The sequence below is a fragment of the Alkalisalibacterium limincola genome (assembly GCF_008017755.1).
Lineage (GTDB): Bacteria > Pseudomonadota > Gammaproteobacteria > Xanthomonadales > Xanthomonadaceae > Alkalisalibacterium > Alkalisalibacterium limincola.
The window spans coordinates 1-113,735 of record NZ_VRTS01000010.1 but is presented as its reverse complement, the minus strand read 5'-3'; the positions used below and the strand labels follow the sequence as shown (position 1 = coordinate 113,735).

The window sequence follows — 113,735 nt, the reverse complement described above, 5'->3', positions numbered from 1 at the left end:
GGCTGGATCGATGGCGCGCAGCTCACCCGCCTGGCCGAACCGCTGGCCAAGAACGGCTACGGCCAGTACCTGCTGTCGCTGCTCGATCACGGGCCGGTGCGATGAAGGTCCACGACACGCCGCTGCCGGAGTGCAAGCTGATCGAGCCGACCGTGTTCGGCGACGCGCGCGGCTGCTTCTACGAGTCCTGGAACCGCGAACGCTTCGCCGCCGAGGGCATGGACTTCCAGGTCGTGCAGTCCAACGTCTCGGTGTCCTCGCGCGGCGTGCTGCGTGGCCTGCACTACCAGTGGCCCAATCCACAGGGCAAGCTGGTCTCCGTGCTGGAGGGCGAAGTGTTCGATGTGGCCGTCGACATCCGCCGTGGCTCGCCGCGGTTCGGGCAGTGGACCGGCGTGACGCTGACAGCCGACAGTCGCCACCACTTCTGGATCCCGGAGGGCTTCGCGCACGGTTTCCTCGTACTCAGCGAGCGCGCGGTGTTCACCTACCTGTGCACCGCCGGCTACGACCGCGAAGCCGATGCGGCGATCCGCTTCGATGATCCGGACATCGGCATCGAGTGGCCCGGGCAGGCCCCGTCGCTTTCCGACAAAGATGCCGCTGCTCCGCTCCTGTCCGAGGTGCCCGAAGCGCGCCTGCCGGTGATGCCGGAATGAAGGTCCTGGTGTTCGGCGCCAACGGCCAGGTCGGGCACGAACTTCTGCGCTCGCTCTCGCCGCTGGGGCAGGTGTCGCCATGCACCCGGGATGGGCGTGGGGCCGGCGGCGGCAAGGCGCTGGGCTGCGACCTGGCAAAGCCTGGCGAGGCACAGGCCCTGGTCCGCGGCCTCGCCCCAGACCTGGTCGTCAATGCCAGCGCGTATACGGCGGTCGACCGGGCGGAGGAGGAGGCCGGGCTGGCGTCGCGGATCAATTCAGGGGCGGTTGCGGAGATTGCCGAGGCCTGTGCCGAACAGGGCTCGCGCCTGATCCATTTTTCGACCGACTACGTATTCGACGGCTCGGCCTCCCGCCCCTACCGTGAGAGCGACCCGGTCGCCCCGGTGTCGGCCTACGGTCGCTCCAAGCTTGCCGGCGAGCAGGCGATTGCCGACAGTGGCGTACGCCACGCGATCTTCCGCCTGGCCTGGGTGTACGCGGCGCGCGGGCGGAATTTCGCGCTGACGATGTTGCGCCTGGCCGGCGAGCGCGATGAGCTGGGTGTCGTCGACGACCAGGTCGGTGCCCCGACGCCGGCGCGCTGGATCGCCGACGCGACCGCACAGGTGGCCCATGCCCATGGCGACCTGGAAGGCGTCTACCACCTGGCCCCCGCGGGCGAAACCAGCTGGTTCGGGTACTGCCGGACCCTGCTTGAATCCGCGCGCGCCGCTGGCGTGCTGCAGCGACTTCCCGAGTTGCGCGCGTTGACCACGGCCGACTATCCCACGCCGGCGCGGCGTCCGGCCTATTCCTGCCTGGACTCGGGAAAGCTTTTCTCGGACACCGGCCTGTCGCTTCCCCACTGGCAGCAGGGAGTCGACCAGCTGGTGGGCGACCTGGCCCGGAATCGCTGAGCCGCCACGATGTCCCGGATGCGGATCGCCATCGTCACCGCAATCAGCGCGTTCGGCAGCGACCGCGACACCGGTCCGCTGTGCGAAGCCCTCGCCGCGATCGGAATCGCCACCGATCATGTGGCCTGGGACGATCCGACCGTCTCCTGGGGCCGGTTCGACGCCGCGCTGTTGCGCTCGCCCTGGAACTACAGCGAGCAGCGTCCCGCCTTCATCGGCTGGACACAGCGCGTGGCACGGGCGACACGATTGCTCAACCCGGCCCATGTGGTGGCGTGGAACACCGACAAGCGCTACCTGGCGGAACTCGGTGCCAGCGGCCTTGCCGTGGTCGAGAGCCACTTCATCGCACCCGAGCAGGTCATCGACGCACTGCCGGACTGGGATGAGTTCGTCGTCAAGCCGAGCGTGGGCGCGGGTTCGAAGGGCGCGGCCCGCTTCAGGCGCAGCGACCACGAGGCCGCGCTCGTACATGCCCGCCAGTTGCAGGCACAAGGCGCACATGTGCTGGTCCAGCCCTACCTGGCCGACGTCGACCACGTGGGGGAGACGGCGCTGGTGTACTTCGATGGGCGCTTCTCGCACGCCGTGCGCAAGGCGGCCCTGCTCGGGGACGACGGCAGCCGTCGCTGCAGCCAGTCCGCTCCCGGGGTCATCAGCCCCTGCGAGGCAGACGCGGGGCAGCGTGGGCTGGCCGAAGCCGTCCTGAGGGAGGCCGGGCAACTGCTCGCGCTCCAGCGACCCCTGGCCTACGCGCGCGTGGACCTCCTGCCCTCTCCTTCCGGCCCGCAGCTGCTCGAGCTGGAGCTCACCGAACCGTCCGTGTTCCTCGGCAGCGGCGACGGGGCCGCCGCACGCTTCGCCGAGGCCATCGAGGCCCACCTGCAGGCTGGCTGAGCAGCGTCGTCCGGCGCCGAGGTAGGCCCAACCGGTCGCGAACGGTACAATGCCGGATTCACATCCGACCCACCGTACCCATGCGTACAGTGCGGTCGAACCGGTCAAAAACAGGAAACCAACGACGATGAAGATCCTGGTCGGATTCAAGCGGGTCGTGGACTACAACGTCCGCATCCAGGTCAAGCCCGACGCAGCGGTGTCGTCACCGACGGCGTCAAGCTCTCGGCCAATCCGTTCGACGAGATCGCGCTGGAGGAGGCGCTGCGGCTGCGCGAGAAGGGCGTGGCCGAGGAAGTGATCGTCGCCACGATCGGCCCCGCCGATGCCCAGGCGCACCTGCGCAACGGGCTGGCGATGGGCGCCAACCGCGCGATCCACGTCGTGAGCGACCAGCCGGTCCAGCCGCTGACCGCCGCGCGGGTGTTCCTCAAGCTGGTCGAGGAGGAAGAGCCCGGCCTGGTGATCCTGGGCAAGCAGGCGATCGACGACGACGCGAACCAGACCGGCCAGATGCTGGCGACCCTGTGGGGCCGGCCGCAGGCCACGTTCGCCAGCGAGGTGCAGGTGGCCGACGGTCGCGCGACGGTGACGCGCGAGGTCGACGCGGGCCTGGAAGTCATCGACGTGGAGCTGCCGGCGGTCATCACCACCGACCTGCGCCTGAACGAGCCGCGCTTCATCAAGCTCCCCGACATCATGAAGGCGAAATCCAAGCCGATCCGCAGCGTCGCGCTCGAGGAACTGGGCGTGGATTCGGGCGACCACCTCAAGACAACCACGTTCGCCCCGCCGCCCAAGCGCAGCAAGGGCGTCATGGTGAAGGACGCCGCCGAGCTGGTCTCGGCGCTCAAGTCCAAGGGCCTGCTGTAAGGAGATCGACATGTCCAAGATCCTGATCATTGCCGACCACCAGGACGGCCGCCTCAACCCCGCCGTCGCGAAGTGTGTCGCCGCCGCCGCCGCGATCGATGGTGCCCAGATCGACATTGCCGTGCTTGCCGAGGACCCTGCATCGGTCGCCGGGGAGGCCGCCAAGCTCGAGGGCGTGGCGCGGGTGCTCGCCGTGTCCAATCCGGCCAACGCGCAGCCCATCGCCCAGGTGCAGGCACCGCAGATCGCCAAGCTGGCCGACGGCTACAGCCACGTCTTCGGCCCCTCCACCACCTTCGGCAAGGACCTCATGCCCTGCGTTGCCGCACTGCTGGGCGTGGCCCAGGTCAGCGACGTGATGAGCGTGGAATCCAGCCACGTGTTCACCCGCCCGATCTATGCCGGCAACGCGATCGTCACCGTCGAGGCGCCAGCCGGCCAGACCGTGGTGGCGACGATCCGGGCGGCCTCCTGGCAGGCCGTCGGCAACGGCGGCAGTGCCGCGGTGGAGACGGCGAGCGTCGACGCCGAACTGCCAACGCACACCCGCTACGTCGAACTGCGGCAGGGCAAGAGCGACCGTCCGGACCTGGCCAGCGCCCCGCGCGTGGTGTCCGGTGGGCGTGGCGTCGGCTCGAAGGAGAACTTCGAGGTCATCTACAAGCTGGCCGACCGGCTCAACGCCGCCGTCGGTGCCTCGCGTGCGGCCGTGGATGCCGGCTACGTGCCCAACGAACTGCAGGTGGGCCAGACCGGCAAGATCATCGCCCCCGAGCTCTACGTGGCGGTGGGCATCTCCGGCGCGATCCAGCACCTGACCGGCATCAAGGACGCCGGCACGATCGTCGCGATCAACAAGGACGCCGACGCGGCGATCTTCGAGGTGGCCGATATCGGACTGGTCGGTGACCTGTTCAAGATCCTGCCCGAACTCGAGGCGGCGCTCGACTGAGGGCTGCCTGCGCGTTGCAGACGCGTTGCGGAAAACAAAAAAGCCGGCAAATGCCGGCTTCTTTGTTTCATCGCGGCGGGTTTCCCCGCCACGATGACCCGGAGGGTTGAACCCCCGGATGTGGCTCGCTTCTTACTCGGCCGATTCCGGCTGCACGCGACAGCAGGCAACGTCGACCCACGCGGTGGCATCGGTACCCGCCTCGTTGTCGAACACGCAGATGTGCGCGCCGAAGTCGCTGAACGTACCCGCGCCCAGCATCGGCATCGTGGAGTTCTGGTCGCACGCACCACCAACGGCGGAGTAGCCGGCGTCACAGAAGGTGAAGCCGACGAAGATCTCGCCAGCCTCGGCCAGCTGCCCGGCGTTTTCCGTCGTGAAGCAGTCGAGCTCGTTCGCGGCCAGGTCGGCGAAGTAGCCGGTCACGTCGACCACCACGTCGCCGGCACGGTGCATGTACACGTCGACGCCGTCACCCATGGCCATGATGGCGCCATTGGCAATGATCTGGTTCGCGGCGAAGTTCACCGTCGAGGAGGCCGGACGGTCGGTGCCACCCGGGAACGCGGTCAGGAAGCCATCGGCGGCCGGACGAACGGCGACGATGTTGAGGGCGACCGAGCTCGCGTCGGCCGGGATGTCGCAACCCTCGGGGTTGCCACCCTGGAACGACAGGTCGGAGGTGTCGATGACGATGTTGCGGGTTTCAGCAGCGGCGTAGGCGCCATCGAGCGAGAAACGCGAATCGGCAACGCGGCACGGCTCAATCGGGTTGAAACCCGTATCAAGGTCGCCGATCGCCTGCGGCGAGACACCACCACGCGCTTCGAATTCCGCGGCAACGGCGCTACGAATTTCCTGGATGTGGCCGACAGCGCGCTCGGCGTTGGCATTGCCGCTCATCATCGCGCCAGCGGCGATGATCGAAGTGGCTGCGATCAAATTGAGTTTCATCCGTACTTTACTCCCTGCATTGTGGGTTGACCTAGGCTCAAGGCCGCTCTGGAATCGTCCATTTCGATCCAGTCGCCCCAGAGTATCAAAACACGAGCCAAAAGCGACTCCGATACTCCGTGAACCCAAGATTAAGATTTCGTTTCGTCAAACCCAAACTGTGACGCCGGTTTGCCGTTCCTATCCAATAACACAGTCGATCATAAAGCCAGCGTGAAACCGCACCCCGTCTTCTCGCGCAACTCCTGCTCATCGACGCCCTCGGCCATTTCCCGCACGACCAGTCCCTCCGGGGTGACGTCCATCACCGCCAGGTCGGAAATGATGCGATCCACCACGCCCACGCCGGTCAGCGGGAGGCTGCATTCGGGCAGGATCTTGTGCGACCCGTCCTTCGCCACGTGCTCCATCAGCACCACGACCCGCTTGACTCCGGCGACGAGATCCATCGCCCCGCCCATGCCCTTGACCATCTTCCCGGGGATCATCCAGTTCGCCAGGTCGCCCGAACCGGTCACCTGCATGGCGCCCAGGATGGCGAGGTCGATATGGCCTCCCCGGATCATCGCGAACGATTCGTCGCTGCCAAAGAAGCTGGCGCCGACACGCGCGGTGACGGTCTGCTTGCCGGCGTTGATGAGGTCGGCATCGACTTCCCCCTCGGTGGGGAAGGGACCGATGCCCAGCAGTCCATTTTCAGATTGCAGCCAAACATCGATTCCCTCGGGGATGAAGTTGGCCACCAGCGTCGGCAAGCCGATGCCAAGGTTCACGTAGGCGCCATCGGTCAACTCGGCAGCTGCTCGACGTGCCATTTCTTCGCGGGTCCAGCCCATTGCGGTTCTCCTGGTTGATCCAGCGCAGCTCAAGCGCGCACGGTGCGCTGCTCGATGCGCTTCTCGGGGTTGGCGTTGACCACGATCCGGTCCACGTAGATGCCTGGCAGGTGCACCGAGTCGGGATCAAGTGCACCCACTTCGACGAGTTCCTCGACCTCGGCCACGCAGAACTTCCCGGCCATCGCGCACGCCGGATTGAAGTTGCGCGCCGTCTTGCGGAAGACCAGGTTGCCGGCGCTGTCGGCCTTCCATGCCTTCACCAGGGAGAGGTCGGCGCGCAGCGCGGTCTCCATGATGTAGGGCTGGCCATCGAACTCCCGCGTTTCCTTGCCTTCCGCCACCACCGTGCCGTAGCCGGTGCGGGTGAAGAAGGCGGGAATCCCGGCGCCACCGGCCCTGAGGCGTTCGGCCAGGGTGCCCTGCGGGTTGAACTCCAGCTCCAGCTCCCCGGCAAGGAACTGGCGCTCGAACTCCTTGTTCTCGCCCACGTAGGACGAGACCATCCGGCGGATCTGCCGAGTCGCCAGGAGCAGGCCGAGGCCGAAGCCGTCGACGCCGGCATTGTTCGAGATGACGGTGAGTCCGGACACGCCGGAGTCACGCAATGCCCCGATGAGTGCCTCGGGAATCCCGCATAGGCCGAATCCCCCCACGGCCAGGGTCTGTCCGTCGCGGACGATGTCCGACAGGGCGGAGGCCGCGTCGGGAAACACCTTCGCTTCGCGCCGATGTGTTGCCGGGTCGCTGTGTGGGCTCATCTGGGAAATCTCCATGGTCTTCTGGTGAGGCTATCGGGACTGCGCCGGCGACGCGACGGACCTTCGGCCAATGGACATGCCGGCCTCGCCCGCCGCCAGGCCCCGGGGAGGAAACGCGAAGCCGAAGTCGCTGGCGTCCAGGGTGAGGTTGGGATTGTAGGCAGGGTCATGACCGATCTCGAACTCCCACCGCGTCTCCATCAACCTCACCTCGCCCAGGAAGCGGGCCGCCTTCTCCGGCGCGACGTCCGACCCGCGGGTCGCCGACTCGTGATGGTACAGGGTGGCAAACGGCGACCACTGGTTGACGAACCCCGATGCCCGCAGCCGAAGGCAGAAATCGATGTCGTTGAACGCCACGGCCAGCGCTTCGTCCAGTCCGCCCACGGCGAGGTACCGCTCGCGCGTGACCACCAGGCAGGCGCCGGTGACGGCGGAGTAGCACTGCGCCACCCGGGCCCGCCCGCCATGCCCCGGGTAGTCGCGGGAGAAGCCTGTGAACGCATGGTTAGCCACGCCCATGACGCCCAGCACCACGCCGGCGTGCTGGATCGTGTCGTCCGGGTACAACAGCTTCGCACCCACCGCCCCGACCCCGGGCCGCACCGCCCGCGCGACCAGCTCCGCCAGCCACCCGGCCTCGATGACTTCTATGTCGTTGTTGAGCAGGCACACCACATCGGCATCGGTGGTGGAGACCGCGTGGTTGTTGATCGCCGAGTAGTTGAACGCCTGGTCATGCTCGAGCACGCGCACCCGAGCATCCCCCACCACCTCGTCCAGGTAGGCCAGGGTTTCCGGCTCGCGGCTCTGGTTGTCGACGATGATCACTTCGAATGCAGGGTAGTCGGTGCGCTCGAGCACGCTTTCGACGCAGGTCCTGAGCAGGTCGACCCGATCCCGGGTCGGGATGATGATCGCCACCCGGGGTGGCGGCGCGGGAAGCGGCCTGAGCACGCGGTAGTGCCCGTGGCTGAGCGACTCGACCTGCGCACCGGGCTCGTTGTGCTCGAGGTAGGAGGCCACCGCGCGCCTGCCGGCCTCCGACGCATAGTCCTTCTCGCCGCGACCCAGCGCGGTGGATCCGGGAATGGCGCGCCAGTGGTAGAGCACCTTGGGGACGTGGAGGATCTGGCCATCGGCCAGGCGCGCCGTGCATCGCAGGAAGAGGTCATGGTCCTGGCTTCCCTCGAAACCCGGCCGGAACCCCCCCACCTCGCGGACCAGCGCGGTGTCGACCACGCTCAGGTGGCACAGGTAGTTCTGGCCAAGCACGAGCTCCCGGTCCCAGGCCGGCTTGAAGTAGGGATCGAACCTGTTGCCTTCGGCATCGATCTTGTCCTCGTCGGAGTACGCGAAGCGTGCCCCCGGGGCGTCGACCAGGGCCGACACCATCGTCTGCAGGGCGTGCGGGCGCAGTTCATCGTCGTGGTCGAGCAGGGCCACGAACTCGCCGGTGGCCAGTTCCAGCGCCGAGTTCGAGGCGCGCGAGATGTGACCGTTCTCTTCCCTGGAGACCACCTTGATGCGTGCATCGCGCCGGGCGTAATCCTCGAGCACCCGGGCCACGTGAGCCTGCGGGGAGGCATCGTCGCAGATGCACAGCTCCCAGCGCGGGTAGGTCTGGGCCAGCACGCTGTCGATGCAGCTGCGCAACCACGCCTCCGGAGTGTCGTAGACCGGCAGGAGGATGGAAACCAGCGGACCCCTGGCGGCCAGGGCTTCCGCTTGCGCGGCGAGGATCTGGAGATCCGTTCCGGACAGCGTGTCGTAGTAGCGCACCCAGGCCGAGTAGCCCCGGTCGACAGCGACGAACTGCTCGCGATAGGCGCGGTACAGCGCAGTCGTGGCTGGGCCGAGCCCCTGCGATCGCAGGGCCGACAGGAAGCCCAGCGACGCACGCACGCTCCAGCGTGGGCGGTCCGGCCACCCCTTCCCCGACAGGCCCAGCAGCATGCTCGCCAATGCCCTGCCCTTGCCGAGCCTGGACAGGCCCAGGCCCTGGATTCGGTACCTGCCCCGCTGGACCGAGGGCACGAGGCGCAACTCGTGGACCTCGTAGGGAAACATCAGCAGGCAACCGATCCGTCCTTCCTCGTCCGGCTCCGGCAGCAGGAAGGACTCGCCCGGCACCTGTCCCGAGCGCATCGACACCGAGAGGGTTGCGCCGACGGCGGTGGCGTCCTCGGACTGGATCGTGAAACCCAGCCAGTACCAGCCACCGGGCAGCGCCCTGGTCGGCAACGGCCCATCCAGCGCCAGCACGAGCGAAGCCGCGCGACGCGAGGCGAGGATCCGGCCATCCGACTCGATGCGCGCCCCATCCCCGGGGACAAGCGCCATGTCCACGGGAGTGCCGGCCACGCCCCGAAGTTTCCAGCCAAGCGACTCGTTCACGGCGCCCCGGGGTCCACTCACCCTGGGAGATCCCTCGACGCTGCGGCCAGCCACTGCGCGAGTCCCGCGTAGGCCTGCGGCTCCTCGCACCGCGGGCTCCCGTCGCTGCGCTTGCGGGTCGGCGTGCCGCCATGCAGGCGCATTCCGCAGCGAACCATCGCGAATGCCAATGCCGCCAAGCGGACACGACGGGCGTCGACGCCTGCAGCGTCGGCGTAGGCCTGGACGATCGCGTCGAACGGGGCCCGGAACGCATCGGACTCCATGACCATGCGGGCGAACTGGTGGAACTCCGCCCCCATCAGGTTGGGGCCAAGCAGCTCGAGATCGAACATGCGCACGCGCAACGCACCGTCCTCGCGACGCTCCAGACCCAGGTTGTTCCAGTAGAAATCGTTGTGGCTGGCCACGACGGGCAGCGTCTGCAGGCAGGGCATCGCGGACTCCAGCGCTTCGCCTGCCTGGGCCCCGAGTCGCTCGTCGGTTTGCTTGAGCCGGGTGATCGCCTCACGGAACAAGCGGACCACGTCGGGCCTGCAAGCCTCGCCGGCCAGGTCGCCGAACACGCGGTCCACCGTGCGCACGGCCGACACCAGCGCATCCACATGGGGGCTTGGATCCAGGTACATGTCCAGTTGCGGCTCGACGAAGCCGGTGATGAACCAGGCCTCTTCCTTCGCGGCGTCGGCCACGGCCAGCACCGGGGCGAAGTCCTCGGCCGGGGTGCGCAACAGCCGACGCGCGAGGGCCAGCTCGTGACGGCTCGCATCGCGCTTCTCGACCAGCCGGACCTTGCGCCGCGCATCGCCCTGGACCAGGTCGATCTCGTGGATGTGCACCCTGCCCTTGCGGCTGTCGGCAGGTTCCCGGGAGCCCACCAGCTCGGCGCTTCCGGGGCCATGGTGCCGCTCCGCGCACCACAGCAGCCGATCGAGGCCTGCGCCGCCGTCCACGCCGTCCCCGTCCATGCCCGCCGCCGCGGCATCGACTGGCGGCACGCTGCAGCGGCGCACCCAGGCCACGTCCCCGTCGCGCTCGAAACCGAGGTCGAAACCCTCGTTGCCGGGAACATCGAGTTCGAATCCACACCAGGGCTCGCCCGGCATCGGCGACTGGCCGACCCGGAACTTGTCGGCGACGTCCATGCGCGCCACGTTGGGGAGGCCGCTGCTCAACTTTCCCGCCTGACCGACGATGACATGGACGGCTGGGCCGGCTTCGGCCGCCACCAGCCAGCCAAACACCCTGAAGCGCTTCGAGCGCGGATTGAACTCGACCCTGTCCAGGTGCCAGCGCGCCACCCCGACGGCCGGAGCGCGGCCACCCAGCGCGGTGCACTCGACCGGCAGCCACTGCTGATGCGAACTACCTGACCCCGGATTCACAGCCATCCTTCCTCTACTCCCTCTATGCCACGCCACTGAACAAGACCCTTCCCACCCGCAAACCGGCACTTCACCGTGTCACCCGGCCTCCTCCAGCGCCGCCTCCCAAAGCTGCCGCACCCCCCCCTCCAGTGCCACGGCGGGCTTCCATCCCGTGGCCCGGGAAAAGCGGGTGCTGTCGAGGACGATTTCCGGAACATCGTAGTTGCGCGCCTGCGTATGCCGGACATCGAGCGGGCGCCCGGTGATCGCCGAGAGGAGGTCGACGACTTCGTTGAGCGAGGTCCCTCGCCCGGTCCCGATGTTGTAGGGGCCCGGTGCGAGATCGGTTCGCGTCACCGCAAGACGGAACGCGGCGGCGACGTCCTCCACGGCGATGTAGTCACGCACCACCGTACCGTCGCCCCAGATCTCGACCGGCACCTGGCGCAGCGAGCACTGGACGAAGTGCGCTATCGCGCCCACCGGCGTGCCGATCAACTGGCCGCGGCCGTAGGGATTGGCCACGCGCAGGCTGATGCCCTGCAGCGTTGGGAACAGGTCCAGGTAGTGCTCGATGGACAGCTTCGAGATGCCATAGGCACTCAGCGGCTGGGTCGAATGGCTTTCCTCCACCGGGATCTCGTCGATGCGGCCGTAGACCGTCCCGCCGCTCGATGCGAAGACAACCCGTTCGACCCCCGACTGCACGGCGGCCTGGAACAGGCGGATCGAGGACACGACGTTCGCCGCGACATCGCCCGCCGGGTCCGCCATCGATGCCGCCGGGTGACTGGTGCAGCCAAGGTGCAGCAAGCGATCGCCGGCCCGGGCATGGCGAACGAGGTCGAGCGGGCTGGCACTGAAGTCGAACTCCGTCCTGCCGCAGTCGGGCAACCCCTCGAGCCGTCCGGGCAGGTCGAGCACGACGACGGGGATGCCCGCCGCCAGCAATTCCCCGAGGATGGCCCGGCCAAGGAACCCACCTCCCCCGGTGATCAATACACGCATTGGTCGGATTCCGTCTTGCGCAGCACCCACAGGGTACGCGGATCGTAGCGAACCACTTCGCTGCGGAAGTCGACGCGCAGTGGCTCGGGCCGCCCATCCTGCCAGCCAGCTCGGCCACGGCCGCCTCCTCGTGAGCGGCCGTGGGATGACCGTGGCCGAAGCGGACCGCGAGCACGCCGCGCGCAGAGAGCAGGCGCACGGCGGCGTCGAACACCCCGGCAAGCGCCGTCGGTGCGACCGCCTCGGCGTCGATGTAGACGACATCCAGTCGGCCGTCGAGGCGGCCCGGCGCGAGCTCGGCCAGCGCAGCTTCATCGAGCTGCCCGGCGGCCGCCACGTCGCCTCGAAATTGCGTCCGCCAGATCGCGTCCACCGCCTGGCCGACGCCGATGCCCAGGGCGAGCAGGCGCCGGTACACCAGCGTGGACTCTGCCAGGAACCGGTACAGGGTCCGGTCCCGTGGCCGGGACTGGCAGCCGGGGCATTCCAGCCCGGCGTCGAACTGCGGCCCATGCCAACCGCACACGTTGCAAAAGCGCGTCTTCCGGCTCGCGATCGCATCAAGCAGCGGGAGCTGCTCCAGGGTGGGGGGATGGATGGCCAGCATCGACTCGTCGATCCGGGAAAAGATGTCGGGCCGTGTCTTGTTGTACAGCGCCAGCATTCCCGGCGCCTGGCCCAGGCGCCAGCCGCTGGCTTCGACGTGGACGCTGAACTCCACGTCCGTGTAGTCGTGCGGGACCGCATCGCTGAAGCCGCCCGCCGTATCGATCATGCTGCGCCGGAGAATGAAGAAGCCGCCCTGCACGTGGCCGAAGCGGCGGTCGGGCTGGCCCTCCACGAATTCGTGGTGGCGGAAGTTCGGGTACTCCCGGACCCCCTCCGGATAGTCGCGCCCGAACAGGTAGCTCGGCGAGCAGGCAAGCGTGCCGGCCTGCCCGACTTCGGGATGGCGCTCCATGTAGTCGACCAGCGGGCGTTCCCAGCCCTGCTCCATGGTGAAGCCCTCCTTCCCGCACACGTAAACCGCCAGGTCCGACGCGCTGGCCTCCAGGCACACGTTCGTCCCCGGGCCCACGAAGACATTGTCCCGGTTGTGGACGACGGTGAGGTTCGGGTACGCCGCATGGGCCGCAGCAAGCCACGCAGCGACGTCCGTGCCACTGCCGTTGTCGCAGATGACCAGATGCCACGGCAGCGTCGTGTTCGCCTGCAGGCGCCTCACCACCTCCGCGAGCTCCGGCAGGTTGTTCCAGCTCACCACCAGCACGTCCAGTGTCTGGTTGCGCCACAAGCGCACCAGGCCAGCCACCAGCCTGGGGGTGCTGAAAGCCTCCTCCACGGTGTCCCGCGCCGCCCGCGCCAGGGACGTGCGTTCCGCCTCCGGCATGTCGAAGAACCGCCCCACCACGTCCACGATCGAGCTCGCGGTCGGCTCGCAGTACAGGCCGTTGACCCCGTCGCTGACCAGCTCGGGGATCCCCGAAAGGGGTGTCACCATGACCGGGAGTCCCGCGGCCATCGCTTCCATGACCACGGTCGGTATGCCATCCATGTCGCCATCCGCAGCGCGTACGGAGGGGCAGGCGAACAGGTCGTGCGAGGCGAACACCTCGAGCAGGGCCTCGCGACCCTCCACCGGTCCGTGCAGGTGCACGTTGCGCGCGTCCAGCGACGCGATCAGCCTGCGGTACTCGGGCTCCAGGTCGCCGTATCCGTAGATGTGCACGTCGACCCCGATGCGGGCCAGTCCCGGCGCGGCGCGGATCAGGTGCTCGAGCCCCTTCTTGGGGGCAAAGCGGTGCACCGCGCAGACCGAACGGCGCGACCCGTTGCGGCGGGTCGGCGCGATGGCCTGCGCTGAATACAGCTCGGGGTCCATGCCATTGGGGTTGATGAAGAGCTTGCGGCGGGGAACGCCCCGCTCGAGCAGGTAGTCACGGTGGAAGCGCGAGGGCACGACGACCCGCCGGCACCGCGGGGAATGCGCGATCTCGCCGATCCTGTTCCTGGCGTCGTTGGTGTAGCGGAAGATGTCCTGCGCGTGGGCGATGAAGGTGAAATCCACGCCGATCTGCTCGCAGGCCGGCCACACCATGTCGGTGACCGTCGGGTAGACGAAGTGGCTGTGGACGATCTCGCGCCGGCTCGACTGCAGCTTTTCGGCCAGGTCCCGCGCATCGACCACCTGGGTCCACTGGATGTCGAAGTCCGGGACGAAGTCGGGAAAGGGCGACTGGCGGCAGAAGACTTCCACGTCGTGTCCGCAACGCACGAGCTCGCGCAGCTCGTTGAGGACGAAGGTTTCCGAAGGCGCGGGGAACCACCAGATGAAGTAGGCGATGCGCAGCGGCCGGTCGGTGCCGGTCGGCTCCGGAAGTGCGCGTGCAACGCGCGTCAGCTTGCGGGGGGTGAAGTCCCTCCAGATTTCCTCGTAGGCCTCCACGAGCGCACGCGATGACCGCTCGCTGCCGAATTCCTCCCCGGCGCGGCGTCGACCGGCCGCACCCAGCGCACGCAGGAGCTCGCGATCGGAAACCAGCCTGGCGATCCGCTCGGCCACCGCGGCGGTATCCCGATAGGCGGTCACGAAGCCGGTCTCGCCGTCGGCGACCAGCTCCGGCAGCGCGCCCCAGTCATACACCACCACCGGTCGCGCGGCGGCCATCGCCTCGAGGATCGTCCGCCCGAACGACTCCTGGCACTCGGAGAGGTTGACCACGACATCCAGTTCGGCGATCGCCTCCCAGGCGTGTTCCCGGTAGCCGGCGAACTCCAGGTTCGAAGGGAGGCCCGGCAGGCCACGCAGCTCCTCGGTCGCCGTGGTCTCCGGGCCCACCAGGACCATGTCCGCGGGCACCCCCAGGTCCTGAAGCCTCCGCGCGACCGAAGCGAAGTCGGAGACGCCCTTCTTGGCCAGGTTGCTGCTGATCATTCCCACCCGGACCCGCTCGCCGCGCCCGGGCTCGGACATGATGAAGCGGTCGGCCTCGACCATGTTGGGTACGACGAACGTCCGCCCGCCCGATTCGTATACAGCGGCCGTGGCCCGCGAGTTGGCGATGATCGCATCGCAACGCGCGAGGACCTCGGACACGACCTGGTCGGCCCCGTGCCCGATCACCCGGCACAAGGCCTCGTCGGAGGTGATGAGTTCCCGTGCGTGCACGACGGCCGGAACACCCATGAGGCGCCCGGCCTCCAGGGGTTCGCGCAGCATGATCGTATTGACATGGACCGCATCGATGCCCTCGCGGTGGATCAGTGCCGCGAAGCGTGCCACCACCTGCTCGTCGATGGGTTCGCCATCGCGCCACCACGACTGCGGCACCCGATAGACCGCCGAGGTCCGTGCGAGAAGCGCCTCCAGGTAGTGCGCCGACGGCTGGCCCGGCACGGAAACCACCGAATCCAGTCCATTGGCCTGCAGGACGTCGAGCATGTCGAGCAGGCTGCGCTCGCCTCCAAAGATCTTCTCGCCGGCCACATGGGCGCATACCAGGAGGGTCCGCGTCCCGGGTCGCCGGGTCGCGCTGCCGCGGCCAAGGAGCTCGAGCCCGGCGATATCGACCGCTTCGCACGGCGCCCCCTGCTCAGGGTCCGCACGAAACGAGGCGCCGCCCCTCGGTCGCGGTGGGCGCCCCTCCAGACGTCCGAAACGCAGGTAGTGCAGGAGCGGATTGTCACCGCTGGCGGCGACATCGGGGTTGGACTCCAGGTAGAACGCGGTATCGAACCCGGGGCCCGGACGCCGGCCCATGGCGGCACCGATGCGCAGGAAGTGCTCGGCGGGATCCATGCCCAGCAGGGCCACGTCGCGATAGGTGCTCGCGTACCACTGCGCGTCGAACAGGCCGGACTGCCTCAGTTCCAGGATGTCCTCGCCCGGGATCCACATCAACGGCCGGCCTCCACGGGTGTCGTGTTCCTTCCCTCGCCCTTCCCGTGAAGCAGGTAGTGCGCCAACGGGTTGAGGCCTCCCTCGCGCACGTCGGGATAGCGCTCGAGGTAGCCACGGGTGCTGAAGTCGGCGCTCGGGTCGCGGCCCTCGTCGGCACCGAACATCACGTAATGCACGACCGGATCCACGCCGCCCGCCGCCACGTCGGGGTAGGCCCCCGCATACCATTGCGCATCAAGCGCGGCAGCGGCTCGAATGACCTCGATGTCTTCCTCCCTGGGGTCGCGCCTCAGGGCCAACGGCTTGCGCCGGAGGAGGCGCCGGATCCTGTTCAACATCCTGACGCCGCCATCCAGCTCCAACCGTTCCAGATGGGCTTCGCGGCGTTTCGACACCGAATCGGCCTTTGCCAGCCCCTGCTCCGCATCCAGGAGCCTGCGCGTCAACAAGGCGATCTCTTCGAAGCGGGCATCGATTTCTCCCTGCAGCTGCGCGACCCGCTCGGCGCGCACCTGGTTCGATTCGACCTCCTGCATCAATTCTCGAACCTGGGACTGGGCCTTCTCGAGCTCCTCGAGGCGGGCATTGGCCGACGCCAGCTGCTCGAGGAGCCGCCCACGTTCGGCGGCCGCGATACTGGCGACATCCTTCACCCGCTCCCGATGCAGGTCCGACATATTCGCAGCGCGCTCCACCTGCCCCATCCTGTGACGGGTCTGCTCTAGTGCCGCGTGCGATGTCTTGAGTTGCGACTGGGCGTCGAGCAGCTTGGTGCGCACATCACCCCGCTCGAACGCGTCCGCACAGGCGCGACCCAGCCGCGCGAAGATCTCCCTGACCGAGGTGAGCGTCCGGCCATCGCCATCACCGAGCGCGTAGAGCCTCCGGAGCGATTCGCTCTGGTTCGGCCCCACCCCGAGCACACCCAGGCCGTGACCGTGCACGAACCAGAACGCCGGGTACTGCTCGCGCAGCTGCTCGAACAGTTTGAACACGCCGAACCCGCGTTCACGGACATTGATGTCGTGGAACAGGACCACGGCGCGATCGGAGAGCTTGGGCTTCCACGACTCGAAGTCGTGGGTCACCGCCTCGAGCGTGTGCAGGCCATCGATATGCAGCAGGTCGACGGATCCGTCGGAAAAATGACTCGCGGCCTCGTCGAACGTGCTGCGTACCAGTCTCGAGAAGCCCGAATAGTTCGCATCGTTGTACGAGCGGACCTTCTCGTAGACATCCTGGCCATAGAAGCCCGCATGCTCGTCGCCCTGCCAGGTGTCCACGGCATAGCAGCTGGTGTCGAGGCCCAGTTCGGCGACCGCCTGGCAGAAGCCGAAGTAGGACGGGCCATGGTGGGTACCCAGTTCCACCAGCGTTGCCGGCCGGTGGGCGTCGACCACCCACATCGCGAAGGGCAGGTGCTCCAGCCAGGCGGAAGGCTGCAGGTAGCCGGGGCGCCTGAACATGATCGGACGGGCGAACGGCAACCATTCCATCCCCGGCTGCCCCTGCGCGGATTGCGTCTCACCCATGTCGCCGCTCCTCCTGTGAAAGTGTTCCACGTTCATCGTCCCAGGCCCCGAACCGACGCCCTCCATCGCCAACGGCGTCAGCCCGAGCGGTGCAGCGGCCCGTGCCATTCGCCATGTTCGTCCGCCACCCGCACCGAGACGGCGGAAAGCCGGCGCAACTTGCGACTCCCGGGTCCGACCAGCAGGCGGAAACCGATCCGGCCGTGGGGCAGGTCGAGATGATCACGCACGTCGGGGCGATCTTCGACTTCGGCCCTGATGACCTCGAGGACCTCGCGCCCGTGCCTGACCTCGAACCTGCTCGGCCGGTGACCCGTGGCGGTGACCGCCCAACCCCGGAGCGTAACGCCCTTGGGTCCGACGATCATCGCGTCGACGTTGCCGGCTACGGTGCCGGGGGTCATCGCGGCGAGCGATGCGGGCCCTGCGCCCGCCGCGAGCGCCTGCTCGAACCCGCGCAACTCGCCCTCCGCCCGCTCCACGTCCATCGGCGCGGGATGCTGGCGGTCCCAATCCATCCTCACGGGCAGGAAGCCGCGCTCACGGAACGCGTCCTGCAGCTCACCCTGGCTGTCGGAAGGAACGAAGCCCTCCAGAACGAAATCCTGCTCGCCGGCCGCCTCGACGACGGCATCGACCCAGGCCTCGACCTGGCCCCGCGCCATGATCCGGAATACCGCCTGATCGATCTGCAGCGGCGAGAAGTCCTGCTGGATCGCCTCGCGCAGCGCATCGTCGACGGCGACCTGGTCACGCGCGATCCGGTGGATCAGCGAGTCCGCCGCGATCACCGGCAGCGAAGGGGCATCCCCCCCGAAGATCTGCCTTGCCAGCGACGACTTGCCCCATCCGGGCGGCGCCATCATCAGGCACACCACCGGCCTGCGGATGGCGACGTGGTGCACCACCAGGCTGAAGCCCTGCTCCAGAAACGGGTGCTCGTGCGGTGCTCCGACCTGCTTGATGGCGTACCCCGCCAGGCCTGCATCGAGCGCCTCGCGCGTCAGGATGGCACTGGCCGGCGTCGGGTCGGCATCCAGCGGCAATGCCGGGGCAGTCGCCAACGTGCTCTCGAGCACCAGCAGGCCCTGCCGCGTCAACAGCGACATCACGCGCGCCAGCCGGCCCTCGGCGAGCAGGCACTCGGACGACCCGTCCAGCCAGACCACGATGTCGAAGGACCCGGTCACCAGGTCGCACGGGTCGATGGTCGGGGTCGCGATGGCCTCCGACGCGCGCTGGAACGCGGCGAAGCTGGCGAGCCGGTCGGACTCCGGCCCCACCAGGAGGACGTTCAAGCCACCCAGGTGGGGCAGGCCAAGGCGGCAGATCCGGAGTCCAAACCCCTGGTCCTCGGCGAGGCTCAAGACCCCTCCTCCAGGCGGGGCGATGCGCCGCCACCTGCCGGAATGCCCAGATCCTGCGCCCGCGCCCTCACCTTGCGGCCGTGGCGCAGCGACTGCCCATCAGTGGACTTGATCACCAGCGTGGCCAGCACATCGCGTTCCGCGGCGGAGGTCCCGACCTCGAGCTGGATACGGTATCCACAGCCCGGGTCGAGGAGACCGAAGAACTCCTGGACATCCGGTCGAGCGATGCGTTCGAAGCGCTCCACCAGGATCCTGTCGCCGAGGAACTCGGCCACCAGCGCCTCGACGGGCCGCGAGTCGTCGCTCAGGGCCCAGCCCGATATCTCCAGCACCCCCTCGGCGAGCCGCACTTCATCGACCAGGCCCGACACGTTGCCCGCGACGCCGTCGTGGACGGCCGCCTGGCCGACGCCGTCCTCCGAAGGGGCTGCCATCGCCCGCTGGTAGTGCTTGAGGGCCCGGCCGATCTCGCCGTCGTAGGTCACGCGGCCACGCTCGATCACCACGCCGCGGTTGCACACCTCCCGGACCAGTCCGAGGCTGTGGCTGGCCAGGACGACGATCTTGCTGCCGCCGAGGCGGTCCTGCATGCGCTCCTTGGCACGGCGCATGAAATCGACATCGCCGGTGCCGACCCATTCGTCCATCAGCATGATGTCGGTCTGCACGCTGGTGGAAATGGCGAACCCCAGCCTCACCTTCTGCCCGGAGGACAGCGTGCGCAGTCGGTGGTTGGCCTTCTCTTCCAGGCCGGCGAAATCCAGGATCGCATTCGACTGCGCCTTCAGGTACGACGCGCGCAGGCCCATGGCCACGCCCCTGAGGATGATGTTCTCGCGCACCGTCGCATCGGGCGTGAAGCCCAGCGAGATGTTGAGCAGGGCCTGGCAGCTGCCCGCCCGGTGGAGGCTTCCGCTGGTCGGGCGGTAGACGTTGTTGAGCAGGCGCAGCAGGGTCGACTTCCCGGCGCCGTTTCGGCCGAGCAAGGCAACGCGATCACCCGGCGAGAAGCGGAAGCTCACGTCCTCGAGCAGCCTGACGACTTCCCGGGAAGGCGTGTCGAAGGCAGCGCCCAGCAACATGCCCGCCCAGCCCCTGACCACGCGTTCGCGCTGCACGAACAGGGGCACGTCCAGGGTCACGCGGTCGGCAACGATCTCTACGTCCATGCCTAGATCCACAACGGAACGAAACGCGTGTACCGACGGTAGAGCAGACCCGCCACCAGGAACCCGACGACCGTCATGACCCCCACATAGACCAGGGAGTGGGGCTCGACGGGCTGGCCCAGGATCGGCGCCCGGAAGATCTCCACGAAATGGTAGAACGGATTGAGCCGCATCAACTGGCCCCGGATGCTGTCTGCAGGCGCTTCGTTGGCCGTCCAGATGATGGGCGTGAGCAGGAACACGAAGATGGAGAGGTTGGCGAGCACCTGCCCGACGTCCGCGAACCGGGCACCGACCAGCGACAGCACCACGGCGGCCCAGAGCGCGTTGAGGTAGACCAGGACCACGGCCAGCGGCGCCAGCACGATGCCCAGCCAATGGAAGTCCGGCGCGATGGCGAACGCCACCACGACGACGGGGAGATACATGCACATGTCGAAGAACGCGCGCGCCAACGACTGCAGCAGGTAGTCGGTGAGGCGCACATGTCCGTCCAGGATGAACGCCGCGTTGCCCGGATAGACGTTCGCACTGGCGACGATGGCCGACATCAGCGTGCGGAAGATCATCGCGCCCAGGGCCACGTGGATCGCGAAGGCCTGGATGCTCTCCCCGCGCATGGCCGCGAAGAACGAACCCAGGCCGAATACGTAGACCACCGAGGGCGCGAGCAGCCAGACGAACCCCAGGCGTGAGCGACGGGCCCGGGTGATGATGTCGAGCCAGCTCGAGAGCGCCCAGAACTCCGGGTTGCGCACGCTGATCCAGAGCTCGGTCCAGAACCGTCCATGCGCCGTTGCCCGCCCGACCCCGAAAGGCTGCAGCGCAGGGTCACGGCTCACGAAATCCCTCCGGCCGCTCGCGGCAACTCATCCCAGGCAATCCGCCAACTCCGCCTGCAGGTCCGCCACGTCCTCGACCCCCACGCTCAGGCGCACCAGGTTGTCGTGGATGCCAAGCGCGGCCCGGCGCTCGGCCGGCACCGAGGCATGGGTCATGATCGCCGGATGGTTGACCAGGCTCTCCACGCCACCGAGTGATTCGGCCAGGGCGAACAGCGTGCAGCGCTCCATCATGCGCCGTGCGGAATCCAGCCCACCCTTGACGTAGATGCTCACCATGCCACCGAAGCCCGACATCTGGCGCTTCGCCAGTGCGTGCTGGGGGTGGGACTCCAGGCCCGGGTAGACCACCTTCTCGATCGCCTCGTGGCCCTCGAGCCACTGCGCCAGCTGCAGCGCGTTCTCGCAGTGGGCCTTCATCCGCAGGTGCAGCGTCTTGAGCCCGCGCAGCGCCAGGAAGCTGTCGAACGGACCCTGCACGCCGCCCACGGCGTTCTGCAGGTAGCCCATGCGCTCGCCGAGCTCGTCCTTGTCGCCGGTCACCACCATGCCGCCGACGACGTCGGAGTGCCCGTTGAGGTACTTGGTGGCCGAGTGCACGACGATGTCGGCACCCAGCGAAAGCGGCCGCTGCAGGATGGGCGAGCAAAACGTGTTGTCGACCACGACGATCAGGCCGCGCTTGCGCGCCAGCGCGGCCACGCGCTCGATGTCGACCAGTTTCAGCAGGGGGTTGGTCGGGGTTTCGATCCAGACCATGCGCGTCCTGGGGCCGATGGCGGCTTCCAGGGCCTGCTCGTCGTTGAGGTCGACCCAGCTGAAGTCGAGGCCGGCGCTGCGACGGCGCACTCCCTCGAACAGCCGGTAGGTGCCCCCGTAGACGTCGTCCATGACCACCACGTGGTCGCCCGAGTCGAGCAATTCGAGCACGGTCGACGTGGCCGCCAGGCCCGAGGCGAACGCAAAGCCACGACGCCCGCCTTCGAGCCCGGCCACGCAGCGCTCGTAGGCGAAGCGCGTGGGATTGTGGCTGCGCGAGTATTCGAATCCCTGGTGTACGCCCGGGCTGGACTGCACATAGGTGGAGGTCTGGTAGATCGGCACCATCACCGCGCCGGTGCTGGGGTCGGGCGATTGGCCGGCGTGGATCGCCAGCGTGCCGAGGCCGTGGCCGGAGGTCGCGTCGCTCATGTCGGAATCCTTGTTCATTGCTGGTGTCACTGCACCCGGCGGCGCAGGTAATTGAGCAGGTCGATCCGCGTGATCAGGCCCAGGAAACGCTCGCCGTCCATGACGATGGCGACCTGGCCGCGCTCGAACACCGGCAGCAGCGCCTCCACCGGTGCACGCACGTCGAGCACGTCGAGCTTGGTCACCATCGCGGTGGAGACGGGGTCGCGGAAGTGGTCCTCGTCGCCGTACACATGCATCAGCACGTCGGACTCGTCGAGGATGCCGACGATGCGCTCGCCCTCCATGACCGGCAGCTGCGAGATCTCGTAGAGCTTCATGCGCTGGTAGGCCGTCACCAGCAGGTCGGTGGGGGCGATCACCACCGTGTCGCGGTGCTGGAAGGGGCGCAGGATCAGGTCGCGCAGGTCGCCGGTCGGTTCGCGCTCCAGGAAGCCGTTGTCCAGCATCCAGTAGTCGTTGTACATCTTGGAGAGGTACTTGTTGCCGGTGTCGCACACGAACACCAGCACCTTCTTCGGCGTGGTCTGCTCGCGGCAGTACTTCAGCGCCGCCGCCAGCAGCGTGCCCGAGGACGAGCCGCCCAGCACGCCTTCCTTCTTGAGCAGTTCGCGTCCGGCATGGAAGCTTTCCGCATCGGAAATCGCGTAGGCCTTCTTCACCCGGGTGAAGTCGGAGATCGACGGCAGGAAATCCTCGCCGATGCCCTCGACCATCCAGCTGCCGGACTTCTCGCTGAGCGTGCCCTCGTTGATGTACTCGGTCAGGATCGAACCGACCGGGTCGGCCAGGACCAGCTCGAGGTCGGGTGCTACGCGGGCGAAGTACCGGCTCAGGCCCGTCATCGTGCCGGAGCTGCCGCAGCCGAAGACGATCGCATCGAGCTCCCCGCCCATCTGCTCCCAGATCTCCGGCGCGGTGCCGTGCTCGTGCGCGTCGGGGTTGTCGGGGTTGCCGAACTGGTTGATGAAATACGCGCCGGGGGTCTCGTCGCGATGCGCTTGGCGAGGTCCTGGTAGTAGTCCGGATGTCCCTTGGCGACGTCCGAGCGGGTCAGGATCACCTCCGCGCCCATCGCCTTGAGGTTGAAGATCTTTCCCGGCTCATCTTGTCGGGGACCACGAGGATGAGCTTGTAGCCCTTCTGCTGGGCGACCAGCGCCAGCCCGATGCCGGTATTGCCCGCGGTGCCCTCGACCAGCGTCGCACCCGGCTTGAGATCACCCCGGGCCTCGGCCGCCTCGATCATGCGCAGGCCGATGCGGTCCTTGATCGACCCACCCGGGTTCTGGCTTTCCAGCTTCAGGTAGAGCTCGCAGTCGCCGCTGTCCAGGTGCCGGGCACGGACGATGGGGGTGTTGCCGATCAGCTCGAGGACGGACTCGTGGGGCATGGGCCGTGGGTTCTTCGAAGGGGCGCGCGATTGTATCAGGCGCGGCCACGCAAGCCCGAAGCCGACATGAAGACGCGCCCCGGGGGCGCCGTCCTCGATCCGTTCCCGGGGAGCCCTCCCCGGAACGACGCAGCAGGGCTAGTGCAGCAGTTCCCTGCTCTGGACCATGCGCTGCAGGCGATCCTTGGCGAGGAGCTTTTCCTTCTTCATCTGCATCAGCGTGATGTCGTCGATGGGCAGCACGCCGAGCTCGGCGTCCATGACCTTGTCGTTGAGTTCGCGGTGATGGTGGTAAAGCTTGCGGAATTCGGGGTTGCGCTTGAGGATCTGCTCCACTTCTTCCTGGGAATGCCCTTCGAACACGGCGGACCTCCTTACTTGGCTCCTGAAACGAGAAACGCCCCGAAGCCGTCAGGCTTGGAGCGTCGGGGGTTGGGAAGGCCACTGCCCTTGCGCACGACCACCCGGACCACGTCGACCCCGGCCTTGGGGTGCGGACGCGGCGTGGCGGCGGTGAAGGAGTGCATCGGCCTGACCTCGGTTCCACGGGCATCGGTGCACCATGGACAATCGACCCTACGCCGGCCTTTCGGGCCCTGCAAGCACGCGTCCAGATGCCTGATTACACGATGGATTCCTCAGCGGAACGTCGCCTTCACAAGCCTGAAAACAACGGCGGCGCCGTTCAGGCGCCGCCGCATAACGCTTTGTTTACAAAGAAGTTAATCGGCGAGGATCACGTCCACGCGGCGGTTGCGCGAGCGCCCCTGCTCGGTGGCGTTGTCGGCGACGGGGCGGGTCTGGCCGTAGCCGGTCGCCTGGATCCGGGACGCGTCCACGCCCTGGTCGATCAGGGCCCGCCGGACGGATTCGGCGCGCTGCTGCGACAGGCTCTGGTTGAGGTTCGCGCTGCCGGTGGCGTCGGTATGGCCCTCGACCAGGATCCGGCTGCCGGGCCGGCCCTGCACGAACTCGACGACGCGGTCGAGGTTGGCCACGGCCTCGGCGCGAAGCTGGGCCTGGCCCGGGGCGAAGACCTCGCCCGAAAGCGTCATCACCTCGCCGCGCGCATCGCTGCGCGAGTCGAGGTTCTCCAGCTGCCGGCGCAGGCTGTCCGCCGCCGCGGAGGCCAGGTCCGCCTCCTGCCGGGCCAGCGAGGCCTCGCGACCACGCGCGTCGGCCAGGCGGCGCGACTGCTCGGCCTGTTCCATGGCCGCCTCGGCCTCCTGCAACGAGAGCTCGCGCTCCTGCAGCGCCCGCAACGCCTCCTCCTGGCGCGTCAGGCTCTGCATGCGGAGCCGCTCGGCCTCGCGCCGCGCCAGCTCCGCATCGCGGCGCGCGGCATCGAGCACGATGCGGTCGCGCTCGCGCTCGAGCTCCTGGACCCGGTCGCGGGCCTGCTCGGCCTGCGCCGCGGCACGCGCGGTCTCGATGCGCCGATCGGCGATGTAGATGCGGTGCTCGCGATCGCTTGCGCGTGCCTCGCGCACGGCCTGGATCGCCTGCCGGGCCTGGAGGCGCTCGACCGCGCCGAGTCGCGACAGGGCCTGGTCGTCGTCCAGGCGTCGCAGGTCGCGCTCGAGTCGCTCGACGTCCTGGTCGACCCGGTCACGGGTCTGTGCCTGCAGCGGGGCGTTCGCCAGCAACGCGATCGCAAGGATCATCAGGATCGCTTTCATCGCCGCCCCTCCGTGTCCAGTGATTGCCGCAACGCCGCGTTCTCGGCGGCCTTTTCATCAACCTGCTCCTGCCAGGCGCGGGCGCGCGCCCGAGCCCGGGACAGGTCGGCATTGACCTCGGCGAGTTCGGCGAGTTCGACCGCCCGCACCCGGTCGCGGGCCTGCTCGGCCTCCCGGGCCGCCTGCAGCTGGCGCTCGGCGCGGCGGAACTCCTCCTCCGACAGCTGGTGCGCACGGACCTCGCGCGCGGAATCCAGCGCCCGCTGCGCCCGGTCGATCCGCTCGGTCGGCGGCGGCAGGCTGGCGCAGCCCCCCAGCACCACGGCGAGGGTCAGGATCGCGAAAAGCAGGCCTGGTCGATAGATTTTTCTCGGCGATGGTGTCATAACGGCTCTTCGAAGCAGGCGATGTGGCCTGTCGCTATTGTTGTTGCACCGCTCGCGCACATGCAACCGTGGCGGTGCAGGGGATACCGGGGGTTTCGCGCATGGACATCGGCTACTTCCTGAAGCTGATGACGGAAAAGAACGCATCGGACATGTTCCTGACCACGGGGGCACCGGTGCACATCAAGGTCGAGGGCAAGCTCTACCCCCTCGGCAGCACCGGCCTTCCGGCCGGCATGGTCAAGAAGATCGCCTACTCGCTGATGGACGAGGGCCAGGTGCCCCAGTTCGAGCGCGACCTCGAGTTCAACATGGCGATCGCCGTGAAGGACGCCGGGCGTTTCCGCGTGAACGTGTTCAAGCAGCGCGGCGAAGTGGGCATGGTGATCCGCGCGATCAAGAGCGACATCCCGACCATCGAGATGCTCAAGCTGCCGCAGATCCTCAAGGACATCATCTCCGAGCCGCGCGGCCTGGTGCTGGTGGTCGGCTCGACCGGCTCGGGCAAGTCGACCTCGCTGGCGGCGATGATCGACCATCGCAACACCACCCAGACCGGCCACATCCTCACCATCGAGGATCCGATCGAGTTCCTGCACCGGCACAAGAAGTCGCTGGTCAACCAGCGCGAGGTCGGCATGGACACCCATGCCTTCCACAATGCGCTCAAGAACGCGATGCGCGAGGCGCCCGACGTCATCCTGATCGGCGAGATCCTCGACGCCACGACGATGGAGGCCGCGATCTCGTTCGCCGAGACCGGCCACCTGTGCCTTGCCACGCTGCACTCCAACAACGCCGACCAGACGCTGGAGCGCATCCTGAACTTCTTCCCGGAATCGGCGCACAAGAACGTGCTGATGAACCTGTCGCTCAACCTCAAGGCGGTGATCAGCCAGCGCCTGGTGGTCGGCAAGGACGGCAAGCGCCTGCCGGCGGTGGAAGTGCTGATCAACACGCCGATGATCCGCGACCTGATGCGTCGCGGCCAGGTGCACGAGATCAAGGAAGCGATGGACAAGTCGCTCCAGGACGGCATGCAGACCTTCGACCAGGCGCTGTACAAGCTCTACAAGGACGGCAAGATCGAGCTGGAGGAGGCGCTGCGCAAGGCCGATTCACGCGATGGCCTGGCGCTCAAGATCCGCCTGACCGAGGGTTCGGGCAGCGACAGCCACGACCCCTACGCCGACGTGTTCAGCGGCGACGAGCAAAACAGCTACTGAGTCGGCACCGGCATCGCGCCCGCGGGCGCGATGCATCTCAATCGCGATCGGGCGCGTCGGGCTGGTTGTCCGGCCGGGCGGCCTCGAACGCAGGCAAGGCCATGCAGGCCTCCTCGATGCGCTGGATGGTCGGATACGGGTCCATCGACACGCCGAAGCGACGCGCGTTGTAGATCTGCGGCACCAGGCAGCAATCGGCCAGGCCGGCGCTCTCGCCCTCGCAGTAGGTCCCGGTCGAGGGACTCTCCTTGAGCAGGATCTCCAGCGCGGCGAAACCCTGCTCTATCCAGTGCCTCACCCACAGCTCGCGCTCGGCCTGCGGGACGTTCCAGGTGCGCTCGAAGAACTGCAGCACGCGCAGGTTGTTGAGCGGATGGATCTCGCAACCGACCAGCTGCGCCATCGCCCGCACCCGCGCGCGGTCGCGCGCGGTCGCCGGCAGCAGCGGCCGGTCGGGCCAGGTTTCGTCGACATACTCGATGATCGCCATCGACTGGCGCAGCACGCGCTGGCCATGCTCCAGGCTGGGCACCAGCTCCTGCGGATTGATCGCGCTGTAGGCGTCGCCGTGCTGCTCGCCCCCTTCGCGCACCAGGTGCACCGGAGTGATCGTGTACTCCAGCCCCTTGAGGTTCAACGCCGCGCGGACGCGGTAGGCGGCGCTGGAGCGCCAGTAGCTGTATAGCGTCAGCTTTTCGGACATGACCCGTGATTCCCCGCAGGCACGTGGAAGATGCCGGTGAATGGGCGGCCCCCTGCCACCCCGAACTGCAGGCTACGCCGCCCGGCTGCGTGATGAAAGCAGGGCCGGCCGCCTTCCGACGACCGGCCGCTGCACGCGACAGGCGTACTCAACCGCGGTCGATGCGCTGCTCGATCGCGCCAAAGATGCTGTGGCCGTCCTTGTCCAGCATCTCGATGCGCACACGATCGCCGAACTTCATGAACGGCGTCGACGGCTTGCCGTGCTCCAGCGTCTCGACGGTGCGCTTCTCGGCAAAGCACGACGCGCCCAGCGACGTGTCCTCGTTGGCCACCGTGCCGGAACCGACGATCGTGCCGGCCGTGAGCGGTCGCGTCTTCGCGGCGTGCGCGACCAGCTGGCCGAAGTTGAACTGCATGTCCACGCCCGCCTCGGGCGCACCGAACCACTCGCCGTTGTAGTGCGTCAGCAGCGGCAGGTGACCTTGGCGTCGCGCCAGGCATCACCCAGCTCATCGGGGGTGACGAAGACCGGGCTGAGCGCCGAGCGCGGCTTGGACTGCAGGAAACCGAAGCCCTTGGCCAGCTCTCCCGGGATCAGGCCGCGAAGCGACACGTCGTTGACCAGGCCGACCAGCTGGATGTGCCCGGCCGCCTGTTCGGCCGAGGCGCCCATCGGCACGTCGTCGGTGACCACGACGATCTCGGCCTCCAGGTCGATCCCATGTGCCTCGTCGGGGACCACGACCGGGTCCAGCGGGCCGTAGAAACCGGCGCTGACCGCCTGGTACATCAGCGGATCGGTATAGAAGCTCTCCGGCACCTCGGCACCGCGGGCGCGACGCACGCGCGCCACGTGCGGCAGGTAGGCCGATCCGTCGACGAACTCGTAGGCGCGCGGCAGCGGCGCGGCGAGAGCGGCATGGTCGAGGTCGAAGGCGCCCTCGGCCTCGCCGGACTCGAGCTTGCCGGCCAGCGCATTCAGGCGCGGGGCGGTGTTCGACCAGTCCTCCAGCGCGCGCTGCATCGTGTCGGCGATGCCGGTGGCGCGCACGGCGCGGGTCAGGTCGCGCGATACGACGATCAGCGTGCCGTCGCGGCCGCCTTCCTTCAGCGATCCAAGCTTCATGGTGTTCTCCTCAAGACAAGTGTGTTCAAAGGCCCGGGGTGGCGAAGCGCCGCTCAAGCCCCTGCCAGCAATCGGTGTAGTCGGCCTGCCGGAATCCGGCCTCGAGCGCCTGCGCGACCGGACGGATGACGTGGCGCGACTCGAACATGAAGGCCATCGTTTCGCTGATCACGTCGGGCCTGGACAGGTCGGCATTCGACGCCTTGTCGAACGTCGCCGCGTCGGGGCCGTGGCCGCTCATGCAGTTGTGCAGGCTGGAGCCGCCGGGCACGAAGCCCTCGGCCTTGGCGTCGTAGGCGCCATGCACCAGGCCCATGAACTCGCTGGCCACGTTGCGGTGGAACCACGGCGGCCGGAACGTGTCCTGCGCCACCAGCCAGCGGGGCGGGAAGATCACGAAGTCGATGTTGCTCACGCCCTCGGAATCGGTGGGTGAGTGAAGCACCAGGAAGATGCTCGGGTCCGGGTGGTCGAAGCTGATCGAGCCGATCGTGTTGAAGCGGCGCAGGTCGTAGCGGTACGGCGCGTAGTTGCCATGCCAGCCGACCACGTCCAGCGGCGAGTGGCCGATGTCGGCCCGCCACAGCCCGCCCTGGAACTTCGCCACCAGCTCGAACTCGCCCTCGGCGTCCTCGAAGGCCGCGTGCGGCGTCTCGAAGTCGCGCGGGTTGGCCAGCCCATTGGAACCGATCGGCCCCAGGTCGGGCAGCTTCAGCAGCGCGCCGAAGTTCTCGCACACGTAGCCGCGTGCCTCGCCATCGGGCAGCACCACGCGGAAGCGCACGCCGCGCGGGATCACCGCGATCTGCTGCGGCTCCACGTCCAGGACGCCGAACTCGGTGTCGAACTTCAGCCGCCCGTGCTGCGGCACGATGAGCATTTCCGCATCGGCGTTGTAGAAGAAGCGCCCCTGCATGCCGCGGTTGGCCGCATACAGGTGGATGCCCAGTCCGTTGCCGCCCGCCGCACCGCCGTTGCCGGCCATCGTGTACAGGCCCTCGATGAAGTCGGTCGCCTCTTCCGGCATCGGCAGCGGGCTCCAGCGCAGCTGCTCGGGCGTGACCGGGCCGGTGCCGAAGTCGTTGTGGAAGCGCGGCTGCGGGAGCGGCGAGAACGCGCCGTGCACCGCCGCGGGGCGGATGCGGTACAGCCAGCTGCGCCGGTTGGCATGGCGCGGCGCGGTGAATGCCGTGCCCGAGAGCTGTTCGGCATACAGGCCGTGTGCGACGCGCTGCGGGGAATTGCGGCCTTCCGGCAGCGTGCCCGGCACCGCCTGCGTGGCGAATTCGTTGCCGAAGCCGGTCTGGTAACCCGTGGACTTCATCAGCATCACTCCAGTGGCGGCGACCCGGCCACCGGGGCCGGGTCGCGGGCTTCAACGGGGAAGTCGCGGCGGGCTCAGAGCACGCCGCGCTTGATCTGGTCGCGTTCGATGGATTCGAACAGGGCCTGGAAGTTGCCCTCGCCGAAGCCCTCGTTGCCCTTGCGCTGGATGATCTCGAAGAAGATCGGCCCGATCGCGTTGGTGGTGAAGATCTGCAGCAGTTTGCGCTGCTTGGTCTCCGGGTCGGCGTCGATGAGGATCTTGTTCTTCGCCAGGCGCTCGACATCCTCGCCATGGTTCGGGATGCGCTCGGGGATCAGCTCGAAGTAGGTGTCGGGCGTGTCGAGGAACTCCACGCCCTGCGCGCGCATCGCCTCGACGGTGCCGTAGATGTCGTCGGTGAAGCAGGCGATGTGCTGGATGCCCTCGCCCTTGTAGGCGTCGAGGTACTCGTTGATCTGGCTCTTCGGGTCCGACGACTCATTGAGCGGGATGCGCACGATGCCGTCGGGTGCGGTCATCGCCTTGGACACCAGGCCGGTCTTGGCGCCCTTGATGTCGAAGTAGCGGATCTCGCGGAAGTTGAACAGGCGCTCGTAGTAGTCCGACCACTTCTGCATGTTGCCGAAGAACAGGTTGTGGGTGAGGTGGTCGATGAAGGTCAGCCCGAAGCCCTTCGGGTTGAGGTCGGCGCCCTCGATCGGCGCATAGTCCGCCGCGAACACGTCGCCCGAGCTCGGCACCAGGTACAGCATGCAGTCGCCGATGCCCTTGATGACCGGGGCGTCGATCACCTTGGTGTCGGCCTTGTGGTCGATCGCCTCGCCGCCGTTGGACACGACGGTGTCGAACACCTCGGCCACCGGCTTGTCGAAGCGGATCGCGAAGCCCGAGGCGCACGGACCATGCTTGGCGGCGAAGTCGGCGGCGAACGCCTCCGGGTCCTCGTTGACGAGGAAGTTCACCCCGCCCTGGCGGTAGACGGTGATGTCGCGCGAGCGGTGCTTGAGGACGGCCGAGAAGCCCATCGCGCGGAACAGCGCGTGCAGGTCGACGTCGCTGCCCGCCGGCACGGCGAACTCGACGAACTCGAAGCCGTTGATCCCCATCGGGTTCTCGAAGGTGGTCGGCTGCATGCCGAGGTTGGGCTGGGCGCTCATGGGCTATCTCCTCAAGGGGTCGTCGTGGGGGCGCGACTTGCGCTGATCGTACCGACGTTATAGTTTCACATGTAACTAATTGCAAGTGGCGGCGCAGCATGGGTTCATCCTCCACCCCCCTGGCACCCGAGGCGGCACAGCTCGATCTCGAGCACTTCCTGCCCTACCGCCTGAGCGTGCTGTCGAACCGGCTCAGCAACGCGATCGCGCGCAGCTACCAGCAGCGCTTCGGGCTCTCGGTCACCGAATGGCGGGTGCTGGCGGTGATCGGGCGCTACCCGGGCGTCTCGGCCAGCGAGGTGGCCGAGCGCACCGCGATGGACAAGGTCGCGGTCAGCCGCGCCGTCGGCTCGCTGCTGGCTGCCGGCCGCATCGCCCGCGACACCCATGGCGAGGACCGCCGCCGCTCCGTGCTTCACCTCACCGATGCGGGCGAAGCAATCCATGCCGAGGTCGTGCCGATGGCCCTGGGCTATGAGCGCGCCCTGCTGTCGGTGCTCGACGCCGGCGAGCGGCGCACGCTCGGGCGCCTGCTGGACAAGCTCGACGGCAACGGGGATCGTGCGGCGCAGGCCCTCTGAGCACGGAACACGCCATGTCCTTCGTACGCTGCCTGCGCGGCCTGGGCTCGGGAACCGAGTACCCGGCCGATGTGCCGATGAACCTCGATCCGGTCGACGGCCGCCCGGTGGAGATGGTGCTGGACCTCGAGGCACTGGCCCGCCGGTGGCCCGATGCCGGCTGGTACACGCCCGCACGCCGCGACATGTGGCGCTTCGGGGGGCTGATGGCGATGGACATCAACGCGCCCGGGGATGCCCGCTGCATCACCGCCCTCGGAGAGGGGGCCACGCCACTGCTGGACTACAGCGACCATCCGGCCGCACGCGAGGGCGGCTTCCGGCTCGCGGTCAAGGACGAAGGCCAGGCCCACCCGGGCTACGGCGCCAACCCGACCGGCAGCTTCAAGGACCGCGGCATGGCGATGGTCGTCGCCCAGGCGCGCCGCCTGGGCCTCAAGCGCCTCGCCGTGCCGACCCAGGGCAACGCCGGCGACTCGCTGGTGCGCTACGCCCTCGCCGCCGGCCTGGAGGTCGTGGTCGCGATGCCCGACGACACGCCGATGCCGATCATGGGCAGCGTCGCCGCCGCCGCGCACCGGCATCCCGACCGGGTCCGGCTGGAACTGGTCGGCGGCACGATCCGCGAGGCCTTCGCCTTGCTCAAGGAGCGCTACCTGCCCGAGGGCTGGTTCAACGTAGCCACGTTCCAGGAACCCGGCTGGCGCATCGAAGGCAAGAAGTCGCTGGGCCTGGAACTGGCCGAGCCGGCCGGACCGGGCGAGCCGTGGCGCCTCCCCGACGTCGTCGTGTATCCGACCGGCGGTGGCACCGGGGTGCTGGGCATGTGGAAGGCCTGGCACGAACTCGAGGCACTGGGCCTGATCGATTCTCGCCGCCCGCGCCTGGTGTGCGTGCAGAGCGAGGCCACAGCGCCGCTGGTGCGCGCCTTCGACGACGGAGCCGACGACACCACGCCTGTCGCCGCGGGCGCGACCCTGTGCACCGGACTCAACGTCCCCGGCGGCGTCGGCCACTTCAAGGTGTTGCGCATCATCCGCGAAAGCGGCGGCGCGGCGCTGGCGGTACCCGAAGCCCAGACGGCGGCGGCCCTGGCGAGGACCTGGCGCGAACGCCGCTGGTGGATCAGCCCCGAGGGCGCGGCCTGCCTGGCCGCGCTCGATCAGCTGCGTCCACGTGGTCTGGTCGCGGATGGCGAGCAGGTCGTCGTGGTGAACACCGGCTCGCTGGAAAAATACCTGCCCGACCTGCGGCACCTGCTGTAGCCGGGCGCGCCGCCCACCCGACGGTGGCACACGACCGGCCCGCGGCGCGCTAAAGTGCGAGCCGGCACGACCAAGGGGACCACACGCCGATGAGCACTCCGACCGCGGGCAGCCTGCCCCGCCCGACTCCGCTGCAGCGCTGGCTGGTCCTGCTGTTCATCAGCCTGGCGATGTTCGGCAACTACTACGTCTACGACTCGCTCGGGCCGGTCATCGACCTGATGCGCGAGCAGCTGGACTTCAGCTACCAGCAGATCGGCTGGCTCTCCACCGCCTACAACATCGCCGCGCTGCTGGTGCTGCTGGCCGGTGGCTACATCATCGACCGTTGGGGCACCAAGAAGGCGATCACCTTCTTCGCGATCGTCTGCCTCATCGCCGCCGCGCTCACCGCCGTGAGTGCGCGCTACGAGGTCATCCTGGCAGGCCGCTTCATGCTCGGCCTGGGCGCGGAGCCGTTGATCGTCGCGGCCACGACCGTGCTGGCGAAGTGGTTCAAGGGCAAGGAGCTCAGCTTCGCCTTCGGCATGAACCTCTCGATTTCGCGCCTGGGCTCGGCCTCGGCGGACTGGTCGACCGGCTTCGCCAGCCCGCTGTACAGCAACTGGCAGGACCCGCTGTGGCTGGCCACCGGCGTGGCGGCCATCTCGGTGACTGCCGCGATGCTGTACTGGGTGCTGGAGAAGCGCGCCGAGGGGCGCTTCGACCTGGGTGCGGCCGACGCGACCGAGAAACTCGACTTCCGGCGCATGTACTCCTTCAGCGCCTCGTACTGGTACATCGTGGCGCTGTGCGTGGTGTTCTATTCCACCGTGTTCCCGTTCCGCACCTTCGCCATCGACTACTTCCAGCAGGCCCATGGCCTGGATCGCGAGGCCGCCGGCATCCTCAGCAGCCTGCTGCCGCTGGCGGCGATCTTCGCCACGCCGCTGTTCGGGCTGTGGGTGGACCGGGTCGGCCGGCGCTCGATGTTCATGGCGATCGGCTCGCTGGTGATGCTGCCGCTGTTCCTCATGGTCACCTACCTGCCGCCCGGGCCGGGCATCAACGTGGTCATCCCCTTCGTCGGCAGCGCCGTGATCCCGCTGACCCTGCTGCTGGTCATGCTGGTGCTGGGCGGGGTGTTCTCGCTGATCCCGGCGGTGATGTGGCCGTCGGTGGCCTACATCGTGTCGGGCAACAGACTGGGCTCGGCGTATGCGCTGATGACCTTCTGCCAGCAACTGGGCTGGGCCGTCGTGCCACCCATCGTCGGCCTGCTCAACGACAGGTTCCTGGCCAGCCCCGAGAACCCGGGGGGCTATGCGCCGGGCATGTGGTTCTACACCGGCCTCGCCGCCACCGGCCTGTACTTCTCGTATCGCTTGTGGCGGACCGAGCGCGGCCCGGGCAGCCACGGGCTCGACAGCATCACCACCCGCAGCACCGCGGAGGCCGAGGCGCTCAAGCAGCAGATCTAGCGCTCACCGCAGCGCCGCACCCGGGACGGGCGAGCGGGCTGGCACGGGCCCGGGCTGCGAGACGTCGCGGCAGGGCCTGGCGGAGCTTGGGTACACTTGCACCATGAACAAGCCAGTAGATCCAGACCGCTCGCTCGCCCGGACCCTGTGGCCGGTGGCGCTGGTCGCGCCGGCCATCGCACTGATCTTCGCCGGCTACGCCAGCACCCGCGAGGCCGGCGCCTTCGACTGGACCTTGGTGCTGGTCGGCGTGATCGTCGGCGTGGTCATGTTCGGCCTGTTGCTGGCCTACGACACCTGGCGCCGGGGCCGTAGCAAGGAGGACACCCACACCGCGCCGATGAAGCTGGTCGAAAGCCCGGTGGTGTGGATCCCGCCGATCGTGCTCATCGCGGTCGTGCTGACCTTCGTGTTCGCCCAGCAGTAGGCCAACCGGCCGGCGGGGCAACGGAAACGGGGCCCGAAGGCCCCGTTTCGTTTCGCGCGGTGCGGACCGCTCAGCCCACCGGGTAGGTGTAGCTGGAGCCGATGCCCAGCGGGATGCCCAGGGCCCAGAAGCCCAGCAGGAACAGCGTCCAGACCACGATCAGGGTGATCGAGAACGGCAGCATCAGCGCGATCAGCGTGCCGATGCCGCTGGACTTCACGTAGCGCTGGCAGAACACCACGATCAGCGGGAAGTAAGGCAGCAGTGGCGTGATGATGTTGGTGCTGGAATCACCGACGCGGTAGGCGGCCTGGGTCAGGTCGGGCGAGATGCCGATGCAACTCGGTACAGCTTGTTCCACGCACATCAGCATCGGCACCATGATCGCGCCGATCAGGGCCCACTTCGCCGAGGCGGAGCCGACCAGCAGGTTGACGAAGCCCGAAAGCATCACAATCCCGACCAGGGTCAGCGACAGGGGAAGCCCCATCGCCTGCAGCGCGTTCGCGCCCTTGATCGCCAGCAGCACGCCGAGGTTGGACTGGGCGAAGGCGTAGATGAACTGCGAGGCGAAGAAGGCGAGCACGATGTAGTAGCCCATGCCGCTCATCGCCTTGCTCATGCCGGCGACGACGTCGCGATGGGTCTTCACCGAGCCCGACATCATCCCGTAGACCACGCCCGGCACCAGGAAGAACACGAAGATCAGCGCGACGATCGACTGCATCAGCGGCGCGGTGAAGGTCAGCAGGCGGTGAGCGTTGGCGGCCTCGGCCCCGACCGGATCGCCCCAGGGCGAGGTTTCGGGAATCAGCGACAGCGCGAACAGCGCGATCATCACGACCATCGCCAGCACCGCCGTGATCAGGCCGCGCTTCTCGCGGGCATCCAGCGGGTCGGTTGTCGGCATTTCGGACACGTCGCCATCGACGACCGTGTTCTTCAGGCGCGGCTCGATGACCTTGTCGGTCAGGAACCAGCCCACCGCGATGACCAGGAAGGTCGAGGCGGTGGTGAAGAAGTAATTGTTGAGCGGGCTGATCTCGGCGGCCGGGTTGATCAGCCGGGCCGCCTCCTGGGTCAGGCCGGCCAGCAGCGGATCGAGCGCGGAGGGCACGAACATCGTGGCCGAGAAGCCGCCGGAGACACCGGCGAACGCCGCCGCGATGCCGGCCAGCGGGTGGCGCCCCGCGGCATAGAAGATCACCGCCCCCAACGGGATCACCAGCACGTAGCCGGCGTCCACCGCCACGTGGCTGAGCACGCCCACGCCGATCAGCGCCGGGGTCAGCAACTGCTTCGGCGTGAACGAGAGGATGGCGCGCAGGGCGGCGTTGATGAAGCCGGTGTGCTCGGCCACGCCCAGGCCCAGCATCGCCACCAGCACCACGCCCAGCGGGGCGAAGCTGGTGAAGGTGCGGACCATGTCGGCCATGAACTGGGTCAGCGAGGTCCCGCTGAGCAGGCTGTTGACCACCACCGGATTGCCGCTTCGCGGATCGATCTCGGTGAAGCTCATGTTGGCCATGATCGCCGACAGCGCCCAGACCACGAACATCAGCAGCAGGAATAGGACGGCGGGATCGGGCAGCTTGTTGCCGACGCGTTCGATGGCGTCGAGCGAACGGGTCACCCAGGTCTTCGGGGCCGGTACGGCGTGGGTCGGTTCCGACATGCGGGATCCTCGTGTGGTGGTTCGGCCCATGGCTGCGGGCACGTCTTCGGTCCGGGCCCGCCAGGGGCCACGCGGCATCCTAGCAGGCGATTTGCCTGCGGTTCAGCCCTAAAGTTCGGTGCGCACGTCCAGCAGCTCGGGGAAGAAGGTCAGTTCCAGGGCCTGCTTGAGGAAACCCACGCCCGACGAGCCGCCGGTCCCGCGGCGGAAGCCGATGATCCGCTCCACCGTCTTCATGTGGCGGAAGCGCCACAGCTGGAAGCTCTGCTCGATGTCGACCAGCTGCTCGCACAGCGCGTAGGCCGACCAATGGGTTTCGTGCTCGCGGTAGATGCGCTTGAACACCGGCACCAGCGCCGGCGTGCGCCGGTGGGGCTGGCTGAAGTCGCGCTCCAGCAGCTCGCCGGGCACCGCATGCCCCTGGCGGTGCAGGTGGCGCAGGAACTCGTCGTACAGGCTGGGGGCGTTCAGTGCCTCGCTGAGTTCCGCGTGGGCGGCCTCGTCGTGCTCGAACACCTTGAGCATCGCGGCGTTCTTGTTGCCCAGCAGGAACTCGACCAACCGGTACTGCAGGGACTGGAAGCCGGAGGACTGGCCCAGGGTGTCGCGGAACTGCAGGTACTCGCTCGGCGTGAGCGTCTCCAGGACCGCCCATTGCTCGAACAGCTGCCGCTGGACCTGCTTGACCCTCGCCAGCACCTTCTGCACGACGCCGAGGTCGTCGTTGCGCAGCGCCACCAGCGCTTCGCGCAGCTCATGGATGATCAGCTTCATCCACAGTTCGCTGACCTGGTGCTGGACGATGAACAGCATTTCATCGTGATGCGGCGGCTGGCTGAGCGGTGACTGTGCCGAGAGCAGCACGTCGAGCTTGAGGTAGCCGCCGTAGCTCATGCGCTCCCGAAGGTCGATGGTGATGTCGGATTCGAGTTCGCGCTGGTTGTCGTCCTGGCCCATGGCTTGCCGTGAATTCCCGGTGAAAGACACATGGTAGATCAATCCCCCCTCGCACTCCGGCCCTGTCATCGCAGTGACGCCAAACCGGGATATTCTTCGGCGTTGTCGAGGATGGACCCCGACCATCGCCAGCGGGCGGGCCCAAGGGCCCGGGCGATCCAAGCAGCGGCTCTGGCTGCGCCTTCATGAACTTTTCGGGGACAAATTCATGCGTTGGACGCAATGGGGAGCGCTGGCTCTCGCAATTTCCGGCCTGGCCGTCGGCCAGGCCCAGGCCCAGGTGGTCATCAGCCAGGTTTACGGCGGCGGCGGCAACAGCGGCGCCGTGTACAGCAACGACTTCGTGGAGCTGTTCAACCGTGGCGACGCCCCGGTGGCGCTCAACGGCCTTTCGGTACAGTACGCCTCGACCACCGGCAACTTCGGTTCCGGCCCGGCCCTGATCACCGCCCTGCCGACGCCAGCCTCGCGCCCGGCCAGTACTTCCTGGTCGAGCTGGCTGCCGGCAGCAACACCACGCTTCCCGCCCTGCCCACCCCCGACCTGGTCGGCGAGACCAATGCCTCCGGAACCGGCGGCAAGTTCGCACTGGTCACCGGCACCACGGGACTGGGTTGCAGCAACAACTGCGACGCCGGCCAACTCGCCCGCATCGTCGACCTGCTCGGCTGGGGCAGCGCGAACTTCTGGGAGGGCGACGCGCGTGCCGGCGCCACCCAGAACTCCACTGCGGCGATCCGCCGCGAAGCCGGCTGCCAGGACACCGACCAGAACGCCGACGACTTCGTCATCGCGACGCCGGCGCCGCGCAACTCCCAGTCCCCGCTCAATCCGTGCGGCGGGGACCCGGGCAATCCCGTGGTCAGCATCAACGACGTGACGCTGCCCGAAGGCGATGCCGGCGTCACGCCGTTCGAGTTCACCGTGACGTTGTTCCCGGCCCTGGCCGATGACCTGAGCTTCGACATCGCCACCGCCGACGGCACCGCCGTCGCCGGGACCGACTATGTCGCCCGCAGCCTCTCCGACCAGCTGATCCCTGCCGGAGAAACCAGCTACAGCTTCAGCGTCGACGTGATCGGCAACCTCGAGCCGGAGCCGGACAAGACGTTCCTGGTCAACCTGACCAATGTGAGCGCCGGAACGATCGCGCTCGAGGACGTCCAGGCCGTCGGCACGATCGTCAACGACGACTTCGACCTGACCCCGATCAGCGCCATCCAGGGCGAAGGCATCAGCTCGCCGCTGCTGGGCCAGCAGGTCGCCACGCGCGGCATCGTCACCGCCCGCAAGTCCAACGGCTTCTTCATCCAGACGCCCGACGGCGAGGACGACGGCAACCCCGCGACCTCCGAGGGGCTGTTCATCTTCACCACGGCCGGCGGGTGCCCGCGGTGGCGCAGCCGGGCAACCGCGTGCAGGTGTTCGGCACCGTGGCGCAGTTCGTCCCGGGCGGCACCCCGGAGCAGCTTCCGCTGGTCCAGCTCACCGGCACCGAGACGACGCTGCTGGAAACCGGGTTGGCGCTGCCGGTACCGGTCCAGCTGACGCTCGAGGACCTGTCGCCGGACAACGCGGTCGACCATCTCGAGCGCTACATCGGCATGCGCGTGAGCGTGCCGGAACTGCGCGTGATCTCCCCGTCGCTGGGCAGTGCGAATGCCTCGGCCGGTACCGCCAGCAACAACGGCGTGTTCCAGGCGGTGCTGGCGGAACTCGACCGCCCGTTCCGCGAGCCCGGCATCAGCGTGCTCGACCTGACCCCGATCCCGGTCGGCATCGATCCGCCGATGTTCGACACCAACCCCGAGCGCCTGCGCATCGACAGCGGTGCCCAGCCGGGCGCCACCCCGCTGGTCGCCAACGCCGGTGACCGGGTGCTCGGCGTGACCGGTGTCATGGACTACGCCTTCCTGACCTACTCGATCCTGCCCGACCCGGGTGCGATCACCGTCGAGCCGCAGGCCGAGGTCCGCTTCGTGTCCGGCGCCGGGGACCGCGATGTCACGGTCGGCACCTACAACCTGCTCAACCTGCCGGCGGCGCCGAACAACACGCGCCTGGTCAAGACCAGCCGCGTGATCTGCGAGGCGATGGGCGCGCCGGCCCTGGTCGGCCTGCAGGAAGTCCAGGCCACCAGCGGCGTTGCCGCCCTGGTGGAGGCGATCAACTCCAACTTGTCGGGCGCCTGCCCGGCCGGCATCCACTACGAGTACCTGGCCCCGGCCAACCCGAACGGATCGATCCAGCTCGGCCTGCTCTACGACACCAGCCTGACCGACGCCGGCCTGCCGCGGGTCGAGGTGCAGGAATGGACCCTGGTCGGCACCGAGGAGCGCATTCCCAACCCCAACGGAAGCGAGTCGGTGCTCAACGACCGGCCGCCGCTCGTGGTCGAGGCCACCGTGGCCACCGACAGTGGCGAGAGCATCGCCCTGACCCTGGTGAACGTGCACCAGCGCTCGCTGATCGGCGTGAACTCGATCGCGCCGGGCCCCAGCGGCTGGGACACCGAGGGCGAGCGGGTGCGTGACAAGCGCCTGAAGTCGGCGGTGTGGCTGGCGGGCTTCCTGCAGCAGCGCCAGCAAGCCGATGCGGAGCGTCCGATCATCGTGGTCGGCGACTTCAACGCCTACGAGTTCAGCGACGGCTATGTCGACGTGCTGGGCCTCGCCACCGGCCTTCCGGCCGCCGAGGGCGAGGTGCTGCTGCATGCGCCGTCGCCGCTGGAGGTGCCGCTGCTCAACCTGGTCCTCACCCTGCCGCAGGACGAGCGCTACTCCTATGTCTTCGATGGCAGCGCGCAGGCGCTCGACCACATCGTCGTCAACGGCGCGGCACTGGAGCAGTTCGAGGCCATGGCGTTCGAGTTCGCCCGGGTCAATGCCGACTTCGCGGTCGTGCTGTTCGGCGACGTCGACTCGCCGGCACGCGCATCCGACCACGACCCGGCCGTCGCCCGGCTGACCCTGCCCGAGCCGGCGCCGGCCGAGGCCGATGCACAGCTGACCAGCCCGGGCCCGAACGTTCGCCGCGGCACGTCGGGCCAGCCGGTACGCTTCGAGTCGCAGTTGCTCAATGCCGGGCCTGCGGCCCTGGTCGATCCGGTCGTGAGCTTCACGCTTTCGGGCACGACCGACCCGGTCAGCGTCGAGGCCGGCGCGGACTGGACCTGCGACCCGCCGGTCCGCACCGCGGACGTGCTGCAGGCGGAATGCCGTTTCCAGGGCGAGTTCGCGGCCGCCGCCGCGACACCCTGGCGCTGGTCATGGACGCCCTGGCCTCCAGCGGTATCCAGACGGTGGTCCACACCGGCGAGGTCGAGGCGGCCAACGACGATCCGCTGCCGGCCAACAACCGCTTCCGCACCCAGACCCTGGTCGGCGCACGCGGTCGCTGAGTTCCAGCCTGGCGAAACGTGGGGGCGTGGCCGCGAGGCTGCGCCCCCTTTTCGTTGCTCCGGAGATAAATCAAGTCGCAGCGCAGCTTGCCAACGCCCGGAGGGCTTGTTATCAGTCGGGGTCGGCACCGAGGAGCGTCCCGTGACGAGTACCAAATTCGAAATCGAATACCTGCAGTACCTGGGCCCCGACGGCAAGCTGGTCCGCAAGGACCTGCCCGCCTTCGCCAAGGACACCAAGCAACTGGTCGAGCTGTACAAGCAGATGCTGCTGGTGCGCACCTTCGACACCAAGTCGGTGGCGCTGCAGCGCACCGGCAAGCTGGGCACCTACGCCAGTTGCCTTGGCCATGAGGCCGCCCACGTCGGCATCGGCGCGTCGATGCGCCCGGAAGACGTGTTCGCGCCGAGCTACCGCGAGTACGGCGCGCAGTTCATGCGTGGCGTCCGCCCGCGCGAGGTGCTGATGTACTGGGGCGGCGACGAGCGCGGCAACGATTTCGAGGGGCCGAAGAACGACTACCCCTGGTGCGTGCCGATCGGCACCCAGTGCCTGCACGCGGCCGGCGCCGCGCTGGCCTTCAAGCTGCGCGGCGAGAAGCGTGTCGCGGTGGCCTGCGTCGGCGACGGCGGCAGCTCCAAGACAGACACCTACGCCGCGATCAACTCGGCCGGCGCCTACACCGCGCCGTTCGTGCTGTGCATCATCAACAACCAGTGGGCGATCTCGGTGCCGCGCAGCGCCCAGACCGGCGCCAAGACGCTGGCCCAGAAGGGACTGGCCGGTGGCCTGTTCTGCCTGCAGGTGGACGGCAACGACATCATCGCGGTGCGCGCGGCGATGGACCAGGCCTGCGAACGCGCCCGCAACGGCGACGGCGGCACGGTGCTGGAACTCATCACCTACCGGCTCTCCGACCACACCACGGCCGACGACGCCCGCCGCTACCGTGGCGAGGAAGAGGTCAAGGCCGGCTGGGAGCGGGAACCGATGATCCGCCTGAAGGCCTACCTGGTCGGCAAGAAGGCCTGGAACGACAAGATGGAAACCGCCTGGAAGGAGGAGTGCGGCGCGCGCATCGACGAGGAGGTCAACGCCTACCTGGCCAGCAAGTCGCAGCCGATCGAATCGATCTTCGACCACCTCTACGCCGACATGCCCGAGGACCTGGTGCGCCAGCGCCAGCAGGCCATGGATTGGGAGGCACGCAAGTAATGGCCGCCATCACCCTGATCGAAGCGATCACCCAGGCCCTGGCCCACGAAATGAAGCACGACGACACCGTGCTGGTGCTGGGCGAGGACGTCGGCGTCAACGGCGGCGTGTTCCGCGCCACGGCCGGCCTGCAGCAGACCTTTGGCGACAAGCGCGTGCTCGACACGCCGCTGGACGAGACCACGATCGCCGGCCTGACCGTGGGCCTGGCATCCCAAGGCATGAAGCCGGTGGCCGAGGTGCAGTTCGACGGCTTCGTCTATCCGATGCTCGACCACATCATCTGCCACGCCGCGCGCTTCCGCACCCGCACCCGCGGCCGGCTGACCTGTCCGATGGTGCTGCGCGTGCCCTGGGGTGGCGGCATCCGTGCCCCGGAGCACCACTCCGAAGCCAACGAGGCGATGTTCACCAACGTTCCCGGCCTGCGCGTGGTGCTGCCCAGTTCGCCGGCGCGCGCCTACGGCCTGCTGCTGGCCGCGATCCGCGACCCGGACCCGGTCATCTACATGGAGCCCAAGCGCATCTACCGCCAGTACAAGGAGGAGGTGCCCGACGACGGCGAAGCGCTGCCGCTGGACGTGTGCTTCACGCTGCGCGACGCGACGACGTGACCCTGGTGACCTGGGGCTCGCAGGTCAAGGAGTGCCTGGAAGCCGCGGATGCGCTGGCCGAGGACGGCATCTCGGCCGAGGTCATCGACGTCGCCACGCTCAAGCCGCTGGATTTCGACACGATCGCCGAATCGGTGTCGCGCACCGGGCGTGTCGTCATCGTCCACGAGGCCGCGCGCACCGGTGGCTTCGGCGGCGAGATCGCCGCCCGCCTGGCCGAGCACTCGATGTACGACCTGCTCGCGCCGATCGAGCGCGTGACCGGCTACGACACGCCGATCCCGCTGTTCCGCCTGGAGATGAAGTACCTGCCCAGCGTCGAGAAGATCGTCGCCGCCGCCAAGCGCACGCTGGCGGCCAGCTAGGCACCCCACCCACCGCGCGGGCCCCTGCCCGCCGTTCACTGGAAGCACCCCGATGGCCGAAACCAAGAAATTCCACCTGCCCGACCTCGGCGAGGGCCTGCCCGACGCGACGATCGTCGACTGGGCGGTCAAGGTTGGCGACGTCATCCGCCTCGACGAGCCGCTGGTGTCGATGGAGACCGCCAAGGCGGTGGTCGAGGTGCCCTCCCCGTTCTCCGGCAAGGTGACCCGGCTGGCCGGTGCCGCCGGCGACGTGATCGAGACCGGCGCGGTGCTGGTCGAGGTCGAGCTCGACCCGAAGCTGCCGCAGCGCGCCGATGCCGAGGACACCGGGCATTCCCATGGCAGCGGCCACAAGGGCGCTGGCAAGCCGACCCCGGCACCCGACGACGGCGATACCGTGATCGCCTCCGATGACGGCGGTGAGCTCGAGACCGGCGGCGACAAGCCGGCCGAGCGCGCCGATGCCGGCACCGTGGTCGGGGCGATGGAGTCCAGCGACCGCGTTCACAGCGAGCAGGTCAGCGGCGCCGGCGGCGTCAAGGCGGTACCGGCGGTGCGGGCCCTGGCGCGCAAGCTCAAGGTCGACCTCGCGCGGGTGAAGCCCAGCGGCGAGGGCGGCGTCATCACGATGAACGACGTCAAGCAGGCGGCCGCCGACGGCAGCGCCGCAGCGGGTTCGCGGCCGGCTGCGGCTGCGGACGCACCCGAACGCGCGCCGGCGCCCGCGGTTGCCCGCGAGGCGGCGCAGCGCACGCCGGTGTCGGCCAGCGGCAAGCCCCTGGCCACCCGTCCGCCGTCGGCCCAGACGGCCAGCGGCCAGCCCGAACAGCTCAAGGGCGTGCGCCGGAACATGGCCCGGGTCATGGCCGCAGCGCACGCGCAGGTGGTGCCGACGATGCTGGCCGACGACGCCGACATCCACGCCTGGACGCCCGGCAACGACATCACCGGGCGCCTGGTGCGCGCGATCGTCGTGGCCTGCAGGAAGGTGCCGGCGCTCAATGCCTGGTTCGACGGCGACAAGCTCACCCGCACGCTGCACCCGCACGTCGACATCGGCATCGCCGTCGACACCGACGACGGCCTGTTCGTGCCGGCGCTGCGCAACGCCGACGTGCTCGACGCGCGCGGCGTGCGCGAGGCGGTGAACCGGCTGCGCCAGCAGGTCGAGGACCGCTCGATCCCGTCGAGCGAGCTGTCCGGCTACACGATCAGCCTGTCCAACTTCGGCATGTTCGCCGGCCGCTACGCGACCCCGGTCGTGGTGCCGCCGTGCGTGGCGATCGTGGCCGCCGGGCGTGGCCGCCACCAGGTGGTGCCGGTCATGGGCGGCATCGAGACCCACAAGGTGATCCCGCTGTCGGTCACCTTCGACCACCGTGCCTGCACCGGCGGCGAGGCGGCGCGTTTCCTGCGCGCGATGCTCGACGACCTGGCGCTGCCCCAGTAGTTGCCGGATGCGGTGACATGGAAAAGGCGGGCCCTGGCCCGCCTTTTTCGTTGGCCATCCCGCCAACCACGCGACAGGACAACGATCAGCCTACTGCTATAACCCGACAGCACGGCTCACGCCCGGGCGTTCTTCTCCGCCTCGTGCTCTGCCAGCGCCTTGAGCGCTGTGGCGACGTCGGCCACGGTGACGTCCTCGCCGAGTTCGACGGCTTCGTCCGTGCCCTGGAAGCCACCGGCCCGAATCGCGGCGATGCGCTGTCCGGCTTCACGCGGGGCGTCGAAGCCGGCGCTCTGCAGCAGCAGGCGGCCCTCGCCGTCGATCAGCTTGAAGTGGAAGCGCCCATCGGATTCGCGGTACTGCTTGAACACCGGCAATGCCGGCTTCACCCTGGCGTCGCTCGCGGCAGTGGTCGATGCAGCCGGGGCATTGTGCATCCGGCGCAGGCCAACAGCCTCGCGCAGTCCGCCCAGCAGCGGCGTCGCGACGGCCCGCGCCTTGGCGGCACCCGCCTGCAACACGTCCTCGATGTCACCCGGCCGGCGACCAGGTCCTCGTAGCGCTCGCGCATCGGGGCCAGCACGCCGTCCACGCGCTCGAACAGGCGCTTCTTCGCCTCGCCCCAGCCCAGCCCACCACGCAGGTCGTCGGCGAACGCGGCACTGTCCTCGCGGCTGGAAAAGGCCTCGAACAGGGTCAGCAGCGCGTTCGACGAGGGATCCTTCGGCTGGCCGGGCTCCAGCGAGTCGGTGACGATGCGGGCGATCGCGTCCTTGAGCCCCTTCGCCCCGCCCTCGAACAGCGGGATCGTGTTGTCGTAGCTCTTCGACATCTTGCGGCCGTCCAGGCCCGGCAGCGTCGCGACCGCCTCGTCGACGACCGCCTCGGGCAGCACGAAGAACTCCCGGCCCTTCCCGAAGAGGTGGTTGAAGCGCTGCGCGACATCGCGCGCCATCTCGATGTGCTGCACCTGGTCGCGACCCACCGGCACGCGGTGCGCGTTGAACATCAGGATGTCGGCCGCCATCAGGATCGGGTAGCTGTACAGGCCCATCGTCACCGCGGTGTCGGGGTCTTCCCCCGCCGCCACGTTCGCATCGACCGCCGCCTTGTAGGCGTGCGCCCGGTTCATCAGGCCCTTGGCCGTCACGCAGGTCAGCAGCCAGGTCAGCTCGGTGATCTCGGGAATGTCGGACTGGCGGTAGAAGGTCACCCGCTCCACGTCCAAGCCAGCCGCCAGCCAGGTCGCGGCGATCTCGAGCCGCGAGCGCTCGATGCGCGCCGGGTCGTCGCACTTGATCAGCGCGTGGTAGTCGGCGAGGAAGAAGAAGCTGTCCGCGCCCTCCGCCCGGCTGGCCTGGATCGCGGGGCGGATCGCGCCGACGTAGTTGCCCAGGTGCGGGGTGCCGGTCGTGGTGATGCCGGTGAGGACGCGGGTTTTCTGGCTCATCGGGTCAGGGGTCTCGGCTCGTACTCAGGCGCGCATCAACGTGGACTTTCCGAACAGGCTTTCCACCAGGTCCACCGCCACCAGGCCGGTGCGGTTCTTCTCGTCCAGGGCCGGATTGAGCTCGACGATGTCGAGCGAGCCCATCAGGCCGGTGTCGGCGATCATTTCCATGACCAGCTGCGCCTCGCGGTAGGTCGGGCCGCCCTGGACCGTGGTGCCCACGCCCGGGGCGAAGGACGGGTCGAGGAAGTCGACGTCGAAGCTGACGTGGATGTGGGTGTCCTCGTCGACATCCTTGAGCACCTCCTCCATCGCCCGGCGCATGCCGTGTTCGTCGATGTAGCGCATGTCGTAGATGTCCAGGCCGGCCTCGTGCACGAGGCGGCGCTCGCCCTCGTCCACCGAGCGTATGCCGACCTGCCGGACCATGTCCGGCGTGATCGCCGGCGAGCTGCCGCCCAGGTTCACCATCGGCTCCGGACCATGGCCGCACAGGCAGGCCACCGGCATGCCGTGGACGTTGCCCGACGGGGTGAGGTCGGAGGTGTTGAAGTCGGCATGCGCGTCGAGCCAGATGATCCGCAGCTTCTTGCCGACCTTGCGGCAGTGCGCTGCCACCGCGACGATGCTGCCGACGGCCAGGCAGTGGTCGCCACCCAGCACGATCGGCAGGCGGCCATGCTCTAGCTCGGCCGCCACCGCGTCCATCGTGGCCCGGTTCCAGGCGACCACTTCCTCCAGGTGCCGGTAGCCCTCGGTCGGAGGCAGCCACGGGTTGGCCGGACCACTGACATTGCCTCGGTCGACGACATCCAGGCCGCGTCCGGAAAGGGCCTCGCCCAGGCCGGCGACGCGCAACGCCTCCGGACCCATCGACGCACCGCGGTGGCCGGCACCGATGTCGGTCGGCACGCCGATCAGGCTGATACTCGTGTTTCGTGGACTCATCGCTTCAGGCTCCCTGTTGCAGGCGTGCCCGGAAGCCCGGACGCCACACGGGGTGACCGGACGCATCGGGCAGGGCCACCGGGGTGGTGGCGCGAATGGTGCCGGCAGTCAGAGTCGAACTGACGACCTACCGCTTACAAGGCGGTTGCTCTACCAGCTGAGCTATACCGGCGATTCAGCCCGGCATTGTAGCGCGCCCACCGGACCGGCTTCACGGGCATTCGATTTCGCTCGCCTCGACGCCGGAGTAGCCGCCGAGGATCTCCCGCCAGTCCTGGCCCTCGGCCACGGCGATGTCGAGGAACCACTGCGAAACGTCTTCGGTGCGCGGGTCCAGCCTGGGTTCGAAACCGAGCGCGCGGACCTCCTCGCGACGCGCCTCGGCATTGCGCAGCTCGCGGAACATGCCCAGCGACACGGTGTTCTCCTCGGCACCCGCCGTCACCACGTAGTAGTCGCGCATGCCGCGTGCGGCCAGCTCGCGTGCCGCGGCCAGCGCTTCGTCGCGCCCGGGTAGCGCCGGCAGGTAGACGCGGTAGCCCCGCAGCTGGGTGGCCCGCGCCTCGCGCGGCTGTACCCGGCCGACGTGCGGCTGCAGGACGCCGGCCGCGCGACGCAGGTCGGCCGGGGTCTGGAAGGGGCCCAGTTGCAGGCACACCGGGGTCGAGGCCAGCGGCGTGGCGGCATCGGGCTGCTCGGCATAGCGCGGCGGCCCGGGGAGTTCCTCGACTTCGCTGAGCAGCACCAGGGCCGGCGCCTCCGGTGGCTGGGGTCGCGGCGGTTCGCCCGCGTCGGGACGCCACCAGCCCCAGGCGGCCAGGGCGAGGTTGATGCAGATCAGCAGGGACAACAGCAGGCGCATGCCGGGCATTCTATTCGCACGCCAGCGCGGCCAGGCCATCCAGGACCAGGTCGGGCACGAAATCATGCGGCAGCGGGAGCGCAGCGAGCAGCCCGGGCGCCCCCCCGCCGGACACCAGCAGCCGCGGCGGCTGCCGAGCCGGCGCGCGGCCAGATGGTGTGCGTGGGTGATCATGCCGATCGCAGCGACGTCGCAGCCGGTGACCAGCGCATCGGCCGTGTCCGCGGCGAAGTCGCGCGCTCGCCCTCGCCGACATCGAGCTGGGGCGCGCGCCGGGCCAATGCTTCGCGCATCAGCGTCGGCGACGGCGCGATCATTCCGCCCAGGTGCAGCCCGTCCATCGCCAGCAGGTCGATGGTCAGTGCCGTCCCGACCCCGGCCACCAGCCAGGGCCCGTCGCCGCGACGCCAGGCACCCAGCAGCGACAGGTAGCGATCGACGCCCAAACGCGCCGGTTCGGCATAGGCGATGCGAATGCCCGCGGCCTCGGCCTGCGTCCGCACGCGTTCGCACACGACCCCGTGGGTTGCCGTGATCGCGGCGACCCGCGCCGCGAGATCCTCGCCAGCCACCGACGCGAGCAGCGCGCGCGACGGATGCGGCAGCGCCTCGAGGCGATCTGCCAACGCGCGCTCGAAATTTCCCTCCGCGTGGGCCAGCGCACCCCGCTCCACGATGCGTCCGGCATCGAGCACGGCCCATTTGAGACGTGTATTCCCCAGGTCGAACAACCACTCCATCACCACCTCCCTCAGGATCTGCGCAGGCTGGCCTCGCCGGCATGGAACCGCCGCTCGCCACCGGAGGCCAACGCCACGCGCAGGGCGCCGTCCCCGGCCACCCCGAGCGCGCGGCCCTGCACCCGCCCGGTCGGCAGCACCACGTCGATCGGCACGCCGGCCAGCGCGTCGAGCTGGCCGAAGCGATCCAGGAAGGCATCCAGGCCATGGTCGTCGAACTGCTCCAGGGCCGGGATCAGTGCGCCGAGTGCCCCGGCAGCGACGCGATTGCGATCGGTTTCCCCACCCTCGCCGGCCATGTCCGCCCACGCTTGATCGATGCCGTGGTCCCAGTCGGCAGGCATCTGGACGTTGAGGCCCACGCCGATGACCGCGTCCACCGGCCCGCCCAGTTCGCCCCCGGTTTCGATCAACACGCCGGCCAGCTTTCGTCCGTCCACCCAGACGTCGTTGGGCCACTTCACCCGCGCCCGTCCAACCCCCAGCCCAGCCACCGCCTCGGCCAGTGCCACACCCACGGCCAGGCTCAGCCCCCCCCATGCGCGCCAGCGGAGTGTGGAACCGGCGCGACACGCTGAAGTAGAGGTTGGCAGCCAGTGGCGAGGCCCAGGCGCGTCCGCGCCGACCGCGTCCGGCGGACTGCCGCTCGGCGATCAGCACCGAGCACCCGCGCTGCGGCGCGGGTGCCGCAAGCAGGCGGGCGTTGGTGGAATCCGTCTCCCAGACCACCTGCAGCGAGGACAGTCCGCTCCGGGCGGGGGCCGGCAAGGCGGCTTCGATGACGTTGGCATCGAGCAGCACCAGGGGCCGGGCCAGGCGATACCCGCGCCCACGTTCGGCCACGATGTCGACGCCGCACTCGCGCAGGGCCTGGACGCGCTTCCAGATCCCGGCGCGGGTCAGGCCGAACTCGCGCGCCAGTGCATCCCCACTGCAGGGGCCGCGGGCCAGGCGGGCCAGCATCACGGCGTCCTCCGCAGGCACCGGATCAGGCCTGGCGCCGGCGCAACAGGCGGTGCAGCACCCGCGCGCGCTCGAAGCGGTTCTCGCAGCCGTGCACCAGCCGCCTGACGTTGTCGCGGTGGTTGAACACAATGAACACCAGGGCCGCCAGGGCAAAGGCCAGACGCATCGGATCGGCGCCGCCGAACCACGCCAACGGCACCAGAACGCCCGCGGCCAGCATCGTGGCCAGGCCGACGTAGCCGGTCAGCACGATGCACGCCAGCCACACCAGCAACAGCACCGGCAGCGCACCCGGCCAGACCACCGCCAGGCCGCCGACGAGGGTGGCGGCACCCTTGCCTCCACGGAACCCGTAAAACAGCGGCCAGGTGTGGCCGGCCACCGCCAGCACGATCGCGCCGTAGGCCAGCACCAGCGGCGCGACCGCCCCTTCTGCGGGAGCTAATGCCAGTGCCAGCCCGGCGGCAAGCGCGCCCTTGCCGACGTCGATCGCGACCACGCCCAGCGCGAAGCGCCACCCCAGCGCACGAAACGCATTGGTGCCGCCGGCGTTGCCACTGCCCTGGCGGCGCACGTCGACGCCGCGCAAACCACCCAGCAGCAGGCTGCCGGAGACGGATCCCAGCAGGTAGGCCAGCACCAGCAACAGAGCACTCGACAGCATCGATCGATCCACTTCCTCGCCCGCGCCGAGGCTAGCACGGAGCGCGGTGCGGCCTCGCGGCCTCAGGAGGCCGGCTGCACCGACACCACCAGCGTGCCCGGCCCGGCATGCGCACCGACCGCCGGGCCGGTGTCGACCAGCCACGAGCCGGCACAGTCCAGCCGGGCGCGCAGGGCTTCGAGCAGGGCCTCGCCATCCTCCCGGCAGTCACCATGGCCCACCACGACGCGCCAGCGTGTCCCGGCATCGATCCGGCGGACCACGTAGCGCGCCAAGCGCTCCGGAATCCGCCGCGTACCGAAGAACGCCCCCTTCAACTTGAGACGGCCTGCGGGAACGACATGGGCGATGGGAGCCAGGCCGAACAGCTCCGCCGGGGCACGCGCCCAGGCTGGCACGCGTCCGCCGCGCACGGCATGACTGATGTCCCGGGCCACGGCCCAGGTCCGGGTCAGCGGACGCAGCCGCTCCACCTCGGCCACCACCGCATCGACGCCGGCATCGCTGGCGGCCAGCTCGGCCGCGGCCATCACCAGCAGGGCATGGCCCGCGGCAGCGTTCGCTGTGTCGACCACCCGCACGCGCTCGCCATCCACCTGCGCGGCCGCAGTCTCACCGGACTGCAGGGTGCCCGACACGCCCGCGACAAGCCGACGTACACCACCGAGGGGTGATGGGAAAGCAGGAACTCGAATTGCCGGCGGAAATCCCCGGGCGGCGGTTGGCTGGTGCGTGGCAGTGCCAGTTCGCTGCGCAGTCGGCCGTAGAACTCCGCGGGACTCAACCCGATCTTGTCGAGGTAATCGCGCTCGCCGAAGTTCACCCGCAAGGGCACCACGTGGATACCCAGCCGGGCCGCTTCGCCGTCGGGCAGGTCGGCCGAGGAATCGGTGACGATGGCCACGCGCTGCGCCGAGCGCGTCGCGGCCTGCTGCGCGAACATGTCGTCGGCCTTGCTGCCCTCGACGTTGCCGAAGCGGGCGCAGGTGTCGAACAAGGCCCCCGGGGCATCGACATGTGCATGCAGCCGCACGCGCTGGCGCGAGCCGGCAACCACCACGCTGGAAGCACCCAGTGCCGCCACCGCGACCCGCAGGCCCTCGCGATCGATGTCCTCGCCCACCACCAGGCACTCGCTGCAGAAGCGGTGCTCGGGATCGTCCTCGTCGCCATGGCCGAAGCAGGCGGGCACGCCTGCGCCGGCATCGGCCTCGTGCAGGGCCGGGCCCCTTCCGCAAGCGCGCCCCAGGCGCATGAACTCACCGATGCCCTCGAGCAGGTCGACGAATCCCTTGGCCCCGGCATCCACGACACCGGCGCGCTCGAGCACCGCCAATTGCCGCGGGGTGTGGGCCAGCGCCTGCCGCGCACGCGACAAACCCCGCTCGAACCAGGTCCGCAGCGCTTCGAAATCTTCCCCCCCGGTTCGAGCCGCGGACATCCAGGGCATCGGCGAAGGCCTGGATCACGCTCAGGATCGTTCCTTCCTGCGGCTGGCTCAGTGCGGCGCGCGCTGCGCGCGACCCGGCCCCGACGGCCTCGGCCAGCCGGGCCGGTGCCAGCCGGGACTCACCCGACACGGTTTCCGCCACGCCCTGGAGGAACTGCGCCAGGATCGCCCCGGAATTCCCGCGCGCGCCGTCGAGCGCGTGCTCGCCCACGGCCAGCATGAGGCTGCCGGCATGGGGTTGCGGCCGGGCGAGCGGGCCGCCCAGCACGGTGTTGAGGGTGAACGCCAGGTTGCTGCCGGTGTCGCCGTCGGCCACCGGGAAGACGTTGATCCGGTTCAGGCCCTCGCGGTCGGCGATGACCTTGCGGGCGCCGGACACGAGGGCGCGCCGCATCGCCGCGGCCGAGATGGTGCGGGTCGTGCGCACCGGACCGCTGTTGGCGTGGATGGTCAGGCTCATACCGGCAGTCTGCCCGAGGGCCGGAACCAGCTCATGCTGCACTGCAACCAAAGTGGATCTGCTGCATGCGGCCCAACCGGTTACAATCGTGGGTCTCCTGCCACGGACTCCGCCCGATGCGCGCACTGTTCCTGCTCTTTGCCCTGGTTGCCACCGGCACGCTGCACGCGGCCGAGCTCGACGCGGGCGAGCTGCGCGAGGGCCGCTGTGAATCCCGCCAGGCCGATGACAACCGCCACCCCGGCGAGTCCGCCGCCACGCCCGAAACACCGGCGGCGGTGGGCGCCCAGCGGGGCAGCGCCGACGGGATCGGCGATCGCAACCGCATGAGCCCGCGCTGGCACAGCCTGCTGCCGGGCATGTTCCGCTAGGATCGGCGTCCCCGCCGCCCGGCGATGTCCCGACTGTTCGACGCGCTTCGCGCCCTCTTCCAGCCGCGTCCGACCCGCCTCACCCAATCCCAGTGGCAGGAGCTGCTGGGGTCGGTGGCGCTGGTTCGTGGCCTGGACATTCCGCGCCAGGAGCGGCTGCGCGCCCTGGTGGAGCGCTTCCTCGGCGAGAAGACCCTCACGCCGGTGGCGGGCCTGGAACTGGATCCGTCGATGGTCCACGCGATCGCTGCGCTGTGTTGCCTGCCCCTCTTGGAGGTGGGCCCGCGTGGCCTGTCCGGGTGGTCGCAGCTGATCGTGTACCCGGGCAGCTTTCGCGCACGGCGCCACCTGGTCGACGACGAGACGGGCGTGGTGATCGAAGGCGAAGAGGACCTGGCCGGCGAGGCGTGGGAAGCCGGGCCGATCGTGTTGTCGTGGGAGGACATCGCCGCCGACCTGGAGGACCCGACGCCCGGCTTCAATGTCGCGATCCACGAGATGGCGCACAAACTCGACCTGCTCGACGGCGTGCTCGACGGCACGCCGCCACTCCCGGCCGACGCGCGGGCGGACTGGGCACGGGACTTCCAGCAGGCCTACGACGCGCTGCTGGCAGACCTGGAAGGCGGCCGCGAACCGGTGATCGACGAATACGCGGCCAGCGCACCGGAGGAGTTCTTCGCGGTGGTCAGCGAGTACCACTTCACCGCACCGGAACACCTGGCACGGGTCATGCCACGGGTCGCCGCCCACCTTTGCCGGGTCTACGGCCCGCCCCCGCGTCCTACAGCGCCGGCGGAAAGCGCACGCTGAAGCGCGAACCGCCCAGGTCGGGCGACGCGTCCACCTTCAGCTCGCCGCGGTAGGCGCGCACGATGTCCTGCACGATCGACAGGCCGATCCCGTGGCCCTGGACGCGCTCGTCGCCGCGTACGCCGCGCTGCAGCAGCCGCTCGACACGCTCGGCAGGAATGCCGGGGCCATCGTCCTCGACGCTGATCAGGAGCCCCGGGCGGCGGTTGCCCGCTTCCTCCTGGACCCTCACCGTCAGCAGCACGCGCCGTTGCGCCCACTTGAACGCGTTCTCCAGCAGGTTGCCCAACAGCTCCAGCAGGTCGCCCTCCTCGCCGTGGAACTGGGCGCCTTCGGCGACGTCGAACTCGCACAGCACGCCCTTGCCGGCATAGACCTTTTCCAGGCTCAACACGATCTCCTCGGCCTTGGGGCCGAGGTCGAGCGGCGCGGCGAACAACTGGTGGCCGGTCGCGGCGGCGCGCGAGAGCTGGTAGGAGACGATGTCGCTCATGCGCTGCACCTGCACCTTCACCTCATCGCGCAACTCATCGCTGGTGCCGCTCTCCAGCCGCGAACGCATGACCGCGAGCGGCGTCTTCAGGCTGTGGGCCAGGTCCGAGAGCGTGTTGCGATAGCGCTCCAGGTGCTCGCGTTCGCTTTCGACCAGCGCATTGATGCTGCCGGTCAATGGCGTGAGCTCACGCGGATAGTTGCCTTCCAGCAGTTCGCTCCGGCCCTGCTCGACCTCGCGCAGGTCACGGGCCACCCGACGCACCGGCAACAGGCTCCAGCGCAGCACCAGCACCTGGACACCCAGCAACAGCAGGGCGGCGGCACCCAGGTAGGCCCACAGCGCGCGCCGGAACACCTGCACCTGGCGCCCGACCGCGGCGGAGTCCTGGAAAACGTCGAAGGTCAGCAGGATGTCGCGGGCGTCCTCGCCCGAGCCCACTTCCCATTGCAGGCCGATCGCGTAGCGGTAGACCTCCATCGGCGACTGGCGCTGCTCGTCCTCCACCACGAACGGGCCATCGAAGCGTTCCTGCATCGGGCTCAGGTCGAGCGAGGGGGGCAGGTTGCGGCCGAGCGCGGAAGGGGTCTCCCAGGCCAGGCAGTCGCCCCGCGCTGCGGCGTACAGGCCGCTTCCGGGACGGTTGAAGTCAGGATCGGGAGGCGCTTCCGGGGGCGATACCGCGCAGCTGCGCGTGATCTCGATGCCGCCGATGTAGGCCAGGGCGTAACTCTTCAGGCGCTCGCGCTGCGCGGACTCGGCGGTCTGCTGGAAAGCCTGGTCGAGCGAATAGCCGGTGAGTCCCAGAAAGGCGATCAGGCCGAGGCTGGCAGCCAACAGCTGCCGGGCCTGAAGCGATAGCGAGCGCCACAAGGGCATCGGCAATCACCTTCCTCTGCTGGGGCCGGCGTCACGGCGCAAGGGGCCGGGGCAGGTCATCCTGCCCGTTCCCTGCATCGCCACTTCCGGCTTACTCGTTGCGCGGGATCGCGAAACGGTAGCCGCGACCGCGCACCGTCTCGATCGGCTTGAGCTCGCCCTCGGGGTCGAGCTTCTTGCGCAGGCGACCGATGAAGACCTCCAGGACGTTGGAGTCCCGGTCGAAGTCCTGCTGGTAGATGTGCTCGGTCAGATCGGCCTTGGAGACCAGCTCGCCGGCGTGCAGCATCAGGTACTCGAGCACCTTGTACTCGTAGCTGGTCAGGTCGACGTTGCTGTCGGCCACCGACACGGTCTGCGCTGCGAGGTCGAGCGTGATCGGACCGCATTCAAGCGTCGGCTTGCTCCATCCCGCGGCGCGGCGCAGCAGCGCGTTGAGACGCGCGAGCAATTCCTCGACGTGGAACGGCTTGACCAGATAGTCGTCGGCGCCCGACTTCAGGCCCTCGACCTTGTCCTGCCAGCTCGAACGCGCGGTCAGGATGAGGATCGGAAACTTCTTCTGCTCCTCGCGCAGCGCCTTGACCAGGTCCATGCCCGACAGCTTGGGCAGGCCCAGGTCGATGATCGCGACGTCGAACGGGACTTCCTTGCCCAGGTACAGGCCTTCCTCGCCATCCTGGGCTGCATCGACAGCAAAGCCTTCGCGCTTGAGGCGAGCGGCCAACGTTTCACGCAGAGGCGCTTCGTCCTCGACCAGCAGGATGCGCATTCGGTGCTCCTTTCCGTGCATTCAGGGCCACTTTAACCGCAGCCCGCCAGTTGGGTAACTCTTCGGGTCAATCGTCCCGCGCACGCGGATTGCGGCGCGGACCGCGCTCCACTTCGCGTGATCGTTCGTTGTTGTTGTTCTCATGTACCACACGCACCCGCCCTTCCGGCGTGAGCACCTTGACTCGGTTCACCTCGCGGCCATGCACGCGCTCGGCGCGAAGCACCGAGCCCCCCGTATCGCGCTCGACGCGGCGCACCGAATCGCGAAGCTCGCGCGACTCGCGGAAATCGCGCGCCTCGCGCGGATTCGATGCCGGTGGATCGCTGGCCAGCGCAACGCCCGAAAGGGACAGCGCGCAAGCCAGGCAGAGGATTTGGCGAAGAGTCGCGGCCATGACGTGTTCTCAACCTCGAAGGTCGGGATGGTAGCGAGCCCTGCTCCACAGGGGAAGCAGGCTGGATTGGAGGCAAGTGTGTTTGAAAAGCAGTGAATCAGCGCTTAAATGTCCCCAAACCCACGCGGGCCGTGCAGGCGTCGTACAGCTTGGGGGAGTCGCCGGGGTCAATAGATCTCGCCAATGCAGCAGCGCAGGCTGCCACCGGCCTTCTCGATCTCGTCGAGGTCCACGCTGCCGATCTCGAAGCCGGCGCGGGCCAACTGCGCGCGCTGGGCCGCGTTGAGCGACTGCGCCGCCCGCGTGCTGAACCATGCCCGCCGCTCGTCCACGGCAATGCAGTTGCCCGCGAACGCGGCCTTGGCTTCCGGCTCGAGGCTGACGACGTCGCGGTAGATCGTGCCGATCGCCGCGGCCACCGATCGATCCGCGAAGCCCTGCGGCGCCAGCACCAGTGCGCGCCCTGCCAGCACGCTCATCACCACGTTGGCGTGGTATTCGCCGGACGCCAGGTCGAACATGAGCACCCCGCGAAGCCCGAAGGCCTCCATCATCGCCCGGGCGCCGGTCTCGTCACAGCGCTCCGACAGGCCGCAAAACCCGATCCCGCGGGCGCGGTCGATGACCAGCGAGCCGGTGAGTTCGCAAATGCCCGGCTGCGTGGACAGGTCCACCAGTGCGTGGCCCAGCACCCCGGTGAAGAACTCCCGGATGTCCGCGCGCCCGGCTTCGCGGCGGCGGCCGGCATGGCGCATGTGGCCGATGACCACGCGCCCCTGCCCGGCGACGCGGGCGGTCGCGAACACGTTGTTGGGGAACACCGCATCGGGCGTGGCTGTCGACCCCGGGAAGACGATCGCCGGCCGGTCCGCGGACACCGCCGCATGCAGTGCTCGATGCTGGGCCAGCGCCCGACCCGGATCGGCCTCACCGAGGGCCATGTAGGCATTGTCGCTGGCCGACTCCTCGTCCACCCGGAACCCGTCGGGAGCCACCAGGAAGACGGCCCGCGGGCAGGCTGCGTCGATGTCGGGCTGGATGCACCGGGCGAGTTCGGCGAACGCACTGGCGTCGCGCGTGATCACGCCGCTTCCCGGGGCTGCCGACGCGTCGGCTCCAGTGCCTGCTCGATGACCTCCCAGCCGGCACCTTCGCGATACGCGTTCTGGCTGAGCACCTGGCGGAATGCGCGGCCACCGAACTCGCCGTGGAAGAGGCCGAGCAGGTGGCGCGCCACGTGCTTGAGCGCGCCTCCGGCGGCGAGGTGGGCCTCGATGTATGGGCGCATGTCGCCCAGCAGGGCCTCGCGCGGGCGCAGGGGCTGCTCCGGGGCGAACAGCGCCTGCTGCAGCCGGTGCAGCACGTAGGGGTCGTGGTAGGCGGCGCGACCGATCATGACGCCATCGCAGTGCGGCAGGTGCGCCTGGGCGTCCGCGGGCGTGGTCAGCCCGCCATTGAGCACGACCTGCAGCTCCGGCCGCTCGCGCTTCAGGCGCCAGACCCAGTCGTGGCGCAGCGGTGGGATCTCCCGGTTCTGCTTCGGGCTCAGCCCGCTCAGCCATGCCTTGCGCGCATGCACGATGAACACGCGGCAGCCCGCCTGCGCCACCGTGTCGATGAAGCCAAGGAAGTAGTCGTAGTCCTCGAGTTCGTCGACGCCCAGCCGGCACTTCACCGTCACCGGAACCGGGGTGGCGCTGGCCATCGCCGCCACGCAATCGGCGACCAGTCCCGGCTCGCGCATCAGGCAGGCGCCGAAGCGCCCGGCCTGGACGCGGTCGGACGGGCAGCCGACATTGAGGTTGATCTCGTCGTAGCCAAGCCCGGTCGCAACGACGCAGGCGCGGGCGAGGTCGGACGGATCGCTACCGCCCAGCTGCAGCGCGAGCGGATGCTCGACCGGATCGAAGCCGAGCAGGCGCTGGCGGTCCCCGTGGATGACGGCCTGCGCGTGCACCATCTCGGTGTACAGCCGGGCACCCGGGGCGAGGATGCGGTGGAAGACCCGGCAATGGCGGTCGGTCCACTCCATCATCGGGGCGACGCACAGGCGCAGGGCGTTGGCAGGCAAGGTCACCATCGGCGCGCATTGTAGCGGCCACCGCCCTGATCGACGCCTGCCTTGCTGAACGAACGCCGGCCAGCCGGCATCCGAACCGCACCGGCAGGCTTGCATCGCCGCGCCGGGTCGGAGCACTCTGGCCCTGCAGCACCCTACGGCTGCGTATGTCGCGAGGTCCACGTCCTCGCCGTCGCCCCACCCTGGCAATGGAGGTTGGACAGATGGCACAGGCAATCACCTTCAACGGATTCCACGACACCGTCGAATCGAAGCATCCGGACCCGGCACGCATCGGTGCCCTGGGCGCCACGATGGCGCTCAACCTGGGCGCGCTGCTGGTCCTGGCCATGCCGATGCAGGCCAACCTCGGCCCGCAGATGCTCGCTCCGCCGCCGACGAACCCGATCGTCGACATCGTCCCCAGGCCGGCGCCACCGCCACCGCCGCCCATGCCGACCCGGCCCGTGAGCGCACAGCCGGCCCAGGCCACCCCGGCCCCGCCCCCGGAAGCCCCGGTGCTGGTCCGCGGGGAGGCCGGCCCGCTGGACATTCCGGCGCCACCGCTTGCGGCAAACCCCGGGCCCGTCATCGAAACGGGAGGCGACGTGGGTGCCGGCGCCGGAGCCGCAGGTCCGGCGGCCCTGCGCTACATCGCAGCCTCCGCCCCGCCCTACCCCCGGCCCGCGGTTCGGGCGGGACTGACCGGCACGGTCTGGCTGCGGGTGCTGGTCGACGAAGCCGGGCGACCCGCCTCGGTGGAAGTCGACCAGAGCAGTGGGCACCGCGTCCTCGATGACGCCGCTCGCCGCCACGTGCTGGCGCACTGGCAATTCCAGCCCGCGCTGCACGACGGCCAGCCGACCAGGCCTGGGGACGGGTCCCGATCGAGTTCAAGCTCGACCACTGAGCCCGTGGCATGAAACGCGGGAACGCCGGACTCGCCGGCGGTTCCCGGGCACCATCGATCGTGGAATTCCCGACGGGCCATGCCCGTCGGAACTCAGTGGCGGCCGCGACCCCGGCCGCGATCCCGGCCACGATCGCGCCCGCGATCCCAGCCTCCGCGACGGTCGTGCTTGTGCCCGCGGTGGTGGCGCGGCAGCCCGTAGCCGTACCCCGGCGGGTAGTGGTAGACGTGGCGCACGCGCGGCGGCGGCGCGTAGTGGTGGACTACACGCACTGGCGGGCCGTAGTGGTAATAGCGCGGGCCGTAGTCGTAGTGCACGACATGCAGCGGTGCCCGCGAATGGCGATGGTAGGGGCGGCCAGCGGTGAAGAACACATCGCCGAGGTCGACGTAGATGCGGGGCGAGGCCTGGGCCTCGGAAACGGGCAACGCCGTGAGGGCGAGCACGCCGGCGGCGGCAAGGCTGAGACTGATGACGAACTTGCGCATGGTGGCACTCCTGCAATGGTGCACCCGCAGGGTGTCCAGAGCGCGATTAATCCCCTTTGAACGGACTCGTCACGCGTTGCACACGTTCAGCCGGCGCTGTCGATTCGTTCAGCGAATGCAGCGCCTGGCGCCATCGGGGCTCAAGGCGCCAGCGAACGGGCCATCAAGGCCGCGGACAGACGCTCGAGCGCCACCACGTAGGCCGCCTCGCGCAGTCCGCAACCGTGCTCGAGCGCCGCGTCGGACACCTTGCGCGAGGCGCGCTTGATCACCTCCTCCAACCGCGCCTGCACCTTTTCCTCGGGCCAGTAGTCGCTGCTGAGGTTCTGCAGCCACTCGAAATAGGACACGACCACGCCGCCGGCGTTGGCCAGGATGTCCGGGATCACCTCGATGCCGCGGTCGGCGAGTACCGCATCGGCATCGGGCCATACCGGGCCATTGGCCAATTCCAGGATCGTGCGCGCCTTGATCCGCCGGGCCACCGCCGCGTCGATCTGGCCGCCCGTGGCCGCAGGTACCAGCAGGTCGCAGTCCACCGTCAACAGCTCGTCGGACTCGAGCCGCTCGAGCTTGCTCCCGCCGCGCCGCCAGGCCCCGACGCGACCCTTTTCCTGCTTCACCTGGGCCACCTCGACGGGATTGAAGCCATCCGGATGGTGGATCGCCCCGCTGGAATCGGACAGCGCAACGATCGTGTAGCCGGCTTCGTGCAGCAGGCGCGCGATGCGCTGGCCGGCATTGCCGAAGCCGGCCACGGCCACGCGTGTGTCGGCCGGCTCGATGCCCAGGCGCTGGCGCAGCTCGCACAGGGCGATGAAGGCACCCATGCCGGTCGCACCCTCGCGGCCCTGCGAGCCCCCCACCGCCACCGGCTTGCCGGTGATGAAGGCCGGTTCCGGCGACCCAGGCTGCGCGCATGCTCGTCGGCCATCCAGGCCATCACCCGGGCATTGGTGTACATGTCCGGCGCGGCGATGTCCCGGCGCGCGCCCATGAAGCCGTTGAACGACTGCACATAGGCGCGCGAGAGGCGCTCGAGCTCGGTCCGGCTGAGGTCGTGGGCATCGACGCAAACCGCGCCCTTGCCTCCACCAAAGGGGACATCGACCAGCGCGCACTTGCAGGTCATCCAGAATGCGAGCGTCATGACCTCGCGCAGGGAAGTGGCCGGATGGAACCGGATGCCGCCCTTGGTCGGCCCCAATGCATCGTTGTAGCGGCAACGCCACGCCTTGAAGCTCTCCAGCCGGCCATCGTCGCGGCGCATCTGCAGGCTGACCGCCAGCGTTTCCTTGGGATAATGCAGGTGTGCGAGCACCTCGGGGTCGACGTCGATGCGCCGGGCCGCGTGGCACAGGCGCCCGTATGCGCCCTCGAAGATGTCGGGCTTGTTCTTGCTCCCCCGTGCATCGCTCATCGCGTCACCTCCTGTGTCCGGACGTTCGCCCAACCCTGAACGGCAGCCTGGAAGATTCATGTGAAAAGGGAACCCGGGGCTTGCGGCCAGCTGAACAGGCGCGGCGGTCGGATTTGCCGTCGCCATCGCGTGGGTCTAGCCTGCGCACACCCATACCCAAGGATTACCCATGCGCCTGATCAAAAGCTCGCTCCCCATCGCCCTCGCCCTGGCCGTCAGCTTCGGCATGGGCGTGGCCCACGCTGCGGATCCCGCGAAGGCCGAGCAGCTCATGATGCCACCGGCATCGAGCAAAGCGTGATCGGCATGCAGCAGCAGCTGATGCAGGCGGCCGCGCAGCGCTACATGATGGCCGCGCAGCAGCGTGGGCTCGACGAGGGCCAGGCCGCTTCGGCCCGGCCGGCCATGGAAGCCCTGTTCCAGGACATCCAGAACACGCTCTCCTGGGACGCGATGAAGCCCGATGTCGTGCGCGTGCACGCCGAGGTGTTCACCGACGCCGAGATCGATGCGGCCCTCGCGTTCTACACAAGCGCGGAAGGCCGCTCGTTCATGGACAAGCAGGAGCGGCTGATGGAGCGCACCGGCGAAGTGGCCGAGCGACGCGTCAGCGAGTCGATGCCGCGCTTCGAGGCAGCCATCGAGGCGGCGGTGGAAACTGCGGCCCAGACGCCGGCAGGCCAGCAGCCCCCGGGCAACTGACCCCCGGATACGCGCGGGCCGGAAGCCCTGTCCCGCGCGTATCCTCCTGCACCTGCCCGCTAGGCCCGCTGCACCGGGAGGTGCTCGCGCCCGTGCGCGGAATCAAGATCCATCAGCGGGCCAAGCGGCACCACGCCGGTCGGATTGATCATGTGGTGGCTCTCGTAGTAGTGCCCCTTGATGTGCTGGAAGTCGACCGTGTCGGCGACCCGGGGCATCTGGTAGAGCTCGCGGAGGAAACCCGACAGGTTCGGATAGTCCGCGATGCGGCGCAGGTTGCACTTGAAGTGGCCCACGTACACCGGGTCGAAGCGCACCAGCGTGGTGAACAACCGCCAGTCCGCTTCGGTCAGGCGATCCCCACACAGGTAGCGGCGCGTCGCCAATCGTTCCTCAAGCCAGTCCAACGCGTCGAACAGCGGAGCGACCGCTGATTCGTAGGCTTTCTGCGTGGTGGCGAAGCCCGCCTTGTAGACCCCGTTGTTGACCTCGTCGTAGACGCGCTCGTTGACCCGGTCGATCTCCTCGCGCAAGCCCTCGGGATAGAAGTCGGCCTTCGCCGCACCGACGTCGTCGAAGGCGGTATTGAACATCCGGATGATGTCCGCGGACTCGTTGCTGACGATGGTGCCCTGCTGCTTGTCCCACAACACCGGGACCGTTACCCGGCCGGAGTATTGCGGATCGGCGGCGAGGTAGACCTCGTACATGCGCTGCGCGCCATGGACCGGGTCGGGCACGACGCCGGGTCCATCCTCGAACGTCCAACCCTGCTTTCCCATCAGCCAATTGACCACCGACACGTCGATCATGGCCTCCAGGCCCTTGAGCCGCCGGAAGATGAGGGTCCGGTGCGCCCAGGGGCAGGCCAGGGACACGTAAAGGTGGTAGCGCCCGGGCTCGGCCCGGAAACCCCCGTCGCCGGTGGGCCCCGGCGATCCGTCGGCCGTCACCCAGTGGCGGAACTGGCTCTCGGAGCGCTTGAAGCGGCCTTCGTTGCCGTCCGTGTCGTACCAGCGGTCGTGCCATTCACCGTCGATCAGCAATCCCATCGCGTTTTTCCTTTGCTCGTGGAAACTCCAAGCCCCTGCGCCGCCGCGCGGAGGCGTGACAGGCCCTGGGACGGCTCAACCACCGTCGAGGTCCTCCGGATCGGGATCCTCCAGCGGATCCTCCTCGCGCTCCGGCAGGGGCAATATCGGGGCCTCGGGCCGGCCTCGCGCGTCCAGGTCGCGCGGATCCTCGAACTGGCGCTGCATCGGGTCGGCGGGGTCGGCGTAGTTGGGCTCCATCGGCTGGTAGAGCGCATTGCGGTCGTGGCCGGCGCAGCCGCTGGCCAGCAGCAGGCCGACGCATGCGGGCGCCAGGATCCCTTTCATGGCTTTCATCTCACTGCTCCCTTGCGATGTCCCATCCACGGTACGGGTCCGCCCGTTAAGACCCTGACAGGGCCCTCGCATGCGATCGGCACCCAGGTCATCGTGTTAATATCCGGTGAAATCAGCCGCTTCCGCGGCAGTCCCCCAGCGCCGCCTCCTGCCGCGCGACATCGAGCGCCATGACCCTTCTCGCCTGCATCGACGGTTCGACCTACACCCCCAGCGTTCGCGACCATGCCATCTGGGCCGCCCAGCGGCTGGGCGTGGGCATCGACTTCCTGCACGTCATCGACAAGCGCCCCGAGCCCGCCCCGGTGGCCGAGCCGGCCGGCGACGTGCTTGATGCACGCACTTCCCTGCTTCGGGAGCTGGCCACGATCGACGCACGCCGCAGCCAGGTGGCCCACGAGCACGGACGGCTCGTGCTGGCGGAGGCACGCGCCGTGGCCGAGGCCGCGGGCGTGGCGCCGCTGGAGTGTCGCCTGCGCCACGGGCACCTGGTGGAGACGGTGGAGGAGTTCGAGGACCGCAGCGCGTTGATCGTCATCGGCAAGCGTGGCGAGCACGCGGACTTCGCCAAGCTCCACCTCGGCAGCAACCTCGAGCGGGTCGTGCGGGCCACGACCACGCCCTTGCTGGTGGCCGCACGCGCCTTCCGACCGATCCGCCAGGCGGTGATCGCCTTCGATGGCGGCGCGAGTTCCAGGAAAGCCGTCGAGCTCGCCAGTGGCGGCAAGCTGCTGGCCGGCGTGCGCACCCACCTGGTCTGCGCCGGCGGCGAGACCGCCGAGCTGCGCGCCCACCTGAACTGGGCGGCCACCCTGCTGGAGGCCCGCGAGGTCGAACATGTCATCGAGCAGGTCGATGGCCATCCCGACCAGGTGATCGCGGAGTACGTGCGCCGCAACGAGATCGACCTGCTGATGATGGGCGCCTGGGGCCATGGCCGGGTCAGGGAGTTCATGGTCGGGGCAACCACCACGTCGATGATCCGGACCTGCCTCATCCCGGTGCTGCTGGTCCGCTAGCCGCCTGGCGCTGGCGCCGGCATCGGCTACTGCATCGGCAACGAAGAAGGGGCGACCAATGGCCGCCCCTTCGTCATCCCGGGCTCCGGACATGCCGGAGCGGGGGTCGATCAGTCGATCAGTAGTCGGAGCGACGGTCGTCGCGGTCCTTCTTCTGGGACTTCCACGCCTGGTACTCCGAGCGGGAGATCGTGCCGTCTCCATCGGTATCGATGTCGTCGAACTTCTCGAGCATGCGCGGATGACCGGACAGGTCGGCCCGGGTCACCCGGCCGTCTCCACGGACGTTGAGCTCTTCATAACTCGGCTTCTTGTCGTAGTCGCGCTTGTCGTGGTCGCGATCCTGCATCCCGGTGCGGGCGCGGGGTTGGGCCGGCTGGGTCTGCGGCGGCATCTCCTGCGTCTGCGGCGGGCTGGTCGGCGGCGGCGAGGTGGGCTGCTGCGCGAAGGCGGAACCGGCGGCCATCGCGGCGGCCAGGGTGGTCAGGGCAAGGGTGTGAATCGTCTTCATGAATGTCCCTCCTTGGGCTTTGGATGAAGTGCCACCGGGAAAACTGGGGGGCCCGGTGCGGGATCAAGGACATCACAGACGATCTTCGCTGCACGTGGTGGGGCGCAGCCGCCAGCCTCACGCCGGCTTTACGAACGCGGGCGCAGATGGGCCCGACGCCGCAATTCCACGAGGATGCAGCGATCCTGAACGACGTCGATACCGGCGCCCGCGAGTTGCCGCGCGAAGTCATCCTCGCGGATTCCCGACTGCAGCCACACCGCGCCGGGCCTGGCGGCAAGCAGGTCGTCCAGGTGTGGGGCGAGGTCCCCCGGGCGCCGGAACACGTTGACCAGATCGACCCGGCCCCCGATGGCGGACACCTCCCGGAACACCTTTTGCCCGAGGATTTCGGTGACGTCCGGGTAGTACACCGGTACCGGAATCACATCGAATCCGCGCTTCTGGGCGTAGGCGGGCACGTAGTGCGCGGGCTGGTCAGCGCGTGACTCGGGCTTGATGCCCAGCACCGCGATGCGCGCGGTACGCGCCAGCAACGCACCGATGCCGGCCTCGTCCTCGATCAGGCGCAGCCGCCAATCCGGGCTGTTCATGCCACGGCTCCCCGTTCGCCCGCGTTCTCCCTGGCCAATGCATCCAGCCGGGCTACCGCCGCGGGAATTTCCTCCGCTGCGCCGACACTGAGCATCCGTGGTTCGTCCTCGCCGATGTCGGCGTCCATCTCGTGTGCCCAGGTGACGTGGTAGGGCACGTGGACCGCCCACCCGCCCAGGCGCAGCACGGGCTCGACGTCGGAGCGCAGCGAGTTGCCCACCATCGCGAAACGCCCGGGCGACGTCGAACTCGGCCAGCACGCGCCCGTAGGTGCCGGGGTTTTTTTCCGAGACGATCTCGATGCGCTGGAACAGGTCGGCCAGGCCGGAGCTTGCGACCTTCTTCTCCTGGTGGAACAGGTCGCCCTTGGTGATCAGCACGACCTCGTGATCGGCCGCGACCGCCGCGACCGCGTCGCGGATGCCCGGCAGCAGCGCCACCGGGTGCTGCAGCACCGCCTTGCCGAGCTCGACCACGCGGTGCAGGTCGGCCGCGGAAATGCGCGCCCCGGTCACCGCGATCGCGGTTTCGATCATCGACAGCGTCATGCCCTTGGCACCGTAGCCGAACAGGGCCAGGTTGCGTCGCTCGGTGGCCAGGATGTGCTCGTGCAGCCGGGCATCGGCCAGGTCGACGTAGCCACCAATGATCTCCTCGAACGCCGCCTGGGCATCGCGGTAATAACCCTCGCTGTGCCAGAGGGTGTCGTCGCCGTCGAATCCGATCAGTTCAATCATCACACCAGTGTATCCGCCATTCCCCGGCCATCGCCGGCTGGCACGCGCCCGGGCGCGTTATCCTCGGGGACCGAGCCAGGCAGCTGCAGTGCACATGACGATACGCAACGTGCTTTCCTCCGTCCTCTCCGCCGCGCTGCTGTGCGCATGCGCGCAATCAGCCCCTCCGGAGGCCGCCCCGGCCCTGACCGTGGACGCGTGGTCGCTGCCCGCGCCCGAGGGCAGCGCCCAGCCGGACCTCGTGCAGGCGGCCGACGGCGCGCTGCTGCTGGGCTGGATTCGGCGGCTCGAACAGGGCCATGCGCTGGAAATGGCCCGGCTGTCGCAGGGCGCCTGGGGCGACGTCCGGCGCATCGCCGAGGGGCAGCGCTGGTTCGTCAACTGGGCCGACACGCCGCACCTGGTGTCGCTTCCTGACGGCTCCCTGTGGGCCCACTGGCTGCAGCGCAGTGGCGATGGACCCTACGACTACGGCATCGCCCTGGTGCGCTCCGCCGACGACGGTGCCACATGGGACGCCTTGCCCAGCGTCCACCCCACCGACCGGCCGCTGGACTTCGGTTTCGTCAGCCTGTGGGCCGCCGCCGACGACCGGCTCGGTATCGCGTGGCTGGACAGCCGCAACAAATCCGTAGAGGCCGGACACGACCACCACGGCGGCCATGGCGACGACGACGGGGCGATGGCGCTGTTCGCGACCGAGGTCTCCGCTGAGGGGTTGGTGGCCCGGTCCCGCGAGCTGGACGCTTCGACCTGCGACTGCTGCCAGACCGCGGTCGCCCGCAGCGGCGAGGTGACGCTGCTGGCATACCGGTCGCGGCGCGAGGGGGAGATCCGGGACATCGAAGTGGTGCGGGAGACCGGCGCCGGCTGGGAAGAGCCGCGCCTCGTCCATGCCGACGGCTGGCGGATCCCCGGCTGCCCGGTCAACGGCCCCGCGATCGCGGCACACGGGGACCACGCCTGGGTCGCGTGGTACAGCGAGGACCAGGGGGAGCCGGTCGTTCGCCTGGCCCGCTCCGAGGACGCAGGGCGCACCTTCCACACCCCACTGGAGTGGCGGCGCGGTACGACCCAACTGGGCCGGGTGGCAGTGGCCGCCGACGCCGATGCCGTCTGGTGGGCGTGGATGGAGGAGGCCTCCGGACAGCAGTCGGTGTGGGTCGCACGGGGTGGGTACGGTCTGGCGACGGACCACATCCAGGCCGTGCGCGTGGCGCCGGTCACGGCCAGCGGCCGCGCCTCCGGCTTCCCCCGCCTGCAACTCGTGGACGGTATCGCCCACCTGGTGTGGACCGACGTGGTCGACGGCCGTCCCCGGCTGAGCGGCGCGCGCATCCAGGCGCAGTGAATGCGCCCGGTCCGGGCTTGACGCATATCAAGGTTGGCTGGCGCGGATTGTCGCAAAGTGCCTGCCATGAACGCGATTCCTCCCTTCGATGCCGACCTGCTGCGACGCTACGACCGGCCCGGCCCGCGCTACACCTCCTACCCGACCGCGCCGCAGTTCGGGCCGGGGTTCGGCGAGGCCGAGTTCCGCGCAGTGGCCCACCGCAGCAACGAGGACCCGATCCCGCGCCCGCTGTCGCTCTACCTGCACGTGCCGTACTGCTTCAGCCCGTGCTTCTACTGCGGTTGCAACCGGGTCATCACCCGGGACCTGGCGAAGGGCGGCATATACGTGGAGCGGCTGCTGCGCGAGATCGAGCTGGTGGCCCCACTGTTCGACCGCGACCGCGAAGTGATCCAGCTGCATTTCGGTGGCGGCACGCCGAATTTCCTGAGCCCCGGGCAGCTGCACGACGTGATGCAGGCGCTGAGCTTCCAGTTCAGCTTCAGCACCAGCCCGAAGCGGGACTTCTCGATCGAACTCGATCCCCGCTTCATCTCCCCGGCCGGCATCGGCAAGCTGGCAGAACTCGGATTCAACCGGGCCAGCCTCGGCGTGCAGGACTTCGACCTGGTCGTGCAGCAGGCCGTCAACCGCATCCAGAGTGTCGAGGACACGCTGGAGGTCGTGCAGGCCTGCCGTGACCACGGCTTCCGCTCGGTCAACATCGACCTGATCTACGGCCTGCCCAAGCAGAACCTGGAGGGTTTCGGGAAGACGCTCGACACCGTGCTGGAGGTGCGGCCGGACCGTCTCGCGGTTTACGGCTACGCCCACCTGCCCAGCCTGTTCAAACCCCAGCGCCAGATCCGCGACTCCGACCTGCCCAGCCCCGAACTGAAGCTCGCGCTGCTGCAGCTGGCGATCGAGAAGCTCTCCGCCGCCGGCTACGTCTACATCGGCATGGACCACTTCGCGCTGCCCGACGAGGACCTGGCCGTCGCCCAACGCCAGGGCGGCCTGCACCGAAACTTCATGGGCTACACCACCCATGCCGAAAGCGACCTCGTCGGCCTTGGCGTCAGTTCGATCAGCCACATCGGCGACAGCTTCAGCCAGAACCCGCGCGACCTGCCCAGCTGGGAGGCCGCGATCGATGCCGGCCGGCTGCCGGTCTGGCGCGGCATGCAGCTCAACGCGGACGACGTGCTGCGCGGCGACGTGATCCAGTCGCTGATGTGCCAGGGCGAGATCGACATCGAGCAGATCGAGGACCGCCATGACGTCGTGTTCCGCGAGGTCTTCGCCGAGGACATCGGGCGCCTGCAACCGCTCATCGACGACGGCCTGGTCGTTCGCACGCTTCACGGGTATCGCGCCACCGCGCGCGGCCGACTGTTGATGCGTATCATCGCGATGTGTTTCGACCGTTACCTGCATTCAACCGCCACCGAGCAGGCGCCGAGGTTCTCCAAGGCGATCTGAGCGGAAGCGAAGGCGCCTCTCGATGACCCTCAACGAAACGACACCGCGCACTGCTGCGATCGCCGACGATGGCGACACGTTGCGTTTCTGCTCGACCTGCGCGTTTTCATCGGCCTGCCTCTCGCAGGGCTACGACAAGTCGGCGCTGGGCGAGCTGCACTGCCTGGTCGAGCACACCGGACCCTACCGGGCCGGCGACGTCATCTTCCGCGAGGGCGAACCGTTCAATGCGATCGCCGCGGTCCGGGCCGGCACCGTCAAGACCTACGTCAGCGATGCCGAGGGCCGCGAACAGGTCCTGGGCTTCTTCCTCCCGGGGGAAGTCATCGGGCTCAACGCGATCCACTCCGAGCACTACCCGTGCAATGCAGTGGCCCTCGACACGGTCATGCTGTGCCGCTTCTCGTTCCCGATGATGGCCACGCTGGCCCAGCGCATGCCCGGCCTGCAGGGCCAGTTGTTCAAGCTGCTCAGCCAGGACATCGGCAAGGCGCACCTGCTGGCGGGCGACTACACCGCCGACGAGCGCATGGCGGCGTTCCTGGTGACACTGTCGCGGCGCTATGCGCAGCGCGGCTTCTCACCGCGCCGATTTGCCCTGACGATGGCACGCACCGATATCGCCAACTACCTGCGCCTGGCCTCGGAGACCGTCAGCCGCGTGCTGCGACGCTTCCAGGACGAGGGCCTGGTCCGGGTCGAGCGCCGCGACGTCGAGATCCTCGACCTCGAGCGATTGGTGCACCTCGCCCACGGCGTGCTGCGCGCCTGAGCCCGCGCCCCTCCGGGGCCTGCCACGTCATCCCGGCTTGACCTGCATCAGGGCGCTTGCAGCCCCTGCAGGCGGAGCATTCTCGCGACCATCCAAACGAGGAATGACGTCGTGAGTGCCACGAAGAAACTATGGGTCGGCCTGGGCATCCTGCTCGCCGCATCCTTCGCCGTCCTGCTCTGGGTCGGCACCGAGATCCACCGGGTCATGCCACCGATCCCGGAAGCCGTCGTCACCACCCAAGGCGACGTCGTCTATACCCGTTCCGACATCGAGACCGGCCGCCAGGTGTGGCAGTCGATCGGTGGCCACCAGCTGGGCTCGATCTGGGGCCACGGCAGCTACGTGGCACCGGACTGGACGGCCGATTGGCTGCACAAGGAAGCCGTCGCCTGGCTCGACATCCGGTCGCGCGCGGTGGCCGGCGTGGACTACGCCGACCTCGAGGTCGGCCTGCAGGCGGCCGAGGCGGCGCGCCTGAAGCCGGTGATTCGCGAGAACACCTTCGACGAAGCGGCCGGCGTCATCACGATCGCGCCCGAACGGGCCGAAGCGATCGCGGTGGTCACCGACCACTACGTGCGCCTGTTCACCGACGATCCCGACTTCGAGGAACTGCGCAAAGCCTACGCGATGAAGAACGGCACCATCGCCGACCCCGAACATGCAAGGCAGCTCACCGCCTTCGTGTGGTGGACGGCGTGGTCGGCGGTGACCGAGCGACCGGGCCAGGCCATCAGCTATACGGCAAACTGGCCGCACGACCCGCTGGTGGGCAACACGCCGGCGGCGAACCTGATGCTGTGGTCGGTGTTCAGCGTGCTGTTCCTGATCGCCGGCATCGGCCTGCTGGGCTGGTGGTACGCCACCCAGCGCGAGGAATCCCCGGACACGCTACCGGCCATCGATCCGCTGTCTCAGATCAAGGTCACCCCGTCGATGCGCGCCACCGCCAAGTACTTCTGGGTGGTCATGGCCCTGTTCCTGCTGCAGATACTGCTGGGCGCCCTGACCGCGCACTACCAGGTCGAGGGACACGACTTCTACGGCATCGCGCTCTCGGAGATCCTGCCCTACTCGCTCACACGCAGCTGGCACACGCAGCTGGCGATCCTGTGGATAGCGACCGCGTGGCTGGGCATGGGCCTCTACATCGGCCCGGCGATCTCCGGCATCGAGCCGAAGTTCCAGCGCCTGGGTGTCAACGCGCTGTGGGTGTGCCTGATCATCATCGTGGTCGGCGCCTTCACCGGGCAGTGGTTCGCGGTGATGCAGAAGATGGGCCTGGAGCACAACTTCTGGTTCGGCCACCAGGGCTGGGAATACGTCGACATCGGCCGCTTCTGGCAGTGGTTCCTGTTCATCGGCCTGGGCCTGTGGCTGTTCCTGGTCGGCCGCACGCTGGTGCCGGCGATCAGGATGGGTGGCGAGCACAAGTCGATCACCGCGTTGCTGTTCCTCTCCACCGTCGCGATCGGCCTGTTCTACGGTGCCGGCCTGATGTACGGCGAGCACACCCACCTGTCGATGGTCGAGTACTGGCGCTGGTGGGTCGTGCACCTGTGGGTGGAGGGCTTCTTCGAGGTGTTCGCCACCGCGGTCATCGCCTTCCTGTTCACCAAGCTTGGCCTGCTGCGCGCGTCGACGGCCACGGTGGCGGTGCTGTTCGCCACCATCGTGTTCATGGCCGGCGGCGTGCTGGGTACGCTGCACCACCTGTACTTCACCGGCACGCCGACGGCGGTCATCGCGATCGGCGCCAGCTTCTCGGCACTGGAAGTGGTGCCACTGGCCTTCATCGGTGCCGAGGCGTACCACACCTGGCGCCATGCCGGCGCGACACCGTGGATGGCCCGCTACAAGTGGCCGATCCTGTTCTTCGTCGCGGTGGCGTTCTGGAACCTCGTCGGTGCCGGCCTGTTCGGCTTCCTGATCAACCCGCCGCTGCCGCTGTACTACATGCAGGGCCTCAACCTGACCCCGCTGCACGGCCACACCGCGCTGTTCGGTGTCTACGGCTTCCTCGGCATCGGCCTGATGCTGTTCTGCCTGCGCGGCATCAAGCCGCACGTGGTGTGGAACGAGAAGCTTCTGAGCACCGCGTTCTGGGCGCTCAACATCGGCCTGGTGGGCATGGCGGTCATGACCCTGCTGCCGATGGGCATCATCCAGCTGGTCAACGCGATCGAGCACGGCTACTGGTACGCCCGCTCCGAGCACCTGATGCAGTCGCCGCTGATCCAGATGCTGGTGTGGATGCGGGTACCGGGCGACACGATCTTCAGTGTCGGCGCCGTGACCCTGGCCTGGTTCGTGATGCGGCTGTGGATTGCACCGAAGTCCATCCAGGCGCCGGTGGAGGGAGGCGCAACCGAACAGGCCTGACCAGGCTCCGGAACAAGGCGACACAAGGGGCGGCCTCCGGGCCGCCCCTTCTTGTTACCCGGCGCTCGCCGCGCAGTCCTCGATGCGACTGACTTGCGTCAAGGCCGCCGCGGCCCGGCCTCGGCACACTGGATTGCATGCCGAGGACACCCTGATGCAAACCATTTCAACCGCCCCGCCCTGGCCCTCCATACCGGCACTCGCCGCCGCGCCGCATCGCATGCTGTTCCTTGCCGGCGCCTTCAACGTCCTGGCGGCGATGACGTGGTGGATGCTGTCGCTGCGCTGGCAGCTGGTGGCCCTGCCCACGCCACCGGTGCCGGCAGGCTGGGCGCACGCCTTCATCATGACCTTCCAGGTGTTCACCCCGTTCATCTTCGGCTTCGCGCTGACCGTCTTCCCGCGCTGGATGGGGCAACCGGAGCTCGGCCGTTGGCACTACCTCCCGGTGGGGCTGGGGCTGCTTGGTGGCCAGGTGCTGGTGCTGGCCGGGCTTTGGGGTTTCCCGCACCTGCTGCACCTGGGCGTGGTGTTCACGGTCGTGGGCTGGGCCTCGGGCCTGTGTTCGCTGGGCAGCGTGTTGTGGCGCGACGGACTCCGCCTGTGGCATGGCCTCAGCGTGTTCTTCGCACTGGCCTTCGGCTGGTTCGCGTTGCTGCTCTTCGCGCTGTGGCTGCACCGTCCCGACGACGCCATGCTCGTGTTCGCAGCGTTCAAGATCGCACCCTTCGCGTTCCTGCTTCCGGTCTACCTCAGCGTCGTGCACCGGATGCTGCCGTTCTTCGCCGGCAACGTGGTGCCGGGCTACGTGATGTGGCGACCGCAGTGGGTGTTGCCGACGATGTGGCTCCTGGTCATGGTGCACGTCGTGCTGGAACTGATGCACGGCTACGCCTGGCTTTGGCTGGCCGACCTGCCGCTGCTGGCGCTGGGCAGCCTGATGGTGTGGAGGATGTGGCCGCGCGGTGCGATGCCGGGCCTGTTGCGCGTGCTGTTCATCGCCTTGGCGTGGTTCCCCGTGGCGATGGCGCTGTTCGTCGGGCAAAGCCTGTGGTTCGCCTGGAGCGGCGAGTTCGCGCTCGGCCGTGCACCGATGCATGCACTGGCCATCGGCTTCTTCGGATCGATGCTGGTGGCGATGGTCACGCGCGTCACCCAGGGGCATTCCGGGCGCCTGCTGGTCATGCCGGTGGTGGCCTGGGTGGCGTTCTGGGGCGTGCAGCTGGCCGCGCTCACCCGCGTGGCCGCGGAGCTGCGTCCGGACTTCTGGGCCTGGCAGGCACTGGCCGGCGGCCTGTGGCTGGCGGCCTTTGTTCCCTGGGCCCTGCGCTCGGCCTGGATCTACCTGACCCCGCGCGCCGACGGGCGCCCGGGCTGAACACTACGGACCCTGACCCGATGATCGAGTTCTATCCCCAGATCAAACAGGCCCACGTCGGCTTCGTGCTGCTCAGCGGCGGGCTGTTCGCCCTGCGTGGGCTGCTGTTGCTGGCCGGGCAGCGCTGGGCCAATGCCCGCCCGATCCGTTGGCTGAGCTACACGATCGACACCGGCCTGCTGACCGCCGCGCTGATGCTGCTGGTGGCCCTCAAGCTCAATCCGTTCGTGGTGCCGTGGTTGGCGGTGAAACTGGTGCTGCTGGTGGTCTACGTGGTGCTGGGCTACATCGCCCTCAAGCGCGCCCGGGGCTGGCCGCGGGTGGCCTGGTACGCGGCTGCGCTTGCCTGCTTCGGCTTCATGTACACCGTGGCCCGCGCCCACCATCCGCTGGGCCTGTTCGCGGAGTGGCTGGCATGAGCGACCCGAACCTGCATCCGCTGTTCCTGGGCCCCTACGGCGAGAACGACGCACTGCTGGAAAAGCTGGTCGTGGAGTTCCTGCGCGACCACGTCTACTGGCGGCGCAACTTCCACCCCGAGGATCCGCCGGCGATCCCGACCCGCGCCGCGCAGACCCCGGAGTTCCAGGCCTTCGAGGCACGGCTGCGGCGCGAACTGCACCAGCTCTCGGCATCGCTGAAGCGTTCGGTGCCCTTCCACAGCCCACGCTACATCGGCCACATGGTGTCCGACGTGCTGCTGCCGGGCCTTGCCGCGCAATTCCTCGCCCTGCCCTACAACCCCAACAACGTCAGCGCCGACGCGGCACCCGTGACGATCGACATGGAGCTCAAGGCCGGCCTGCAGCTGGCGCGGATGCTGGGCTTCCCCCACGACCCCGCGCGTGAGGACTGCGCCTTCGGACACCTCACCTCCGGCGGCACCGTCGCCAACTACCAGGCCCTGCGACTGGCCCTGGCGCTGAAGGCCTTCCCTGTCGCACTGCGTGCGATCGCCCCGCCCGGCATGACGCTGCCATGCGACGACTGGGCCGCCTTCAACCTCGGCGCCACGGCCGCGACCGACCTGTTCGACCAGTGGCGATGCTGGGTGTCACGCCAGCCGGGATCCCAGCGGCGCCATTGGCAGGCTCGGCTGGAGGCCGAACGCATCGAACAATTGGGGCTGTCGGGCTTCTTCGCCCGCCACCCGGAGCTGCGTACACCGATCGTGCTGGCACCGGTCACCGCGCACTACTCGTGGTCGAAGGGCATGAAGCTGCTCGGGCTCGGGGCCGGCCAGCTCGAACTGGTGCCCGAGCACGGCATGCGCATGGACCCGGCCGCCCTGGAAGCGACCTGCGAACGCGCGCTCGCCGAGCGGCAGCCGGTACTGGCCTGCGTGGCGGTCCTGGGCAGCACCGAATTCGGTACGATCGACCCGGTCGACCGGGTGCTGCAGGTGCGCGATCGGATGCTGGCACGCGGACTGGGCATGAGCGTGCATGTCGACGCGGCCTGGGGCGGCTACCTGGCGACCTTGTTCCGCACGCCCGAGGGCGGCCTGCGGCCGCTGGCCGACATGCGCCAGGTGCATGCGGACTTCCCTTCGCGCGAGGTGCACGACGCATTCGCGGCCCTGGGCGGGGTGGACTCGGTGACGGTCGACCCGCACAAGCTCGGCCACCTGCCCTACGGTGCCGGCGCCTTCGTGTGCCGCGACCAGCGCGCGGCCGAGCTGCTGTCGGAGTCGGCCGACTACGTCTTCGCTCCGGCCGGCGCGGACGACTTCTTTTCGCGCTTCCGCCAGCTCGGGCGCTTCGTCCCGGAAGGCTCGAAGTCCGGCGCCGCGGCCGCGGCGGTCTACGTCACCCACAAGGTGCTGCCGCTCGACCACGCCAACTTCGGGACCATCGTGGCCGAAAGCATCCGCGGTGCCGAGGCGTTCCGGCAGGCGGCCACGCGCTTCAAGCTGCGCATGGCCGGTCGCCTGCGCGTGGACGTGCCGTTCGAGCCCGACTGCAACCTGGTCTGCCTCGCCCTCAACCCAGCCGGGAACCGCGACGTGGCGGTGATGAACGGATTCGTTCGCCGCGTGTTCGATACGCTGCGCGCCGACCCCCGGCTGCCGCTGCAGTCACGCGAGTTCTTCGGCTCGATCACCACGCTCAAGCCCGCGGCACTCGGCGAGGCGGACACGGCGCGGGTCATGCGCGCGCTCGAACTGGATCCGGACCTGCTCGATGGTGATCGCGAGGGCGAGTCCGACCGGCTGGTGATCCTGCGCCACACGCTGATGAATCCGTTCCTGCTCGACGAGGAGAACGGCATCAGCTACATCGACGGCTATTTCGATTTCCTCGAGCGCGAGTGCGACCGGCTGCTCTGGACGCAGCCCGAGCACCGGATCCCCGATGACCAGGACGTGGCCTGATGGACACGACCAGCGCCGCCTTGGCCATCTGCACCGGCGTCGGTGCCGGCCGCTCCTGGGTCAATGCAGCCGTCGAGTGCTCGCGCGCGAGGCGCAGGGCGCAAGGGATACGCCGCTGCGGACCCTCGCCCTGCCCGGCTTTCCCGGTATCGAACTGTTCTTGAAGGATGAGTCCGCACACCCGACCGGCAGCCTCAAGCATCGCCTGGCGCGTTCGCTTTTCCTGTACGCGCTGTGCAACGGACGCCTGGTGCGTGGCCAGGGCGCGATCGATGCGTCTTCGGGCAGTACGGCGATCTCCGAGGCCTGGTTCGCGCGCATGCTGCGCGTCCCCTTCACCGCGGTGATGCCCGAAACCACTGCGCCGGGGAAGATCCGCGAACTGCGCAAGCTCGGGGCGCGCTGCGAGCTGGTTGGCAGCGACGTGGACTGCACCGCCATGGCGCGGGCGATCGCCGCGCGCGACCACCTGTGCTTCCTCGACCAGTTCGGCTTGGCCGAGCGCGCCACCGACTGGCGCGGCAACAACAACATCGCCGAGTCGATCATCGGACAGATGGCCGCGCATGGGCACCCCGACCCTGCCTGGATCGTGTGTGGCGCCGGCACCGGCGGGACCTCCGCCACGATCGGCCGCTACCTGCGCTACCGGCGCATGTCCACCTCGTTGTGCGTGGCCGAACCCACGGCTTCCGCCTTCGTGCACGGCTGGAACGCACGGCGTGCCGGGCGATGCTGGGACGGCGCACCCGTGGCCGAGGCCACGGTGATCGAGGGCATCGGCCGTCAACGTATCGAGCCGGGCTTCGTGTTCGACGTGGTCGATGCGATCGTCGAGGTCGACGACGCTGCATCGATCGCCCACATGCGTGCGCTGGAACTGCGACTCGGCCGCCGCTACGGCGGCTCCTCGGGCACCAACCTGGCCGCCTGCCTGGTGCTGGCGCGACGCATGCGCGAGCGCGGAGAGCGCGGCAGCATCGTCAGCCTGCTGTGCGACCGGGGCGAGCGCTACGCGGAGACCTTGTTCGATGGCCGGTGGCTGAGCGCGCAGGGACTGGCCACGCCGAATCCCGCGCCCGCCGGACTGCCGGATGCCGAGCTGCCCGACCCGGCGTGACGGATCGGAAAGTCGACCGCTCCCGGGCGGGAAGCGTGGACCCGGTCAGGGCTTTGTGCTTCCGGGCGAAGGCATGCCCGGATCTTCGAACTGCCGCGCATAGTCCCCGAGCGCGCTACGCATCGAGGCCACCGGCGCGGAGTCGGACGGGTTCGCATGCAACGCCCGCGAACCGACCATCAACTGCGCCAGGATCAAGTGCAGGGCGTGGTCGGGCTCCGGCTCTAGCTCGCAGTTGGCGAACATGAAGGCCACCGCCTCATCGACCGCGGTGGCCAATTCATGCACCTGGGCTTCGGCAAGCCCATCCGACTCATGCCGCGACAAACCCTCCATGGCATCCCGCGTGCGCCGCATGCCCTCGCGCAGTGGCGCATCGGAAGCCCAACGATCACCATCGACGGGAACCGACCCTGGCTGATCCTTGTCGGCGCCGTGCTGCGGGTGCTGCTGCTGATGATGATGATGATGATGATGATGATCCGCGCCGGAGTGGCACGGCTCGCTGGCGAAGGCAGGGCCGGCAGCCAGGGTGAGGGCCAGCAGGGTGAGCGGGAATCGTCGTGTCATGTCGGGGGTCTCGCAGGAGGCTCGGGTTCGGGCTTGGAATCGGCTGTGGTTCGCCGATGTCCCCATGCCCGGCGCCGGATCTTCGGCCCCGGGCATGCGGCAGTGGTGTCCTCAGCCTCCGTCGGTGACATGGAACTGGCCCTTCATGAGCGCGAAGTGGCCGGGAAAGGAGCAGAAGAAGGTGTACTTGCCGCCCACCTCGAGCTGGTCGAGGCTGAACGTGATCGTGGTGCTTTCGCCACCGCCGATGACGGGCGTATAGGCGATGACGCGCGTGTCGCCGGGCTTGACGTATTCGTTGTCGATGCCGGCCTGCATGCCGTCCTGGTAGGCCGCCTGGGCATCGGCGTCGGTGGCCAGGACCCAGTTGTGACCCATGGCATTGCGCGGGAGGGTCCCCGAATGCGTCAAGGTCAGCTCGACCTCGCTGCACGACGCGTCCACGGTCAGTGCATCGGTGGAAAACTGCATCGCATCGTTGCTGTCGATGGTCAGCGAGCAGTTCGCGGCAAACGCGAACTGGCTGGCCAAAAGGCCTGCTGCAAGGATTGAAAGCTTGGCTGCGAGTTTCATTTTTGACTCCATTTGATTCGAAAGATGGTGGGTGGATTGGAATTGCGTCTGACCGGGTGCCGGCGCTGATCGGATCGATCGCGGCGCCCCGGAGGATCGCCATGGCCTGGCGACCCTCCGGTTGCATCAGCGTTCGCGGACGATGATGCGACCCTTCATGTACGGGTGCGGGGTGCATATGTAGTCGTACTCACCGGATTCGTCGAACACGACGCTGCCGGTTTCGCCGTGGCCCAGCAGCGGCGTGGCGAAGCGCTTCGGCCCCCGCATGCCGACGGCGTTGTGCACGCCGGAGAACTCGCCGGCCAGGTAGGTGAATACATCCTCGTTGACCCAGGTCACCGTGGTGCCCGGCTCGATCTCGATGACCTTGGGGTGGTAGGAGTTGCCGATGATCTCGACGACCACTTCCTTGACCTCCGGCCCGTAGGACACGACACGGTCGGCAGCCGCAGCCATGCCCTTGCCCGCGGTGCCGGGCGCGAACGGGGAGATCGTCCGGGTCGCGTTGGCGGCCTTCTCGGTCATTTCCTCCTCGGTCCATTGCGGACCGTCGGCGAGCACCGTCTTCGGGGTGTCCGCGTTCCTGTCGGCGACCAGCAGGCCGATCGCACCGCGGCTCGTCGGACCGACCGAGTGGCTGAGCATCGTGTAGGCGCCTTCATCGGGCGGCACGCGGAACTCGATCACCCAGGAGTCGGAGGGGCCCGAGGTCACGGTCTGTCCGCCGGGCATCCATGCATCGGGATGACCCTGCCAGTAGACGTAGTCCCAGATGATGCCGACCAGGTGGAACGTCGAGACCAGGTTCGGGCCGACGTTGAGGTAGTAGATGCGGACGTAGTCGCCGGGCTTGGCGGTGATCGGGTTTTCGATGTAGCGGAACGGCTGGCCGTTGAAGGCCGTGTAGGCAGGGTGGCCATCCACCGCCTCGCGGCCGCTGGTGTAGAACTCGTTCTGCAGCAGGTACAGCGTCAGGTCGGGCTTCCTGCCGAGTTCCTGTTCGAGCTTGTACTGCTTGTCCTTGGGCTCGACGACGATCATGCCGTACTGGCCGAACAGCACGTGCATCGGGATGGCGTGCCCGCCCGGTGCGCAGTGCCACATGTACACGCCCGGTACGGTGGCGCGGAAGGTCACGCTCTTGGTTTCGCCCGGGGCGATCTGGCCGACGTACTTCGAGGTCTGCGTGTAGGCGGCATGGATCGAGGCGCCGTGCGGCACGGTGCCGGTGTTGACGACGGTGAACTTCACGATGTCGCCCTCGGTTACGCGCAGCGTCTGCCCGGGAACGCCGCCATCGGCGAGGAAGCCGTCGTACATGACGCCCTGGCCGAGGTAGGTCAGGCCCTCGTCGAGCGTGATGGTGAAGTGGTGGTCGGGCTCGACGTCCTGCGGCACGAAGCTGGTGGCGGGAATCGACAGACCCTCGTCGCGCCGGATGATCTCGATGAAGTCCGCACCTTCGAAGATGTCGTCGAGTCTGGCGCTGGCGGGCGTGCCGGGCGCGCCGGAGCCCCGTGCGGACTGGCCCAACGGCAGCCCGCGCTGGTTTTCGACCGCAGCCAGGACGTCACGTGCCATCGGCGTGTCGCTGCGCTCGTTGTGCAGTTGATGCATCAGGGAATCGTTGCAGGAGTCGCAGGCGCTGGCCTGGGGGGCGAACAAACCCGCCGCCAACGCCAGTGCAGCGAGGAACGTGACCGCCGAGCCTGCCTTGCGCCCGACACTGGTTGTTGCTTCGGTGCTCATCGTGGGTGCTCTCTTGGGTTTCGGTAACGGTTTGAACGACGGTTCAGTGCTGCGATCACGGCTCCATCTGCATCAGGTGCGCGATGATGTCGCGGGTTTGCTGCTCGCTCAGGGTGTGGCGAAACGCCGGCATGGCCGCGCTCACGCCAACGGCCATGCCACCGTCGCGGGTGGCCAGGTAGAAGCGTTCGGCATCGGCGCCGCCGGCCGTGAAGTCGGGCGGACCGGGGTCGACGCCCGGCCCTGCTGGCCATCACCGCGACCTGCCGGCCCGTGGCACGCGGCGCAATGGCGCTGGTAGAGCGGCTCGCCCGCAGCCGCGTCGCCCTGGACTTCAAGGGCGGTGGGCGTTCCACTCGACGCCTGGACGGGAACGGCATGCAGCAACACGAGCAGACATGTCGCGAGTGCGATTGATGCGTTCCACTCCAGCGTCGCCATGACCTTCATTTTCGAGTCTCCATTCGCCGCTTCATCTCTCGAACGGTGCATCCGCATCACGTTCGGGGCAGTGGCTGCGGCCGGCTTCCCGACCGTTCCATTCCCTGCACCTGCATCGTGGCAACGGCGGCGTGCCCCGTCGCTGACATGGGTCAAGCCCGGTGCTGTTCCACGGGTCGTGCGAGCGAATGCCATGACGGCAGGCCGCCACGCGGATCGCCGGAAACCGGCGGCCCGGAGGCGGCAGCGCACTCACAGCAACGGCTGGAGTCGTTCCATCAGGGTTTCAGCGTCGTGTGCGCCCAGCAGGCGTTCACGGACGACGCCTTCGCGATCGATGAGAAGGGTCAGCGGAACCGTTGTCGCGCCGAAATGGGCATTCGCCTGTTCCATCGACGCAAGCCACAGCGGATAACTCGGCTCCAGGTCCAGGCGCCGCCGCCAGAAGGCCAGCACCTGGTCGGCCGACCCTGAATCGGCCGCCAGTCCGATCACGGTCGCACCGTGTGGCTCGATACGGCGCTGGAGTTCGACCAGTTCCGGGATTTCTCCGATGCAGGGGCCGCACCAGATCGCCCAAAGGTTGAGCACGATGACCTGGCCGCGGTAGTCCGCGAGGGAAACGCTTTTCCCGTCGGTGGAGTCGTACACCGGTTCCGCACCGTGGCTGGTTGCGGCCCACGACAACGAGGTCGCCATCATCAGGAGAAAGGGGGCTGTCCAGTGGGCTTGTCGCATGTTGACCTCGCGCTCGAATCGCGTGTGCCGCCGACCCCCGAACGGCTGGAGCCGGCCGTGCGGCCGGGAAGAGCGGTGGGCGCAGGGGTTGTGAGCCTCAGTCTCGGCTTGGAAGCCGGTGCTCGCATTGACGCGGGTCAAGCGTCTTCAACATGGTCGACTACGTCTCGTGACGCTCGGCGGCAAGCATCGGCCCTGCGCGATGCGGGGCCGATTCGATGGGTATGCGGTTGTGGCAGCGCTCAGTCTTCCCAGCCCCAGGGCGCCGGAGGCGCCTGGACCGGCCGCGTCAGGTCGAAGTCGACCTGGAAGCTGCGCTCGGTGCCGACCCGGTTCGCTGCGTAGACGAAGCGCTCTCCGGGATGCACCTCCATCAGCCACACCGAGCGCAGGCCACTGCCGGGGATCGCCTCCCGGGTCCGGTCGCCTGCGGGGAACATCTGCGTGTCGGCACTGCCCGCGTTGCTGCTGGTGCCGCCGTACATGGTCATGGCCTCGGGCCGACCGTCTTCATGGCGGTGGTCGTGCTTGAGCTCGATGCGCTCCCCGCGCCGGGTCAGCACCCAGGTGCGGGAACGGTCCTCGTCGACCACCAGCGGGATGCGGATGCGCTGCGCCGTGCAGTCGCGCACGTGCATCACCACCCGCTTGTCGCGAAACGTGTCGTCGCCCTCGGGCGCGCGCACCAGCGTTCCCTCGAAGGCGCTGCCGCACAAGGACTGCATCCGTTCCCACCAGGAGTCGGGTGCGTGTGCTTGCTGGTCGGGGGACGCTGCGGACACGGCGCAAAGCGGGAGACCCGCCAGCACGAGGAGAAGCAAGATCGGGGTTCGACGCATGACGGCACATCCGGTTGGGGGTGTGCCGTCACTCTAGGCTGGCGCGCGCGCCTGGACAAACCGCCAGCGATTCATCGCGGGCGGCTCGGCACACGCATGATGTCAGCGCGGTTGCGTGGGCTCGACGGGGGCCCGACCGCCTCGGCGGAACCGCTACTCGGGTCCTGTTCCGACACGCCGGGCACGGCCACGACATCGGCTTGCTCTGGCGAGGCACCGGCCACGGATCCGGGCCCACCCTCCCGCGCCGGCAGCCCCACCAGCGTTACCGCAAGCGGATTGGGACGCAAGTCCTTCGAGGCACCCGTCGAGGCGTCGACGACGAGCCCCACCACGCCGCCGATGAGTACGTTGCCCGCCATGCCGGTGGCACCCGCACCCGATATTTGCGGCAGGATGCTGGTGACGACCGGTTCGTACCCCTCGCGTTCGATCTCGACCTCGAAGCCGTGCTTGCGGCGCTTCTCGATCGCGCAGGGCGTCACGCAGGTTTCGCCGGTGGACAGGCGCACGAGGGCGCCGGCCGGCTCGGTGGTGACGACGAAGGTTTCAGTGGTTCCCCGGGTCACTGTGGCACAGCCCGTCAGGCCGACCACGGCGATGGCCGCGATCAGCGAAGTCGCTGGTTTCATGATTGACGCCCCCTGTATGGATCGACCCGCTGGCTACGGGACGGTGGCCATACTGGACAGGTCTGCGGCTGGCTGCAAGTCCGCAGTACAGGGACGGGGGCGCGGGGACGGACGTCGGGACGATGGGGGCGCCGCGCAGGCGACGATTGAAAGGAGCAGGACTGCTCAGTCGCCGCGGTTGCCGCGACCCCGGCCCGGACCATCGTCCTGCCGATCGCGGTTGCGGTTGCCTTGCCCCTGCTGGCCCTGGCCACGAGGACCGGCATCCTGGTTGCCCCGGCCGCGCTCGCCCTGTGCCTGGCCCTGACCCCGGCCTGGCTGGCCGGACGCGTCCTGAACGGCACCGCGCGCACGCGCTGCACCGGTCTGTCCCTGTCCGCGGCCACGAGGACCGTCCGACCAGTCGACCCGGTCGCGCGAGTCGATGTCGATCGGGTAACCCCAGCGGCTGTAGGTGGAGACGGTGCCACGCTTGAGCGCGTGGAACTCCGGCGAGCCGGGCTTGATGCCCATGTCCTGGGCGATCCGGCCCCAGCCTCGGCCCGGGTTCGCGTCGTAGCGCTCGACCACGCGCGCGCAGCCGATACCCAGGACACTGGCGATCGAGCAGGCCATGTAGATGTCTCCCGGGGCCCAGCCGCGGCTGTCGAGCAGTTCGACGACCAGCGAACGCGGCGCGCCCAGCGTGGTGACTTCGCTGACGAACGGGTCGCGATGGCGACGCCCGAAGGTGTCGACCTCGCCCATGCGGCCGTCCAGCCAGCCATCCCCGGTATTGATCCTGTAGCCGCCGGCCTGGGCCTGGGCGACAGCAGCCATGCCAAGCCCCAGGGCGATGGCAACGGCCAGCGCGGCAATCCTCGACTTGATCATGACGCGTGTCCTTGTGGTGATGGATCCGATGCCCGATTGTGCCGATCCGCGCTGAACGGCGGCACAAGCGGCATCGTCAACTCATCCGCACTTGGAATACCCGCAGTTGAGGCAGGTGGCGCAGCCGTCCATGACCACGACGGCCTTGGTGCTGCACTTGTGGCACATCGTGGCCGAGGGCGGGAAGCTGGTGCCTTCGCCGGTCACGCTGACATCCTCGTCGCGTGCAGCCGGCGCGTGGGTGGCCTCGTAGGCGGCGCGCTTCTCGTTGATCAGCGCGCGCTGGTGCTCGTCGAGCTCGGGGTCGTGGATCAGGCCGATGCGCTTCATGTGGTCCTCGACCACCGCACCGATCTCGGCCACGATCGACGGCATGTACACGCCGCCGGCCTTGAAGTAGCCGCCCCGCGGATCGAACACCGCGCGCATCTCCTCGACCAGGAAGGTGCAGTCGCCACCCTTCCGGAACACCGCCGACATGATCCGGGTCAGCGCGACGATCCACTGGAAGTGGTCCATCGACTTGGAATTGATGAACACCTCGAACGGACGGCGCAGCTCGTGTTCGGTGCCGGCGTTGAGCACGATGTCGTTGATGGTGACGTACATCGCGTGCTCGACCAGCGGTGACTTGATCTTGTAGGTCGAGCCGATCAGCACCTCGGGGCGCTCGATCTGCTCGTGCATCTGGATCACTTCGGCGCCGCGCTTGCGCTCCTCTGCCACCGGGGTCGGGGTCTGCTCGGCCTTGGCCGTGGCCTTGTCCTCGGGCTTGATGACGCTGTAGCCCTTGATTTTCTTGTTGATCTTGACGGCCATGACACAACTCCCGAAACGGTTCTGGCAGACGGCACCGCGCCGCCGCCTGGATGGAACCCGTGGCTGCCCGCCCAACGCCACGGCGATGGGCGGGCTGCTTCCCACGGGGCTACTTCTTCTTCGCAGTCGCCTTGCCGCCCTTGCGGCCGGCAGCCGAGCGCTGCGCGCTCTTCTTCGCCACCGTGGCACGCCCCTTGGCGGCCGCGGCCTTCTTCGCGGTGCCCTTCTTCACCGCAGCGCTGGACTTCTTCGCGCTGCCGGTCGCCTTGGACACCTTCTTCGCCGCCGACTTGACCGACTTCTTGGCCGCGGTCGCACGCTTGGCGGTCGCCTTCTTCGCGGTGGTCGTACGGGTCTTGGCCGACTTCTTGACCGCCTTGGCCTTCTTGGTGGCCGACTTCTTGACCGCCGTCGCCTTCTTCGCGCTGGCCTTCTTGGTGGCGCCCGCCTTCTTCGCCACCGACTTCTTGGCGGCCTTCGTCTTCTTGGTCACCGCGCCCTTCTTGGCCGCGACGGACTTCTTGGCGGCTTTCGCCTTCTTGGTCACCGCGCCCTTCTTGGCCGCGGCAGACTTCTTTGCGGCGTTGGCCTTCTTGGTTGCTGCACCCTTCTTGCCGGCGCCGACTTCTTCGCCGTCGCCGACTTCTTCGCCGCCGACTTGCGGGCGTCGGCCACGCGCTTGCCCACGGACTTCCTGGCCTTGGCTACTGCGGCGCTGGCGCTGGCCACCACCTCTTCGGCCTTGTGCTTGACGGCACTGCCGATGTTCTGCGCGGTCTCGACCACGTTCTCGGCCGCGTGGCCGATGGTCGAGGTGACGCCGTTTCCATTGCTCATTTCTATCCCCTCCTCGTCATGGGGTGTGTTGTCGAGCGGAACGATGCCTTGCTGTTTCCGCGTGATCGAAGGACCACGCCAATAAGCTAACCCGCCGGGTGTCACGCGCAAGTGGTTGGGAGAAGTTTTTTTTCCAGGCCGCCGGCGGCCGGGCCTCAGAACTTGCCGTAGTACCCCTCCTTGAGGGCGTCGAAGAGGTTCGCGGCGGTGTGCATCTCGCCGTCGTATTCGACCTGCTCGTTGCCCTTGGCCTCGACCACCGTCCCGTCCTCGAGCTCGAAGCGGTAGGTGGTGTTCTCCAGGTCGGATTCCTTCACCAGCACGCCCTGGAACGCCTCGGGGTTGAAGCGGAACGTGGTGCAGCCCTTGAGGCCCTTGGCGTGGGCGTAGGTGTAGATGTCCTTGAAGTCCTCGTACGGGTAGTCGGTCGGGACGTTCGCGGTCTTGGAGATCGAGGAGTCCACCCACTTCTGCGCGGCGGCCTGGATGTCGACGTGCTGCTTGGGCGTCACCTCGTCGGCGGAGATGAAGTACTCGGGCAGGCGGCTCTGGGCGTCCTCGCTGAAGGGCATCGCCGCGGCATTGACCAGCTGCCGGTAGGCCAGCAGCTCGAAGCTCAGCACCTCGACCTTCTCCTTGGACTTCTTGCCCTCGCGGATGATGTTGCGCGAGTAGTGGTGCGCGAAGCTCGGCTCGATGCCGTTGGAGGCATTGTTGGCCAGGCTCAGGCTGATCGTGCCGGTGGGTGCGATGGAGCTGTGGTGGGTGAAGCGCGCGCCGACCTCGGCCAGCTCCTCGACCAGCTCCGGTGCCACCGACGCCACGCGCTGCATGTAGCGCGAGTACTTCGCGTGCAGCACCTTGCCCGTGATCTCCTGGCCGAGCTGCCAGCCGTCGGCGACCATCTCCGGGCGCTTGCGCAGCATCTCGGCGGTCACCTCGAAGCGCTCCTCCATGATCGGGGCCGGTCCCTTCTCCTTGGCCAGTTGCAGCGCCACTTCCCACCCGGCCAGCGCCATCTCGCGCGCCACCTTCTCGGTGAACTCGCAGCTGCCTTCCGAACCGTAGGGCATCTTCAGCATCGTCACCGTCGAGCCCAGGCCCAGGAAGCCCATGCCATGGCGGCGCTTGCGCAGGATCTCCTCGCGCTGCTGCGCCAGAGGCAGGCCGTTGACCTCGACGACGTTGTCGAGCATCCGGGTGAACACCCGCACGACCTCCTTGTACTCCTCCCAGTCGAAGCGGGCCTTGTCGGTGAACGGGTCGCGGACGAACTTGGTCAGGTTCACCGAGCCCAGCAGGCAGGCGCCGTAGGGCGGCAGGGGCTGCTCGCCGCAGGGATTGGTGGCGCGGATGTTCTCGCACCACCAGTTGTTGTTCATCTCGTTGACCCGGTCGATCAGGATGAAGCCCGGCTCGGCGTAGTCGTACGTCGAGGCCATGATCATGTCCCACAGGTGCTTGGCACGCACGGTGCCGTAGACCTTGCAGGCCACCAGGCCGTCATCGCGGGTCACGTAGCTGGCCGTGTTCGGCCACTCGCGCCACACCACCTGGTCCGGGTTCGCGGTATCGACCTCGTCGGCTTCCTTGATGTTGACCGGGAAGGCCAGCTGCCAGGTGGCGTCGGCGGCCACGGCGGCCATGAACTCGTCGGTGATCAGCAGCGACAGGTTGAACTGGCGCAGGCGGCCGTCCTCGCGCTTGGCGCGGATGAAGTCGCGCACGTCCGGGTGGCTGACGTCGAAGGTGCCCATCTGGGCGCCGCGGCGGCCACCGGCCGAGGACACGGTGAAGCACATCTTGTCGTAGATATCCATGAACGACATCGGCCCGGACGTGTAGGCGCCGGCACCGGACACGTAGGCACCCTTCGGGCGCAGGGTCGAGAACTCGTAGCCGATGCCGCAGCCGGCCTTGAGCGTGAGGCCGGCCTCGTGGACCTTGTCGAGGATGCCGTCCATGGAGTCGGTGATCGTGCCCGACACGGTGCAGTTGATCGTCGACGTGGCCGGCTTGTGGGCCTGCGCGCCGGCGTTGGAGGTGATGCGACCGGCGGGGATCGCGCCGCGGCGCAGCGCCCAGGTGAAGCGCTCGAACCAGTACTTGCGCAGTTCCGGCGTGGGCTCGGCATCGGCCAGCGCGCGCGCGACGCGCTGGTAGGTGTCGTCGATGCCCGCGTCGACCGGTTCACCCTGCTTGGTCTTGAGCCGGTACTTCTTGTCCCAGATGTCCTGGGAGGCCGGTTGCAGCGGGATCTCCGCGACCGAATCCGTCTTTACCGCCTCAAGCCGAACCGTGCTCATTGCCACTCCTCACCTGTCTGTTGCCCCCGCGGCCGGTCGGCCGTGGTGGATATCATTCGCGCAGCCATCGGCACGGTCGCCGCAGCGCCGGTGGCCGGAAACCCCGGACCGCGCTGCATTGGAAACCGCTTCTGGAACCGCCCATGGCGTGCCGCCCCCCTGTGACGGGCCCGAAACCCGTTCCAGCCCGTGATTTTGGGGGTACACACCCAAGCACTGGGGCTGCCCTGCATGCGCCACCCCAACATGTTGTGTGGCGGCCCTGACAACCCTACCGCTGGGGCCCGCGCACTGTCAACACGTCGTGACGGCTTTCACGCTTTGACCGGCCCAACCGTTTTTCATATACAATTCAATATCTTGCAAGTTAAATGACAGTTGTCCGCATTCACTCTTCGATTGCGTTACCGGAGGTCTCAGACAACGTGCGACAAGCCACTTTCCCATCAAACCGGCGCCCGACTGGCGCCCTGTCGATGCGCGTGCTCGCCCTGCTGCTGCTATGCCTGCCCCTGTCCGCAGCGGCCCTGCCCCCGAGCGACGGGGAGGGCCGGGAGTTGCCCTCGCTGGCACCGATGCTGGAGCGGGTGACCCCGGCGGTGGTGAACGTGCAGAGCCAACGGGTCGTGCAGGCACGCCATCCGCTGGCCGACGACCCGTTCATGCGCCGCTTCTTCGGCCTGCCCGACCTGCCACGCGAGCGCACCCAGCAGTCGCTGGGCTCGGGTGTGATCGTCGACGCCGCCCAGGGACTGGTGCTGACCAACCACCATGTGGTCGAGGCGGCGGACGGCATCGCCGTGACCCTGGCAGACGGACGCACGCTGGATGGCGAACTGGTCGGTGCCGACCCGGACACCGACGTGGCGGTCATACGAATCCCGGCCAGCGGCCTGCAGGCGTTGCGGCTGGCCGACATGTCGCGACTGCAGGTCGGGGACTTCGTCGTTGCGGTCGGCAATCCCTTCGGGCTCGGGCAGACGGTCACTTCCGGAATCGTCTCGGCGCTCGGGCGAACCGGCCTGCACGGCCTGGGCTACCAGAACTTCATCCAGACCGATGCGAGCATCAATCCGGGCAACTCCGGCGGCGCGCTGGTGAACCTGCGCGGCGAGCTGGTCGGCATCAACACGGCGATCTTCTCGCCATCCGGGGGCAACATCGGCATTGGCTTTGCGATCCCCTCCGATCTTGCGCAGGAGGTGATGGGCCAGTTGCTCGCGCACGGCGAGGTGCGCCGCGGCTCGATCGGCGTCGAAGCACAGGACATCACCCCGGGCATCGCCCGCAGCCTGGGCCTGGACAGCCGCCGTGGCGCGCTGGTCGCCCGGGTGTATCCGGACACGCCCGCGGCGCGGGCGGGCGTGCGCAGTGGTGACGTCATCGTCGACATCGACGGGCGTCGCATCGACAACGCCCAGGCCCTCTCCAATCTCGAGGGGCTGCTTCCGGTCGGCCGGGCACTGCCGCTGACCCTGCGTCGCGACGGTTCCGGCCATGTCGTGGACATCACGCTCAGCGCACGTCCGAGCCTCAACGGAAACTTGCTTGGCCGCGGCTTCCAGGGCGCGATGCTCGGCGAGCCGGGCGACCGGCAGCGGGCCCGCGGGGTGCGCGGCGTGCTGGTCAACGAAGTCGCGCCGAACTCGCCGGCCTTTTCACGCGGACTTCGACCCGGCGACCTGATCCTCGCCGTGGGCCCGCGCGAGGTGGACGGCCTGCAGGCGCTGGAAGCCGCCGTCGCGGCCACGCCAGGCCAGCTCTCGCTGAACGTTCTCCGAGGCCGGCGCCAGGGGGTACTGATCCTCGAGTAAGCGCGGCGTACACTGCTAGTTCGCCCGCCAAGGCGGGCACCGCACTGATTCACGGAGGAGGATGAGCATGAGCGATCACCACGACCCCCGCATGCACGCCGGCGGCGACGAGGCCGCGGAAGCCGCAGCCGAAGCGGCGGCCGAAGCCGCTGCCGAGGCCATCGAGGAGCTGGCCGAGGAACTCGGCCCAGACCACGTTGCGCTGGCGAAGAACCGCCTGCGCGAGGCCGGCGACCACATCCGCCAGGCCGCGACGCTGGCCGGGGCCAGCGCCCGCCATGCCGCGGAAGCGGCGAAGGCCGAGATCCTCTCGGGCCGCTCCGCGGTCGGCGAGGAGCTCCACGGTGCCGCCGATTCCGGCCGCAGTGCGGTCGACGAGGCCCGCGAGGCGGCCGCCGAGAAGGTCGAGTACGCGGTCGACCGCGGCACCGAACTGCTGGAGCAGGCGCAGGACTTCGTGCGCGAGAAGCCCCTGGCGGCATTCGGCATCGCCTTCGCATCCGGCTGGGTGTTGTCGCGACTGCTGCGTCGCGGCTGACCGGCGTGGTCCAGACCCGCATCGACGACGCGGCTGGGAATACGTCGGGAGGGGAATCGGGTCCGGGCGCAGCGTCGCCCGCGACGATCCCCGGGACCAGGGCGATGGACTGGGGGACACCGCGCGGCGCCTGTACGCCGAAGGCGAAACGGTCGCCCGCGGCGTGCTGCGCACGCTTGACGCGCTCCAGTCCCTGGCCGGGCACGAAGCGGCACTGGCCCGCGCCGCCCTGCCCCAGGCCGTGCTGTTCGCCGGCATCGCCGTGGCCCTGGGCCTGGCCACCTGGCTGTACCTGATGGCGTTGCTGGTGGCCTGGTTGCACCTGCTGCTGGGCTGGCCGGGCGCCATGGCGGTGGCCACGGGGCTGTCGCTGCTGGGCGCAGGCGCCTGCCTGTGGCGCTGCATCGTGCTGCTGAAGATGACCCGCTTCGAAGCGACGCGGCGCCAGTTGCGCGAGCTCAAACGGGTGCTGCGGCAGGAACCGGGACCCGCGGATGCGCCGCCGGAGGCGAGTGCGGACGGCGCCGCAGCGCCTTCGTCGGGGTCCACGCCATGAGCGGCCGCGTGGCCAAGCGCTCTCGGCGCGTCGCCGAGGCGGAAGCGGCCTTGACGACCCATCGACTGCTGCTGCGCGAGGAAATCCGCGAACTGGCCGCCGATGCCCGCGCCGCGGCCACGCCGGGGCGAATCGTCGTCGGTGGGCTCGCGCTGGGTGCGCTGGCCGGCCTGGCCAGCGGGCGCCGGTCAAAGGCAAGCGAAGGCACGCCGGCCAAGCCCGGACTGCTGCAGTCGCTGACCGGCATCGTGCGCCTGGTTTCGATGGTGATGCCGATGCTGGCTCCGCTCGTTGGCATGGTCCAGGGCGCCGCCTCGGCGCAGGCCGACCCGGCGGCACCTGCCTCGGGTGGCGCCGGAGTCGGGCCCGCAGACCCGCTTCCGTGAACAGCGAGTCCGACCAGCCCGGCGCGGCACCACCGCTGCCCGACCCGCCGCCCGAGAGCCCGCCCGCGCGTTCACGCACGGCACTCCCGTTGTACATCCTTGCCGCGCTCGCGCTGCTCTACACCGCATGGCTGGCGGGGCCGCTGGTGGTCCCGGTGCTGGTGGCGATGTTCCTGGCCCTGATCGGCAACCCGATCGTCCTGGTCCTCGAACGGCTCTGGATCCCCCGCTGGATAGGCGCCCTGGGGGTCATCTTCGTCGGGCTCGCCGCGCTGGTGCTGCTGGCCAACGTGTTGGTGGAACCCGCCGCGGAATGGGTGCAGCAGGCACCCGCGGAAGTGCGCCAGCACGCGCCGAAACTGCGGGCGCTCACTGCACCGTTCGAAGAAGCCAACCGCGCGGCGAGTGAATCGCTGCTGGAGCTGTCCGGCCGCCCGCAGACCGTCCCGGAGACGCCCGAGGAGGTCGAGGGCAGTGAACTGTGGGCCGTGCTTTCGGGAACGCCGATCACGCTGGCCAGCGTCGGCGCGATCATGCTGTTGTCGTTTTTCTTCCTCGTCTACGGCGGCGGCCTGCAGCAACGCGTGGTGGGGCTGTTCCCGGACCGGGCGCGCAAGCGGACCACCGTCGACATCCTGCGGACGGTCCAGGTCGAGGTGTCGCGCTACGTGTTCACGATCACCGTGATCAACCTGGTGCTGGGCGTGCTGACCGCCGCCGCGCTGTGGCTGATCGGCCTGGAGATCGAGGACGCACTGCTATGGGGTTTCTTCGTGGCGGTGCTCAACTACGCCCCCTATGTCGGCCCGCTGGTGGCCGCGATCGCACTGACCCTGGTCGGCATGGTCGCCTTCGACGACCTGTGGCACGCATTAGCGGTGCCCGGCGCCTACCTCGCCCTGAACATCCTCGAGGGCCAGTTCCTGACGCCGATCATCCTCGGCAGGCGGATGCGCATCTCGCCGTTGATCCTGTTGCTCTGGCTGCTGCTGTGGGGCTGGATCTGGGGCGTGGTCGGACTGCTGCTGGCCGTACCGATGCTGGTGACGCTCAAGATCATCGCCAGCCGCGTCGAAGGCTGGCAGGGTTGGGCCTCGGTCATGGAGCGCTGAACTGGATCACGGCGTCGCGATCCCGGCTCGCGATAGAATCGGGGCCGTGAACACCCTTCCACGCGCGATCACCCTGGACCTCGACGACACGCTCTGGCCGATCTGGCCGGTCATCGAGCGTGCCGAACGCGAGCTGCACGCCTGGCTGGCCGAGCACTGCCCGCGCACGCACGCGCGCTTCGACATCGAAGCGATGCGGGAGCTGCGCGAACGCATCGCCCACGAGCGTCGCGACCTGGCCCACGACTACACCGCGCAGCGCCGGCTGACGCTGCGCATGGCGCTGGCGGAGTGCGGGGACGACGTGGGCCTGGTGGATGCCGCGTTCGAAGTCTTCATCCGCTCGCGCAACGAGGTGGAGCTGTTCCCGGACGTGCCCGAGGCCCTGGAACGCCTGGCGCGGCGGGTCCCGGTGGCCGGGCTCACCAACGGCAACGCGGACCTGGCCCTGATCGGCCTGGACCACCACTTCCACTTCAACCTCGCCGCGCGCGAGCATGGCGAGGCCAAGCCCGAGCCCGGCATCTTCCTGGCCGCCTGCCAGCGCCTGCAGCTTCCGCCCGAGGCGGTGCTGCACGTGGGCGACCACCCGGAGTTCGACGTCTTCGGTGCGCACCGCGCAGGCCTGCAGACCTGCTGGCTCAACCGCAAGGGCGAGCGCTGGACCGCGACCGACCACCATCCCCATGTCGAGGTCACCACGCTGGCCGAACTCGCCGACTGGCTCGACGCACGCCACGAATCCCCGGAGCCCCCCCGCCATGCCCATGCCTGACTGCTTCGCCCCTGCCGATGCCCGTTCCGGCGCACTGCCACTGCATGCGTGTCGGCGCGACGAGCTCGAGCGTCTGGTGGCCGGGCTCGGGTCGGTCCAGCAGCACTGGATCTGGAGCCAGAACTTCCAGGCCGAACCCAACACCTGCCTGGTGGTGCCCGGCGATGACGGCCGCCCGGCGCTGGCCCTGGCCGGCGTGGCCGACGCCAGCGACCCGTTCGCCCTGGCCCACCTGCCGCTGCAGCTGCCGCCGGGCGACTACCGGCTGGAGGCCGTCGACGGCGTCGACGCCCCCGACCCGCTGCAGAGCCTGGTCGGCTGGGGGCTGGGCGCCTACCGCTTCGACCGCTACCTCACCGCGCGACGCCCGCCGGCACGCCTGGTGTTGCCCGAACACGATGCGGCCGACGTCATCGCCCAGGTCGATGCCAGCTGCCTGGTGCGCGACCTGGTCAATACCCCGACCGAACACATGGGCCCCGACGAGCTGGAGGCCGCGGCGCGCGAACTCGCCCAGACCCACGGCGGGGAAGTGGAGGTGGTGTCCGGGGAGGACCTGCTCGCGCACAATTTCCCCGCCATCCATGCCGTGGGCCGGGCCAGCCACCGCGCACCGCGCCTGATACAGCTGCGCTGGGGCAAGCCCGGCGACCCGCACGTCGCGATCATCGGCAAGGGCGTGTGCTTCGACACCGGCGGCCTGGACATCAAGCCCGGCGCCGGCATGCGCAACATGAAGAAGGACATGGGCGGCGCTGCGCATGCGCTCGGCCTGGCCCAGCTGGTCATGGACCGGCAGCTGCCTATCCGCATCACCGTGCTGGTGCCGGCGGTCGAGAACGCGATCGCGGCCAACAGCTATCGGCCCGGCGATGTCATCGCCACCCGAGCCGGCCTGAGCATCGAAATCGACAACACCGATGCCGAGGGCCGCATCGTGCTGTGCGACGCGCTGACCTATGCGGCGGAGTCCGACCCCGAACTGGTGCTGGACTTCGCCACGCTGACCGGCGCGGCGCGAATCGCGCTGGGCCCGGAGCTGCCGGCGCTGTACAGCAACGACGAGGCGCTGGCCGCGGACTACCTCAAGGCCGCCGCCGACAGCCGCGACCCGCTGTGGCGCATGCCGCTGTGGCAGCCCTACCTGAACTACCTCAAGAGCCCGATCGCGGACTGGGCCAACTCCGGCGCCTCGCGCATGGCCGGCTCGATCACCGCGGCGCTGTACCTGCAGCGCTTCGTGCCGGCCGGGCTGCCCTGGGCGCACAGCGACGTCTTCGCCTGGAGCGAGGCCGACCGCCCCGGCCATCCCGTCGGCGGCGACGCGCAGGGCCTGCGCGCGGCCTACACACTGCTCAAGGCACGCTACGCCGGCGCCGGGTGACAGCCATCACCGGCACGAAGTGAGTTCCGGCACTGTGCGCCCGGGGGGCGCCGGTGCCAGCCTGATACGGTGGCCATGCGGGGCCGGGCGAAGGGGAGCCAAGCGCTTATGGATCGTGCCGACGAAATGCTGCAGCAGCTGCGCATCGACCGCAGTCGCGGCCCTGCGCGCAAGCGCCGGCCACGCTGGGTGGTGCCGCTGGCCGTGGTCGTGTTGCTGGTGCTCGTCGTGGTGGCCATGGCGGCATTGCGCCCGGTCCAGGTCACCGTGGTGGGGGCGCGTGCGGCCGCCGGCGGGGGCCCGGCCTCGGTGCTCGACGCTTCCGGTTTCATCTATGCCCGCCGCCAGGCAACGGTGTCTTCGAAGATCACCGGACGGGTCGAGGAAGTGCTGATCGAGGAAGGCATGCGGGTCAGCCAGGGCCAGGTCATGGCCCGCCTGGACCCGGTCGATGCCCAGGCCCAGGACACGCTGGCCCGCGCCCAGGCCGAGGCCGCCCGCACCCAGCTGGGCGAGATCCAGGCCAACCTGGCGCTGGCCGAGCGCACGCTGGAACGTGACGAGCAGCTGGGCGAGCGGCAACTGATCTCTCGCGCCCAGATCGACCAGTCCCGCGCCCAGCGCGACGCGCTGCGTGCGCGCCTGTCCAACGCCCGCCAGCAGGTGGCGGTGGCCGAGGACCAGCGGGCGGTGGCCGCGCTGGGCGTGGACAACACGGTCATCCGCGCGCCCTTCGACGGCGTGGTGATCGAGAAGGCCGCGCAGCCCGGGGAAATGATCTCGCCGGTGTCGGCTGGCGGCGGGTTCACCCGCACCGGCATCGGCACCATCGTCGACATGACCTCGCTTGAAGTCGAGGTCGACGTCAATGAGGCCTACATCGGCCGCGTGCAGGCCGGCATGCCGGTCGACGGCGTGCTCAATGCCTACCCCGATTGGCGCATCCCCGGCGAGGTCATCGCAATCATCCCCGCCGCCGACCGCAGCCGCGCCACGGTGCGGGTGCGGGTGAAGCTGCACAGCGACGACCCGCGCATCGTGCCGGACATGGGCCTGCGGGTGAGCTTCCTGGAAGAGGCCGACCCGGACGCCGAACCGTTGCAGGGCGTGTGGCTGCCGGCGCGCGCGATCGTCGAGGACGAGGCCGGGCCGGCCGTGTTCGTGGTGCGCGATTCCCGGGCGGTGCGCACGCCGGTCGAATTGGGTGAAACCCGCGATGCCGACCGGCTGGTCACCTCCGGGGTCGGCGAGGGCCAGCAGGTCGTGCTGGGTCCACCCGAGGGCCTGCGCGACGGCAGTCGCGTCACGGTTGCGGCGCGCTGAGCATGGACACGTCGGGCCCGAATCGCGCCCCGGACGAACCGGTAGCGCCACTGGTCGAGATCCGCGCGGTCACCAAGGCCTACGAACGTGGCAAGCAGCGCATCGAAGTGCTGCACGGCATCGACCTGGACATTCCCGAAGGCGACTTCGTCGCGCTGATGGGGCCCTCGGGCTCGGGCAAGACCACGTTGCTCAACCTGATCGGTGGACTGGACAGTCCGTCAGGTGGCGAGCTGCGCGTCGACGGCGAGCGCATCGACCAGCTCGACGGCGACGCGCTGGCGGCCTGGCGGGCGAGCACGGTCGGCTTCATCTTCCAGAGCTACAACCTGATGCCGGTGCTCAGCGCCCAGCGCAACGTCGAGTTGCCGCTGCTGCTGACCGACATGAATGCGGCCGAGCGCCGGCGCCGGGCGGCCATCGCGCTGGAGCTGGTCGGCATCGCCGACCGCGCCGGGCACAAGCCCAATGAACTTTCCGGTGGCCAGCAGCAGCGCGTGGCCATCGCCCGGGCGCTGGTGTCCGACCCGCGGCTGCTGATCTGCGACGAGCCCACGGGCGACCTCGACCGCAAGACCGCCGACGAGGTGCTGACGCTGCTGCAGACGCTCAACCGCCACTTCGGCCGCACCATCGTCATGGTCACCCACGACCCGAAGGCGGCGGAGTACGCCAACCGCACCGTGCACCTGGACAAGGGGACCCTGGTCGATGAACCGGGCGCGCACTAGGGCCCGGCGGCCATGGCGCTGAAGTACCTGCCGCTGGTCTGGGGCGCGCTGATGCGGCGCAAGACCCGCACCGGCTTCACCCTGCTCTCGCTGGGCGCGGCCTTCCTGCTGATCGGCCTGCTGCAGGCGGTGAACTCGGTACTGGCCGGCGGCGCGGACTTCCTCGGTGCGAACCGGCTGATCACCCAGTCGCGCACCAGTTTCACCAACCCGCTGCCGATGCGCCTGCTGGCGCAGATCGAGGCCGTTCCCGGGGTCGAGCGCGTCGGCCACTCGCAGTTCTTCGGCGGCATCTACCAGGACGCGCGCAACTTCTTCCCGCAGTTCGCCGTCGACCCGCAGCGGCTGTTCGACACCTATCCCGAATGGACGCTGCCCGAGGAGCAGCGCCGCGCCTTCATCTCGACCCGCGACGGCGCGATCGCCGGGCGCCAGCTCGCCGACCGCTTCGGCTGGGAGGTCGGCGACATCATCCCGCTCAACAGCTTCATCTTCACCCGGCGCGACGCTCGCGGACCTGGGAGTGGCGCCTGGTCGGCATCTTCGACGGTCGCGACCAGGAGTGGCAGGACCGCGCCGGCATCATGTACCTCAATTACGGCCAGTTCGACGAGGGTCGCGCGCAGGGGCGTGGCCTGGCCGGTGTGTTCGTGGTGCGCGTGCGCGACCCGCTGCAGTCCGAGGAGGTGGCCGCGACGATCGACGCGCGCTTCGAGAACACCCCGGACGAGACCAAGACCCAGACCGAGCAGGAGTTCCAGCTCGGGTTCCTGCGCCAGCTCGGCGACATCGGCTTCATCGTCAACGCGATTTCCGGCGCGGTGTTCTTCACCATCCTGATCCTGACCGGCTACACGATGAGCCAGGCGGTGCGCGAGCGAATCCCGGAGCTGGCGGTGCTCAAGTGCCTGGGCTTCACCGACCGCAGCGTGCTGGGCCTGGTGCTGGCCGAGGCACTGGCCCTGTGCACGCTGGGGGCCGCCATCGGCATGACGCTGGCCAGCGTCGCATTGCGATTGCTGCCGGCCGAGTACGCGGCGGTGCGCATGGGCGGCGACGTGTGGCTGTTCGTCGCCGCCAGTGTCGTCGTCCTGGCCGGCGTGGTCGGCTTCCCGCCGGCACTGCGGGCGATGCGGCTGAAGATCGTCGATGCGCTGGCCGGGCGCTAGGAGGCCGCGATGAGCACCCTGACCCAGGTCCGCGAGATCGTGCTGATGAACCTGCGCTCCATCCCGCAGCGGCTGGGCGCCTCGCTGGTCATCGTCATCGGCATCGCCGGTGTGGTCGGCGTTCTGGTGGCGATGCTGTCGATGTCGGCCGGTCTGTCGCGCACGCTGACCGCCACCGGTGCCGAGGACCGGGTCGTGGTGATCCGTGGCGGTGCCAATGCCGAACTGTCCAGCTTCCTGGAACGCGGCGCGGCGACGCTGATCAAGCAGGACCCGGCGGTGGCGCGTGGCGCCGACGGCCTGCCGCAGGCATCCGGCGAACTGATCGTCATCAACGAGGTGCCGCGCCGTGGCCAACGCACCGGCGCGAACGTGTCGATGCGCGGGGTCGAACCCGCCGGCCTGGCGATCCGGCCGGAGCTGCGGATCATCGAGGGCCGGCTGTTCCGTCCGGGGCTGCGCGAGGCGATCGTCGGCGCCGGGGCCGCGCGCCAGTTCGAGGGCCTGGAGGTCGGCGGCGAACTCCGGCTGCGTGGCTCGAGCTGGCGCATCGTCGGCGTCTTCGAAACCGGTGACGCGCACGACTCGGAGCTGTGGACCGATGCCGAGACCACCCAGGGGGCCTTCGGTCGCAGCGGCGTGTCCTCGGTGGTGCTGCAACTGACCAGCGTGGACGCCTTCGAACCGCTCAGGCAGCGCCTGACCGGCGACCCGCAGCTCAACGTCGACGTGTTCCGCGAGCGCGACTACTACAGCGCCCAGTCTGCCGGGCTGACCCGGCAGATCGGCTTCCTGACCACGATCATCGCGATCATCATGGGCTTCGGCGCGCTGTTCGGAGCGCTCAACACCATGTATTCGGCGGTGTCGGCGCGCACCGCCGAGATCGGCACGCTGCGCGCGCTCGGCTTCGGCCGCCTGCCGGTGATCGCCTCGGTCATGGCCGAAGCGCTGATCCTGTCGCTGGCCGGCGGCCTGATCGGCGCCGGCATCGCCTTCGCCCTGTTCAATGGCTACTCGGTATCCACGCTCGGCGCGGGCTTCACCCAGGTCGCGTTCAACTTCGCCGTCACGCCCGGCCTGGTGCTGCAGGGGCTGGCCTGGGCCATCGGCATCGGCTTCCTCGGCGGCCTGGCGCCGGCCGTGCGCGCGGCGCGGCTGCCGGTCACCACGGCGCTGCGGGCGCTCTAGGCGCGCTCAGCGGCTCGGTGCGGGCGTGGCCGGGATCGCCGCCGTCGGGCGCCGCGCACGGGTGATCAGCAGCACGCTGGCCAGGATCACCGCCATCGCGCCGATCGCGTGCACGCTGAAGCGCTCACCCAGCACCAGCGCACCCAGCAGCACCGCCACCGGTGGGTTCACGTAGGCATAGCTGGTGGCCAGCGCCGGGCGCACGTTGTCGAGCAGCCATACATAGGCGCTGAAGGCGAGGATCGAACCGAACACGGTCAGGTAGGCCACCGCCAGCAGCGGCCGCGGCGCCGGCAGGCCACCGAAGCGCTCGCCCAGCGCGAAGCCCAGCACCAGCAGCATCGCGCCGCCGGTCAGCATCTGCGCGGCGGTGTTCATGAACGACGGTGGCAGGTCGCGGTCGCGGCTCCACACCGAGCCCCATCCCCAGGCCGCCGGCGCCACCAGCAGCGCGATCGCGCCCTTGGGGCTGGCGGCCAGCGCACTGCCGGCGTTGAGCCACAGCACGCCGAGGAAGCCGACGGCGATGCCCAGCCACTCCAGCCGGCTCGGGTGGCGGCCCTTGAGCCAGGAGAACAGGCCCACCCACAGCGGCAGGCTGGCCACCGCGATCGCGGCCAGGCCCGAGGACACCTCCTGTTCGGCCACGCAGACCAGGCCGTTGCCGAGCAGCATCAGCAGCAGGCCCATGACCGCGGCGTTCTTCCACTGCGCCCGCGTCGCGCGGCCAGGCCGCGCCAGCGCAGCATTGCGTAGAGCATTGCCCCGGCGGCGAGGAAGCGGCTTCCCGCCATCAGGAACGGGTCGAAGCCCTCCAGGCCGATCGCGATCGCCAGGTAGGTCGAGCCCCAGACCAGGTAGACGACGGCCAGCGCGAAGGCGATGGCCAGTCGCGAGGGAGCCGGCGAAGCGGCGTTGGCGTGCATGCGGTGCCTGGGCTGGGAGGAAGGAGGGAGGACCGGCGGAGCGCGATTCTAGCCTGCCGCGCCGGCCTCGCGGTCCAGCAGGGCCTGCTTGCGCGGCAGCCCCCATCGATACCCGCCCAGGCTGCCATCGCTGCGCACCACCCGGTGGCAGGGCACCAGCACCGCGACCTTGTTGCGCGCGCAGGCGCCGGCGACCGCGCGCACGGCGGCCGGCTGGCCGAGTTCCCGTGCCAGCTCGGCGTAGGTTCTGGTTTGTCCCGCGGGGATGCGCATCAGCGCTTCCCAGACCCGGAACTGGAAAGCGGTTCCCAGCAGTTCCACCCGGACGTCCGCACCGCCGCTGCGTCCGGCCAGGGCCGCGGCCACCGCCGCGACCCGCGGCGCGACGAACTCGGGGCTGCCGGCGTCGACGCGCTCGATGCGTGCCCTGGGGAACTCCGCCGCCAGCCCGGCCTCCAGCCCGGCAGCGCTGCCCCCCAGTGCCACGCTGCAGACACCGCGCCGGGTCGTCGCCACCAGCGCACGACCCAACGGGCATTCCACCACCGTGTAGTAGATCGACATGCCCTCGCCGCCGCGCCGGTAGCTCGCAGGCGTCATGCCCAGGCGCGCGGCGCCGTCCTGGTAGACGCGGCTGGGCGAGCCGTACCCCGCCCCGTAGACGGCCGCGCTGACCTCGTCGCCGGCACGCAGGTGCTTGCGCAGGCGCTCCACGCGCGACTGGGCCCGGTATTGCGCCGGACTGAGCCCGAATCGATCGATGAACGCGCGCCGGAGCGTATGGGGCGCCTCACCCACCCGGTGAGCCAAGGCCGACAGCGTCAGGTCCTCCCGGTCGAGGTGCTCGCGTGCCAGCGCGACCGTATCGGTGGGTGGCGATGCCACGGCTTGTCCCTGGACCCGCTTGGCGGAGTGTTTTCCCATGCCACAAACGATACCGGCGCCCGAAGGCGCCGGATATCCGTTTCTTGCACGCGCGGGGTCTACTGCACCCAGCGGCCGGCACCCCGCTCCAGGTGCACCCGGGCGGCCAGCTGCTGGTCTTCGTCCAGCAGGGCGATCGCATCCACGAGGATGTTGGCCGACTCCTTGAGCAACGGGTCGGGACGCTCCTCGTCATCGTCCTCGGTCACCGCACGCTCATCGGCCTGCAGCCCGTCGTCGCCGCTGCGGCGCTCGCTCACGGCCAGGCCCAGCTCGCGGCGGGCCTCGTCGCGGGCCTGGCGGCGCTCCTCCATGCGGTCGCGCTCGGCGCGACGCTCGTCCACGTTGAGCGAGATCGTGTTGCGCTCGCGCTGCTCGCGGAACTCGGCAATGTCCTCGACCAGCCACTGGAACTCCTGGTCCTGCGCGGCACGCAGCTCGTGACGGGCGGCCAGCTTCGGCTTCAGCGGGGTGAAGTCGCCCACCCGGACGAACGCGGCCGGGTCGATCTCGGTCCACGGCAGCGCATTGTCGTAGCTGCTCTCGCCGAACTCGGTCGCATCCAGCGTCACCGGGAAGCTGATGTCCGGCACCACGCCCTTGTGCTGGGTGCTGCCGCCTGCGGGACGGTAGAACTGCGCGACGGTCAGCTTGACCTGGCCGAAGCGCGGGGTCTCGTTCTGCGGCCAGCGGTCCAGGTCGATCAGGTTCTGCACCGTGCCCTTGCCGAAGCTCTGTTCACCGATGATCAGTCCACGCCCGTAGTCCTGTATCGCCGCGGCGTAGATCTCCGAGGCCGAGGCGGACGCCCGGTTGATCAACACCGCCAGCGGGCCGTCCCAGGCCACGCCGCCGGTCGGTCGGCATGCACGTCGACGCGGCCACCGGCATCGCGCACCTGCACGACCGGGCCGGACTCGATGAACAGGCCGGTCAGCTCGATCGCCTCGTTGAGCGACCCGCCACCGTTGTTGCGCAGGTCCATCACCACGCCGTCCACGCCCTCCTCGCGCAGCTCGCCCAGCAGGCGCTCCACGTCGCGCGTGGCGGAACTGTAGTCGGCGTCGGCACGGCGACGTGCCTCGAAGTCCTGGTAGAAGGTCGGCAGTTCGATCACGCCGATCCGGCGGGTGCCGTCGGGGCCCTCGACCTCGAGGATCTGGCGCTTCGCGGCCTGCTCCTCAAGACGCACCTTCTGCCGGGTGATGACGACCCGCTCGGGCTCGCCGTCGACGCTGGCTGCGGCCGGCAGGATGTCCAGGCGCACCTGGGAATCGGCGGGGCCGCGGATCATGTCGACCACGTCGTCCAGGCGCCAGCCCACCACGTCGACCATCTCGCCGCTGGTGCCCTGCCCGACCGCCGTCACCCGGTCGCCGACCCTGATGCTGCCCGACAACGCTGCCGGGCCGCCGGGCACCATCGAACGGATCACCACGAAGTCCTGCTGGTTCTGCAGCACCGCGCCGATGCCCTCGAGCGACAGGCGCATGGAGATGTTGAAGTTCTCCGAGGTACGCGGCGTCATGTAGCCGGTGTGCGGCTCGATCGCGGTCGCATAGGCGTTCATGAAGCTCTGGAACACGTCCTCGGACTTGGTCTGGGCGACCCGCGAGGCCAGGTTGGCGTAACGCCGGTCCAGCGTGGTGCGGATCTCCTCGGTGCTGCGGCCGGCCAGGTGCAGGCGCAACGCATCGTTCTTGACCGACTTGCGCCAGGCGTCGTCGAGCTCCTCGCGCGTGGCATAGAAGTCGGCGTCCTTGCGGTCGTAGAGCCAGCTCTCGTCGGTGGAATAGTCGAACTCGCGCTCCAGCAGCGCGCGCGCGTGCTCGACGCGCTCGTTCACCCGCTCGACGTAGACGTTGTAGATCTCGAAGGCCGGGTCCACGCGCCCCCCGCGGATCGCGTCGTCCAGGCGGGTGCGGTAGGCGGTTCGGAACTGCTCGACGTCCGCGGCCAGGAAGAACAGCTTCTGGCTGTCGAGCGCATCGATGTAGCGATCGAAGATCTCGGCCGAGAGCGCGTCGTCGAGCTTGCGCGGGGAGTAGTGGTAACGGCTGTCGCTGAGCAGGCCGTGCACCAGGCGCGCGGCTCCGGACTGGTCGGCGCTGGGCGCCAGCACCACCTGCGCGGCGGCCTCGGTCTTGGCGCCCGCGTCCAGTCCCACGGCCAGGACCGGCAGCAGGGCAACGCAGGCAATCAGGGACAGGCGCTTGATCATTCTTCAACTCCTCGCAACGCGGGATGGGGCGAGTGGCGGACCCACCCGGGGGGGCGACCGCCAACGTCCAGAGTGCATCCCGCGGATGAACCGGACCTGTGCCGATCGTATGCCATCGGCGCCGCCGATACCGTCACCACCGCGTGAAACCGGCGCCGGCCCGCGGCCTCAGGCTGCGAAACCCGCCTCGGCCGCCATGCGGTCGGCGTGGTAGGACGAACGCACCATCGGCCCGGACGCCACGTGGGTGAAGCCCAGTTCGTACCCGAGCGTCTCCAGCGCCTTGTATTCCTCCGGCGTCCAGTAGCGGATCACCGGGTGATGGTGCGGGGTCGGCTGCAGGTACTGGCCGATGGTCACCATATCGACCGCGTGGGAGCGCAGATCGTTCAATGTTTCCACCACCTGCTCCCAGGTCTCGCCCAGGCCGAGCATGATGCCGGATTTGGTCGGCACCCCCGGGTGCTGCGCCTTGAAGCGCTCGAGCAGGGTCAGCGACCACTGGTAGTCGGCCCCTGGGCGCACGTCGCGGTACAGGTGCGGCACGGTCTCGAGGTTGTGGTTGAACACGTCCGGCGGGTTCGTGGCCAGGATCTCCAGCGCCCGGTCCATGCGGCCCTTGCCGCGGAAGTCCGGGGTCAGCACCTCGATCTTCGTGGCCGGGGAGGCCTCGCGGATCGCGGCGATGCAGTCCACGAAGTGCTGGGCACCCCCGTCGCGCAGGTCGTCGCGGTCGACCGAGGTGACCACGACGTAGCGCAGGCCCATGTCGGCGATCGTGCGCGCCAGGTTGGCCGGCTCGTTCGCGTCGGGCGGCTTGGGGGCGGCCGTGGGCCACGTCGCAGAAGCTGCAGCGGCGCGTGCACACCTCGCCCAGGATCATGAACGTGGCGGTGCCGTGGCTGAAGCATTCGTGGATGTTCGGGCAGCTCGCCTCCTCGCACACCGTCACCAGGCTGTTCTCGCGCAGCTTGGACTTGAGCTTCTGCACCGCATTGCCCGACGGGATGCGCACCCGGATCCAGCTGGGCTTGCGCAGCACCGGGGCGTCGGCATCGAACTTGACCGGGCTGCGGCTGATCTTGTCGGCACCCAGCTGCTTGCGCCCCGGGGCCAGCGGGGCGCTCTCCGGCAGCACCGACAGCGGGATCGACTTGGACTCGGGATGTTCGGACATGACAGGCCTCAGGCGGCGACGGGGGCGAGCAGCGGCGGCAACTGGCCGCTCGGGACCGGGCGCAAACCCAGCTGTTTGGACAGGGACTGCACCAGGGCCGGCTTGACGTCGGCGATGCTGGACGGACCACCCAGGTCCAGCATCGAGGTCACCGCCATGCCCTGGTAGCCGCAGGGGTTGATGCGCGCGAAGGGCTCGAGGTCCATCGCGATGTTGAAGGCGAGGCCGTGGAAGCTGCAGCCGCGGCGCACGCGCAGGCCGATCGCGCCGATCTTGGCACCGGCCACGTAGATGCCCGGCGCCCCTTCGCGGCGCTCGGCGTGGATGTTCCAGTCCGCCAGCACGTCGATCATCGACTGCTCGATGCGGCACACCAGCTCGCGCACGCCCAGCTTGATTCGGCGCAGGTCGACCAGCGGATAGGCCACGATCTGGCCCGGCGTGGTAGGTCACCTGGCCCCCGCGGTCCACCTGGACCACCGGGATGTCACCGGGCGCCAGCACGTGCTCGGGGCGGCCGGCCTGGCCCAGCGTGAACACGGGATCGTGCTCGACCAGCCACAGCTCGTCGTCCCCATCCTCGCCGCGGGCGTCGGTGTAGGCCTGCATCGCACGCCACACGCGCTCGTAGGGCTGGCGACCGAGCTCGCGCACGGTCCACTGCCCTGCGGCAGGTGCGGCGGCGCTCACAGCGTCCACTTCACTTCCGGCAGCTCGCGCACGGCGGCGTGGGCGGCATCGAGCTCCTCCCGGCTGCGCGCGCGGAAGCGGACCGTCACCGACACGTAATTACCCTTCGTGGAGGGGCGCACCCGTGTCGCATCGTCGTCCACGCTGAGTCCCAGCTCGGCCAGCACCACCGGGATGCGCTGGTGCAGGGCGGCCTCGGCCAGCCCCATCGCGCTGAGCTCGAAATCCCCGGGAAACTGGAATCCGTGCTCGGGGTTGTCGGAATGGATGCTCATCCGCCCATTATCGGGGCCACGGGCCAGTTTCCCAAGCCCGGCATGGCCCCGGTCCGCCCGATCTCAATCGCTGTCCCACCAAAGCCAGAAATCATCCGTGAGGCGCTTGAAGAAGCCGCCCTGCGGCACTTCGGCCAGTGCCACCAGGTCGCGCTCGGCCAGCAGCTCGCCGTCCAGGCTCAGCCGCAGCGTGCCGATGGCCTGGCCCTGGGTGATCGGAGCCACCAGCTGGCTGGGCACGTCCATCTCGGCACGCACATCGTCGTAGCGGCCACGTGGCACGGTCACCAGCAGCGGCTGCGCCAGGCCCAGTTCGACCTCGGCGGCCTCGCCCTTGAACACGCGGTGCTCGGCGACGGCGGTGTTGGCGTCATACAGCGAATGGGTCTCGAAGCTGCGGAAACCCCAGTTGAGCAGGGTCTGGTTGCCTTCCTCGCGCAGCCGGAAGCCCTCGTTGCGACTGGCCTCGATGCCCAGGACGACCGAGATCAGGCGCTGGTCGCCGCGCTTGGCCGAAGCCGCCAGGCAGTAGCCGGCCGCCGCGGTGTAGCCGGTCTTGATGCCGTCCACGCTCTCGTCGCGCCACAGCAGGCCGTTGCGGTTGTACTGCTTGATCTCGTTGTAGGTGTATTCCTTGGTGGAATAGATCGCGTACTGGTCGGGGAAGTTGGTCACCATCGCCCGGGCCAGCGTGGCGATGTCCCAGGCACTCATCATCTGGCCCTCGGCGGTCAGGCCGTGGGAGTTGCGGAAGTGCGAGTTGCGCATGCCCAGCTCGCTGGCGGTCCGGTTCATCAGGTCGACGAAGGCCTCTTCGCTGCCGGCGATGTGCTCGGCCAGCGCGATCGACGCATCGTTGCCCGACTGCACCATCAACCCGTACAGCACGTCCTCCAGGCGCACGCGGCTGTTCACCGCGAGCGCGCTGAACGAGCCATCGGTGCCGGCACCACCCTGGCGCCAGGCGGTCTCGGAAATGAACACCTCGTCGTCGAGCGAAATGCGACCCGCGGCCAGCTCGGAGGCGACGACGTAGGCAGTCATCACCTTGGTGATGCTGGCCGGCTGCAGGCCCTCGTGGATGTTGTCGCCCGCCAGCACCTGGCCACTGGCGTGGTCCATGAGGATATGCGCCTTGCCGGCCACGCTGGGCGGCGTCGCCGCGGGTGCCGGCGTGGCGGGTTGCGGAGCGGCGGGCTGCGGTGCGGGCACCGGCTGCGGCGCCGGGGTCTGGGCGGCGGCGGACGCCGCGAACGCGACCACGAACGCGGCGGCAAACAGTCGGGTGGACAACTTCATCTGGAATTCCGTGCTTGGGCCGGCGGCGCCGGCGGTTGAAACCAATGGATTAGGATCGCAAAAAGCGGCTGAACGACATGTTTCGCGGCATCATTCCCGCACCAGCTGCGGCTGGCCCAGTCCCAGCCCGCCGATGCGCTGGCGCAGCTCGTCGGCCTCGCCGGCGCTCGACACCGGCCCCACCCGGACCCGCCACAGCGTGCGATCGCCGCCGCGGGTGCGGCGGGTATCGACGTTGCGGATGCCCGCAGCATGCAGGCGCTGCTCGGCGGCACGTGCATTCGCCCGTTCTCCGAAACTGCCCACTTGGAGCCAGCCTGGAGAGAACGCCGCCGGGGTGGCGGACGCCGCCGAGGCCAGCGCGGTGCCGGGCGTGCCGGCGTCACGTATCGGCAGGCCCTCGGCCAGCGCATCGACCTGCACGTTGCCGATGCCGCGGGCGTAGATGCCCAGCTTGAGCGCGGCCACGTAGCTCAGGTCGATGACCCGTCCGTCGTGGAACGGCCCGCGGTCGTTGACCCGCACGATGATGCTGCGCCCGTTGTCCAGGTTCGTGACCCGGGCGTAGCTGGGCAGGGGCAGCGTCTTGTGCGCGGCGGTGAATGCGCACATGTCGTAGGGCTCCATGCTCGAGGTCGGCCGACCGTGGAACTTCGCGCCATACCACGAGGCGATGCCGCGCTCGGAGAAGCCCGTCGCATCCTCCAGCACGTGGTAGTTGCGTCCCAGCACGCTGTAGGTGGGACGGTTGCCGTAGCGTGCCAGCGGCTCGCGTCGCGGCACCGGCTCCGGGATCGTGCTGATGTCGGGAATGCCCGACGGGGCATGGTCCCGCTGGCCGGGACGGTAGAGGCCACCCGGGGTGTAGTCGGCCTCGTTGTGCTCGTAGATCACCGCACACGGGTCCTCGCCGGTGCCCGGCAGTGGCGCCACCGCGCCGCTGCTCGTGCCGCCGGCCGGTGCGCGCGCTACCGGCGCGGGGGCGTCGCGCTTGGGCGAACCCGAGCACGCCACCAGCAACACGAGCGCACAGGCCAGCGCGGGCCGGGTCAACAGTTCGGGCCGGGTCGGGATCCAACGCATCGCAGGGTCTCAGGGGGAACCGGCAGCGATTTCTTCAGCCAGCTGCATGACCGCCATCGCATAGAGCGGCGAGCGGTTGTAGCGGGTGATCACGTAGAAATTGTCGAACACCATCCACGTCTCCTCGCCCTGTGCACCCTGCAGGCGCACGATGCTGGCCGCGGTTTCGGGATCCATGTCCTGCGGCGGGCGGATGCCCTGCTCGGCGAGGAAGCCCACCGTGTAGGTCGGCGGGTAGCCATCGGGCTCGAACTGCGCCGCGCGCTCTTCGACCCGGGCGCGCACCGCGATCGGCTCCCCGGCCTTCCAGCCGTGCTCGGCGAAATAGTTCGCGACCGACGCGAACACGTCGGGCAGCGAGTTGAACAGGTCGATCCGGCCGTCGCCATCGCCGTCGCGTGCATAGGCGCGGTAGCTGGACGGGATGAACTGGCCCCAGCCCATCGCGCCGGCGTAGCTGCCGCGGATCTCGTTGATGTCCAGCCCCTGCTCCTCGACCAGCGCGAAGAGGTGGCCGAGCTCGCTGCGGAAGAAGTCCTGGCGCGGCGGGTAATGGAAACCCAGCGTGTACAGCGCGTCGAGCACGCGGAAGCTGCCGGTGATGCGGCCGTAGAAGGTCTCCACGCCCAGGATCGAGACCACCATTTCCGGCGGCACCCCGGTATCGGCCTCGACCGCGCGAAGCGCGTCGACGTGGTCGGCCTTGAAGCGCTGCCCGTCGCGGATGCGGTCGGCGGTCAGGAAGATGGGCCGGTAGTCCTTCCACGGCTTGGCCTCGGCAGGCCGCGAGATCGCGTTGATGATGCTCTGCTGGTAGCGCGCCTGCGACAGCGTCGCTTCGACCGCGGCCGGGTCGACGCCGTGGCGCTGAGCCGTCTCCCGGAGGAACTCGGCACGCATCGCGTCGTCGGCGAAGGCGGTGGAGGAGAGCAGGACCAGCAGGCCGCAGGCCAACGTGCGATTGATCATCTTGAGTTCCGGAATGTTTGGGGGAATCTAACATGGAGGCCCGCAGGCCCCAATGCCGGGCCGGCGTTCCGGGGCTGTGACCACGCGATGCCATGCCGGTTCCCGGCCTAGCGAAGGAAGCGTCGGTGGGCATGGGCCGACATGATCACTCCGAAACCCGCCAACAGCGACACCGCCGAGGTGCCCCCGTAGCTCAGCAGCGGCATCGGCGCGCCAACCACCGGCAGCAGACCGGAGATCATCCCGCCATTGACGAAGATGTAGACGAAGAAGCCCAACGCCAGCGCGCCCGCCAGCAGCCGGGCGTAACTGTCGCGCGCTTCCGAGGCCAGCCAGAGTGCCCGCCCCATCACCAGCAGGTAGAGCAGCAGCGTCACCCCGACACCGACGAAGCCGAACTCCTCGCCCAGCACGGCGAAGATGAAATCGGTGGTGTGCTCGGGCAGGAAGTCCAGGTGCGACTGGCTGCCCTGGCCCCACCCCTTTCCGGTGAGCCCGCCCGATCCAAGGGCGATCTTGGACTGGGCGATGTTCCAGCCGGTGCCCAGCGGGTCGGCATCGGGGTCCATGAACGTGAGCAGGCGGTTGCGCTGGTACTCGCGCAGCGAGAACCACAGCACCGGCAGGCCCGACAGGCCCGCGAGGCCCAGCAGGCCGATGCGCCACCAGGCCAGGCCGGCCAGGAAGATCGCGAACACGCCCGAGGAGGTGATCAGCAGCGCGGTCCCCAGGTCGGGTTGCATCGCCGTCAGTCCCGCCGGGATGCCGATCACCACCAGGCTTGCACCGAGCCCCGTCCAGCCCGGGGGCAGCGGCGCACGGTGCAGCAACCAGGCCACCATCATCGGCACGCTGATCTTCATCAGCTCGGAGGGCTGCAGGTAGAAGAAGCCAAGGTAGAGCCAGCGTCCGCCGCTGCGCCCGGTTCCCATCAGCGGGACCAGCAGCAGCAGGACCAGCGTCAAAGCGAAGATGTAGGGCGTCCACAGGCGCATGCGTGCCGGCGTGATGTGGGCCAGCACCAGCAGCGCGCCCAGGCCAATGGCGAAGCGGATCGCCTGGTTTCGCACCAGGATCGGCGAATCGGCGGCCGCGCTCGACAGCACCACCAGGCCGATGCACATGATCATCAGCAGACCGGCCAGCAGCGGCAGGTCCAGCGGTGCGATCACGCGGCCGACCACGTGCCCGGCGTAGGCGATCGCGCGCTTCATTGCTCCTCCTGCCGATTCAGCCAGGCATCGAAGATACGCCGTGCCACGGGTGCGGCGGCACGCGAGCCCGAGCCACCGCTCTCCACCACCAGTGCCAGCGCCAGCTGCGGGTCCTCGGCCGGCGCGTAGGCCATGAACAGCGCCCGGTGGCGCAGGTGGAAGGGCAGATCGTCGAGCGAGGTGGAGGCGTCACCGCGACGGGTCACGCGCTGGGCCGTACCGGTCTTGCCGGCGATCAGGTATTCAAGGCCCTGCGCGGTGGCGCGGGCGGTGCCGGTGGGGCTGTGCATCACCGCGACCAGGCCGCGGTCGACCGCGGCAAGGTGCTCTGCGTTCGCCACGACGCGGCGCGGCGCGGCGATCGGTTCGCGCACGCGCTCGGCGCCGAAGCCATCCTGGGACTCGCGCAGCAGGTGCAGCGGGTGGTGCTCGCCCCGGGCAGCGATGATCGCGGTGCCCTGGGCCAGCTGCAGGGGCGTGGTCACCCAGAAGCCCTGGCCGATCCCGCTGATCACCGTCTCGCCCGGATACCAGGGCTCGTTGCGGGCCGAGCGCTTCCATTCCGGCGAAGGCAGGATGCCCGAGGATTCTCCGGGCAGGTCGACGCCGGTCGGCGTGCCGAAGCCGAAGGCCTGCATGTGCCGGCCCAGGCGCTCGATGCCCAGCTCGACGGCCAGGTGGTAGTAGTAGGTGTTGACCGACTGGGCCAGCGATTCGACCAGGTTGGTCCGACCGTGGCCACCCGGTCGCCAGTCGCGGTACTCGCGCGACTGGCCGGGCAGCCGGTAGGCGCCGGTCGACAGCACGGTCGTCTCCGGGCGAACGATGCCCTCGGCCAATCCCGCCAGCGCGACGAACGGCTTGATCGTGGATCCCGGCTCGTAGCCGCCCCGCACGACGCGGTTGAACATCGGCTGCGATGGCGAATCCATCAACGCCCGGTAGTCGGCCACCGAGATGCCGCCAACGAACAGGTTCGGATCGAATGCCGGCAGGCTGACCATGGCCAGGATCTCGCCACTGCGTGGATCCACCACGACCGCCGCACCGTGCTGGCCCTCGAAGGCGTCGATCGTGGCCTGCTGCAGGCGTGCGTCGATGCTCAGGTAGAGGTCTTGCCCCGGACGCCCGGGCTCGCGTGCCAGGACGCGGATGTCGCGACCGCGCACGTTCTGCTCGACGCGCTCCTGGCCGATCTCGCCGCGCAGCCGCTCCTCGTACTGGAACTCGATGCCGGTCTTGCCGATGTGGGTCAGCACCGAATAGCGGCGGTCGCCCAGGCGCTGCAGGTCGGCCTCGTCGACGCGACCGACGTAGCCCACCACGTGCGCGAACAGCTCGCCATAGGGGTAGCGGCGGGTCAGGTACGGCACCACGTCCACGCCGGGGAAGCGGTGGCGGTTCACGGCGAAGCGGGCCACCTCGGCCTCCTCCAGCCGAAGCTTCAGCGGCACGGCCCGGAACCCGCGCGTTGCCTGGCGGGCGGCACGGTAGCGCTGCACCTCCTCCTCGCTGACCGGAAGGATCTCCGCCAATCCACGCAGGGTCGCCTCGATGTCGCGAACCTCCTCGGCCACGATCTCCAGCCGATAGGCCGGCACGTTGTCGGCGAGCAGGCGCCCGGCCCGGTCGTGGATGAGCCCCCGGCCCGGCACGATGGGACGCTGCTTGATGCGGTTGGCCTCGGAGCGCGTGGCGTATTGCTCGTGCTCCAGCACCTGGAGGTGGAAGTACCAGCCGGCCAGCAACAGCAGGCCGAGCGTCGCCATCAGGAATCCCAGCAGCGCACGCCTGCGGAACAGCTGCGCTTCAGCCGCCGGATTGCGGATCGCAGGACTGCGCCGCCGGTTCACCCCTCGCGCTCCCGCCCGCGCATGCGCTGGAAGTCGAGCAGCAGGAACAGCCACGGCCACAGCAGCAGCGCCGCGAGTGGCGACAGCCAGAATTCCACCGGCGGCATGCCCTCCCCGCTGAACAGGCGCACCGCCGCGGAAATCACCCGGTCATTGAGCATCAGCGCCGCCACCGCCACGGCCTGCTGCCACAGCGGGAAGAATCGCAACCGCGGCCGGAAGCGCTGCACGATGAAGGCCAGCATGACCAGTCGCAGCGCCTGTTCCCCGAACAGCGTGCCGAACACCAGGTCGGCAACGAGCCCCAACGCAAACGCGAGCCCGAGACCGGCCCGCTGGGGTTCCTCGAGCAACCAGTACACCAGCACCAGGCCCAGCCAGTAGGGTTTGAGCGCCGCGGCCAGCCCCGGCATCGGCACCAGCCCGAGCAGCACCGCCACCAGCAGGCTGAGCCAGAACAGCAACGGGTTGCCGCGCAGGCGACTCATGGCCCGGAATCCTCGTCGTCCTCGGCCTCGACGTGGTCATCGCCCTCGCGGGGTGGCCCTGCCACTGCCACCGCCGAGTCGACCAGCTCGGACGTGCTCACCAACAGCACCTCGCCGCTGCGCGCCGCGGCACTGGCCGGCCGTGCGTCGGCCTCCAGGAACGTCTGCGTGGCATCGGGCCGCAGGCTGGTGATCGTGCCGACCGGAAAGCCGGCCGGAAAGCCGCCGCCGATGCCGGACGTCACCAGCACGTCGCCTGCTTCGATGTCGCCGCTCTGGGGGATGTTGCGCACTTCGATGACGTCGCTGCGCCCCGTGCCGTAGGCGATCAGGCGCAATCCGCTGCGCACCACCTGCACCGGCACCGCATGGTCGGGATCGGTGATCAGCAACGCTGTCGAGCGGTGGGGCTGGACGTCGGTCACCTGGCCGGCCAATCCACCGGCATCGATCATCGCCTGGCCGACATTGACCCCCTGGCGGGCGCCCTGGTCGAGCACCACGCGATGGCGGAAAGGGTCGAGGTCGATGTCCAGGATGCTCGCCAGCTGGACGTCGAGCTGGTAGCCGCGCGTTCCGCCGAGCAGCTCGCGCAGGCGCTGGTTCTCGTTGGCCACCGCCTCGAGGCGATACAGCCGCGCATTGGCCACCAGCAGGTTTTCGCGCAACTGCGCGTTCTCCTCGTTCAACCGCTGCCGGCTGGCGAACTGTTCGTAGCCGGTGGTGGCCAGGCGCACCGGCGACGACGCCACCCAGTAAAGCGGGGCGACCACGGACCCGGCCTGGCGCCGAACTTCCGACAGCCAGTCGCCACGATGGTCTACCACCATCAACACCACCGCGGCACCCAGGTAGGCGAGCAGCCCCAGGATGCCGACACTGCTGTCGGAGGATCGATTCGAACTCGATAAGCCGGCGTACACCACGGCGCTCGCGGCCCCTCAGGCTGGGTGGACGGCGCCGGCGGTCATTCCGGGGCGAAGAACTCGTTGCCGTGCATGTCGATGAGTTCCAGCGCCCGGCCACCGCCGCGCGCCACGCAGGTCAGCGGATCGTCGGCCAGGTTCACCGCCAGGCCCGTTTCCTCGGACACCAGCTTGTCGAGGTCCTTGAGCAGGGAGCTGCCACCGGTCAGCACGATGCCGCGCTCGGCCACGTCGGCACACAGCTCCGGCGGGGTCTGCTCCAGCGCCTGCTTGACCGCCGTGACGATGCCCGACAGGGGCTCGTGCAGCGCCTCGAGCACTTCGTTGGAGTTGATGCGGATCATCCGCGGCACGCCTTCGGCCAGGTTGCGTCCGGACACCTCGATCTCGAGCACCTCGTCCTGCGGGTAGGCGCAGCCGATCGTCATCTTGATGCGTTCGGCGGTGGTTTCACCGATCAGCGTGCCGTGGCTGCGGCGCACGTAGCTGATGATCGCTTCGTCGAAGCGGTCGCCGCCGATGCGCACGGACTGCGAGTAGACGATGCCGTTGAGCGAGATGACCGCCACCTCGGAGGTGCCGCCACCGATGTCGATCACCATCGAACCGCGTGCCTCGTGCACCGGGATGCCCGCACCGATCGCTGCGGCCATCGGCTCCTCGATCAGGTAGACCTCACGTGCTCCGGCTTCCTCGGCCGACTCCTTGATCGCGCGTCGCTCGACCTGGGTCGAGCCGCAGGGCACGCAGATCAGCACCCGCGGGCTGGGTCGCAGCAATCGCGACTTGTGCACCTTGCGGATGAAGTGCTTGAGCATCTCCTCGGTCGTAGTGAAGTCGGCAATGACGCCATCCTTCATCGGCCGGATCGTGGTGATGTTGCCGGGCGTGCGGCCCAGCATCAGCTTCGCCTCCGCGCCGACGGCCGCCACGGACTTGGGCGAACCCGGTGTACGGTCCTGCCGGATCGCGACCACGGATGGCTCGTTGAGCACGATGCCCTGGCCACGTACATAGATCAGGGTGTTCGCCGTGCCCAGGTCAATGGACAGGTCGTTGGAGAAAAGACCACGGAACTTCTTGAACATAAGGGGGAATCGCCTGGGATACAGGACCGCTCAGAACGCGGCGCGAAGCTGGCTAGACTAGCAACCACCCCATTGTGCAGCAAGGAAAAATCGCTCGGATCCGTGAGCTCGCGCGTGCCGGCGTTCAGCGGGCGCGATACCATGGGCGGGTTTGCCGCACAGGCGACCCCACTGGAGACCCCACCGACAATGACTGCCCTGATCTGCGGCTCGCTCGCCTACGACACCATCATGGTGTTCCCGGACCAGTTCAAGAACCACATCCTGCCGGACAAGGTCCACATCCTGAACGTGTCGTTCCTGGTGCCCCGCATGCGGCGCGAGTTCGGTGGCTGTGCAGGCAACATCGCCTACAACCTCAAGCTGCTGGGTGGGAACCCGACCCCGATGGCCACCGTCGGACAGGATTTCGGCCCCTATCGCGAGCACTTCGAGGAGCGCGGAATCACCATGGCGATGGTCAAGGAGATCCCGGACCTCTTCACCGCGCAGGCCTTCATCACCACGGACCTCGACGACAACCAGATCACCGCCTTCCACCCCGGCGCGATGATGCGCTCGTTCGAGAACCACGTGCGCGACGTGGAAGGCGTTGCCTTCGGCATCGTCGGACCCGACGGCTACGAAGCCATGCTGCAGAACGCGAGCGAGTTCGCGGAGCTGGGGATTCCCTTCATCTTCGACCCGGGCCAGGCGATGCCGCTGTTCAACGGCGAGGAGCTCACCCGCATGATCGACCAGGCCACCTACGTCACGGTCAACGACTACGAGTCGAGCCTGTTGCAGGACAAGACCGGATTGAGCATCCGCGACATCGCCGGGCGCGTGCAGGCCTACATCATCACCCGTGGCCCACAGGGTTCGGACGTGCACACGCCCGACGGCGAGATCCACATACCGCCGGCCAATGCGATGCGCGTGGTCGACCCGACCGGGTGCGGCGACGCCTATCGCGCCGGACTCATCTTCGGCCTGATGAAGGGAATGGACCTGGCCACGTCGGGGCGCATTGCCTCGCTGATGGGGGCGCTCAAGATCGAGCATCTCGGCCCGCAGAACCACCGCTTCACCTACGAAAAGTTCGCCGAGCAGTTCCGCCAGCAGTTCGGCTACGCGCTGCGCTGAAAACCGTGGCGTGGAGAGCAAGGAAAAGCGGGCTTCGGCCCGCTTTTTTATTGCCCATCTGATCGCTCGATAATCAACAAAGATAATCGGTCCAGCCTTCGTTCCGGGCTTGCGCCAGACAAAGAGAAATGCCGGCCCCTGGGGACCGGCGTTTCGGATGA

General features: G+C 68.9%; 96 protein-coding genes, 1 tRNA gene and 16 pseudogenes. 41 read left to right on the top strand and 72 right to left on the bottom strand.

Translation table 11 applies throughout. The features are described 5' to 3' along the window. The first annotated feature begins 101 nt into the window (after positions 1–101). From rfbC to FU658_RS13020, 5 genes and pseudogenes are all read left to right on the top strand, one after another. Positions 102–659: a dTDP-4-dehydrorhamnose 3,5-epimerase gene (gene rfbC / locus FU658_RS13040; protein WP_147892476.1), complete on the top strand. Its 558-nt coding sequence runs from the start codon at positions 102–104 to the stop codon at positions 657–659. After that, positions 656–1,558, top strand: coding sequence for a dTDP-4-dehydrorhamnose reductase (gene rfbD / locus FU658_RS13035; RefSeq protein WP_147892475.1), 903 nt, complete (start codon positions 656–658; stop codon positions 1,556–1,558). The genes rfbC and rfbD overlap by 4 nt, the downstream gene beginning before the upstream one ends. Positions 1,559–1,567: 9 nt before the next feature. Next, positions 1,568–2,455: an ATP-grasp domain-containing protein gene (locus FU658_RS13030; RefSeq protein WP_147892474.1), complete on the top strand. Its 888-nt coding sequence runs from the start codon at positions 1,568–1,570 to the stop codon at positions 2,453–2,455. 127 nt (positions 2,456–2,582) lie between these two features. Further along, positions 2,583–3,328 (top strand): annotated as a pseudogene (locus FU658_RS13025) (electron transfer flavoprotein subunit beta/FixA family protein). Between the two features lie 10 nt (positions 3,329–3,338). Then, positions 3,339–4,280, top strand: a complete 942-nt coding sequence (locus FU658_RS13020) for an electron transfer flavoprotein subunit alpha/FixB family protein (protein ID WP_147892473.1) — start codon at positions 3,339–3,341, stop codon at positions 4,278–4,280. Between the two features lie 132 nt (positions 4,281–4,412). On the opposite strand, the gene FU658_RS13015 is transcribed toward FU658_RS13020, so the two are convergent. The 17 genes and pseudogenes from FU658_RS13015 to FU658_RS12940 form a co-directional block, all read right to left on the bottom strand. Next, entirely contained in the window at positions 4,413–5,234 is an 822-nt protein-coding gene (locus FU658_RS13015) for a hypothetical protein (RefSeq protein WP_147892472.1), read from the bottom strand. 200 nt (positions 5,235–5,434) lie between these two features. Next, positions 5,435–6,070, bottom strand: coding sequence for a CoA transferase subunit B (locus FU658_RS13010; protein WP_147892471.1), 636 nt, complete (start codon positions 6,068–6,070; stop codon positions 5,435–5,437). Positions 6,071–6,099: 29 nt separating this feature from the next. Further along, entirely contained in the window at positions 6,100–6,831 is a 732-nt protein-coding gene (locus FU658_RS13005; protein ID WP_147892470.1) for a CoA transferase subunit A, read from the bottom strand. Between the two features lie 30 nt (positions 6,832–6,861). Further along, positions 6,862–9,195 (bottom strand): glycosyltransferase family 2 protein, encoded by a 2,334-nt coding sequence (locus FU658_RS13000; RefSeq protein ID WP_147892469.1) that lies wholly within the window; start codon positions 9,193–9,195, stop codon positions 6,862–6,864. Positions 9,196–9,245: 50 nt separating this feature from the next. Then, positions 9,246–10,619 (bottom strand): hypothetical protein, encoded by a 1,374-nt coding sequence (locus FU658_RS12995; RefSeq protein WP_147892468.1) that lies wholly within the window; start codon positions 10,617–10,619, stop codon positions 9,246–9,248. A 72-nt stretch (positions 10,620–10,691) separates the two neighbouring features. Next, positions 10,692–11,603, bottom strand: coding sequence for an NAD-dependent epimerase/dehydratase family protein (locus FU658_RS15595; RefSeq protein ID WP_147892480.1), 912 nt, complete (start codon positions 11,601–11,603; stop codon positions 10,692–10,694). Between the two features lie 781 nt (positions 11,604–12,384). Next, positions 12,385–15,363, bottom strand: a pseudogene (locus FU658_RS12985) (glycosyltransferase); the annotation flags it as partial. Between the two features lie 137 nt (positions 15,364–15,500). Then, positions 15,501–17,036: a class I SAM-dependent methyltransferase gene (locus tag FU658_RS12980; protein WP_147892466.1), complete on the bottom strand. Its 1,536-nt coding sequence runs from the start codon at positions 17,034–17,036 to the stop codon at positions 15,501–15,503. Positions 17,037–17,113: 77 nt separating this feature from the next. After that, positions 17,114–18,403 carry a hypothetical protein gene (locus tag FU658_RS12975; RefSeq protein WP_147892465.1) on the bottom strand — a complete coding sequence of 430 codons (1,290 nt, stop codon included), beginning with the start codon at positions 18,401–18,403 and terminating at the stop codon, positions 17,114–17,116. Further along, a complete protein-coding gene (locus FU658_RS12970; RefSeq protein WP_147892464.1) occupies positions 18,400–19,575 on the bottom strand; it encodes an ABC transporter ATP-binding protein in 1,176 nt (391 codons plus the stop codon). Before FU658_RS12970 ends, FU658_RS12975 begins: the two co-directional genes overlap by 4 nt. 2 nt (positions 19,576–19,577) lie before the next feature. After that, complete coding sequence (locus FU658_RS12965) at positions 19,578–20,417, bottom strand: ABC transporter permease (RefSeq protein ID WP_147892463.1); 840 nt, start codon at positions 20,415–20,417, stop codon at positions 19,578–19,580. 27 nt (positions 20,418–20,444) lie between these two features. Next, the gene (locus tag FU658_RS12960) at positions 20,445–21,626 is read right to left on the bottom strand and encodes a cystathionine gamma-synthase (RefSeq protein WP_147892462.1); all 1,182 of its coding nucleotides are present in this window, start codon (positions 21,624–21,626) and stop codon (positions 20,445–20,447) included. Positions 21,627–21,634: 8 nt separating this feature from the next. Next, positions 21,635–23,000, bottom strand: a pseudogene (locus tag FU658_RS12955) (pyridoxal-phosphate dependent enzyme). A 138-nt stretch (positions 23,001–23,138) separates the two neighbouring features. Then, positions 23,139–23,363, bottom strand: coding sequence for an HP1242/YdcH family protein (locus FU658_RS12950; RefSeq protein ID WP_147892461.1), 225 nt, complete (start codon positions 23,361–23,363; stop codon positions 23,139–23,141). Positions 23,364–23,374: 11 nt separating this feature from the next. After that, the gene (locus tag FU658_RS14570; RefSeq protein WP_187266117.1) at positions 23,375–23,527 is read right to left on the bottom strand and encodes a hypothetical protein; all 153 of its coding nucleotides are present in this window, start codon (positions 23,525–23,527) and stop codon (positions 23,375–23,377) included. Positions 23,528–23,722: 195 nt separating this feature from the next. Beyond that, on the bottom strand, positions 23,723–24,679 hold the full coding sequence (locus FU658_RS12945) for an OmpA family protein (protein WP_147892460.1): 957 nt from the start codon (positions 24,677–24,679) through the stop codon (positions 23,723–23,725). Beyond that, the gene (locus tag FU658_RS12940; RefSeq protein WP_187266116.1) at positions 24,676–25,065 is read right to left on the bottom strand and encodes a DUF4398 domain-containing protein; all 390 of its coding nucleotides are present in this window, start codon (positions 25,063–25,065) and stop codon (positions 24,676–24,678) included. The genes FU658_RS12945 and FU658_RS12940 overlap by 4 nt, the downstream gene beginning before the upstream one ends. Before the next feature lie 101 nt (positions 25,066–25,166). Here FU658_RS12940 and FU658_RS12935 point away from each other — a divergent pair, with 101 nt between their 5' ends. After that, a complete protein-coding gene (locus FU658_RS12935; RefSeq protein ID WP_147892458.1) occupies positions 25,167–26,291 on the top strand; it encodes a PilT/PilU family type 4a pilus ATPase in 1,125 nt (374 codons plus the stop codon). Positions 26,292–26,328: 37 nt separating this feature from the next. Here the strand turns inward: FU658_RS12935 and maiA are convergent, their stop codons facing one another. The 4 genes and pseudogenes from maiA to hppD all read right to left on the bottom strand — a co-directional run bounded on the left by maiA (position 26,329) and on the right by hppD (position 30,606). Beyond that, positions 26,329–26,994 carry a maleylacetoacetate isomerase gene (gene maiA / locus FU658_RS12930; protein ID WP_147892457.1) on the bottom strand — a complete coding sequence of 222 codons (666 nt, stop codon included), beginning with the start codon at positions 26,992–26,994 and terminating at the stop codon, positions 26,329–26,331. A gap of 148 nt (positions 26,995–27,142) precedes the next feature. After that, positions 27,143–28,122, bottom strand: a pseudogene (locus FU658_RS12925) (fumarylacetoacetate hydrolase family protein). Between the two features lie 25 nt (positions 28,123–28,147). Then, positions 28,148–29,446, bottom strand: coding sequence for a homogentisate 1,2-dioxygenase (gene hmgA, locus FU658_RS12920; RefSeq protein ID WP_255505613.1), 1,299 nt, complete (start codon positions 29,444–29,446; stop codon positions 28,148–28,150). A gap of 74 nt (positions 29,447–29,520) precedes the next feature. After that, a complete protein-coding gene (gene hppD, locus FU658_RS12915) occupies positions 29,521–30,606 on the bottom strand; it encodes a 4-hydroxyphenylpyruvate dioxygenase (protein WP_147892455.1) in 1,086 nt (361 codons plus the stop codon). Positions 30,607–30,704: 98 nt separating this feature from the next. On the opposite strand from hppD, the gene FU658_RS12910 reads away from it, so the two are divergent. The 4 genes from FU658_RS12910 to FU658_RS12895 all read left to right on the top strand — a co-directional run bounded on the left by FU658_RS12910 (position 30,705) and on the right by FU658_RS12895 (position 34,339). Then, positions 30,705–31,187: a MarR family winged helix-turn-helix transcriptional regulator gene (locus FU658_RS12910; RefSeq protein ID WP_147892454.1), complete on the top strand. Its 483-nt coding sequence runs from the start codon at positions 30,705–30,707 to the stop codon at positions 31,185–31,187. A 14-nt stretch (positions 31,188–31,201) separates the two neighbouring features. Beyond that, positions 31,202–32,452 carry a threonine synthase gene (locus FU658_RS12905; RefSeq protein ID WP_147892453.1) on the top strand — a complete coding sequence of 417 codons (1,251 nt, stop codon included), beginning with the start codon at positions 31,202–31,204 and terminating at the stop codon, positions 32,450–32,452. A gap of 89 nt (positions 32,453–32,541) precedes the next feature. Next, the gene (locus FU658_RS12900; protein ID WP_147892452.1) at positions 32,542–33,912 is read left to right on the top strand and encodes an MFS transporter; all 1,371 of its coding nucleotides are present in this window, start codon (positions 32,542–32,544) and stop codon (positions 33,910–33,912) included. A gap of 103 nt (positions 33,913–34,015) precedes the next feature. Next, positions 34,016–34,339 (top strand): hypothetical protein, encoded by a 324-nt coding sequence (locus FU658_RS12895; RefSeq protein ID WP_147892451.1) that lies wholly within the window; start codon positions 34,016–34,018, stop codon positions 34,337–34,339. A 70-nt stretch (positions 34,340–34,409) separates the two neighbouring features. On the opposite strand, the gene FU658_RS12890 is transcribed toward FU658_RS12895, so the two are convergent. Then, positions 34,410–36,014: an AbgT family transporter gene (locus tag FU658_RS12890; RefSeq protein ID WP_147892450.1), complete on the bottom strand. Its 1,605-nt coding sequence runs from the start codon at positions 36,012–36,014 to the stop codon at positions 34,410–34,412. A 108-nt stretch (positions 36,015–36,122) separates the two neighbouring features. Then, positions 36,123–36,971, bottom strand: coding sequence for a tryptophan 2,3-dioxygenase (gene kynA / locus FU658_RS12885; protein WP_147892449.1), 849 nt, complete (start codon positions 36,969–36,971; stop codon positions 36,123–36,125). A 222-nt stretch (positions 36,972–37,193) separates the two neighbouring features. On the opposite strand from kynA, the gene FU658_RS15590 reads away from it, so the two are divergent. The 5 genes and pseudogenes from FU658_RS15590 (at position 37,194) to FU658_RS12865 (ending at position 44,019) form a co-directional block, all read left to right on the top strand. Then, positions 37,194–38,519 (top strand): Calx-beta domain-containing protein, encoded by a 1,326-nt coding sequence (locus tag FU658_RS15590; protein WP_255505612.1) that lies wholly within the window; start codon positions 37,194–37,196, stop codon positions 38,517–38,519. Positions 38,520–38,575: 56 nt separating this feature from the next. Then, positions 38,576–39,904: pseudogene (locus FU658_RS15585) on the top strand (endonuclease/exonuclease/phosphatase family protein); the annotation flags it as partial. Positions 39,905–40,513: 609 nt separating this feature from the next. Further along, positions 40,514–41,587, top strand: a complete 1,074-nt coding sequence (gene pdhA / locus FU658_RS15580; protein ID WP_147892479.1) for a pyruvate dehydrogenase (acetyl-transferring) E1 component subunit alpha — start codon at positions 40,514–40,516, stop codon at positions 41,585–41,587. Next, positions 41,587–42,566 (top strand): annotated as a pseudogene (locus FU658_RS12870) (alpha-ketoacid dehydrogenase subunit beta). Before pdhA ends, FU658_RS12870 begins: the two are co-directional and overlap by 1 nt. Positions 42,567–42,618: 52 nt before the next feature. Further along, positions 42,619–44,019 carry a dihydrolipoamide acetyltransferase family protein gene (locus FU658_RS12865; RefSeq protein ID WP_147892448.1) on the top strand — a complete coding sequence of 467 codons (1,401 nt, stop codon included), beginning with the start codon at positions 42,619–42,621 and terminating at the stop codon, positions 44,017–44,019. A 116-nt stretch (positions 44,020–44,135) separates the two neighbouring features. Here FU658_RS12865 and FU658_RS12860 read toward each other — a convergent pair. The 9 genes and pseudogenes from FU658_RS12860 to FU658_RS16115 form a co-directional block, all read right to left on the bottom strand. Further along, positions 44,136–45,469, bottom strand: a pseudogene (locus FU658_RS12860) (tryptophan--tRNA ligase). A 24-nt stretch (positions 45,470–45,493) separates the two neighbouring features. Further along, positions 45,494–46,417: an arginase gene (gene rocF / locus FU658_RS12855; RefSeq protein WP_147892447.1), complete on the bottom strand. Its 924-nt coding sequence runs from the start codon at positions 46,415–46,417 to the stop codon at positions 45,494–45,496. Between the two features lie 96 nt (positions 46,418–46,513). Further along, positions 46,514–46,589: transfer RNA gene (locus tag FU658_RS12850), tRNA-Thr, on the bottom strand. A gap of 39 nt (positions 46,590–46,628) precedes the next feature. Beyond that, the gene (locus tag FU658_RS12845) at positions 46,629–47,279 is read right to left on the bottom strand and encodes an SPOR domain-containing protein (protein WP_147892446.1); all 651 of its coding nucleotides are present in this window, start codon (positions 47,277–47,279) and stop codon (positions 46,629–46,631) included. Between the two features lie 10 nt (positions 47,280–47,289). Continuing rightward, positions 47,290–48,022, bottom strand: a pseudogene (locus FU658_RS12840) (type III pantothenate kinase). Between the two features lie 8 nt (positions 48,023–48,030). Further along, a pseudogene (locus FU658_RS12835) lies at positions 48,031–48,982 on the bottom strand (biotin--[acetyl-CoA-carboxylase] ligase). A 25-nt stretch (positions 48,983–49,007) separates the two neighbouring features. Then, positions 49,008–49,649, bottom strand: a complete 642-nt coding sequence (plsY, locus tag FU658_RS12830; protein ID WP_147892445.1) for a glycerol-3-phosphate 1-O-acyltransferase PlsY — start codon at positions 49,647–49,649, stop codon at positions 49,008–49,010. Between the two features lie 62 nt (positions 49,650–49,711). Then, positions 49,712–50,904, bottom strand: a pseudogene (locus FU658_RS15570) (DegV family protein). A 4-nt stretch (positions 50,905–50,908) separates the two neighbouring features. Next, complete coding sequence (locus FU658_RS16115) at positions 50,909–51,559, bottom strand: DAK2 domain-containing protein (protein ID WP_147892444.1); 651 nt, start codon at positions 51,557–51,559, stop codon at positions 50,909–50,911. Between the two features lie 116 nt (positions 51,560–51,675). Between FU658_RS16115 and FU658_RS12815 the strand changes: the two genes are divergently transcribed. Continuing rightward, complete coding sequence (locus FU658_RS12815; RefSeq protein ID WP_147892443.1) at positions 51,676–51,930, top strand: hypothetical protein; 255 nt, start codon at positions 51,676–51,678, stop codon at positions 51,928–51,930. Between the two features lie 24 nt (positions 51,931–51,954). Further along, complete coding sequence (locus tag FU658_RS12810; RefSeq protein WP_147892442.1) at positions 51,955–52,743, top strand: M90 family metallopeptidase; 789 nt, start codon at positions 51,955–51,957, stop codon at positions 52,741–52,743. On the opposite strand, the gene FU658_RS12805 is transcribed toward FU658_RS12810, so the two are convergent. The 5 genes from FU658_RS12805 to dusA all read right to left on the bottom strand — a co-directional run bounded on the left by FU658_RS12805 (position 52,715) and on the right by dusA (position 57,364). Further along, complete coding sequence (locus FU658_RS12805) at positions 52,715–54,115, bottom strand: ATP-binding protein (RefSeq protein WP_147892441.1); 1,401 nt, start codon at positions 54,113–54,115, stop codon at positions 52,715–52,717. The two genes, FU658_RS12810 and FU658_RS12805, sit on opposite strands and share 29 nt — an antisense overlap. A 91-nt stretch (positions 54,116–54,206) precedes the next feature. Beyond that, positions 54,207–54,887, bottom strand: coding sequence for a response regulator transcription factor (locus tag FU658_RS12800; protein WP_147892440.1), 681 nt, complete (start codon positions 54,885–54,887; stop codon positions 54,207–54,209). A gap of 67 nt (positions 54,888–54,954) precedes the next feature. Beyond that, positions 54,955–55,284, bottom strand: coding sequence for a hypothetical protein (locus tag FU658_RS12795; RefSeq protein ID WP_147892439.1), 330 nt, complete (start codon positions 55,282–55,284; stop codon positions 54,955–54,957). A gap of 167 nt (positions 55,285–55,451) precedes the next feature. Next, positions 55,452–56,369 carry an arginine deiminase-related protein gene (locus tag FU658_RS12790; protein WP_147892438.1) on the bottom strand — a complete coding sequence of 306 codons (918 nt, stop codon included), beginning with the start codon at positions 56,367–56,369 and terminating at the stop codon, positions 55,452–55,454. Further along, the gene (gene dusA / locus FU658_RS12785; protein WP_147892437.1) at positions 56,366–57,364 is read right to left on the bottom strand and encodes a tRNA dihydrouridine(20/20a) synthase DusA; all 999 of its coding nucleotides are present in this window, start codon (positions 57,362–57,364) and stop codon (positions 56,366–56,368) included. Before dusA ends, FU658_RS12790 begins: the two co-directional genes overlap by 4 nt. Before the next feature lie 203 nt (positions 57,365–57,567). On the opposite strand from dusA, the gene FU658_RS12780 reads away from it, so the two are divergent. Next, entirely contained in the window at positions 57,568–58,266 is a 699-nt protein-coding gene (locus FU658_RS12780) for an energy transducer TonB (protein ID WP_147892436.1), read from the top strand. Positions 58,267–58,346: 80 nt separating this feature from the next. Here the strand turns inward: FU658_RS12780 and FU658_RS14550 are convergent, their stop codons facing one another. The 3 genes and pseudogenes from FU658_RS14550 to FU658_RS16110 all read right to left on the bottom strand — a co-directional run. Then, positions 58,347–58,742, bottom strand: a complete 396-nt coding sequence (locus FU658_RS14550) for a hypothetical protein (protein WP_187266112.1) — start codon at positions 58,740–58,742, stop codon at positions 58,347–58,349. Between the two features lie 140 nt (positions 58,743–58,882). Further along, positions 58,883–59,608, bottom strand: a complete 726-nt coding sequence (locus tag FU658_RS14860; protein WP_255505616.1) for a Glu/Leu/Phe/Val family dehydrogenase — start codon at positions 59,606–59,608, stop codon at positions 58,883–58,885. A gap of 113 nt (positions 59,609–59,721) precedes the next feature. Further along, positions 59,722–60,012: pseudogene (locus FU658_RS16110) on the bottom strand (Glu/Leu/Phe/Val dehydrogenase dimerization domain-containing protein); the annotation flags it as partial. Between the two features lie 319 nt (positions 60,013–60,331). Between FU658_RS16110 and FU658_RS15565 the strand changes: the two are divergent. Both FU658_RS15565 and FU658_RS12770 read left to right on the top strand, forming a co-directional pair. Further along, complete coding sequence (locus FU658_RS15565; protein ID WP_255505610.1) at positions 60,332–60,463, top strand: hypothetical protein; 132 nt, start codon at positions 60,332–60,334, stop codon at positions 60,461–60,463. Positions 60,464–60,468: 5 nt separating this feature from the next. After that, a complete protein-coding gene (locus FU658_RS12770; protein ID WP_255505615.1) occupies positions 60,469–60,864 on the top strand; it encodes a DUF2059 domain-containing protein in 396 nt (131 codons plus the stop codon). 59 nt (positions 60,865–60,923) lie between these two features. On the opposite strand, the gene FU658_RS12765 is transcribed toward FU658_RS12770, so the two are convergent. Beyond that, positions 60,924–61,916: a glutathione S-transferase family protein gene (locus FU658_RS12765; RefSeq protein ID WP_147892434.1), complete on the bottom strand. Its 993-nt coding sequence runs from the start codon at positions 61,914–61,916 to the stop codon at positions 60,924–60,926. Positions 61,917–61,991: 75 nt separating this feature from the next. After that, positions 61,992–62,252: a hypothetical protein gene (locus FU658_RS12760; RefSeq protein WP_147892433.1), complete on the bottom strand. Its 261-nt coding sequence runs from the start codon at positions 62,250–62,252 to the stop codon at positions 61,992–61,994. A 170-nt stretch (positions 62,253–62,422) separates the two neighbouring features. Between FU658_RS12760 and FU658_RS12755 the strand changes: the two genes are divergently transcribed. Beyond that, positions 62,423–63,271: a universal stress protein gene (locus tag FU658_RS12755; protein WP_147892432.1), complete on the top strand. Its 849-nt coding sequence runs from the start codon at positions 62,423–62,425 to the stop codon at positions 63,269–63,271. A 118-nt stretch (positions 63,272–63,389) separates the two neighbouring features. Here the strand turns inward: FU658_RS12755 and FU658_RS12750 are convergent, their stop codons facing one another. The 3 genes and pseudogenes from FU658_RS12750 to FU658_RS12740 all read right to left on the bottom strand — a co-directional run bounded on the left by FU658_RS12750 (position 63,390) and on the right by FU658_RS12740 (position 65,113). Next, entirely contained in the window at positions 63,390–63,782 is a 393-nt protein-coding gene (locus tag FU658_RS12750; RefSeq protein WP_147892431.1) for a hypothetical protein, read from the bottom strand. A gap of 128 nt (positions 63,783–63,910) precedes the next feature. Further along, complete coding sequence (locus FU658_RS12745) at positions 63,911–64,375, bottom strand: CoA-binding protein (RefSeq protein WP_147892430.1); 465 nt, start codon at positions 64,373–64,375, stop codon at positions 63,911–63,913. Continuing rightward, a pseudogene (locus FU658_RS12740) lies at positions 64,372–65,113 on the bottom strand (HAD family hydrolase). Before FU658_RS12740 ends, FU658_RS12745 begins: the two are co-directional and overlap by 4 nt. A gap of 94 nt (positions 65,114–65,207) precedes the next feature. Between FU658_RS12740 and FU658_RS12735 the strand changes: the two are divergent. From FU658_RS12735 to FU658_RS12700, 8 genes are all read left to right on the top strand, one after another. Continuing rightward, on the top strand, positions 65,208–66,464 hold the full coding sequence (locus tag FU658_RS12735) for a sialidase family protein (protein ID WP_147892429.1): 1,257 nt from the start codon (positions 65,208–65,210) through the stop codon (positions 66,462–66,464). Between the two features lie 66 nt (positions 66,465–66,530). Beyond that, entirely contained in the window at positions 66,531–67,928 is a 1,398-nt protein-coding gene (gene hemN / locus FU658_RS12730; RefSeq protein WP_187266111.1) for an oxygen-independent coproporphyrinogen III oxidase, read from the top strand. Between the two features lie 22 nt (positions 67,929–67,950). After that, complete coding sequence (locus FU658_RS12725) at positions 67,951–68,700, top strand: helix-turn-helix domain-containing protein (protein WP_147892427.1); 750 nt, start codon at positions 67,951–67,953, stop codon at positions 68,698–68,700. Positions 68,701–68,811: 111 nt separating this feature from the next. Next, complete coding sequence (locus FU658_RS12720; protein ID WP_147892426.1) at positions 68,812–71,085, top strand: nitric-oxide reductase large subunit; 2,274 nt, start codon at positions 68,812–68,814, stop codon at positions 71,083–71,085. 154 nt (positions 71,086–71,239) lie between these two features. Further along, the gene (locus tag FU658_RS12715) at positions 71,240–72,463 is read left to right on the top strand and encodes an NnrS family protein (protein WP_147892425.1); all 1,224 of its coding nucleotides are present in this window, start codon (positions 71,240–71,242) and stop codon (positions 72,461–72,463) included. Positions 72,464–72,483: 20 nt separating this feature from the next. Further along, positions 72,484–72,882, top strand: a complete 399-nt coding sequence (locus tag FU658_RS12710; protein WP_147892424.1) for a SirB2 family protein — start codon at positions 72,484–72,486, stop codon at positions 72,880–72,882. Continuing rightward, entirely contained in the window at positions 72,879–74,837 is a 1,959-nt protein-coding gene (locus FU658_RS12705; RefSeq protein WP_147892423.1) for a pyridoxal phosphate-dependent decarboxylase family protein, read from the top strand. Before FU658_RS12710 ends, FU658_RS12705 begins: the two co-directional genes overlap by 4 nt. Positions 74,838–74,913: 76 nt before the next feature. Continuing rightward, the gene (locus FU658_RS12700) at positions 74,914–75,957 is read left to right on the top strand and encodes a PLP-dependent cysteine synthase family protein (protein WP_255505609.1); all 1,044 of its coding nucleotides are present in this window, start codon (positions 74,914–74,916) and stop codon (positions 75,955–75,957) included. Between the two features lie 45 nt (positions 75,958–76,002). Here FU658_RS12700 and FU658_RS12695 read toward each other — a convergent pair whose 3' ends face one another. From FU658_RS12695 to FU658_RS12645, 12 genes are all read right to left on the bottom strand, one after another. Next, positions 76,003–76,623, bottom strand: coding sequence for a DnrO protein (locus FU658_RS12695; protein ID WP_147892421.1), 621 nt, complete (start codon positions 76,621–76,623; stop codon positions 76,003–76,005). Between the two features lie 15 nt (positions 76,624–76,638). Beyond that, complete coding sequence (gene azu, locus FU658_RS12690; RefSeq protein WP_321167752.1) at positions 76,639–77,100, bottom strand: azurin; 462 nt, start codon at positions 77,098–77,100, stop codon at positions 76,639–76,641. Positions 77,101–77,226: 126 nt separating this feature from the next. Next, positions 77,227–78,852 (bottom strand): plastocyanin/azurin family copper-binding protein, encoded by a 1,626-nt coding sequence (locus FU658_RS12685; protein ID WP_222708447.1) that lies wholly within the window; start codon positions 78,850–78,852, stop codon positions 77,227–77,229. A 141-nt stretch (positions 78,853–78,993) separates the two neighbouring features. Beyond that, positions 78,994–79,293 carry a c-type cytochrome gene (locus FU658_RS16105; RefSeq protein ID WP_425477618.1) on the bottom strand — a complete coding sequence of 100 codons (300 nt, stop codon included), beginning with the start codon at positions 79,291–79,293 and terminating at the stop codon, positions 78,994–78,996. Between the two features lie 252 nt (positions 79,294–79,545). Beyond that, positions 79,546–80,172, bottom strand: a complete 627-nt coding sequence (locus FU658_RS12675; RefSeq protein WP_147892418.1) for a TlpA disulfide reductase family protein — start codon at positions 80,170–80,172, stop codon at positions 79,546–79,548. A gap of 101 nt (positions 80,173–80,273) precedes the next feature. Then, entirely contained in the window at positions 80,274–80,756 is a 483-nt protein-coding gene (locus tag FU658_RS12670) for a hypothetical protein (protein ID WP_147892417.1), read from the bottom strand. Between the two features lie 185 nt (positions 80,757–80,941). Continuing rightward, complete coding sequence (locus tag FU658_RS12665; protein ID WP_147892416.1) at positions 80,942–81,502, bottom strand: PEGA domain-containing protein; 561 nt, start codon at positions 81,500–81,502, stop codon at positions 80,942–80,944. A gap of 165 nt (positions 81,503–81,667) precedes the next feature. Beyond that, complete coding sequence (locus FU658_RS12660) at positions 81,668–82,375, bottom strand: hypothetical protein (protein ID WP_147892415.1); 708 nt, start codon at positions 82,373–82,375, stop codon at positions 81,668–81,670. 81 nt (positions 82,376–82,456) lie between these two features. Then, positions 82,457–83,194, bottom strand: a complete 738-nt coding sequence (locus FU658_RS12655) for a TSCPD domain-containing protein (RefSeq protein WP_147892414.1) — start codon at positions 83,192–83,194, stop codon at positions 82,457–82,459. Between the two features lie 109 nt (positions 83,195–83,303). Continuing rightward, on the bottom strand, positions 83,304–83,741 hold the full coding sequence (locus FU658_RS14540) for a hypothetical protein (protein WP_187266109.1): 438 nt from the start codon (positions 83,739–83,741) through the stop codon (positions 83,304–83,306). Next, positions 83,738–84,031 (bottom strand): hypothetical protein, encoded by a 294-nt coding sequence (locus FU658_RS14535; RefSeq protein ID WP_187266108.1) that lies wholly within the window; start codon positions 84,029–84,031, stop codon positions 83,738–83,740. Before FU658_RS14535 ends, FU658_RS14540 begins: the two co-directional genes overlap by 4 nt. Before the next feature lie 155 nt (positions 84,032–84,186). Beyond that, complete coding sequence (locus FU658_RS12645) at positions 84,187–86,337, bottom strand: adenosylcobalamin-dependent ribonucleoside-diphosphate reductase (RefSeq protein WP_147892412.1); 2,151 nt, start codon at positions 86,335–86,337, stop codon at positions 84,187–84,189. Positions 86,338–86,813: 476 nt separating this feature from the next. On the opposite strand from FU658_RS12645, the gene FU658_RS12640 reads away from it, so the two are divergent. The 9 genes from FU658_RS12640 (at position 86,814) to FU658_RS12605 (ending at position 94,956) form a co-directional block, all read left to right on the top strand. Continuing rightward, a complete protein-coding gene (locus FU658_RS12640; protein ID WP_147892411.1) occupies positions 86,814–88,151 on the top strand; it encodes a Do family serine endopeptidase in 1,338 nt (445 codons plus the stop codon). A gap of 67 nt (positions 88,152–88,218) precedes the next feature. Next, the gene (locus FU658_RS12635) at positions 88,219–88,689 is read left to right on the top strand and encodes an ElaB/YgaM/YqjD family protein (RefSeq protein ID WP_147892410.1); all 471 of its coding nucleotides are present in this window, start codon (positions 88,219–88,221) and stop codon (positions 88,687–88,689) included. A 163-nt stretch (positions 88,690–88,852) separates the two neighbouring features. Beyond that, on the top strand, positions 88,853–89,245 hold the full coding sequence (locus FU658_RS12630) for a hypothetical protein (protein ID WP_147892409.1): 393 nt from the start codon (positions 88,853–88,855) through the stop codon (positions 89,243–89,245). Next, entirely contained in the window at positions 89,242–89,631 is a 390-nt protein-coding gene (locus tag FU658_RS14530; RefSeq protein WP_187266107.1) for a hypothetical protein, read from the top strand. Before FU658_RS12630 ends, FU658_RS14530 begins: the two co-directional genes overlap by 4 nt. After that, positions 89,628–90,743 carry an AI-2E family transporter gene (locus tag FU658_RS12625; protein WP_187266106.1) on the top strand — a complete coding sequence of 372 codons (1,116 nt, stop codon included), beginning with the start codon at positions 89,628–89,630 and terminating at the stop codon, positions 90,741–90,743. The genes FU658_RS14530 and FU658_RS12625 overlap by 4 nt, the downstream gene beginning before the upstream one ends. A 46-nt stretch (positions 90,744–90,789) precedes the next feature. Further along, positions 90,790–91,518 (top strand): HAD family hydrolase, encoded by a 729-nt coding sequence (locus FU658_RS12620; protein WP_147892407.1) that lies wholly within the window; start codon positions 90,790–90,792, stop codon positions 91,516–91,518. Next, positions 91,505–92,902, top strand: coding sequence for a leucyl aminopeptidase family protein (locus FU658_RS12615; protein WP_147892406.1), 1,398 nt, complete (start codon positions 91,505–91,507; stop codon positions 92,900–92,902). The genes FU658_RS12620 and FU658_RS12615 overlap by 14 nt, the downstream gene beginning before the upstream one ends. A gap of 108 nt (positions 92,903–93,010) precedes the next feature. After that, positions 93,011–94,225: an efflux RND transporter periplasmic adaptor subunit gene (locus tag FU658_RS12610; protein ID WP_147892405.1), complete on the top strand. Its 1,215-nt coding sequence runs from the start codon at positions 93,011–93,013 to the stop codon at positions 94,223–94,225. A 2-nt stretch (positions 94,226–94,227) separates the two neighbouring features. Further along, on the top strand, positions 94,228–94,956 hold the full coding sequence (locus FU658_RS12605) for an ABC transporter ATP-binding protein (RefSeq protein WP_147892404.1): 729 nt from the start codon (positions 94,228–94,230) through the stop codon (positions 94,954–94,956). Here the strand turns inward: FU658_RS12605 and FU658_RS15560 are convergent. Next, positions 94,953–95,249, bottom strand: a complete 297-nt coding sequence (locus FU658_RS15560; RefSeq protein WP_255505608.1) for a hypothetical protein — start codon at positions 95,247–95,249, stop codon at positions 94,953–94,955. The genes FU658_RS12605 and FU658_RS15560 overlap by 4 nt on opposite strands. A gap of 291 nt (positions 95,250–95,540) precedes the next feature. Here FU658_RS15560 and FU658_RS15555 point away from each other — a divergent pair, with 291 nt between their 5' ends. After that, the gene (locus FU658_RS15555) at positions 95,541–96,125 is read left to right on the top strand and encodes an ABC transporter permease (protein WP_255505607.1); all 585 of its coding nucleotides are present in this window, start codon (positions 95,541–95,543) and stop codon (positions 96,123–96,125) included. Between the two features lie 9 nt (positions 96,126–96,134). After that, positions 96,135–97,316, top strand: coding sequence for an ABC transporter permease (locus FU658_RS12595; RefSeq protein ID WP_147892403.1), 1,182 nt, complete (start codon positions 96,135–96,137; stop codon positions 97,314–97,316). Positions 97,317–97,322: 6 nt separating this feature from the next. Here FU658_RS12595 and yedA read toward each other — a convergent pair. From yedA to FU658_RS12525, 14 genes and pseudogenes are all read right to left on the bottom strand, one after another. After that, positions 97,323–98,242 (bottom strand): annotated as a pseudogene (gene yedA, locus FU658_RS12590) (drug/metabolite exporter YedA). Between the two features lie 48 nt (positions 98,243–98,290). Beyond that, positions 98,291–99,127 carry a methylated-DNA--[protein]-cysteine S-methyltransferase gene (locus FU658_RS12585; protein WP_255505606.1) on the bottom strand — a complete coding sequence of 279 codons (837 nt, stop codon included), beginning with the start codon at positions 99,125–99,127 and terminating at the stop codon, positions 98,291–98,293. Positions 99,128–99,225: 98 nt separating this feature from the next. Then, a pseudogene (locus FU658_RS15545) lies at positions 99,226–101,387 on the bottom strand (carboxy terminal-processing peptidase). A 168-nt stretch (positions 101,388–101,555) separates the two neighbouring features. Next, a pseudogene (lipA, locus tag FU658_RS12575) lies at positions 101,556–102,564 on the bottom strand (lipoyl synthase). An 8-nt stretch (positions 102,565–102,572) separates the two neighbouring features. After that, positions 102,573–103,263, bottom strand: a pseudogene (lipB, locus tag FU658_RS12570) (lipoyl(octanoyl) transferase LipB). Continuing rightward, entirely contained in the window at positions 103,251–103,529 is a 279-nt protein-coding gene (locus tag FU658_RS12565; protein WP_147892401.1) for a DUF493 family protein, read from the bottom strand. The pseudogene lipB and the gene FU658_RS12565 overlap by 13 nt, the downstream one beginning before the upstream one ends. Positions 103,530–103,592: 63 nt before the next feature. Continuing rightward, positions 103,593–104,828: a D-alanyl-D-alanine carboxypeptidase family protein gene (locus FU658_RS12560; RefSeq protein ID WP_147892400.1), complete on the bottom strand. Its 1,236-nt coding sequence runs from the start codon at positions 104,826–104,828 to the stop codon at positions 103,593–103,595. Between the two features lie 90 nt (positions 104,829–104,918). Continuing rightward, positions 104,919–105,911 (bottom strand): septal ring lytic transglycosylase RlpA family protein, encoded by a 993-nt coding sequence (locus FU658_RS12555; RefSeq protein WP_147892399.1) that lies wholly within the window; start codon positions 105,909–105,911, stop codon positions 104,919–104,921. Between the two features lie 9 nt (positions 105,912–105,920). Beyond that, the gene (gene mltB, locus FU658_RS12550; protein ID WP_147892398.1) at positions 105,921–106,880 is read right to left on the bottom strand and encodes a lytic murein transglycosylase B; all 960 of its coding nucleotides are present in this window, start codon (positions 106,878–106,880) and stop codon (positions 105,921–105,923) included. Positions 106,881–106,987: 107 nt separating this feature from the next. Then, a complete protein-coding gene (rodA, locus tag FU658_RS12545) occupies positions 106,988–108,094 on the bottom strand; it encodes a rod shape-determining protein RodA (RefSeq protein WP_147892397.1) in 1,107 nt (368 codons plus the stop codon). Then, positions 108,091–109,947, bottom strand: coding sequence for a penicillin-binding protein 2 (gene mrdA / locus FU658_RS12540; protein WP_147892396.1), 1,857 nt, complete (start codon positions 109,945–109,947; stop codon positions 108,091–108,093). The genes rodA and mrdA overlap by 4 nt, the downstream gene beginning before the upstream one ends. After that, positions 109,944–110,435: a rod shape-determining protein MreD gene (gene mreD / locus FU658_RS12535; protein ID WP_147892395.1), complete on the bottom strand. Its 492-nt coding sequence runs from the start codon at positions 110,433–110,435 to the stop codon at positions 109,944–109,946. The genes mrdA and mreD overlap by 4 nt, the downstream gene beginning before the upstream one ends. Beyond that, entirely contained in the window at positions 110,432–111,358 is a 927-nt protein-coding gene (mreC, locus tag FU658_RS12530; RefSeq protein ID WP_187266105.1) for a rod shape-determining protein MreC, read from the bottom strand. The genes mreD and mreC overlap by 4 nt, the downstream gene beginning before the upstream one ends. 44 nt (positions 111,359–111,402) lie before the next feature. Beyond that, the gene (locus tag FU658_RS12525; protein ID WP_147892393.1) at positions 111,403–112,449 is read right to left on the bottom strand and encodes a rod shape-determining protein; all 1,047 of its coding nucleotides are present in this window, start codon (positions 112,447–112,449) and stop codon (positions 111,403–111,405) included. A gap of 189 nt (positions 112,450–112,638) precedes the next feature. Between FU658_RS12525 and FU658_RS12520 the strand changes: the two genes are divergently transcribed. Continuing rightward, a complete protein-coding gene (locus FU658_RS12520; protein WP_147892392.1) occupies positions 112,639–113,574 on the top strand; it encodes a carbohydrate kinase family protein in 936 nt (311 codons plus the stop codon). Positions 113,575–113,735 lie beyond the last annotated feature (161 nt).

What these genes read in the sequence shown, in the direction of transcription:
- rfbC (WP_147892476.1), top strand. Translation starts at nt 102, where the DNA reads ATGAAGGTCCACGACACGCCGCTGCCGGAGTGCAAGCTGATCGAGCCG.
- rfbD (WP_147892475.1), top strand. Translation starts at nt 656, where the DNA reads ATGAAGGTCCTGGTGTTCGGCGCCAACGGCCAGGTCGGGCACGAACTT.
- FU658_RS13030 (WP_147892474.1), top strand. Translation starts at nt 1,568, where the DNA reads ATGTCCCGGATGCGGATCGCCATCGTCACCGCAATCAGCGCGTTCGGC.
- FU658_RS13020 (WP_147892473.1), top strand. Translation starts at nt 3,339, where the DNA reads ATGTCCAAGATCCTGATCATTGCCGACCACCAGGACGGCCGCCTCAAC.
- FU658_RS13015 (WP_147892472.1), bottom strand. Translation starts at nt 5,234, where the DNA reads ATGAAACTCAATTTGATCGCAGCCACTTCGATCATCGCCGCTGGCGCG.
- FU658_RS13010 (WP_147892471.1), bottom strand. Translation starts at nt 6,070, where the DNA reads ATGGGCTGGACCCGCGAAGAAATGGCACGTCGAGCAGCTGCCGAGTTG.
- FU658_RS13005 (WP_147892470.1), bottom strand. Translation starts at nt 6,831, where the DNA reads ATGAGCCCACACAGCGACCCGGCAACACATCGGCGCGAAGCGAAGGTG.
- FU658_RS12995 (WP_147892468.1), bottom strand. Translation starts at nt 10,619, where the DNA reads ATGGCTGTGAATCCGGGGTCAGGTAGTTCGCATCAGCAGTGGCTGCCG.
- FU658_RS15595 (WP_147892480.1), bottom strand. Translation starts at nt 11,603, where the DNA reads ATGCGTGTATTGATCACCGGGGGAGGTGGGTTCCTTGGCCGGGCCATC.
- FU658_RS12980 (WP_147892466.1), bottom strand. Translation starts at nt 17,036, where the DNA reads ATGGGTGAGACGCAATCCGCGCAGGGGCAGCCGGGGATGGAATGGTTG.
- FU658_RS12970 (WP_147892464.1), bottom strand. Translation starts at nt 19,575, where the DNA reads ATGGACGTAGAGATCGTTGCCGACCGCGTGACCCTGGACGTGCCCCTG.
- FU658_RS12960 (WP_147892462.1), bottom strand. Translation starts at nt 21,626, where the DNA reads ATGAACAAGGATTCCGACATGAGCGACGCGACCTCCGGCCACGGCCTC.
- FU658_RS14570 (WP_187266117.1), bottom strand. Translation starts at nt 23,527, where the DNA reads ATGCACTCCTTCACCGCCGCCACGCCGCGTCCGCACCCCAAGGCCGGG.
- FU658_RS12945 (WP_147892460.1), bottom strand. Translation starts at nt 24,679, where the DNA reads ATGAAAGCGATCCTGATGATCCTTGCGATCGCGTTGCTGGCGAACGCC.
- FU658_RS12940 (WP_187266116.1), bottom strand. Translation starts at nt 25,065, where the DNA reads ATGACACCATCGCCGAGAAAAATCTATCGACCAGGCCTGCTTTTCGCG.
- FU658_RS12935 (WP_147892458.1), top strand. Translation starts at nt 25,167, where the DNA reads ATGGACATCGGCTACTTCCTGAAGCTGATGACGGAAAAGAACGCATCG.
- maiA (WP_147892457.1), bottom strand. Translation starts at nt 26,994, where the DNA reads ATGTCCGAAAAGCTGACGCTATACAGCTACTGGCGCTCCAGCGCCGCC.
- hmgA (WP_255505613.1), bottom strand. Translation starts at nt 29,446, where the DNA reads ATGAAGTCCACGGGTTACCAGACCGGCTTCGGCAACGAATTCGCCACG.
- hppD (WP_147892455.1), bottom strand. Translation starts at nt 30,606, where the DNA reads ATGAGCGCCCAGCCCAACCTCGGCATGCAGCCGACCACCTTCGAGAAC.
- FU658_RS12910 (WP_147892454.1), top strand. Translation starts at nt 30,705, where the DNA reads ATGGGTTCATCCTCCACCCCCCTGGCACCCGAGGCGGCACAGCTCGAT.
- FU658_RS12905 (WP_147892453.1), top strand. Translation starts at nt 31,202, where the DNA reads ATGTCCTTCGTACGCTGCCTGCGCGGCCTGGGCTCGGGAACCGAGTAC.
- FU658_RS12900 (WP_147892452.1), top strand. Translation starts at nt 32,542, where the DNA reads ATGAGCACTCCGACCGCGGGCAGCCTGCCCCGCCCGACTCCGCTGCAG.
- FU658_RS12895 (WP_147892451.1), top strand. Translation starts at nt 34,016, where the DNA reads ATGAACAAGCCAGTAGATCCAGACCGCTCGCTCGCCCGGACCCTGTGG.
- FU658_RS12890 (WP_147892450.1), bottom strand. Translation starts at nt 36,014, where the DNA reads ATGTCGGAACCGACCCACGCCGTACCGGCCCCGAAGACCTGGGTGACC.
- kynA (WP_147892449.1), bottom strand. Translation starts at nt 36,971, where the DNA reads ATGGGCCAGGACGACAACCAGCGCGAACTCGAATCCGACATCACCATC.
- FU658_RS15590 (WP_255505612.1), top strand. Translation starts at nt 37,194, where the DNA reads ATGGGGAGCGCTGGCTCTCGCAATTTCCGGCCTGGCCGTCGGCCAGGC.
- FU658_RS12865 (WP_147892448.1), top strand. Translation starts at nt 42,619, where the DNA reads ATGGCCGAAACCAAGAAATTCCACCTGCCCGACCTCGGCGAGGGCCTG.
- rocF (WP_147892447.1), bottom strand. Translation starts at nt 46,417, where the DNA reads ATGAGTCCACGAAACACGAGTATCAGCCTGATCGGCGTGCCGACCGAC.
- FU658_RS12845 (WP_147892446.1), bottom strand. Translation starts at nt 47,279, where the DNA reads ATGCGCCTGCTGTTGTCCCTGCTGATCTGCATCAACCTCGCCCTGGCC.
- plsY (WP_147892445.1), bottom strand. Translation starts at nt 49,649, where the DNA reads ATGCTGTCGAGTGCTCTGTTGCTGGTGCTGGCCTACCTGCTGGGATCC.
- FU658_RS16115 (WP_147892444.1), bottom strand. Translation starts at nt 51,559, where the DNA reads ATGAGCCTGACCATCCACGCCAACAGCGGTCCGGTGCGCACGACCCGC.
- FU658_RS12815 (WP_147892443.1), top strand. Translation starts at nt 51,676, where the DNA reads ATGCGCGCACTGTTCCTGCTCTTTGCCCTGGTTGCCACCGGCACGCTG.
- FU658_RS12810 (WP_147892442.1), top strand. Translation starts at nt 51,955, where the DNA reads ATGTCCCGACTGTTCGACGCGCTTCGCGCCCTCTTCCAGCCGCGTCCG.
- FU658_RS12805 (WP_147892441.1), bottom strand. Translation starts at nt 54,115, where the DNA reads ATGCCCTTGTGGCGCTCGCTATCGCTTCAGGCCCGGCAGCTGTTGGCT.
- FU658_RS12800 (WP_147892440.1), bottom strand. Translation starts at nt 54,887, where the DNA reads ATGCGCATCCTGCTGGTCGAGGACGAAGCGCCTCTGCGTGAAACGTTG.
- FU658_RS12795 (WP_147892439.1), bottom strand. Translation starts at nt 55,284, where the DNA reads ATGGCCGCGACTCTTCGCCAAATCCTCTGCCTGGCTTGCGCGCTGTCC.
- dusA (WP_147892437.1), bottom strand. Translation starts at nt 57,364, where the DNA reads ATGGTGACCTTGCCTGCCAACGCCCTGCGCCTGTGCGTCGCCCCGATG.
- FU658_RS12780 (WP_147892436.1), top strand. Translation starts at nt 57,568, where the DNA reads ATGGCACAGGCAATCACCTTCAACGGATTCCACGACACCGTCGAATCG.
- FU658_RS14550 (WP_187266112.1), bottom strand. Translation starts at nt 58,742, where the DNA reads ATGCGCAAGTTCGTCATCAGTCTCAGCCTTGCCGCCGCCGGCGTGCTC.
- FU658_RS15565 (WP_255505610.1), top strand. Translation starts at nt 60,332, where the DNA reads ATGCGCCTGATCAAAAGCTCGCTCCCCATCGCCCTCGCCCTGGCCGTC.
- FU658_RS12770 (WP_255505615.1), top strand. Translation starts at nt 60,469, where the DNA reads ATGCAGCAGCAGCTGATGCAGGCGGCCGCGCAGCGCTACATGATGGCC.
- FU658_RS12765 (WP_147892434.1), bottom strand. Translation starts at nt 61,916, where the DNA reads ATGGGATTGCTGATCGACGGTGAATGGCACGACCGCTGGTACGACACG.
- FU658_RS12760 (WP_147892433.1), bottom strand. Translation starts at nt 62,252, where the DNA reads ATGAAAGCCATGAAAGGGATCCTGGCGCCCGCATGCGTCGGCCTGCTG.
- FU658_RS12755 (WP_147892432.1), top strand. Translation starts at nt 62,423, where the DNA reads ATGACCCTTCTCGCCTGCATCGACGGTTCGACCTACACCCCCAGCGTT.
- FU658_RS12750 (WP_147892431.1), bottom strand. Translation starts at nt 63,782, where the DNA reads ATGAAGACGATTCACACCCTTGCCCTGACCACCCTGGCCGCCGCGATG.
- FU658_RS12745 (WP_147892430.1), bottom strand. Translation starts at nt 64,375, where the DNA reads ATGAACAGCCCGGATTGGCGGCTGCGCCTGATCGAGGACGAGGCCGGC.
- FU658_RS12735 (WP_147892429.1), top strand. Translation starts at nt 65,208, where the DNA reads ATGACGATACGCAACGTGCTTTCCTCCGTCCTCTCCGCCGCGCTGCTG.
- hemN (WP_187266111.1), top strand. Translation starts at nt 66,531, where the DNA reads ATGAACGCGATTCCTCCCTTCGATGCCGACCTGCTGCGACGCTACGAC.
- FU658_RS12725 (WP_147892427.1), top strand. Translation starts at nt 67,951, where the DNA reads ATGACCCTCAACGAAACGACACCGCGCACTGCTGCGATCGCCGACGAT.
- FU658_RS12715 (WP_147892425.1), top strand. Translation starts at nt 71,240, where the DNA reads ATGCAAACCATTTCAACCGCCCCGCCCTGGCCCTCCATACCGGCACTC.
- FU658_RS12710 (WP_147892424.1), top strand. Translation starts at nt 72,484, where the DNA reads ATGATCGAGTTCTATCCCCAGATCAAACAGGCCCACGTCGGCTTCGTG.
- FU658_RS12705 (WP_147892423.1), top strand. Translation starts at nt 72,879, where the DNA reads ATGAGCGACCCGAACCTGCATCCGCTGTTCCTGGGCCCCTACGGCGAG.
- FU658_RS12695 (WP_147892421.1), bottom strand. Translation starts at nt 76,623, where the DNA reads ATGCCCGGGGCCGAAGATCCGGCGCCGGGCATGGGGACATCGGCGAAC.
- azu (WP_321167752.1), bottom strand. Translation starts at nt 77,100, where the DNA reads ATGAAACTCGCAGCCAAGCTTTCAATCCTTGCAGCAGGCCTTTTGGCC.
- FU658_RS12685 (WP_222708447.1), bottom strand. Translation starts at nt 78,852, where the DNA reads ATGAGCACCGAAGCAACAACCAGTGTCGGGCGCAAGGCAGGCTCGGCG.
- FU658_RS16105 (WP_425477618.1), bottom strand. Translation starts at nt 79,293, where the DNA reads ATGGCGACGCTGGAGTGGAACGCATCAATCGCACTCGCGACATGTCTG.
- FU658_RS12670 (WP_147892417.1), bottom strand. Translation starts at nt 80,756, where the DNA reads ATGCAGTCCTTGTGCGGCAGCGCCTTCGAGGGAACGCTGGTGCGCGCG.
- FU658_RS12665 (WP_147892416.1), bottom strand. Translation starts at nt 81,502, where the DNA reads ATGAAACCAGCGACTTCGCTGATCGCGGCCATCGCCGTGGTCGGCCTG.
- FU658_RS12660 (WP_147892415.1), bottom strand. Translation starts at nt 82,375, where the DNA reads ATGATCAAGTCGAGGATTGCCGCGCTGGCCGTTGCCATCGCCCTGGGG.
- FU658_RS12655 (WP_147892414.1), bottom strand. Translation starts at nt 83,194, where the DNA reads ATGGCCGTCAAGATCAACAAGAAAATCAAGGGCTACAGCGTCATCAAG.
- FU658_RS14535 (WP_187266108.1), bottom strand. Translation starts at nt 84,031, where the DNA reads ATGAGCAATGGAAACGGCGTCACCTCGACCATCGGCCACGCGGCCGAG.
- FU658_RS12645 (WP_147892412.1), bottom strand. Translation starts at nt 86,337, where the DNA reads ATGAGCACGGTTCGGCTTGAGGCGGTAAAGACGGATTCGGTCGCGGAG.
- FU658_RS12640 (WP_147892411.1), top strand. Translation starts at nt 86,814, where the DNA reads ATGCGCGTGCTCGCCCTGCTGCTGCTATGCCTGCCCCTGTCCGCAGCG.
- FU658_RS12635 (WP_147892410.1), top strand. Translation starts at nt 88,219, where the DNA reads ATGAGCGATCACCACGACCCCCGCATGCACGCCGGCGGCGACGAGGCC.
- FU658_RS14530 (WP_187266107.1), top strand. Translation starts at nt 89,242, where the DNA reads ATGAGCGGCCGCGTGGCCAAGCGCTCTCGGCGCGTCGCCGAGGCGGAA.
- FU658_RS12615 (WP_147892406.1), top strand. Translation starts at nt 91,505, where the DNA reads ATGCCCATGCCTGACTGCTTCGCCCCTGCCGATGCCCGTTCCGGCGCA.
- FU658_RS12610 (WP_147892405.1), top strand. Translation starts at nt 93,011, where the DNA reads ATGGATCGTGCCGACGAAATGCTGCAGCAGCTGCGCATCGACCGCAGT.
- FU658_RS12605 (WP_147892404.1), top strand. Translation starts at nt 94,228, where the DNA reads ATGGACACGTCGGGCCCGAATCGCGCCCCGGACGAACCGGTAGCGCCA.
- FU658_RS15560 (WP_255505608.1), bottom strand. Translation starts at nt 95,249, where the DNA reads ATGCCGCCGAAGAACTGCGAGTGGCCGACGCGCTCGACCCCGGGAACG.
- FU658_RS15555 (WP_255505607.1), top strand. Translation starts at nt 95,541, where the DNA reads ATGTACCTCAATTACGGCCAGTTCGACGAGGGTCGCGCGCAGGGGCGT.
- FU658_RS12595 (WP_147892403.1), top strand. Translation starts at nt 96,135, where the DNA reads ATGAGCACCCTGACCCAGGTCCGCGAGATCGTGCTGATGAACCTGCGC.
- FU658_RS12565 (WP_147892401.1), bottom strand. Translation starts at nt 103,529, where the DNA reads ATGAGCATCCATTCCGACAACCCCGAGCACGGATTCCAGTTTCCCGGG.
- FU658_RS12560 (WP_147892400.1), bottom strand. Translation starts at nt 104,828, where the DNA reads ATGAAGTTGTCCACCCGACTGTTTGCCGCCGCGTTCGTGGTCGCGTTC.
- FU658_RS12555 (WP_147892399.1), bottom strand. Translation starts at nt 105,911, where the DNA reads ATGCGTTGGATCCCGACCCGGCCCGAACTGTTGACCCGGCCCGCGCTG.
- mltB (WP_147892398.1), bottom strand. Translation starts at nt 106,880, where the DNA reads ATGATCAATCGCACGTTGGCCTGCGGCCTGCTGGTCCTGCTCTCCTCC.
- rodA (WP_147892397.1), bottom strand. Translation starts at nt 108,094, where the DNA reads ATGAAGCGCGCGATCGCCTACGCCGGGCACGTGGTCGGCCGCGTGATC.
- mreD (WP_147892395.1), bottom strand. Translation starts at nt 110,435, where the DNA reads ATGAGTCGCCTGCGCGGCAACCCGTTGCTGTTCTGGCTCAGCCTGCTG.
- FU658_RS12525 (WP_147892393.1), bottom strand. Translation starts at nt 112,449, where the DNA reads ATGTTCAAGAAGTTCCGTGGTCTTTTCTCCAACGACCTGTCCATTGAC.
- FU658_RS12520 (WP_147892392.1), top strand. Translation starts at nt 112,639, where the DNA reads ATGACTGCCCTGATCTGCGGCTCGCTCGCCTACGACACCATCATGGTG.